Source organism: Ensifer sp. LC384, from assembly GCF_001695865.1.
Classification (GTDB): domain Bacteria; phylum Pseudomonadota; class Alphaproteobacteria; order Rhizobiales; family Rhizobiaceae; genus Ensifer.
This window is the reverse complement of record NZ_MBST01000011.1, coordinates 1-112,944: the sequence shown is the minus strand read 5'-3', so window position 1 is coordinate 112,944 and position 112,944 is coordinate 1. Positions and strand designations below refer to the sequence as shown.

Genomic DNA, 112,944 nt, shown 5'->3' with positions numbered 1-112,944 from the left:
CCGCCAGCAGGACGGCAAGGTGGCGCGGCTCACCTCCACCGTCGCCTTCGTCGCAAAGCGCCTGGCGCCGCTCGCCGGCACATTTCGCGAAGCCTATCCGGATTGGACGCTGAGACTCGATGCCTCCAACCGGACCGTGGATCTGGAAGCAGATGCCGATGCCGCCATCCGTTTTGGCCCTGGGCATTATCCGGGCCTTGTCACAGAGCCGCTGTTTGCGGACCGTTTCGCGCCGATCTGCGCGCCGCGTCTGGCTCCATCCGGCGCCGCCGATCTTCGGCAGGCGACGCTTATCCATTTCGACTGGGGGCTTGCAAGGCGCGACGATCCGCGCGCGCCGGTCTGGCGGCAATGGCTGGCGCGTGCCGGCGTCGAAGGCGTGGATGCCAATGCCGGCATTTCCTTCACCGACGAAATCCACGCGGTTCAGGCCGTCGTAGCCGGGCAGGGCATCGGGCTGTTGAGCCTCACGCTGGTGGCAGAGGAGCTTGCCTCCGGCATTCTCGTCCAACCATTTTCGCTGTCACTCGAAGGGGACCGCTACGATCTCGTCTACAGTCCGCACATGGCTGACCGGCCGGCGACCCGCCTGCTGCGCGACTGGGTGATGGCGCAGTTCGGCAGCGGCGATTGCCGATCCGTGCCGTGACGCCTCCTGCATGTTTCCATGCAGGAGTTCAACGTGCTGCAGCGACCTCTGCGCGTAGGACGCGCGGCGTTGTAGGCGTCAGGTGCGCCGCTCAGTCGTCGAAGTCAAAGACATCGTCCGGCTGCCAGCGCCGACTGGTGAGACGCAACGACCGGTCGGGCTCGATGATGTAGGTTTCGTAGACCTTCCGGCCATATTGGTCGATGAACTGGTGCGGCACGATGCTGCCGACCGGCGCCTTCGTCAGCTTTGTGCGCGGCTGGCCGCCATAGGTGATGCTGCCGGGGATGGGTTCGAGGTTCGGCGAGTAGCCATAGGTCTGGACGCCGGCGGTGCAGCCACTGAGAAGCAGGGCGACGGCAAGGGCGGCAAGGGCGTGTTTCATGTCGACGGTCCTCGATGATGCAGGAGGCGGAATGGATTTCTGCCCGATGCCATGCGCGACTCCCGGGCGGCCCGATTTATTCCGGCCTTCGCAGGCGATTGTCCAACGCCTTTCTCTAAAGTGTAGCGCGTCAAAGGAAATTTCCAAGTTTCGGCACGCGATTGCCGGTGATGACGGCCTCCTTGCGCCGCTGAGCTAGACCTAACCGCGGGAAATCGGCTCTTCTTCCCCGGTGAGACCGTCACGCAGCATCTGGACCTTTTCGTTGAGGTCGATCATCTCGGGCACGGTGAAGCCGGAACGGCGCAGCAGCGTATCGGTGAGGCAGGCGGTCTTGGGGCGGAGCTCCTTGCCCTTCTCGGTGAGGAAGACCTCGACCAACCGCTCGTCGACCGTGCTTCTGCGTCTCGAAAGGAAGCCCGCTGCCTCAAGCCGCTTGACCGCCGGCGTGATCGTGCTCGGCTCTAAGCTGAGCCTTTCGCCAATCGCCGATATGCTCAGGCCATCCTGTTCCCACAGCGCGCTGACGGCGAGATACTGGGTATAGGTCACGCCGAGTGCGTCGAGCATCGGCTTGTAGGCGCGATTGATGGCGATCGCTGCCGAATAGATCGAGAAGCAGAGCTGGCTGTCGAGCGGCAGCGGTGCAGGTTCGGTCATTGGTCGTCTCCAATTTAAGTCCGTGGCTTTTCATAAGCTTAGCACAAAACAATTATTGCGATAATAAAAATACTGGACAGATGAATCGGCAAGGCGTATCTAATGATTATCGCGATAATTAATGTCGCGCTAAACAAATCAGGAGTTGCGCACATGTTGAAGAAATCTCTGCTTGCCGCCGCCGCCTCGCTCACACTGGCCGCTGCCGGCACCACCGCATTCGCCGCCGAGGCGGGGGCAAAGAACGTCGTCCTCGTCCATGGCGGCTTCGTCGATGGCGCCGGCTGGAAGGGCGTCTACGACATCCTGAAGAAGGACGGCTACACCGTCAGCATCGTCCAGAACCCGACGACCTCGCTTGCCGACGACGTCGCTGCCACCAGGCAGGCGATCGACAAGCTTGACGGACCGGTCGTGCTGGTCGGGCATTCCTACGGCGGCGTGGTCATCAGCGAAGCCGGCACCCATGAGAAGGTCCAATCCGTCGTCTATATCGCCGCCTTCGCGCCGGATAAGGGCGAGTCGGTCTCGTCGCTGATCGCCAACCCGCCGGCTGGCGCGCCGGTGCCGCCGATCCTGCCCCCGGTCGAAGGCTTCCTGTTCCTCGACAGGGCAAAGTTCGCCGCTTCCTTTGCTGCCGACGTCGATGCCGAGACGGCGGCATTCATGGCCGATTCCCAGGTTCCGTGGGGCGTCGAAGCGTTGGCCGGTGCCGTGACCGAACCGGCCTGGAAGACGAAGCCGAGCTACTACCTGGTTGCGGGTGAGGATCGCATGATCCCGCCGGCCGCCCAGCAGATGATGGCAAAGCGCGCAGGCGCAACCGTCGTCGAAGTGCCCGGCAGCCATGCCATCTATGTCTCCAATCCCAAGGCTGTCGCCGATATCATCGAGAAGGCTGCGGAAACCGCCAACTGATCGTCGGCGACGAGCCACATAGGAACAATCGACCAAAGACAGGGCCGGGAGGGATCTCCCGGCCCTATTTTCACGCGAGGTCTGCAAATCCTTTCGCTGGCGCGGCGGTATCTGGCGGATTCGGCACGGTGCCGGCGGTGCGCGTTTGCGGTTGTTGCAGCCGCCGATACAGCCCTTCCGACATTCGGCCAGCTCCTGAGGTTACCCGCCAGCCACGGAGCGTTTCGCCCTCATACCCAGATTTGTCGCCGGGACGAATTCCGATTTGGAGAAACATGCGGTAGTCCTTGGGTGAACGTCCCCGCGGATTGCGCGTTAGGCCCATGCGCCCGCCGCGTGGTCCGTCTCGCCACCCAGTCCTTCTGCCGAGCCCAGGTGTTGCATGACCGCCGAACAGTCACTCGCGTTTATCGTTATCGGCGCCATGATGGCATTCTTCATCTGGGGGCGGTTTCGATATGACGTGATCGCCTGTTCCGCCCTGATGCTTTCCGTCGCCGTCGGCATCGTGCCCTTCGATCATGCCTTCGATGGTTTCAGCGACGACATCGTGATCATCGTCGGCAGCGCTCTGATCGTGAGCGCCGGGGTGGCGCGCTCCGGTGTCGTGGATGCGGCGATCCAGCGGTTTCTGCCCAACATCTCCTCGGTCCGGGCGCAGCTCGCGCTGCTCGTCATCACCGTGACGGTGCTTTCGGCCTTCATCAAGAACATCGGCGCGCTGGCGATCATGATCCCGATGGCCTTCCAGTTCGCCCGCCGTTCCGGCGTCACGCCCTCCGTGTTTCTGATGCCGATGGCCTTTGGTTCGCTGATCGGCGGGCTGATGACCCAGGTCGGAACCTCGCCGAACATCGTCGTTTCGCGCGTGCGCCAGGAGCTGACGGGCGAGAGCTTCACCATGTTCGATTTCACCCCCGTCGGCGCGACGCTTGCCGCCGTCGGCGTCGTCTTCCTGCTGTTTGCCTACAAGCTGGTGCCGCAGCGCACGAGCCAGCAGGTGTCGGTGCAGGCGGCGATCGAGATCACCGATTACACCTCCGAAGCGGTGGTTCCGACCGGGTCTCCCATCATCGGCAAGTCGCTGAGCCAGCTCGTCAAGATCGGCGATGGCGGCGCGGTCGTCACCGCCGTCTTCCGGCGCGGCCTGCATGTGGCGCCGTTGCCCGACGTCACGCTCGAGGCCGACGACATCCTGCTGTTCGAAGGCGGGCCGGCCGCGCTCGATCGCATCGTCTCGCAGGCCAAGCTCAAGATATCCGGCGACCGTTCGCCGTCGTCGAGCGACAAGGCCGGCGCGGAGATCGAGGCGGTCGAGGCGGTGATCGTCAGCGGCTCGCCGCTTGAAGGCATGAGCGCGCAGCGCCTGGCGCTGTTCAATACCCACAATATCAACCTGCTTGCGGTCAGCCGGCAGGGCGAGCGGCTGAAGCAGCGGCTTGGCAGCATCCGCTTAAGGGCTGGTGACATCGTCGTGCTGCAGGGCGCGCGCCGCGAGCTGCCGTCGTTCCTGCAGGATTTCGGCTGCCTGCCGCTGGCGCAACGCGAAATCCTGCTTGGCACCATCCGCACGGCGACGCTGCCGCTCCTGGTGCTTGCCGCTGCCATGGGCTCGACCGCCGTCGGCCTGGTGCCGATCCCGATCGCTTTCTTTGCCGCGGCTCTTGCCATGGTCATCTTTCGCATCATTCCGCTGCGTGATGTCTATCGCTCGGTCGATGGGCCGATTCTGGTGATGCTGGCGGCGCTGATCCCGGTCAGCGATTCGCTCCGCACCACCGGGGGCACCGACGTGATCGCCAGCTGGCTCGGCACGGTTGCGGCCGGGCTGCCGCCGGCCGGTGCGCTGACGCTGATCCTGCTGGCGGCAATGGCGGTGACACCGTTCCTCAATAATGCGGCGACCGTGCTGGTCATGGCGCCGATCGCCGCCAGTTTCGCGACCACGCTCGGCTACCGGCCCGAGGCGTTCCTGATGGCGGTCGCCATCGGGGCCGGCTGCGATTTCCTCACCCCAATCGGCCATCAGTGCAATACGCTGGTCATGGGCCCGGGTGGCTACAAGTTCAGTGATTATCCGCGCCTCGGCCTGCCGTTGTCGGTGGTGATCGTCATCGTCAGCGTGCCGGCGCTGATCGCGGTCTGGCCGCTGCGGTAGAACAGGTTGGCATGGCCCCTGCAGGCGCCGCTGTGCCGGTGGTCGTTAGCCGTCACCCGCCGAGAATGGTGACGAGAACGGCACCCCAGAGCGCCAGCAGCACATTGCCGATCGCATAGCCGAGGCCGTAGCCGAGTGTCGGCACCTGGCTGCCGGCGCTCTCCTGTACGGCTGCCAGCGCCGGCGCCGATGTTCCGGCGCCGCAGCAGGTGCCGGCGAGCACGCCTTCGTTCATGCGGAAGACCCAGCGGCCGAGCGCGAGTGCGGCGACGTGCGAAATCACGCAGATCAGACAACTGGCGATGACCAGCGCCGGTCCGGACTGGATCAGGCCGGCGACGAAGCTCGGGCCCGCCGAGATGCCGACGCAGGCGATGAAGGCACAGAGCCCGACGCTGTCGAAGAACCAGAGGGTCGCCTCCGGCACGAAGCCGAAGGTGCGCCGGACCGAGCGCAGCCAGCCGGCGACGAGGCCGGCGACGAGGACGCCGACAGCGACGCCGAGGCCGATCTCCAATGCGCCGAGTTTCAGGGCGGGAATGCCGATGATGCCGCCGAGAAAGATGAAGACCCCGACAAAGACCATGTCCGTCGCCGTCGTCTCGCGGTCGGCATAACCGAGCAACGCGGCCGCATCCTCGACATGGCGCCTGGCGCCGGCGATCGACATCACGTCGCCGCGGCGCACGGTCAGCCCGGGAAAGATCGGGATCGGCTGGCCGGCGCGCAGGATTCCGCGCAGGAAGACCGAACGCGCTTCCGGCCGTTCGTTGAGCTGCCACAGGCGTTTTCCGGCAATTTCCTTGTTGGTCACCACCACGTCGAGGATCTCGACCGGGATGTCGAGAAGCTCGCGATCATCGAGCTCGGTGCCGATCCGGCTCGCATATTCGACGAGGAAGCCGCGAAGACCGGCGACCGCGATGACGTCTCCCGCCTGCAAGCGCTCCTTGGCTGAAGGGGTGATGATCTCGTTGCCCCTGCGGATCTGTTCGATATAGGCTTTCTGCCGTTCCGGAACTTTGGCTTCCGCTTCCTGGACCGTGAGGCCGACGAGAGTGTCGGCAATCTGGAAAGCGCGCGCCTCGATGTCGCGGCGGGCGGTGTTGTTGGTATCGTGCGGGGTGATGTTGAGCTCGGCTTCGAGCTCGGCGCAGGCCTCCTTGAGGCTGCGGCCGAACATCCGAGGCGCCAGTTGCGACTGGACGAGGATCGCGCTCACGACGCCGACGAGATAGGCGACCGCAAACGCGGTTGCCACCGCGGATTCGAATTGGCTGGCGGCTTCGGGTGTCGGCCCCGTCTTGCGGAAGGTGTCGATTGCGACGCCGACGGTCGCCGATTCCGTCGCTCCGCCCGCAAGTACGCCGGCTGCCGTTCCGAGATCGAAACCAAGGAAAATCGAAAGAACGATCGCGGTCACGAGCGCGACGACACACAGCGTGACGGTGACGGCGATCTGCGGCAAGGCGTCGGCGTTCAGGCTCTGGAAGAACTGCGGGCCGGTGCGGTAGCCGATGGCGAAGAGGAAGAGCAGGAAGAAAGCCTGCTTCACGTCGTTCGACAGCACGGCGTCGGTCTGGCCGATCAGAACGCCGGCAAGCAGGCAGCCTGTGACGGCCCCGACCGTCACGCCCGCGATCGTGATCTTGCCGATCGCGTAGCCGATGCCGAGTGCGAGGAACAAGGCAAGCTCCGGATGCATTCGCAGGCTATTGAAGATGGTGTCGAGCACGCGACGATCCTTCCCGTTCCACCTGCCGAAGACGGGTGCCTTCAGCCGGACGGTGCGCTGGTCACTGGGTTGGCAGGGACTTTCGTGCCTGCCGGAATCCGGGGATGCTTCTGGGCGCCAGGCCTGGTCAAACAGGCGAGGGGCGGCCGACCGCAGAGTGGCCGGCCGCCTCGTTGCGCTAGCTGATCTTGAGACCCTTTGCCGCCTGGTACGTCTGCACATAGCCGCGCGCCACGGAGCGCACGGCACGGCCGATCTGCGAATAGGCCTCGTCGTTGAGGTTGGCGAAGGAGACGCGGGCCGACCAGTTCGGCGCATCGAAGCCCGAGCCGTTCAAGAGAACGATGCCGTGATCCTCGGCGAGCCGGAAGGGGATGTCGAGTGGGTGGATATTGTCCTTGACCCAGTCGACGACATCCTGGCCCACATATTTTCGTAGCCAGAACTCGAAATCGATGATGCCGTAATAGTGGTCGAAATAGATGCCGGGATTGGACTCCACGCCCATGCCGTTGACGAGGTTCCAGAACCGCTTCTCGCAGATGGCGATGCAGGCCTTCTGATAGAGCTTCTCCACGTCCATCAGCTCGACAAGGCTGAAGAGCGACATCATGACCTGCTGGGGAAGCGACAGACCGGCGGTGTGGTTGAGGGCCACGTCGCGGCTGTCGGCGACGATGCGGTCGATGAACTTGACCTCGCGCGGCTTCGGCGTCATCGCCTTGTAGCGCTTTTCCAGCAACTGCTGGATCGGTTCCGGATGCGCCTTGATCTTCTCCTCGAAAATGTTGTCCTCAGCAACCGCAATCACGCCAAGGCGCCAGCCGGTGCAGCCGAAATACTTCGAATAGGAATAGACGCCGATCGTGTTGCGCGGGAGATGACCGAGCAAGGACTGGAAGCCGGGAACGAACGTGCCGTAGACGTCGTCGGTGAGAACGATCAGATCGGGACGCTTCGTGTTGACGAGATCGACGAGGCGCTTGATCGAATCGGGATCGAGCGCGACGGCGGACGGGTTGCCGGGATTGACCAGGAACAGCGCCTTGACTTCGGGGTTTTCGAGTGCCTTGACATCTTCGTCGGTGAGTTGGAACCGGTCTTCCTGCTCGGCGCTCACATTGATGGTCTTGAGGGTATAATCCTCAAGCTGCGGCATCTCGAGATAGGGCGTGAAGATGGGCGTGCCGAGCGCGATCGTGTCGCCGGCGTTCAGGATGCGCGCGTTCTTCAAGGCCTTGAAGATGTAGCACATGGCCGCGGTGCCGCCCTCGACCGGATAGAGGTCGAACTTCACGGCCGGCCGGTGACCGGCGCACATCGCCCACATGAGATACTCATGCGTGATGATTTCGTTGTGATGCAGCGCCCGGTCCGGAACGGGATAGTTGTCGCCGATGATCGAGTCGGTCAGTTCGTGCACGAAGGCGTCCGGTTCAAATCTGAACGTCTTGATGGCAAAGGCGACCACGTCGGACAGGGTCTTTGCGGCGGGAACACCCTCGTCCTCCTCGTCCGTATCGGCGACGGTCTGAAGCTGCTTCTTGATCCACTTCTGGAACCGCGCATGGGCACCGTCCTGCGGCGGCATGCCTGCCACGCCCGCCTTGGGGTCGTAATAGGCCCGTTTCGCCTCGGTCAGCGCGAACTGGCCGAGCAGGAAGAAGGCTTCGCGCGCCCGCGTCGCCGTCCAGTTCGGATTGCCGCGGCCGGCGTTCAGGAATGCCTTGGTGGATTTTTGAGCGCTCACCTTGGCGAGCTTGATCAGTTCGTCCTTGATCTCGAACGGGCTGAGATCGGAGATACTGTCGTAGAATTTTCTGTCCAACATGAACCACACTCCCAATAAAGGATGTTCCCTGTTTCTCGGAACGATGCTCTTAGTTTACGGCCCGCCGGAGGGTGCCAGCAGGATGACGATGACGAGACCGAAAATGGTCAAAAGTGTATTGCCGATGGCATAGGGCATGCCGTATCCCAGCGCCGGAACCTTGCTCTTGGCCGCTTCCTGAATCATGCCCAGTGCCGCCGTTGTCGTGCGCACTCCGGCGCAGGCGCCAAACAGGATCGCGGGATGAAAGCGGAAGACGTAGTGGCCGATTAGGACCGAAGCGATCATCGGCACGGACGTCGACACGATGCCCCACAGGAGCAGGGAAATGCCGACCTCCTGCAGTCCCGCGACAAAGCCCGGGCCGGCGCCGATGCCCACGACGGCAATGAAGATGTTCAAGCCCAGAGTGTTCAACAGCCAGAGCGCCGGAGACGGGATTCGGCCGAAGGCAGGGTAGGTGGTGCGAAGCCATCCGAGCACAAGGCCGGCGAGAAGCGCGCCGCCCGAGGTGGACATGCCGATCGGTATGCCGCCGATCGTCAGCGTCAGGGCGCCGATCATGGCGCCGATGAAAAGCCCCCAGCCGAGGAAGGCAATGTCGGTCGTTTCGACCGGGCGATCGGCAAAGCCGAGTGCCTTGATCGCGGCTTCGACGTGTCTCCTGGCGCCGCCGAGGGTGACGATATCGCCGCGTTCGACGGTCGTGCCGGGCAGGACCGGGATCTCGACCAGCGAGCGCATGATCTTGCGGGCATAGACGCCGCGCGCCCAATCTTCGGTGCTGACGTCGGCGAGCGTCCTGCCGGCGAGCGCCTTGCTGGTCACGTAGACGTCCACGACCTCGGCTTCGGCGTTCAGCAGTTCCTTGTCCTCGACCTCAAGCAGCTTGGTATCCAGGTTCTCGACGAGCAGGGCGCGTCTGCCGGAAAAGGCGACAACGTCGCCGGGCTGCAGCACGGTGTTGCCGTCCGCTTCGATGATCTGGCCGCCGCGCCGCAACCGTTCGACGAAGACGCGGATGCCGGGAAGCAGGTTCTTGACCGGCGTTCCGGTGAGCCCGCTCGCCTCGTCGACGCGATAGGCCCTGAGGCTGAAATCGTGGTAGGCGCGCGTGATCCCGGGTTCGCCGCTCTCGGATCCGCCGCCGAGCTTCGCCTCATATTCCTTGCAGGCGGCAGGAAGATCGATGCCGAGAAGCTTGGGGCCGAGCTGCGCCAGGATGATCGCCGAGCCGATGGTGCCCCAGATATAGGTCACCGCATAGGCAATCGGGATCTGATCGGTGTAGGTCTTGGCTTGTTCGGCGCTTAAGCCCATCGCGTTGATCTGATCGCTGGCAACGCCGATGGCCGCCGAAATCGTCTGAGAGCCTGCATACATGCCGGCGCCATAGCCGAGCGGCAGCCCGGCGATGAGCGCGCACAGATACGGGACGATCAGGCACAGCACCAATACCGATAGGGCGAAGAGGATCTGCTTGGGGCCGTCCGTGCTCAGGCCGCGAACGAATTGGGGGCCGACGCCGTAGCCGACGGCAAACAGGAACAGAAGGAACAGCGTCGACTTCAGGTCGCCGGAAACCTGGATCCCCAATTGCCCGATGACGACACCCGCCAGAAGCGTGGCGGTGACATTTCCAAGGTTGAACCCGGCGACCTTGATCGGACCGATCAGGAAACCAATGCCGAGGGCAAGAAAGACGGCCACGGGAGGATAGTTTCGAAGCGTCTCAACGAAAAAATCTATTGGGTTCACCGTCATCCCTTTCAGAAAGCTTGGTTACCACTACTCGCATCCGGGATTTACACGGACAGGTTGGATACTGCGTCGCGCGAGAACTGCTGTCGTCGACGAGCGAAATGGAGACAATGCCGGCGTGGATTGCCTTACTGAAGGACGCAATCACTTATTTTGAAAGCACATCACTGATTGTGCTTGTCTTCAAGTACGTAACAGTAACGGATGACGTTACGGGCTGTCGCTTGCGGTCATTGGAAACCGGCCGCAGGCTTCCGTGGTTCTTCGGTGCACTATGATGGGCTCCTAAAGGTCGGTGCTCGGCAAGCTCATTTTCGGCTTGCGTTATGTTATGATATTACATAACTAAATGCACATGAAGATATGCCGCATGTTGATATGCCTTGGCCGATCCGTTCCGGCGGTTGTCACCTCCGCCGAAGTGTGCGACGAAGGCTTTGATGGTGCTGCGACCGCGACAATGCGGAAGCGGCTGAAAAGGGAACACGGAACGGACGACCCGAATGGGGCCGAAACCGTGGCTGCCCCCGCAACTGTGAGCGGAAAGCGCATTCACACCATGTCACTGGCGATCAGCCGGGAAGACGTGGATGCGCGGCGACCCGCGAGCCAGGAGACCTGCCATCGAACCGATCAACCACAACGGACGGGGTGTTCCGATGGAAAAGAACTGGTTTTTGCGCGACGGCCATCCGTCATCAGACCGCTTTGCCACATTCTCTCCGGACCAATCCGGCGGAGAAGAGATATGGCCAATCCGGCATCCCGACAGCACAAGATAACGGTCTGCACCGATTGCCGTTTCACCGGCGGCCCCTGCCGGCCGGGCGCGGATCTGATCCAGCGGCTGAACCGCAGCATTGCGGCGCTCGGCGAGCCGCTCGACCAGGATTTTTCCATCGCTGGAACGGTCTGCATGGCCGCCTGCACAAGGCCTTGCACCATCGCCTTCCAGGCAACGGGAAAGGCGACCTACCTTTTCGGCGATATCGCGCCCGAGGAGGATATCGACGATCTCGTTTCCTTCGCCACGACCTATGCCGGGCGAGGCGACGGCATGACGCGGGCGGCCGAGCGGCCGCGCGGGCTCAACGGCAAGACGCTGGCGCGCATTCCGGCAGCGCTGCTGGTCTCCGAAGACATCGGCGGGCATTTCCAATGATGGCGCGGAGAGGGATGAACCGATGAGCTGCGCCGCGACAGGGGCCGGCCTTCGGGTCCGCGCCTTGGATTGGGGCCCGCGCCCGGAGCTGCGGCTGGTCCGCGAGGTCGACTTTGCCATTGCGCCCGGCAGCCGCCTTGCCATCCTCGGCCCGAACGGTGCCGGCAAGACGTCGCTGCTGCGCTGCCTCTATCGCTCGGCCCAGCCGATAGCGGGCACGATCGAGGTCGATGGCGTCGACATCTGGGCGATGACGGCGCGCGAGGCGGCCAAGATCATTGCCGTCGTGCTGCAGGAGATGCCGAGCGATTTTCCCTTCAGCGTGCGCGACGTGGTGATGATGGGGCGCATTCCCCGGCGTGAAGGCATGAGCGGTTGGACAGCGAAGGATCGCGAGACGGTGGCACATGCGCTCGAGCATCTCGATCTCACCCACCTTGCCGGACGGCAATTCTCCACGCTTTCGGGCGGCGAGAAGCAGCGGGTGCTGATCGCCCGGGCGCTCGCCCAGCAGCCGCGCATCATCATCCTGGACGAGCCGACCAACCATCTCGACATCCGCCACCAGCTCGAAATTCTCGACCTGTTGCAGACGCTGCAGCTGACGATCGTCACCACGCTGCACGACATCAACCTGGCCGCCGAATTTGCCACCGACGTGGCGATCCTGACGGAGGGCCGCATGACGGCCTTCGGCCCGCCCGAAGACGTGCTCAACCCGCAGGCGCTTTCCGCCGCCTTCGGCGTTACTGCCACTGCCCACAGCAACGCCGTTACCAGCGGCGCGCGCTTTTCCTTTTCACTCGCTCGACAGGGATCGATGTCATCATGAAGACCTTATTCGCCAGCTCCGCCCTTCTGCTCCTGACGCTTGCCGCGACGCCGGCGCTTGCCTTTCCCGTCACCGTCAAGAGCTGCAACCGCGAGGTGACCTTCGATGCCGCCCCCAAGCGGGCCGTCTCCAACGACGTCAATCTCACCGAAATGATGCTGGCCCTGAAGCTGCAGGATCGCATGGTCGGCTATACCGGCGTTTCCGGCTGGAAGACGCTGGACGAAAAGCTGCGCGAAGGCGTCAAGGCCCTGCCGGAGCTTTCGGAGAAATACCCGACCAAGGAGGTGCTGCTCAATGCCGACGCCGATTTCTACTTTGCCGGCTGGAACTACGGCATGAAGGTCGGCGGCGAGGTGACGCCGGAAACGCTCGAACCCTTCAAGATCAACGTCTATGAGCTGACCGAATCCTGCATCCACGTCATGGCCAAGGGCAAGCCGACGATGGACGACATGTTCGTCGATCTCCTCAATCTCGGCCGCATCTTCGGTGTCGAGGATCGGGCCCAGGCGCTTGTCGACGGCTATCGCGCCGATCTCGACAGGATCGTCACCGGCATTGGTGTCATCGAGCGTCCGACGCGCGTCTTCGTCTATGATTCCGGTGAGGAGAAGCCGTTTACATCGGGCCGTTTCGGCATCCCGACGGCGATGATCGAGGCGGCTGGCGGCGTCAACGTCATGGACGACGTGGAGAAAAGCTGGACCGAGATTTCCTGGGAGCCGGTGATCGACAAGAACCCCGAGGTGGTGGTGATCGTCAACTATGGCGAGGTGACCGCCGAGCAGAAGATCGCCTTCATGAAGAGCAATCCCGCCTTTAGGAACATCGATGCCGTCAAGAACGACCGCTTCGTCGTGCTCGACTATGTCGAGGCGACGCCGGGGCCGCGCAACATCGACGCCATTGCGCGGCTTGCCGAGGCCTTTCACGGGCAGGCGATGTAAGCTGAGCGACCAGCCGGACGCGCGCCGACCGGCGCGCTTCTCCTATTCTCATCGAAAACTCACCATGGACGGACTGTGAAGATCACCACCGCCTTTCTCGCGGCGCTGCTGTTGTTGTGCCTGACGATCACTGCCGCAGTCTCATTGGGGTCGGCGCCGATCCCGGTCTCGACCGTCTGGTCGATCATCGCTTCAAAACTTTCGCCCGGCAGCGTTGACGTCGTCTGGTCGGCCGGCCGCGAAAGCATCGTCTGGGACGTGCGTCTGCCGCGGGTCGTGCTTGCCGGGCTTGTCGGGGCGGGGCTGGCACTGACCGGCGCCGTGCTGCAGGCGGTCACCCGCAATCCGCTTGCCGACCCGCACCTGCTCGGTGTTTCCTCCGGCGGCGCGCTCGGCGCGATCATCGCGCTCCTGCACACCGGCCTCATCCTCGGCCCTGCCACGGTGCCGCTGTTTGCCTTTGCCGGCGCGCTGGTCGCGACCGCGCTTGTGGCGCTCGTCACGCGCGTTCTCGGCACCAATGCAGACAGGCTGGTGCTTTCCGGCGTCGCCGTCGCCTTCACCTTGACGTCGATCGGCAACCTGATGATTTTCCTCGGGGACCCGAGGGCGGTGCACACGGTGATCTTCTGGATGCTCGGCGGGCTCGGCCTTGCGCAATGGCCGCACCTCATCTATCCCGCCGTCGTGCTGACGGCCTGCCTTAGCTATCTCGTGCTGAGGGCGCGCGAGATCAATGCGCTTGCCATGGGCGACGAGACGGCAACGACGCTCGGCATTCCCGTTCGCCGGTTTCGCCTTCTGCTCTTCGTCGTCACCGCGCTTCTGACCGGGGTCATGGTCGCGTTTTCCGGCGCGATCGGCTTTGTCGGCCTGATGGTGCCGCATTTCGTGCGGCTGTTTGCCGGCAGCGACAATGTCCGGGTCATTCCGCTTTCCGCCTTCGTCGGTGCGCTGGTGCTGATCTCGGCCGATCTCTTCGCCCGCGTCGTCATGGCGCCCGAGGACATGCCGATCGGCGTCGTGACCGGGCTTGTCGGCGGCATCGCCTTTATTGCCATTCTGAAGCGGCGCGCGTAAGCCATCGGCATGGACACGGTGCGATTGCCGCCTATCTCTACTGCATAATTCCTTAAATCGGATCCGATTTAGGGATAAAATTATGCAGCAAGTTTAAAGCGTTACAGCGTCCTTTGCGCGCCATGTTTGACGCGCGGCGCTGTAGAGCCGATCGACCCGCAGCGCGACATGAGGAGCGAATGACCTATCAAGCTGAGGCCTGTACCCCGGATGAAGTGCTGAAATTCTGGTTCGAGGAACTGTCGCTCGACCATTGGTTCAAGCCGACGCGCGAGCTCGATGAACATTGCTTCCAGCGCTTCCAGTCGTCGCACCTCGCGCTTGCGAGGGAGATCGGCGACGTCTGGCGGGCGACGCCGGAGAACCGGCTGGCCGCGATCGTGCTTCTCGATCAACTGCCGCGCAACATGTATCGCGCCACGCCGCTCGCCTTTGCGACCGACGGTCTGGCGTTGAGGGAGGCCAAGCTCGCCGTCGGCGCCGGCGCCGACATGGCGGTCCGGCCGGAGTGGCGGGCGTTCTTCTACATGCCCTTCGAGCATTCGGAGAACCTGACGGATCAGACCATGGCGCTGAAGCTCTTCACCGAGCTCGGCGATCCCATGTATATCGACTATGCGATCCGGCACCGCGAGGTGATCGAGAAATTCGGCCGCTTCCCGCATCGCAACGCCTTCATCGGGCGGACGTCGACGGCGGCGGAACTGGCCTACCTGGCGCAGCCGGGCGCGGGATTCTGACGGTTTGAGCGGCGGCGAAGGCATGATTTCCCATGCCTTTGCATCTTTCCGCCGTCTTTCGTATTCAAACCGCATTGTGACGATTGTCCGGGCGATTCCGTACCGGGCGAAGTTCGGGCTTTCGAGGGGTTTGAAATTGCATTTCGTGGGAAAGTTGCTCGCTGTTTCTGTCTGCCTGCTGTCGCTGGCCGGTGCCGGCGCCGTCGTGGCGCAAACCGCCCAGCCGGCGCAGACGACGACGCAACCTGCCCAGACGCCCGCTCAGGCCCCTGACCAGACCAGTAACCAGCCGGCACAGAACGGCGCTCAGCCTGCCCAGGGCGGCGCCCAGCCTGCCCAGAACGCGCAGCCGGCCGCCGATGGCAAGGCGCAGCCGGCACCGACTGTGCAGCAACCCGCCGGCGGCGCGGTCCAACCGGCGCAAAACGCCGCGACGCCTGCGCAACCGACCGACGCAGCCCTCGCTGCCGAGGCCGGCCAGAGCCAGACGGCAGAGCAACTGGCCGATGCCGGCAAGGAGCTGAAGCGGCTGAGGGACCTCGTTGCCAAGGCCAGTGACGACGATATCGCGCTTGCCGAACTCAAGGTTCGGGTCGATGCCGTCGCCAAGCAGATCATCTCCACCTCGATCGCCACGCGTCCGCGGCTCGACGAGATCAAGGCGCGGCTGACCGAACTTGGCGATCCGCCGGGCGAGGGGCAGCCGCCGGAAGCCGACATCGTCACGGCCGAACGCAAGCGGCTGCTGGCCGAACGCGGCGAGATCAATGCGCTGACCGGGGAGGCCGAGAGCCTGTCGGTCCAGGCGACGAAACTGTCAAACGGCATCACCGCCACCCGGCGTGCGTTGTTTTCCAACACGCTGCTGAAGAACACCGACGTTTCAGTCGAAATGTTCGATGAGGCGCTGTCGGCGACGGTCAATGAAACCAAGGTGCTGTCGCGCAGCACGATGAGCTGGCTGACCTTCGTCTGGAACTACAAGCGGATTCCCTTGCTGACCGCGATCTTCCTGTCGATCTGCGCGGCAATGGTTTTCCTGGTCGGCAGCAACAGGCTGTTTTCGCCCTATATCCATCACGACAAGTCCGACGAGGAGCCGAGTTATTTCCGGCGGCTGTCGGTCGCCTTCTGGTCGACGCTCATCCCGACGATTTCAACGGGTGCCTTCGCCGTTTCGAGTTTCTTCTTCCTGCACAGTTTCAACGTGTTGCGTTCCGATATCACGCCGATCATCGCGATTGCGCTTGCCGTCATCGTGGCCGGGTTCTTCGTCACCACGCTCGCCAATGCGGTGCTGTCGCCGCGGGAATCGCGGTGGCGGCTGGTGCGCGTGTCGGACCGCGGCGCCAAGGTGCTGTTGATCACCATCTTCGCCATGGCGCTGGTCAACGGCCTGGACTACATGTTCGGCGGCGTCAGCGAGGCGCTCGGCTCGCCCGTCGTTCTGACCGTGGTGAAGAGCTTCATCGCCTCCGTCGTCATCGGCCTGATCATCATTGCTTCGGCCTGGATCAAGCCGACGCTGAAGCGCGACGAGCCCTTCGACGCGCCGGGACGTCCCTGGCCACGCGTCGTCTCCATCGGGCTGATGCTGACCGGCGCGTCGCTGATCATCGCGGCCGCTTCCGGCTATGTCGGCCTATCCCGCTTCATCGCCACGCAGATCATCATCACCGGCGCCATCCTGGTGATGATGTATATCGGCTTCCTCACCGGCAAGGCGGTCTCGCGCCAGGGAGCGTTTGCCGAAACCGCAGCCGGGCGCTATCTCGAGCGCCGCTACAAGCTGGAACAGGTCGGGCTCGACCAGGTGGGTCTGGCCGCCGGGCTCAGCATCTACGCACTGGTGATCCTGTTCTTCATCCCGCTGATCCTGCTGCAGTGGGGCTTCCAGGTCGCCGACATCGAATCCTGGACCTATCGCGCCGTCACCGAGATCAAGATCGGCACCATCACCATCTCGCTCATGGGCATCATGGCGGGCGTCCTGTTCTTCGCGCTCGGCTACGTCGTCACCCGTTGGGTGCAGCGCTGGATCGACGGCAACGTCATGGCGCGCAGCCGGGTGGATGCCGGCGTCAGGAACTCGATCCGCACGGGCATCGGTTATATCGGCGTCGGGCTTGCGGGCCTGATCGGCCTTTCGGCGGCCGGTATCGACCTTTCCAATCTCGCGCTCGTCGCCGGTGCCCTCTCGCTCGGCGTCGGTTTCGGCCTGCAGAACATCGTCTCCAACTTCGTCTCGGGCCTGATCCTTTTGGTCGAGCGCCCGTTCAAGGTCGGCGACTGGATCGTCAGCGGCACGACGGAAGGCTTCGTCAAGCGTATCTCGGTGCGCGCCACCGAGATCGAGACCTTCCAGCACCAGTCGATCATGATGCCGAACTCGCTGCTGATCAACGCGTCGGTCGGGAACTGGACCCACCGCAACAAGCTCGGCCGCTCGGAAATTGCGGTGACCGTCACCTATGCCAGCGACCCACGGCGGATCATGGATCTGCTGGCCGAGATCGCCGGCGCCCATCCGATGGTGCTGAAGAACCCGTCCCCAACCGTCGGCTTTACCGCATTTGGCGATGAACGCATGACCTTCGAGCTCAGGATCTACGTGGCCGACGTCTTGACCGGCGGCGGCGTGCGCAACGACCTTCGTGTCGCCATCTACGAGCGCTTCCGCGACGAGGGCATCGGCGCGCCGTTCCCGCTCAAGATCGAGGACGTGCCGATCGAGGACCAGACCGGCATCGAGAGCCACGAACCGGAGACGGTCGGCGAGCCCAAGGGCGCAACGTCGGCCGAGGCGAGGGCTGCCGCCTCGAAGAAGGAAGCCGCTTCCGCCGCGCCGCTTGACGAGGAAGGTGAAGAGGAAGGCGGCAAGCGCCGCGCTTCCAGCCGCCGCTCAAACCCCAACCGCTGATAAACGGAGCGTTCAGCCGCTATTCAGCCTGCCCGCGATAAAAAGCATGCAATTCTTCTTTTGACGGTCTAGGCTGTCACGGGCTGAAGAGGTGGCCGGAGCCACCGTCGCAATCCGACGGGGTGGCCGGCTGGACAAAAGGGCGGCGCCGCGGGCGTCGATGGGCGATGAAGACATTTGTGATTGCTTTGCTTTCCGGCGTGCTGGCGGCAGGGGCGGTATCGGCCGCGACTGTCACGAACAAGGATGGCGAGACTGCTGTTCTGGTTGTCGTCGAGGGTGAAAGCCGCATGGAAGTGGCGATCAGCGCCGGCGCCACGGAGATGATCTGCCCCAGTGGCTGCTTCGTCACCACGCCGAGCGGCGACCGCATCGGCCTGCAGGGCGACGAGAATGTCGAGATCGTCAACGGTTCGGCGATCGTCAAGTAAGAGCACCTCTTCATACCGGAATTTCGAAACGGCGTCGGGATCACCCGGCGCCGTTTCCGTTTCGGGACCTCGCCGGCAAAATCCGCATGCAAGGGGCCGTAAACCGAATGGGTTAGAGCCCCCTAATCCCATTTGGCAATTGAATGAAATGCGGCCATCGTTCGTTAATCCAGGGACGAGCTTGCCAAGCGTTTTCGTGCGGAACGGGTGTCGGAGGGGCGGGCCGGCCGCATTGACAGGGCCGGCAATGGACCGCACCCTTCAGATTGTCGGCCGGTGCGCGGGCGGCGGGGCAGGCGACTTTGTACGCACTAAGGTCGCTGCAGCACTTTGAACTGCCGCATGTTTTTATCCTTAAATCGGCAAGGATTTAAGGAAACACGCAATAGGGACATGGACGGGCATGTCCGGGGGGTATGACATGCATTGCCTTCGCATGGTCATGACGGTCTTCCTGGTGCTGATCTGTTCGCAGGCGCTTGCCGAAAAGCGGGTGGCGCTGGTCATCGGCAATTCGGCCTATCAGCATGTGCCGACGCTGCCCAACCCCGACAACGATGCCGGCGACATGGCGGCCAAGCTGAGGGATCTGGGCTTCGAGGTCGTCGTCGGCCGCGACCTCGATCTTGCCGGCGTCCGCAACACGATCCGCGATTTCGTCGGCAAGCTCGACGGCGCCGACCTGGCGCTGTTCTACTATGCCGGGCACGGCCTGCAGGTGAACGGCGAGAATTACATCGCGCCCGTCGACGCCAAGCTTCTTTCCTATATCGACCTCGAATTCGAGGCGGTGCCGATCAACCTGATCCTTTCGGCGATGGAGCGCAGCACCCGGGTCAATCTGGTGTTTCTCGATGCCTGTCGCGACAATCCGCTGGCCGTCAATCTTGCCCGTTCGATGGGCACGCGCTCCAGCTCGATCGGCCGGGGGCTGGCGAAGGTCGGCACCGGCATCGGCTCCCTGATCGCCTTTGCCACCCAGCCCGGCAACGTCGCGCTCGATGGCGCCGGACGCAACTCGCCCTTTACGGCCGCTCTGCTTCGCCATCTCGGCAAGCCGGGGCGGGACATTACCCGCGAGCTGATCGACGTGCGCCGCGACGTGCTGGCGGCGACCGCTGGCAAACAGGTGCCCTGGGACAATTCCTCGCTGACGGGCGAGGTGGTGCTGAAGCCGTCGACGGCGCCGGAAGCCGCCGCATCGACCGGCAGCGGCAAGGGGGATAATGCGGCCGAGCTTGCCTATTGGGATACGATCAAGGGATCGAGCGACCGGGACCTGTTCGACGCCTATCTCCAGCAATATCCCGCCGGCACGTTCGTTTCTCTGGCCAAGGCGAAGATCAGGATCATCGAGCGCGCCGCTGCCGATGGGGCTGCGGCAACCGAGCAAGTGGCCGCGCTGACGCAGCCGCCGGTTACCGAAACCCCGGCGCTTGAAACCACTGAGCCGGACCGCGAGCTGGTGCGCTCGATCCAGAAGGAGCTGAACCGCGTCGGCTGCCGCGCCGGCAGCGAAGACGGGCTCTGGGGTTTGGGCAGCCGCCGGGCGCTGGAGCAGTTCGCCAGGCTCAGCAAGGTCGAGCTTGCGGCTCTCGAACCGTCTGGTGACGTGCTGGCGCGATTGCGGACGCAGAAGGCGCAGATCTGCCCGCTTGTCTGCGCCCAGAACCAGCAGCTGAAAAGCGGCCGCTGCGTTGACGTCAAACGCGAGGCGAAGCTGCCGGAGCCGTCGAAGACGCGCAGCACCGGCGAGACGCCGGCCAAAAAGACACCATCGAACGCGATCACGGCGCCGGATGACGCCAAGAGAAAGAGCTTCGCCAGTTGCCCGGCGAGTGCCCAGCTTGCGGCCCGCCAGACGTTGCAGCCCGGCACGGGGCGCGGACGCACGGTGAGATCCGCCACGCATTCTTGCGGCCGCGCCTTCGTTTGCCGCCGGGCCGCCCGCGGGCAGCCCTGGGATTGCGACTGGCGGTGAGAGCACCGCGCAAACCGTCATGGTCGCGAGACGACGTGATTGGCGAGTGACATTCGAGCGCCGCGCGTCAAATATGACGCGCAAGGGACGCTGTAACGCTTTAAACTTGCTGCATAATTCCTTAGATCGGATCCGATTTAAGGAATTGTGCAGCAGAGCGTTTCCGGTACAGACGGAATGGTGGAAACGCTCTATCTCTTTGTTTGTAGGCAATTCCGGACGCAAAACGCTCCGCACTTTTGCTGGAATTGCTCTGGAGGGAGGACGGTTTTCCATGGCGAATGAGCTTCCAGCACTCTCCCCAGGGGAGGCCGCTCCAGCGTTCTCGCTGCCCGCTGCCAACATCGAGGGCATGGTGTCGCTCGCGGACCTGCGTGGCCGACCGTTCCTTATCGGGCTGTTTCGCGGCCTGCATTGCCCGTTCTGCCGGCGTCAGCTCCGGCAGTTTTCAGCACTCCAGCCCGCCTTGCACGAGGCGGGCGTCGAGACGCTGGCCGTGATCAACACGCCGGTGGAGCGGGCGCGGCTCTATCTCCAGTTCCAGCCGACGCCGGTCACGGTGCTGTGCGATCCCGACTGCCGAACGCATCGCGACTTCGGTGTGCCACGCGTCGTCTTCGCGGCAGCCGACAGCGGGGAGAAGCCGCAATGGCCCTTCCACACCAGCGTCGAACAATTTGCCGCCGCGCGCATCAACCCGAACGGCGAAATGGCCGAGCCGATGCAGCCGATGGAGGCCAATACCGTGCTCAATGCCAAGGATGGCTTCGAGCTGCTGGACGCCGACCGGTCCATTTTCGAGAATCACGGCACCCAGCTTGTCGGCCATTTCCTCGTCGATGCATTGGGCCGCATTGCCTGGGCTGAGATTGAGGCGCGCAACGGGCCGGAGGCGATCGGGACTTTTCCGACCGCTGAGCGGATCATCGCCGCCGCAAGAGATATCGCGATTTCTTCCGCCAAGTAGGGCACGGCGATGATGGACGCGGCGGTGGCGAAGGCTGGGGCCTTATGCATGCGCCGATGTTTCAGTCGCGCCGATGACCGAAGCCTGTTCGCGTGTCGCGCTGTTGGCGGTCTGCCTCGGCCGGCCCCGCCCGCGTGTTTTCGGCTCGCGTAGACGAGGGCGATCGAGGCGGCGATGAACAGCGGCAGCCGGAAAGGCTGCGGCAAGGCCGCATTTCGGGGCTTGATTTTACCGTGGCAATCGCAACGATCCGGCTACCTTCAAACATGGCTCGCCGCCAGAGGATGCCCCCCATGAAACTGCAGCTGATCCGTAACGCCACCCTGAAGCTCGACTATGCCGGCCGCACGGTGCTGATCGATCCCTATCTCGCGCCGAAACACAGCCTGCCATCCTTTGCCAATCGGTCGGAGAACCCGATGGTCGAGCTGCCGGTGTCGATCGAGACGATTCTCGACGGCGTCGAGCTGGTCATCGTCTCGCACCTGCACTCCGATCATTTCGACAGCGTGGCCAAGGAGCGCTTGGCGAAGCATCTGCCGATCTTCTGTCAGCCAGGCGACGAAGGGGAGATCCGCGCGGCGGGTTTTACCGATGTTACGCCGCTCAATGATCGGGCCACGTGGCAGGGGCTGACGCTGACACGGCGTCAAGGCAGCCACGGTCTTGGTCCTGTCGTCGAGCTGATGGGCCCGGTCATGGGCTTGACGCTTGAAGGCGAGGGCGAGCCTTCGGTCTATTGGGCCGGCGACACCGTGCTCTATCCACCGGTGGCAGACGTGATCGCCGAGACGAAGCCGGACATCATCGTCACCCATTCCTGTGGCGCGCGCTGGGACGGCGACCTGATCGTCATGGACGTGCAGGAAACCGTTGCCGTCTGCGAAACATCCGGCGATGCGGTGGTCGTCGCCACCCACATGGAGGCGCTCGACCATGCCACGATCAGCCGGCAGAACCTGCGCGAGGCCGCCGAGGCGCGCGGCATTTCCGCAACGAAACTACTGATCCCGGCCGACGGCGATGTGCTGGTGCTGTCAGCGCCTGCCGTTGCCGGGTGAATTCCTTTTCGGCGGCAAGTAGTTCCAGGCGCGCCTTCAGCCACGCCTCAGATGAAACGATTTCGTTCTGCATGGTTGGTTTCCTTCGTGTTGAGATCTTTGCCGATCGGGCCTTACGGCCGATGGGCGGAGCTTCGCCCGTCTGCGATCAGTCTGAGCCAGGGCCCGGCGTGGAAGGCACTCATCAGACCGTACATCGCGACCATTCCCGTCAGCGGGGACGTCGGCGCGGTCGTGCAGAGCATGTCCGGTTCGCCGACACTCAGAATGCCGGTCAGCAGCGCCATGATCGCGAAGGTCGGGCTGGCGAGGAGTGAAAGCCGGTCGGATAGGCCAAGTGCTATCGCCCTTCGCCACCCTTCAATCGTTCCGGTTCTGTCCGTCGTCATTTTCGGATATCCATTCGTTGGTCGGTCTTGCAGGTCGCTGCCGATCTGCGGGTACAGTTAGCGCCGGATGCCGGGAGGACGGGAGTTACAAGTTTGACGGGATTGCGATGGACTCGCTGATCACGGCTGCAGCGCGGGCGCTGGCGGCGGGCGATCCGCTCGGTGCGCTGAAACGCGTAGCACTTCGCGACGACGCGCCGGCGCTGGCGCTGCGCGGGATTGCGATGGCCCAACTCGGCGATTTCCCGCGCGCAAAGGTTTTGCTGAAAAGCGCTGCGCGCGCGTTCGGCGCAAGGGAGGCGGTGGCACGGGCGCGATGTGTCGTCGCCGAAGCCGAGATTGCGCTCGTTTCGCGCGATCTCGGCTGGCCCGAAAAGGCGCTCGATACGGCGCGCGCCACGCTCGATGCCCACGGCGATCGCGCCAACGCTGCTCATGCGCGCAATCTCCAGGTCCGCCGTCTGGTGCTGATCGGCCGCCTCGACGCCGCCGAGCAGGCGCTTGCCGGTTTCGACCCGACGCCGTTGCCGCCTGCGTCGCGGGCCGCCCATGCTCTCATTGTTGCGGGCATCGCCATCCGGCGCTTGCGCACCAAGGTGGCGCGTGAGGCGCTGGTGCAGGCCCGAGAGGCGGCGCGCGAAGCGGATGTCCCGGCACTGATCGCCGAAGTCGAAGGCGCATCTCTCGCCCTCGACACACCGGTTGCACGCCTGCTCGCCCGTGGCGAGGAGAAGGCGTTGTTGCTTGAAGAGGTCGAGGCGTTGCTGGCGTCCGGCGCACTGGTCGTCGATGCATGCCGCCATGTCGTGCGGGCAGATGACAGGGTCGTGTCGCTCGCAACGCGCCCGGTTCTCTTTGCGCTCGCCCGGACGCTGGCCGAAGCCTGGCCCGGGGATGCGCCGAGGAGTTTGCTTCTCGCCCGCGCCTTCCGGGCCAGGCACGCCGATGAATCGCACCGCGCCCGGCTGCGCGTCGAAATCGGGCGGCTTCGGGCAGAGCTACGGGACGTGGCAGAGGTAAGCGCGACAGGGCGCGGCTTTGCACTTCTGCCGCGGCACGCCGGGAGGGTCGCCGTGCTGGCGCCGCCCGTCGAGGGGCAGCATGGCGCGGTGCTTGCCTTGCTCGCCGATGGCGAGGCATGGGCGAGCTCGGCGCTGGCGATGGCGCTTGGCGCCAGCCCGCGCACGGTGCAGCGGGCGCTTGACGCGCTTAGCGCCGCCGGCGAGGTGCAGTCGGTCGGGCGGGGGCGTGCGCGCCGCTGGATGATGCCGCCGGTGCCGGGTTTCCCGACAGTGTTGTTACTCCCCGGTCCGCTGCCGAGCGATTAGGATGAAACGATGAAACGAACCTCCGCCGAAATTCTCCGCGAATATGGCCCCTTTCCCGGTGCCGACCACGTGCATGGCGTTACCTTCGACGGCCATCACGTCTGGTTTGCCTCCGGCGATAAACTGAATGCGCTCGATCCCGAAAGCGGGCAGGCGGTGCGCTCCATCGACGTCGCCGCTCATGCGGGAACGGCCTTCGACGGGCAGCACCTGTTCCAGATCGCCGAGGATTGCATCCAGAAGATCGATCCGAAGACCGGTCGCGTGCTTTCGACGATCCCGGCGCCGGGCAATGGCGGCGACTCCGGCCTTGCCTGGGCGGAAGGCACGCTCTGGGTGGGACAGCATCGGGGTCGGAAAATCCATCAGATCGATCCGGAGACGGGGGCCATCCTGCGCACAATCGAGTCCAACCGCGTCGTCACCGGCGTCACCTGGGTCGACGGCGACCTGTGGCATGGCACCTGGGAAGGGGACGTCAGCGATATCAGGCGCATCGATCCGGAAACGGGCGAGGTGCTGGAGAGGCTCGACATGCCGGCCGGCATGGCAGTGTCGGGGCTCGAGGCCGATGGCGGCGACCGCTTCTTCTGCGGCGGAGGCTCAAGCGGCAAGGTGAGAGCCATCCGCCGTCCGAAGCGGCCCGCGGCAGCCGACCGCAGCGCCAGAAGCAAATAGTCCACGCTCTCACTCTGGGTGCCGCTTACGCTACAGCGCCGCGCGTCAAACATGACGCGCTAAGGACGCTGTAACACTTTAAACTTGCTGCATAATTTATCCTTAAATCGATTCCGATTTAAGGAATTATGCAGTAGGCGGTGCGTCGAACACGCTTGCCGACACCGCGATCAAGGTATGGCGAAAATGCTGATCTCGTTGGTGATGCCGCGCAGCGTGACGTTGTGGGTCATCGGGTTGAGGCCGCGGTCGCTGAGCAGGCCGGCGGCGGCCGGATCCTTGAGCACCGCGCTGGTAGCGAAGATCTCCTGGGCGGTCGCCAGGTGCTGCACGCGGGAGGCGATGTTGACCGTCTGGCCGAAATAGTCCTGCCGCTCGTTGAGGCTGACGGCGATGCAGGGACCTTCGTGGATGCCGATCTTCAACAACAGGTCCTCGCTGCTGCGCTCCTGGTTGAGCTGGCGCATGGCCTCGCGCATCCGCATGGCGGCGGCAATGGCGCGGTCGGGCGTCGGGAAGGTTGCCATCACGGCGTCGCCGATCGTCTTGACCACGGCGCCGGCCTCGGCGGCCACGATCTCGTTGAGCACACTGAAATGGGTCTTCACCAGGTCGAAGGCGGCGAGGTCGCCGACGCGCTCGTAAAGCTCGGTCGAGCCGCGCAGGTCGGTAAACAGGAACGTCAGGCTGGTGATCTTCAGGCGCTGGTCGACGTCGATCGTGTCGGTGCGATAGATGTCGCGGAACGTCTGGTTGGTGAGCAGCCGCTTGGCCGTCAGGAAGGGGCGCCGGCGCCCGAGCAGCGCATGCAGCGCTTCGCCGGCGACGCAGACACTCGGCAGGGTGCGCACCTCCGCATGGTTTTCCACCTGGATGCGCAGCGGCCCCGGCTGCAGGCTGATGGTCTCGTTGTGCCGGTGCGTGCGGTCGAACACCAGGGACAGGTTTCGCTTTTCCTTCGTCGGCTCTCCCGATACGTCGAGGAACTGAGCCGCATGGGTCACCGGCTCGAAGATGATGACGAACTCCGCCGGAAGCTGCAGCGCGATGACCGCCTTTTCACCGGGCGGCAGTTCGAGCGTCTCGAGCACGAATTCTTCGACCATTTCCTCGTAATCATCGTCCGGCAGGTCGACGCCGGAGCCCCAGTAGATCTGGCGGAAATATTCGGCGGCCGACAGCTCGTGCGGATTGTGGGCCTCGATGTGGCGGACGCGCGGGCTGACGGTAAACGTCACCTCGATCATCTCGTCCAGCGTCGGCTCATAGCCGGCGGCGCAGAGCGCGCAGGTATAGGCCTCGCTCTGCACTGTCTTCAGCGACGTGTTGGCGTCGAGCACGCCGCCGCAGCCAGGACACAGCACATTCCAAGACAGTTCGAACAGCCCGAGGCGCGAGGCGTGCAGGAAGCCGGCGATCGTCTTTTCTTGGTCGAGCCCGTATTCGGCGGCAAAGGCGAGCGCATTGATGCGGCCGAGCTTGCGGTCCGGCGCGTCGCGCACGTGCCGCTCGAGGGCATCGGCGAAGGCGGGTGCCACCGACTGGCGCAGCACGTCGAAGAGGGCCTGGGTTTCGCTCATGGTGGTATCTTATACTGAAATAGGCGCGCGGTCAGCGCCTTGTCTTGGCGGGCTGGTAAGCTGAGCCGGCTCTTCGACCAGCCGATGGGAGCCGGCGCCGTGTCGACGCTTTTGCCAAGGTCAACTCTGCTCCAGGGCCGTCTCGTTGGCCCCTTTGCGCTTGGCCTGAAGCATCTTATTGTAAGAGGGTGGTAGGCCGCGGGGGGTGTTGAATGTCGGCACGGCCGTTCTCGAAGATTTCTGCGCCGCTCGGCGGGCTGCTCGCCGTGATCGGGCTCGTGGCGGTCGCTGCACTGACGACACCGGACATAACCGGACGAACCAGGCTCAGTTTGGAGGTGCTGCTCGCTCTCATCTGGGCCATCTATATCCTGCAACTGATCGAGACGCTGATGGCGCAGGGCGCGAGAGGCGTTCGGGACAGTATGCCGGCGATCATTATCGATGCGCTTGCCGTCTTGGTTCCTCTCGCCGCGGTGCTGTTCGTCGGCACGCGCGATCAGAGCCTCTACTGTGCCATCTGGCTGCTGAAACCTCTGCGCGGATCGCCCTTCTTCCGGCTTATGGGCAGGGTCCTGAGCAAAGAGGCCCGTAACCTGATCGGCATCACCTCGATCTTCGGCATCGTTCTTTTCTGTGCGGCGCTCGCGGCCTATCTCATCGAGCGCGACGTCCAGCCCGACACGTTCGGCAGCATCCCCCAGGCGATGTGGTGGGCGGTGGTGACGCTGTCGACCACCGGCTATGGCGACAAGATTCCGCAAAGCTTCGCCGGCCGCGTCCTTGCCGGGCTGGTCATGATGTGCGGCATCGGCATCTTTGCGCTCTGGGCCGGCATCCTCGCCACCGGCTTCTACGAAGAAGTCCGTCGCCGGGACTTCGTGCGCAATTGGCAGTTGGTGGCGGCCGTGCCGCTGTTTCAGAGGCTTGGCTCGGCCGCGCTCGTCGAGATCGTGCGGGCGCTGAGGCCCCGCGTCGTGCCGGCGGGCGCCGTCATCTGCCGCAAGGGCGAGACCGGCGACCAGATGTTCTTCATCGTCGAGGGTCGCGTCAGCATCGCGACACCGAACCCCGTGGAGCTGGGCGCTGGCAGCTTCTTCGGCGAGATGGCGCTGATTACGGGCGAGCCCCGCTCGGCGACCGTCAGCGCGGCGACCGAGGTCTCGCTGTTGTCGCTGTATTCGGAGGATTTCCAGATGCTGTCCAGCAGCAACCCGGAAATCGCGGACATCATCCGCAAGACTGCGCTCGAGCGGCGCGGCGCGACGCCGAAGGCCTGACGGCCCCGTATGCCATCGGGTCGTATGCCCAGACCTGAACGCAAGCGCGCCAAGCAGCCATTTCACCGGCCGCTCATTAACAGCCGGGAAAGTCTTTCTCCCCTAGCATGGCTTCGGGGACACTCATTCTTATAGGCGATCAATGTCATTTTTCGGCGTTTCCGGAATGTACTATTCCGGTGAATCCCTTGCTGAGCACCGCATCGTGCTTGCCGAGGACTCCAACCTGTTTTCGTCGATGGTCTCGAAGCGGCTGAAAGAGCTGTTCGACATCGACGTCATCGTCTGCCGCGACTATGACGATCTGCAGTTTGCCGTCGAAAATGCGACGTTCCCGGCGTCGCTGGCCATTTCCAACATCAATCTGCCCGGCGCCGAAAATGGCGAGGCGCTCAACTATCTCATCGAGATGAGCGTGCCGACCGTGGTCTTCACCGGTTCGTTCCAGGAATCGACGCGCGAGAAGATCCTGGCCATGGAGATCGTCGACTACGTCATCAAGGACAGCGTCTTTGCCGTCGACATGCTGGCGGAATCGGTCTGCCGGTTCCTCACCAACCACAAGCACCACGTGCTTGTCGTCGATGACAGCCCGACGGCACGGGCACTTCTGACGACGCAGCTGAAGCGCTACAACTTCCGCACCAGCTCGGCCGAGAGCGGTGCCGTTGCACTCGAGATCCTCAAGAACAACCCCGATATCGGCCTCGTCATCACCGACTACAACATGCCCGACATCGACGGCTTCGAGCTGACGCGGCGCATCCGCAGCGCCTATGGTCCGCATCAGCTGCGCATCATCGGCGTTTCGTCCTCGACCAACCGGCTCCTGTCGGCGCGCTTCCTCAAGGCCGGCGGCAACGACTTCGTCGTGCGCCCCTTCGTCAACGAGGAGTTCTATTGCCGCGTCAACCAGAACCTCGACACGCTGACCAAGATCAAGACCTTGAGCGAAAAGGTCAAAGTCCCGGCATAGGCCGGCGGCCGATCCCGCCGAGCTCGCCGGCTGAAGGGTGAGCAGGCACGGCACCTGGACCTTGCCGCCGCCTTCGATTGAAGGCGGCGGCGCTCTTCCGTCGGTCGTTCGCGCCGGCGCCATTGCAGCTTTCCTGCGCTTGCGACCCGTAGAATTGCCCGGGTCGCGAGAAAAGACTCCTTACGGTTGCCGCATTAACGAAATTGCAATCCGGACCGTCTTCAATCGGCCGCAATAAAAAGTGGGGAACCCGGTAGCGCCTGGTCATGCCAAGACGAAACGTCTGGCGTGATCCGTGCCGGGTATAATCGTATATTGGGAGCCAGCGTCGCCCTTTGGGGACAGCACGCCTGCGGCTCGAAATCGGGATTTGCAGGGACGTGAGATTGCGCCGCACGCCGGGTCGGATGAATTCTGTGCAGAAGCACGGCGACAAGCGCATGCTGCTCATTGAAGATTCCCGCATGTTTGCCACCGCGCTGAAATACGGCCTGGAAACCGTGCATGGCATCCGGGTCACCCATTGCGCCTCGCTTGAGGCGCTGCGCCAGGAAATGACTGCCGCCCCCGGCAGCTTCTCGCTTGCCGTGCTTGATCTCAACCTTCCCGATGCGCCCAATTGCGAGGCGCTCGACTTCATCCTCGCCAACAATCTGCCGGCCGTGGTCTTCACAGCTGCGTTCAACGACAGGACGCGCGACCAGATCCTTGGCCGCGGCGCGCTGGACTGCGTCATCAAGAACCAGCCGGAATCGATCAATCTGCTGATCGGTGCCGTCGACCGGGCCTTGACCAACGGCAAGACGACGGTGCTGCTTGCCGATTCCGACACGCCGTCGCGCGTCGAGCTTGCCGGCATCCTGCGCCGGCAACGGATTTCCGTGTGCGAGGTCACCTCTGCCGCCGATGCGCTGCAGGTGCTCGATTCCGGCGAGGCGATCGATCTCGTCGTCACCGATCTCGATCTCTCCGACATGAGCGGCGCGGCGCTGCTTGCCGAAGTGCGCCGGCGCCAGGGTGACGAGGCCCTGCCGGTGATCGCGCTTTCCGACAGCGGCGACCGCCGGATCGGCGCGCGGTTCCTTGAGGCCGGCGGCACGGACTTCATTCAGAAGCCGTTCCTGGAGGCCGAGTTCAACGGCCGCATCGCCTATGCCGCCGGTATCCAGAAACGGCTGCAGACGCTGCAGCGCCAGGCGGCGAGCGATTATCTGACCGACATCTACAACCGCCGGCATTTCTTCCTGACCGGCCCGCGCTTGGTCGAGCAGTGCCTGCGCCGCGGCGAGACGACCGCCATCGCCATCCTCGACATCGACCATTTCAAGCGGCTGAACGATACCTACGGCCACGAGATCGGCGACGTGGTGCTGAAGCATGTGGCCAAGCGGCTGACGGCGCTGGTCGACGACGAACACCTGCTGGCGCGCCTCGGCGGCGAGGAATTCGGCATCCTGTTCAACGGTTGCGACGTCAAGCGCGCATTCGCCTTCTGCGAGAAGCTGCGCATCGAGCTTGCGAAATCACGCATCGTCGCGGATGACGAGGAACTGTCGATCACCGTGTCGATCGGCCTTGCGACGATCGAGGCGCCGGAATCCTTCGAGAACTACCTGCATGCGGCCGACCAGTTTCTCTACATGGCCAAGCATGCCGGCCGAAACCGCGTGATCTCCGAGCTGGCGTTGCTCGATGCGCTGGCGTCCTAAATAGCTGCAATCCGCCATTTTTCTGACGGTCCAGCGGGGCGGATTTGTTCCCGCATGACGGCGCGATTGCGTTGCTTGCCGGTGTGCCCGCAATAAATCCCTGGGCGTTGTCGGCCCTGACATCCGCGAAACGTCCTCTAGTTAGCTGGACATGTTGCAGCTATGCGAAGAGGAGCCTGCATATGACGAATGTTGTTTCGAATCTCTGGTTTGAGAAGGACGCGCTTGAAGCCGTCGAGTTCTACATCTCACTCGTCCCCAATTCGGCGATCATCCGCACGACGACGCTGCCGGCGGAGTCGCCGAGCGGTCCGCCCGGCAGCGTCAAGGTGATCGAGTTCACGTTAGGCAAGCAGGAATTCATGGCGCTCGAAGCCGGGCCGCTCGACCCGTTCAACCATTCCTTCTCGATCATGATCCAATGCGACAATCAGCAGGAGATTGATCGTCTCTGGAATGCGTTGCTTGAAAACGGCGGTGAGGCCGAGCAATGCGGCTGGCTGCGAGATCGCTGGGGTCTGTGCTGGCAGATCGCGCCGAGGGTGCTGGGCGATATGATCGCCCATTCGGACCGCGAGCGTGCCAAGCGGGCAACCGAGGCGATGCTCGGCATGGTCAAGCTCGATATCGCCGCACTCGAACAGGCGTTCCATAGCCACGGGTGAAGAACCGCCGGGGAAAGCCTGGTAGGGAGGGGCAAGGACTGAAGGTTTGACCGGCGCGAGGGCCTACTGCATAATTCCTTAAATCGGATCCGATTTAAGGATCAAATTATGCAGCAAGTTTAAAGTGTTACAGCGTCCTTAGCGCGTCATTTTTGACGCGCGGCGCTGTATCGGTCCCAAAGCCGGATCGGCGCAGCGACGCCGGTCTTGGCCGCTGCTCGGACGACCCGGTGCCGGCTATTTCCTGGCCTGCGGATAAATCGTCTCACCGCGCTTCAGCATCTCGACGAAGGTCTCGATCTTTTTCCTGCGTCCGGCCTCGGTCTTCATGTTGTGGGTGCGGAAGGCGAGCGCGAAGCGGTTCTGCTCGCTGAGCTTTGCCAGCATTTCCTTCGCGCTCGGCTCGGCCTCGATCGCCGCCTGCAGGTCTTCCGGGATCTTCATGTCCTTGCCGCTGCCATAGGCGCGATCCCAGCGGCCATCGGCTTTGGCCTTCTCGACCTCTTTCAGCCCGTGCGGGGTCATCCGACCTTCGGTGATGAGCCGGGCGACATTGTCGACGTTGATCTGGCTCCAGATGCTCTTCTTGCCACGAGGGGTGTAGCGCTGCAGGAAGCTCCTGTCGTCGAGGCCCTTGCGCACGCCGTCGATCCAGCCCCAGCAGAGTATCACGTCGATCGCTTCCTTCGGTGTGATCGATTTCAGCCCGGAACTCACCTTGTGGATCTTGATCCAGACCTCGGTTTCGCTGGCGTGGTGGGTGCCGAGCCAGGCGTAGAAGCGCTCCGCGTCCTCGAATTCGTGGACCTTGTCCGGGTCGATTATCACGGGTGCCATAGGGCGGTTTGCTCCTGATCGTGGCGTGCCTGTGCTCAAACGCGGCACTAAGACGCCTGTGATTCCCAGGTTGCAACATTCAAGGCAAAATCGCGCGCGGGCAAGCCACCCGTCCGTCGAACGGTCCTTTCGCGGCGCAGGCGCGGATGGGGTGTGACAAAGTCCGCATATAGGCGGCTGCCGAAGCGGATGCCTGAGTTCTCCTCCCGTCATCCTCGGGCTTGACCCGAGGATCCATTTTACGACGCAAAGGGCGCTATTGCGCGAGCGACCTGGATGCTCGGGTCAAGCCCGAGCATGACGGAGCGGAGAAGCTGCTGGCGATCCCGTTGCGCCGCAGCTCGTCACCAGCAAAAAGGGCGGAAAACCCGCCCTCTTGCCTGTCCGTTTCGGCCGGTCCTATCGCGCCATCTGCAGCGTCAGCTTGCGGTCGGCGCGCTCCTGTTGCGGCGAGCGATTGTAGAGTTCGCGATAACACTTGGAGAAGTGCGACGCGGAGACGAAGCCGCAGGCGACGGCGACTTCGACGACCGGCATCGACGACTGGATCAAAAGGTGGCGAGCGCGGTCGAGCCGGATTTCCAGATAGTAGCGGGCAGGGGAGCGACCCATCTCCTGGCGGAACAGCCGTTCGATCTGGCGGCGCGACAGGTCGGCGCCCTCGGCGATCTCCAGGAGCGACAGCGGTTCGGCAAGGTTGCCTTCCATCAGTTCGATGATCGACAGCACCTTGGCGTTCTGGACGCCGAGACGGGCGCGCAGCGGCAGCCGCTGGCGATCGTGGGGCCCACGCACGCGGTCGGTCAGCGCCTGTTCGCAGACGCGGTTGACGAGATTCTCGCCGAAATCCTGGTCGATCAGGTTCAGCATCATGTCGAGCGAGGCGGTGCCGCCGGCGCAGGTGTAGATGTTGCTGTCGATTTCATAGAGGTCGGCATAGACGTCGACCTGCGGGAAGTTCTCGGAGAAGCCCGGCAGGTTTTCCCAATGAATGGCGCAGCGCTTGCCCGTCAAGAGGCCGGCCGACGCCAGCACATGGGCGCCGGTACAGAGGCTGCCGACGGCGACGCCACGGTTGTAGACCTCGCGAAGCCAGGCATTGACCGACTTGTTGTTGAAATCCTCGACATAGATGCCGGAACAGACCAGCACCATCGACGGGCGGTTTTCCCCGCCCAGGAACTTGCGTTCGTCGGCAAGAGACGAATTGACCTCGAGGGCGATGCCGCTCGAGGAGAGAACCTTTTCGCCGTCGGTCGATGTGAGGCGCCATGTATAGGCCTCATAGCCGAGCATGCGGTTGGCGATGCGGAGCGTTTCGATGGCAGCCGAAAACGGCAGCATGGAAAAGTTCGGCACCAGGAAGAAGACGAGAGAACGCTTTTTGGTCAAGGGCTTGTTCATGTGGCTTCCCATGCTTGGCGATGCCGTATATTCGTCGCTTGGAAGATACCATCCGGCTTGTCTGTTTGCGACATTGACATGGAAAGCCGCGACCGCAAAGACATTTCGCATTGCGACATGGGGCGGGAAAGCCGCTGCCGAGCCGGCTTTGCGGCTTTTGTAAGGAATGCGACAGATTTACCGGCTCGGCTGACGTAATCTGACAAGAAACGCCAGGGGTGCGTAATTTTCGAAAAGAACGCCTTTAGGTTGTGTTTGCCGATTGCGACGCGGGAATGGTGAAAGCGCCAGGTGTCGGTATCGGACAAATTCTCGCAACGAGCGGTTCATGGCGTTTTGGCGCTCGTCGGCATCCGTCAAGGCCGCAAAAGAAGAAGGGCACCGCCGTCTCGACGATGCCCTTCAGCGGTTCTCGCTCGGGGTCTTGGGTCCCCGAGAACAGATCAGTCGGTCATTCATTGTTCCGTCTTGTGCACCGCATCGTCGACGGAGGGAAAGCCGATGTCCTTCAACGTGTCGTAGGACAGGTTTTCCAGTGCACGTTCGTTGGCATAACGCTTCCAGGCGGCCCAGGCGCGTACACGAAGATTGAAGAGACCCGGGATGGACGAGTGGGAGGATGCCCGCTCCGAGGTCTGGGATAGCTGGATGGTAGACATTTCAATAGTAGACATTCATGGCTCCTTCTGAGTGCCTCAGAGGTCGCGACCACGGTCTATATGTGTCGCAACCCTAATCATCATTCAAACGAATATGTTTGATGTTTTTCATCAAACATGGTGATCAATCAGCGTCTCGCCAAAGATGACGTCGTTACGGACCCGCTTGGGCAGTTTCGCCAATTCGCGGTAGGTTTCCACCCGATTCCGGGCGATTCGTTTTGCCCGTCGTTTTCGTGCAATGCCGTCGATCAGCGATTGCACGTGGGAGAGGAGCGACAGCACGAGATCGCCATCGGGATTGGCCTGTCTGGCAGGCAGGGCATCTGCCATGCGCACGGCCTGTTCCGGAGTGCGATTCATCTTGGGCATCACCTTGCTCACGCGCTGGATGTCCTGCGGGGCAGCGAAGACCATTGTTGTCGCGGACATGGCTGGTTTCCTTCCTTACCGTCCTTGCAACTTGACTATCGGTCTTCGTTGATGTTCAATCAAACGAAATGGATTGAAGCAATCTGTCAGTTTTATTGAACAAGGATGCCGCCATGAACATGATGATGCGCCACGCGCTTCCGCTCCTGGAAATGGATGTGTTGAAGACTTTTGTCGCCATCGCCGAGACCGGCAACTTCACCACCGCGGCCGAAACGGTCTACCGCACGCCGTCGGCGGTTTCGATGCAGATCAAGAAGCTGGAAGAGCTGCTCGGCTGTACGCTCTTTCTTCGCGACGCGCGCTCGGTGTCGCTGACGCCGAAAGGGGAGATGCTGCTGGGCCTTGCCCGACGCCTGCTGGCGCTCAACAACGAGACGGTGTCGCGCTTCCTGCTGCCTGACATGAACGGTGTCGTGCGCGTTGGCGCCCCCGAGGATGTCGGCGAGCGCATCCTGCCCGATGTGCTGAAGCGTTTTGCCGACTCCTATCCGAACGTCACGGTCGACGTATCGATCGGCATGAGCGGCGCCATGCGCAAGCGCGTCGATGAACATCGCCTCGACATCGCCATCTTCAACAGCCTGACCGGTATCGCGCCGAAGAACGGCGAGATCCTGATGCAGGAGAAGCTCGTCTGGGCCGGCGCCAAATGCGGCAATGCCCATCTTAGGGATCCGCTGCCGGTGTCGATGTGGGAGGATGGCTGCGTCTGGCGGGCCGATGCGGTGGAGAAGCTGTCGCGCGCCGGCCGCAGGTTCCGCATCGCCTTCCTCAGCGCCTATACGACCGGGCAACGGGCTGCCGTGCTCGCCGGCCTCGCCATCGCGCCGCTGCCGCGTTATCTCGTCCACGGCGAGATGGTGCAGCTTGGCGAGCGCGACGGCCTGCCGGACCTTGGCCACTACGATATCGGCCTGCAGGTGATCGACAGTGCGTCGGCGCCGGTGCTGGCGGTGGCAGATCACGTTCGCGAAGCCTTCGCCGAACTGAGGATGCAGTCGGGAGAGGTGCGGCTTGCGTCGGCGGTTGCCTGACCAAGCGGCCGGCTCCGGCCCTCTCGTCATTCGTTGACCTGCGCACAGGGGATATGGCGTGCCATGGCGACCGATGACCAGCCGCGCCCCGTTCTGGATCCGATCGATCGCCTGTCGGAGATCGTCTTCGGGCTGCTGATGGCGCTGTCCTTCACCGGCACGATGAGTGTGGCGGTCGGTGGCGGCGAGAAAGTGATGGCGGTACTCGGCGCCGCTTTCGGCTGCAATCTGGCCTGGGGCATCGTCGACGGCGTCATGCATGTGCTGACGACCGCTGTCGAGCGCGTCAAGCGCCGCGGCTTGATCGAGACGCTGCGGCGCGAGCCTTTGCCGCGGGCGCGCGAGGTGTTTTACGAGAACCTGCCCGACAATGTCCGCCTGGTTGCCTCAGAAGCCGAAGCGGAAACGCTGCTGACCAGGGTTCGTGCGCTGCCGGCCCACGATCATCAACCGGTCGTGACCCGCCGCGACCTGCGGGCAGCGCTCGCCATCTTCGCGCTTGTCGCCATTTCGACCCTGCCGCCGAGCATTCCGTTTCTGCTGATCGAGCGCATCGACCTTGCCATGCGCGTCTCGAATGCCGTTGCGCTGGTGATGCTGTTCGTCATCGGTGCCCAGCTTGGTCGCTACATGGGCCGCAGCCCCTGGCCGATGGCCTTTGCCATGGCGGCGATCGGCGGCGTTCTGGTGGCGGTGACGATCGCGCTTGGTGGTTAGAAACGGCGTGACTTCGCGCAATCAGCGTCAGCGCCAAGGCAAACGAAGGCGCGCTTCGCTCGATTCCGAATCCGGCTGGGCGGGGCTGTTGGGGGCGTTTGCGACGAAGGCTACGTGGAGCGATGCGGGGCTCGAATTGGCCGCAAGAGGTCGTGTCCGCCCCTCATCCCGCTGCCGCGACCTTCTCCCCGCGAGCGGGGAGAAGGGATATGCCGCGCCCGCTCGTATCCCCAGCTACGTTCGCGACTCCCGCGAGGTGAGCGCGTTCCCTCTCCCCGCTTGCGGGGAGAGGGTTAGGGTGAGGGGCAAATGAGCGTAGCGGGCGTGAGGTCGAAAGCCGCAGCGATTACCGGACTGCCGCGCGCAAGAGCGATCTACTCGCGGCTGCGCCGACGGCGACGGCCGCCGCTGTCGCCATCATCCGCCGCAACCTTGCGCTCCGGCAGGGTGACGACCGCAGACAGTTTCGGGAAGGCGTCGACCTTGTTCGGCATCGCCATGGCATTGATGAAATGCTCCTGAAACTTTGTTTCAAGAGCCGTCTCTATCTTCTCGATTTTGCTGACGGTTTGCTCGATCTCGCGGCGGTGGCCGCGATTGAGCAGCGCCATGAGTGCGCCGGTGCCGGCCGCATTGCCGACGGCCTTGACCTCATCGAGGTCGCAATCCGGGATCAGGCCCAGCACCATGGCGTATTTCGGATCGATGAACGAGCCGAAAGCGCCGGCAAAACGGATGGTGTCGACATGGTCGATATCAAGCTTTTCCATCAGCAGCTTGATGCCGGCATAAAGCGCTGCCTTGGCGAGCTGGATCGCGCGGATATCGTTCTGCGTGACGGTGATGCGCTGGTCGCCCTCATGCAGCAGATAGGAGAAGGTGCGGCCGTTGGGGATGATGCGCGGGCTTTTCGCCGCCATCGCGCCATCGACGACGCCGTCCTGAGAGATGATGCCGGTCAGATACATCTCGGCGACGATCTCGATGATGGCCGAGCCGCAGATGCCGGTGACGCCGACGGCCGCCGCCGCCTCGGCAAAGCCGTCCTCGTCCGACCATTTATCGACGCCGATCACGCGGAAGCGCGGCTCCAGGGTTTCGGGGTCGATGCGCACGCGCTCGATCGCACCGGGCGCCGCACGCTGGCCGGAGGAGATTTCAGCCCCTTCGAAGGCGGGACCTGTCGGCGAAGAGGCGGCAACGACGCGCTCCCTGTTGCCAAGCACGATCTCGGCATTGGTGCCGACATCGACGAGCAGCATCATCTTGTCCTGCCGGTACGGGCCTTCAGACAGGGTTGCGCCGGCGGCATCGGCGCCGACATGGCCGGCGATGCAGGGCAGCATGTAGAGCCGGGCGCCGCGGTTGACGTCGATGTCGATCTCGTGCGCCCAGTATTGCAGCGCGCCGGAGACGGCGAGCGCAAACGGCGCCTGGCCGAGTTCGGTCGGGTCGATGCCGAGGAAGAGGTGGTGCATGATCGGGTTGCCGACGAACACCATGTCGAGGATGTCGTGGCGGTCGACCTCGCCTTCGGCGCAGACCTTGCCGATCAGGCCGTTGACTGCCTCGCGCACCGCTTTGGTCATGGCCTCGCGGCCGTCGGGGTTCATCATCACATAGGAAACCCGGCTCATCAGATCCTCGCCGAAGCGGATCTGCGGGTTCGAGGCGCCGGAAGACCCAACGATGCGACCGGAGAGCAGCGACACCAGATGCATGGCGATCGTCGTCGAGCCGATGTCGCAGGCGACGCCATAGGCCTCGTTCTTCAGGCCCGGCCACAGACCGACGATGAAGGGGCGCGAGGAATCCATATCGCGGTGGATCGCGGCGGTGACGGCCCAGTTGCCCTTGCGCAGGATGCCCTGGATCTGCGGAATCAGGTGCGGTGCGATCAGCAGGTCCTTCCAGCCCCAGTCCTTTTCCAGAATCACCTTCAGCCGGTCGAGATCGCCAAGCGGCTTGTGCATGTCGGGCTCGTCGACTTCGACGTAGCAGAGCTGGACGGCGGCGTTGCGCTCGATCACCCGGTCGCTTGCCGCCTTGCGCACCACCTGGGCGTTGATGACCGTATCCTGCGGCACGTCGATGACGAGGTCGCCGAGGATCTGGGCGGAACAGGAGAGGCGGCGTCCGTCGGGCAGTTCGCGCACGGAGGCGTAGCGCTGCTCCTTCGGCCCGACAGGCGAAATATGGTCGTTGGAGGAGATGATCTTGTGCTTGGCGAAGTTGCCTTCCTGCACCTCGATCTGACAGCGCCCGCAGGTGGCGCGGCCGCCGCAGACACTTTCGACATAGACCCCGAGCGAGCGGGCGGCATCGAGAACCGGCGTGCCGACCGGGAAGCGGCCGCGCTTGCCCGACGGCATGAACAGAACGAGCGGATCCTTACGCGCGGCTTCGGTCATGTTGGTCTCGATTTCGGAAGTGCCTTCGATGCGCATTCTGTTCTGTCTTTCCTCAGGGCCGCTTCTGCCCGATGGACCGAAGCATGGGTAAACGGCTTCAGACTGCACCGGAATGCTGCCTGATAGTTGTCAGATCCCGACATGGAAAGATCTGCGAGCATCATTTCGTCAGGGTTGCGCTCGCTGGGCCTAGTCGTTCACGACGTCTTGCGCGACAGGCGCCGTGCATTGCCGCGCACGCGCTTGCCGTAGGGCTTCAGCGCGGCGGAAGCGACCGCCGTTCCCCCCAGGCCAAGCGACGCGCCTCCGCCGGTCATCAGCCGCACCATATTGTCGAAGGCAGCGCGCCACAGCGTCATGTTCACGGCCATGGCGCTTTCGGCGGTGGCCGCAATCTTCTCGGAGACCATGCGGTTAAACTCGGTCGAATCCTGCGTTTTTCCGGTCAAGGCCGCCATCTGCATTTCGTGCAGCCGAAGCGCGATCACGAAAGGTGCCTCGAACCAGAGTGTGAACGTGTCCAGGTGAAGTCGGCGCGTTGTCATCGATGATCCCTACTCTTGTGCCGCAACAGCGGCGGTCGGATGCCTGACTATGATGCCGTGCTCAGTTTCACGGCAGCGATTGCCCAGGCAAACGCTGCGGTCATTGTTGTCGAGCCCACCCAGAAAAGGACATTCGCGACCCGTTTCTGAGAGGCAGGGCTGATCTTGTTCGCCGTTAACGCAACAAGCATGACGGCAAACAGCGCGAGGTTTGCGAACCCGACTGGCAGAACGTAGGTCCTGAGTGCACTGTAGAACCTTTGAAACTCGTCTGCATCCCTAAAGAGTACGTATCTGGCGATGATGACAACGAGGCCAGCGATGGCAACCTCGCGCAGATACTTTCCCATAACTGTGTCGCCCCCTTCCGATGCGGTCCGACGCCAAGCGAAGACCTATTCGCGGGCCGCAGCAACGCCGGTGCGCGCAGCGCGGCCGCCACGGCGTCCGCCGGCTGCGGCGGCGACCGGAGCGGCTGCAACCACGTGACCGCCCTCGGCCGGCTTGTGGTCGCGGTAGGTCTTGATCCAGTGGGTGCAGTTCGGGTCGGTGCCGTTCAGGACGTTGGCGGCGCGCACGGCCTCCATCTCCTGCGGGCGGCAGGGGTTCATGATCGCCGATGTCATGCCGGCGCCGATGACCATGGGGATGAAGCCGGCATTGATGCCGTGACGGTGGGGCAGGCCGAAGGAGATGTTGGAAAGGCCGCAGGTGGTGTTGACCTTCAGCTCTTCGCGCAAGCGGCGCAAGAGCGCAAAGACCTGCTGGCCGGCTGTGCCCATGGCGCCGATCGGCATCACCAGCGGATCGACCACGATGTCCTGCGGCTTGATGCCGTAGTCGGCGGCGCGTTCGACGATCTTCTTGGCAACGGCGAAACGCACGTCAGGATCTTCGGAAATACCGGTTTCGTCATTGGAAATGGCGACGACGGGCACGTCGTACTTCTTGCAGAGCGGCAGGATCGCCTCGAGCTTTTCCTCTTCGCCGGTGACGGAGTTGACCAGCGGGCGGCCCTTGGCGACGCGCAGCGCCGCCTCGATCGCAGCCGACACCGAGCTGTCGATCGACAGCGGCACATCAACGAGGCCCTGAACGATTTCCAGTGTCTTGACCAGGAGCGGCGGCTCGGTCTCGTGCGGGTTGACGGCGGTGACGCCGGCATTGACGTCGAGCATTGTCGCCCCGGCGGCGACCTGCTCCAGCGCGTCCTTGATGACGGTGTCGAAGTTGCCCTCGATCATTTCCGCGGCCAGCTTCTTGCGGCCGGTCGGGTTGATGCGCTCGCCAATGACGCAGAAGGGCTGGTCGAAACCGATGATGATTTCGCGGGTTGCGGAAGCGACGATGGTACGGGTCATGTAAGATCCTTTGATCCTGTGGCGTCGGGTTTCGTTATCTCACCCGTTGGTCGATGGTAGCGGCCGGACGAGCCGGTGCGGTTGTGTCTGCAATTGCCTCAGTGGGGATGGTGGGCGGCGGCCTCGGCCATCTCCTGCTGGTTTTCTTCCTTGCCTTCGCGAATATGCTCCAGCCGTTCGGCCACCAGCGCATCGGCCGGCAGCGTCTCGTGTTTCCACGGCTGGCGGCCCTTCAACACGCCCGATTCATGCACGATCTCTGCGACATATTCTTCCTGGCGATAGGCCATGACGTGGACGCCGGAGATGCCTTCGATCTCCTTGACCTCGTTGATGATGTCGATGCAGAGCTGCTTGCCTTCCTTCTTCTGGTCCTTTGCGCCCTCCAGCCGCGTGATGATACTGTCGGGAATGTGGATGCCCGGCACGTTGGAGCGGATCCAGCGGGCGGTCTTGGCAGACGCCATCGGTCCGACGCCGACGAGGATGAAGCATTTTTCGTGCAGGCCGAGATCGCGCACCTTCTTCATGTACTCGCGGAACATCGGCACGTCGAAGCAATACTGGCTCTGGACGAACTGGGCGCCGGCCTCGATCTTCTTGGCCAGTCGATAGGGGCGGAAGTCGTAGGGCGGGGCAAAGGGGTTGATGGCGGCGCCGAGAAACACCTGCGGCGGCGTCGTCAGCTTGCGGCCGGAGAGGAACTTGGAATTGTCGCGCATGATGCGCACGGTTTCGAGCAGCGACATGCAGTCGAGGTCGAACACCGGCTTGGCGCCCGGCTGGTCGCCCGCCTGCACGCCATCGCCGGTCAGGCACATGACGTTCTGCACGCCCATGGCCGAGGCGCCGAGCACGTCGCCCTGGATGGCGATGCGGTTCTTGTCGCGGCAGGCGATCTGCATGATCGGGGCATAGCCCATGCGCGTCAGGAGCGCGCAGATGCCGACCGACGACATGTGGCAATTGGCGCCCGAAGCATCGACCGCGTTGATGCCGTCGACCCAGCCGTCGAAGATCGCCGCGCGCTCGTAGACGTCCTGCGGGTTGGCGCTGTCGGGCGGGTTGAGTTCGGCGGTCACCGCGAATTCGCCGCGGCGCAACACGCGCTCGAGCCGTCCGCGCGAGGAGTGGCCGGGCAACGGATCGAGCGGCGCGCCGGGGTCGTGTGGGTTGAAGTCGGGGCTCATGCCTGGTTCTCTTTCGCCTGAGCTTCACGGTTGGCGGCTGCTTCCGCCGTCACCCGCAGCCAGGAAGAGGTTTCGCGCAGCGACTGGTTCACCGGTTTCTGCACGTTCATGATCGCATCGCCCTTCACCATATTCTGCGAGCCTTTCCACGCCTGCACCCAGACGCAGGGCATATCCGGCTCGACCTCGCAATTGCCATTGGCCCTGACGCCGCCGCAGGGGCCGTTGCGCAGCTGCTTCGGACAGTTCATCGGGCAGGACATGCCGGTCGACGACAGCGCGCACTGGCCGCACATGCGACAGTCGAAGAGGAAGCCCTTGACGTGGCGTTCGACGAAAGTGACGGGTCGCTCCACCCTGTTGTAGCCAATCGCCTTCCACAACGGATGCAACAGCAGGAACATGTCGGCGAAGCGGTTGTAGAACCATTCGAGGAAGCGCGAATGGCGCACCGCCCAGAGGCGAACCGTGTATTTGTGGCGCGAGCGGCGGCTGGGAGAGACGCCGGCCGGGGTATAGGCGCCGGTCGCGGCCTTGGCAGCGGGTGCGGCGTTGCCCTTGAGGATCTTCGTTTCTATTGCGGTTGCGACCTTCGGGTCAGCCATTGTCGCGGCCTCCTGCCTTGACCAGGGAGACCAGGCGCTCGCGGTCATAGGCGGCTTCCAGTTCGGCGGCCGCACGGTCGGCTTCCGCCTCCAGGTCGTCGGATACGGGCTCAGGCTCGGCCTTGCGCCATTCGGCGAGGTAGTCGTCGGTCTCGGCGGCACCGGTGCGCATGGCGCACATGTCGATCGCCTCGGTGAAGCGCAGCGAAAGCTCGCGCTTTGCGGTCGTGCGGCCCCGTTTGATGATGACCTGGGCCGGGATGTCGCGCCAGTAGACGATTATGCGATCTGCCATCGGGTGTCGTTCTCCTCTTCCTGCGACAATGCTTATGTCCCGGCGTCGTGGCTCACCTCGCCACGACGTTGGATATGTCCAAAAACGACGCCGGCGTAGAACGTTGAAAACACCCAGCACTCTACGCGTTGCCGCGCTGCGGGCAAGCCCGAGGTGCGGTAAGTCTATGCATTGAGGAGTGCTAGAAATTTCAGGTCCTTAGGGGCCTCAGGCGGCCACATGCGGCGCGATGGAAACGGCCAATCTGCGCCTGGTTTTTCTACCAGATGCCGCGCCGAATTCCATTCCGGAGCCATGTCCAGATCGGCGGGTGATACCATTGTTGCGACGGGCCTGCGACATCGAGCGTGCGCAGCCGGCCCTTGAGCGCATCGTCGACGGCAGCGATGGCGATGTCGGTGGAGGCTGCCGTCTGCAGCAGCGGATAGGTATGCACGGTATCGCTGCGGGCAGGCGTCTGGCGCGACTGGTAGAGAATGCCGCCGGTATCGACGCCTTCGTCGACGAGATGCACGGTCGCGCCGAAATTGCCGACGTCGTCGTTGATCCGCGCCCAATAGCCGCCCATCAGCCCGCGATAGCCGGGGTTGATGCCGGCATGGAAATTGACGACCGGGCAGGGGAGCGCCGCAAGCGTCGCCTTCGTCAACATGCGGCAACTGATCAGAAAAACGACATCGGGTTCGAGCGCGCGGACCTGCGACGCGGCCTCGTCGTCGTTGACGGAAACGATCTGACGCACCGGCACACTCGGATCGGGCGTGCCGGATACGCCATAGAGCCTCAGAATTTCTTCCGCTCTCTTCCGGGTAAAGCGCTTGCCGAAGCGCGAGGCGATCATCGTCGCCAGCTGCCCGACGGCGGTCGGCCAGCCGAGTTTTCGCGCCCGCCGGCGCAGGAAGAGGCCCTTGGATTCCGGCCGTTCCTGGAGAACGACGATATCGTCGAAACGCGCCGCCAGCGCATTGATCATGATCCACGGGTTTTCACCGCCCGCCGTCACCACGACGACGCGGCCCGGGCGCGCGCCGGCGGGTAAGGTTTCGTTGGCAGCGTCGGTCATTGCCGGCCCTCGATGCGGTGTGGTTGCATCAGATATGGCCGCTTGCGCGTTACCGGCGGCTTAATGGCCGGTCTGCTGGAGCAGATGCCCACGATTGACCGCTTATGGTCCCGAAGCCGCCCCACATTCCACGATCCAGAAGGACCGCACGGGTGGCAAGCGGAAGTTCTCATGTGACCGCTTAATCGGAAAACGTGCACCCAAATTCCGTCGCTTCTCTGAAGCTGACATTTGCATAGCGAGAAGTGTCGGCCGAATTCGATCCTCTCGCTGTCCGCGCCTCTCTGTCTTCAAATCTCCTTCGAAGCGACGTAAACTCCCACCGGTGGAGCGGGCCCTGGCAGATATAACAAAACACGCTCTCCGTGTGCTAGAATTCAGGGGGCCGGGGAGCGGATCGGACGGGCAGCGGCATGAACCAGGCGACCGGGAATTTGCGCGACAATTCAGGCGCGGCGGTACGGCCGCCGATCGCCTGGGCGCTCGCGGCGCTCGCCGGGTTCGCGCTCGACTGGCTCTATCCGCTGCCATTCCTGCCCGCGGCCGTGCCGGCCGGCTGGCTCGGCGGCATCGTCTTCCTCGCCGGCCTGGCACTGCTGATCTGGGCGGTGGCAACCTTCCGCCGCGCGGGGACGCAGATCCAGACCACCCAGCCGACGACGACGATCGTCGACGAGGGCCCCTACAGCTTCACGCGCAACCCGATCTATATCGGCATGTTCCTCGGCCTCATCGGCCTCGCCGTCGCCTTCGACAGCCTTTGGCTCATCGTCCTATTGGTGCCGTTCTATCTTGTCATCCGCTACGGCGTGATCGCCCGCGAGGAGGCCTATCTCGAGCGGAAGTTCGGTAACGCCTATCTCGCCTACAAGGCCCGCGTCGGGCGGTGGGTGTAGCGACGAAGAGGGAGGCAATCTGCTTGAAACCGAACGACGGGAACGGGGCCTAAAGCGGCCATTGCGGCCCTACTGCCTTTAACGGCTTGCCTTCGCGATACGTTCATTTATGGTCGGTTGCAACCAGGAGGGTATCGCGATGAAATTCCCAGTGCGGTCGATATTTGCATTCATGATCGCGGCGTCGCTTCACGCGAGCCCCTCCTTCGCACAAGAAACAGTTCCGGTCTCGGTCGACAACTTCTCCCGGGCCGAAACCGACGTGACGATGGCCGCCTACGTGAAAGAAGGCGCGCTCGGCAAATTCATGCATGCGCGAACACCGCCCTCGGTTGACGACCAGAAGGTCGTCAGGATGAATCGGGACACGCTTTATTCCTTCGGCGTTTTCGACCTTGACGCGGGACCGGTCACGCTGACGCTTCCGGACGCGGGAAAGCGTTACATGATGGCGCAGACCATCGATGAGGATCATTTCACCCACGACATCGCTTACGCGCCCGGCTCCAAGTCCTATACGAAGGATGCCATCGGCACGCGGTATATGGTCGTGATCATACGCACGCTCGTTGACCCACAGAGCGAGAACGACATCAAAGAGGTCCACGCGTTGCAAGATCAGATCAAGGCCGAGCAACCGGCGGCAGGCGAGTTTCAAGCCCCGACCTGGGATCCGGTTTCACAGGCGAAGGTCCGGGATGCGTTGAAGGTATTGGGATCGACCCTGTCCGGTTCGGATCGCATGTTCGGCTCGAGAGAGGAGGTTGATCCGATTCGACACCTGATCGGGGCCGCAATCGGGTGGGGAGGCAATCCTAGCTCCGCAGCGATCTACGTGACAGCAAAACCCAAGGACGAGAGCGGCAACAGGATCGAAAAGATCACCGTGAAGGATGTGCCGGTGGACGGGTTCTGGTCCATCAGTGTCTACAATGGCAAGGGGTTTTTCGAGAAGAACGATCTTGACGCCTATTCGATCAACAACGTGACCGCCAAGCCGAATGATGATGGAAGCATAACCGTGCAGTTCGGAGGGTGTGAGAAAAACACCGTCAATTGCATCCCGATCATGAAGGACTGGAACTACACCGTCCGGCTGTATCGTCCGCGCGCTGACCTGTCGGAGGGAAAATGGACGTTCCCGGAGACGGAACTGTCGAACTGATGCACTACAGCGCCGCGCGTCTTTTAAGACGCGCCACGGTCGCTGTAACACTTTGAATTGCTGCATAATTTTATCCTTAAATCGATTCCGATTTAAGAAATTATGCATTAGGACAGAGCCCTCTTGCAGACAGTCGTGTTGTGGGCCGCTCAAAAGCGAGTACGGTAGGAGTGTCGTCGATGCGTCGTGCCCTTGGTATTCTGACCGCGTTGGTTCTTGGCGTTTCTGGTGGGCTCGGCTGGTCTGCTGAACCGGCTTTGAAAGATCCGCCGCCTGTCGTGGACGCCTCGCCGCACTCCTCCAATTTTATCGAGGCAAACGGTATTCGCCTCAACTATCTCGATTGGGGTGACAACGGGCCGCCTGTCGTGATGATCCACGGCATCGGCGACGATCCGCATATCTTCGACGATCTGGCGAATAGCCTTAAAGGGCGTTTTCATCTGATCGCCTACGCGCGGCGTGGTCACGGCCATTCGGATGCGCCCGCCGGGCCATACGACCACACCGCCCTCGTTGCCGATCTCAAGGGCCTTCTCGACGCTCTCGCGATTGAGAAGGCAAGTCTGATCGGCTGGTCGCTCGGCGGCAATGAAATTACCGAATTCGCAGGGACTTACCCGGACCGAGTAGACAAGCTCGTCTATCTCGAGTCGGGATACGATTGGTCCTATCCAGCCTTCCTCAATGCGTTTGTCGACATGCTCGCCGTGAATGCTCCGGCCGCTTCCGATGTCGCTTCGATCAACGCCTTCCGCGACTGGTATCATGCCGCGTGGCTCGGCAGCGATACTCCCTGGAGTAATGGCATGGAAGCATACTTGCGGGATCTCCTGCGGATTGCGCCAGACAATTCAATCAGGGTTGTCCCATCGGACGCGACCTATGGCGCGATTCTAGCTGAAATGGCCAAGTGGTACCGTGACTATGAGAAGGTGAAGGCCCCAGCGCTTGCGTTCTATGCATCCAGTTTCTTTCCGGTCGATCGATCTGACCCGGCGCTATCTGCAAAGCTGAAGGCATTCAACGAGGAAGTTGTTGCGCCATTCCGCGCAACGAGCATGGAACGCGTTTCAAGCGAGCTCAAACGAGCGACGATAAAGCAGTTTCCGAACACGACGCATATGGGCATCGGCATTCACGATCCTGAACCACTTGCCAAGGACATCGCTGCGTTCCTGTCTGCGGCGCATTGACGTCGGCTTACTGCATAATTCCTTAAATCGGAATCGATTTAAGGAGAAAATTATGCAGCAGATTTAAGGCGTTACAGCGTCCTTTGCGCGTCATATTTGACGCGCGGCGCTGTAATGGCGCGAGGCAGACGCTGGTTTTTGGCTGTGCCGCCGCCGGCCGGCGCGCAGCGGCGACATCGTCACGCGCCCAGCAGCGATGTCGTCAGGTCGCCATAGCCCGTAAACCGGTATTCGTATTCGAGGCCGAGATAATCGGCGGCCTCCTTCGCCTTCGCCTGCAGCGTTTCATCCTCCTGCTGCGAGAGATAGACGAGCTTGCGGTAGTGGCCGAAATACATGTCCCTCAGTTCCGGGTGGCGCTTGAGGCCGAGCGGTTCGACGACGAAAGCCTCGAACTGGCGGGCGAGAAAATCGGTGAGAAAGAAGGCGGTGATATCGTCGTCCCAGCGGCTGGCAAAGGCATCGTTGCCGGCGAAGAAGGAATAGCAGTGCGGGCCGGGGATGCGCTCGACACGCTCTTCTTCGCACAGACGATCCAGATGGCCGCCTGTGCCGCAATCGGCATAGGCGACGAAGATGCGCTCAAAGCCCTGCTGCCGCGCCTTGGCGATCGCCTCCCTGACACCCGGGGTGATCTTGTCGGGGGTGTTGTGCCAGATGGCGGGCAGACAGGTGAGGTCGACATGGTCGAGCCTGTTGGCCTGACAGATGGCGAGAATTTCACGCGCGATCGCGCCACAACCGATGACGTGAACTTTTTCCGGTTGTGCACGTTCTATTGCGCGCGATACTTTTTCCATCTCGATTCCACCCAGTGATCAACGTGAAGGAAGCTGGCCATGAAAACACAAACCGTTGCGCTCGTCGGAGCCGTCCTCATCGCGCTTACGACGCTCAGCGCCTGCGGCAATACGATCCGCGGCATCGGTCAGGATACCGCAAACACCGTCAACGCGACACAGGCGGCCGGCAAGAAGGTGGTCCGCGCCGCCAACTGAGCCTCCGTCTGAGGCGGAGCGCGCCGAGTTCGGGCGCTCGATCCGCTTTGATGCCCTGGCTTCTCGCCCGATGTTCCGCGTCCGTCGCGGTGTGGAACATTAGGAGACAGTTCGGACGCGCCGATCTTTTCATCGGCATCGCGGCATGACGGGCGGTTACAGCGCCGCGCGTCAAATATGACGCGCAAAGGACGCTGTAACGCTTTAAACTTGCTGCATAATTTTCGCCTTAAATCGATTCCGATTTAAGGAATTATGCAGTACGCCGCATCGCAAAGTCCCGCCGTTTTCGTGCCAGCAAATGAAAAAGCCGGCCGCAAGCGTCATTGCTGCGGCCGGCTTTCGTGTTCGTGAAGCAGGCTCAGCCGGCAGCGAGCAGGTTGTGCTTGCGCTTCATGAAGTCCTTGGCTGTCTCGACCGCGATCGCCGCGTCGCGGCAATAGGCGTCAGCGCCGACGGCCTTGCCGAATTCCTCGTTGAGCGGCGCGCCGCCGACGAGAACGACGTAGTCGTCACGCAGTCCCTTTTCCTTCAGCGTATCGATGACGACCTTCATGTAGGGCATGGTGGTGGTCAGCAGTGCCGACATGCCGAGAATGTCGGGCTGCTCGCGCTCGATCGCTTCCAGGTAGTTTTCGACCGGGTTGTTGATGCCGAGGTCGACGACGTCGAAGCCGGCGCCTTCCATCATCATGCCGACGAGGTTCTTGCCGATGTCGTGGATGTCGCCCTTGACGGTGCCGATCACCATCTTGCCGAGCTTCGGTGCGCCGGTTTCGGCGAGAAGCGGCCGCAGGATGAACATGCCGGCCTTCATCGCATTCGCCGACAGCAGAACTTCCGGCACGAACAGGATGCCGTCGCGGAAGTCGACGCCGACGATGCGCATGCCCTCGACCAGTGCCTGGGTCAGGACGTCGTAGGGCGTCCAACCGCGCTTGAGCAGGATGTTGGTTCCGTCCTCGATCTCCTCCTTGAGGCCGTCATAGAGGTCGTCATGCATCTGCTGCACAAGTTCCTCGTCGGAAAGGTCCTCGAGAATGATTTCATCGTCTGCCATAGTAGGGTTCCTCGGTTCCTGGCACGGCCGGGCTAAAATCCGGACACGTTCACCAATCAATAGCCGTCGACGTGTAAAAATCTGTTTTCGAAAGCGACGTCGCATATGACAAAAAGCGACGGGAGTGCAGCTTCTTTCGAGGCCTGTATATTCTTAACAAAAACAATATATTCGCGCCATGCGGTTTTTGGCCGGCCATGACGCGGATCGCAGTGTTCGAGTTGCGCCACTCGTTGGCGCATTGAGACCCGTACAGTCCCTGCGGCTTGGTAGCATTAGGGCCAATTGGTGCTTGAAGGCGCAAGATATCGAAATGCGCGGGAGAGGAATGAATAAATGAGCGACGTGACAGAACAGGACGCGGTTGAGGGTGGCGGTCGCCGCTCGCGTGGCGAGGGGCGGGGAGCGGCGGCACGGCGTGCCTCGCGCACCGGCGGCGGCCCGGGGCCGTCTCTGCCCTATATCCAGCGCAAGATTCGCGAATACGAGGTCCTGGACGAGGAGGGCCTTGAGCTCATCGAGCGCAATGCCGATACGATCCTGGAGGAAATCGGCATCGAGTTTCGTGATGACGCCGAGGCGCTCGAACTCTGGAAGCAGGCTGGCGCCGATGTGCGCGGCCAGCGCGTTCACTTCCCCAAGGGTCTTTGCCGCGAGCTTCTGAAAACGGCACCGTCCGAGTTTACCTGGCACGCCCGCAATCCGGCGCGCAGCGCCCAGGTCGGCGGCAAGGCGACGATCTTCGCGCCGGTCTATGGCCCGCCCTTCGTGCGCGATCTCGAAGGTGTCAGGCGCTACGCGACCATCGAGGACTTCCGCAATTTCGTGAAACTCGCCTATATGGCGCCGTCGATGCATTCGTCCGGCGGCACGGTCTGTGAGCCCGTCGACATTCCGGTGAACAAGCGTCACCTCGACATGGTCTACAGCCACATCAAATATTCTGACAAGCCGTTCATGGGATCGGTGACGGCGCCCGAGCGCGCCGAAGACACGATCGCCATGGCCAAGCTCGTCTTCGGCGACGAGTTCGTCGAAAACAATTGCGTCACGCTGAACCTGATCAACGCCAACTCGCCGATGGTCTTCGACGAGACCATGGTGGGCGCGCTCAAGGTCTATGCCCGCCACAACCAGGCCTGCGTGCTTTCGCCCTTCATCCTGTCGGGCGCCATGAGCCCGGTCACGGTTGCCGGCACGCTGACGCAGATTCTGGCCGAAGTGCTGGCCGGCGCCTCGTTCACGCAGCTTATCCGCAAGGGCGCGCCGGTGCTGTTCGGCACCTTTGCCGCCTCGATCTCGATGCAGTCGGGCGCGCCGACCTTCGGCACGCCGGAGCCTTCGCTGGTCTCCTATGGCGCGGCACAGCTCGCCCGCCGCTTGAAGCTGCCGTTCCGCACCGGCGGTTCGCTCTGCGGCTCCAAGGTTCCTGACGCTCAAGCCGCCCACGAATCGGCCAACACGCTGAACATGACGCTGCTTGCCGGCACCAATTTCGTGCTGCATGCGGCCGGCTGGCTCGAAGGCGGTCTTATTTCTTCCTATGAGAAGTTCATGATCGACCAGGACCAGCTCGGCATGATGCAGAAGATGGCCGAGGGCGTGGATCTCTCCGAGAACGCCCAGGCGCTCGACGCCATCCGCGAAGTCGGCCCGGGCAGCCACTATCTCGGCTGCGCCCATACCCAGGCCAATTTCCAGACCGCTTTCTACCGTTCGCCGCTCGCCGACAACAATTCCTACGAACAGTGGGAAGTGGAAGGCGAAAAGCGTATCGAGCAGCGCGCCAACGCGCTCGCCCGCACGTGGCTGGAACATTACGAGGCGCCTTATCTCGATCCGGCGATCGACGAAGCGCTCAAGGCCTATATTGCTCAGCGCAAGGATTCGATGCCCGACGCTTTCACTTGAAAGGGTCCCGAGCGAGCCAGGGAGCAAGGCGGCGCGGCGCAGGTGGCCGACATGATCCAGAAGGAGGTCTGGCGCCCGCATTACGATCTACAGGGGCCGAAACCCAAATGACGGCGCCTTCCGCATCTGCGGACACTCGACTTGAAACCGTCCGTGCGGCTCTTGAGCCGCACGGACTTTTTTTGCGCGGCACGCTGAACTTTGCTTCAGCCGATGCCGCGCCGCTGCTTTCGGATGGCTGGCCGGCGGCGAGCGTGGCGCTGGTCGGCAATATCGGCGGCTCGCTCTGGCAGCCCTTCCTGCGCTGGCGCGAGGAAGCGCCTGATCATGGTGGGACCGATCCGCTCGATTGCTGGTCGAAGGTGGTGATCGGCGAGATCGCCGGGGCAAACGGGGCGACGGCCTATTTCCCGTCGGATCCGCCCTGGCAGCCGTTCCAGCAATGGGCGATGCAGGCGGAAGGCATCAAGGCATCACCGCTCGGCATTCTCATCCACCCGCGCTATGGGCTCTGGCACGGCTATCGCGGCGCGCTGGCTTTCGACCAGCCGTTGGCCGGCGACGGCGACCGCTCGGTCGCGCATCCCTGCGACGGCTGCGTGGAAAAACCCTGCGTTTCCGCCTGTCCCGCCGGCGCGCTCGCGCGCCTGCAGTTCGATGTCGGTCGCTGTCGGACCTATCTCAGGACGGAGGCGGGCGGGAGCGGCTGCCTCAAGCGCGGGTGCCTCGCGCGCGATGCCTGTCCCGTCGGGCGGGACTATCGCTATCCGCCCGATCAGCTACACTTTCACATGGCCGCACTTGACCTTTGAGCGCTGTCCGCCGCTGCCAGGCTGTGGAAAGAACAGCGTGCAAATGCTGGAAATGACTAAAATTCGAGGTTTTCTGGAAACGTAAAATTTCCGAATTTATACCGATTTGGACGGTGTGGCATTGGAGACCATCTCATGACGCGCAGCCCAGTGGTATCGTTAAGCAACTTTCCCCCGCGACTGTCGCGGGAGGAAGTCGACGCACAGATCTCGCGTCTGGACAGCATCCACGCCGCCAACACCCAGCTTCTCGATGAGGCTTATAAGCGGCTGCTGGCGATTGCCGCGACCCATGCCGCCGTCATCGCCGCCTCGATCGCCGGCTTCGATGCGCTCTTCGATCGGTCGGTTCTGGGCGCCAATCTCTTGCCGGAAGCGATCGACATGCTGCGCAAGGCCGCCCTGGTCGTCGGTTGCGTCGGTCTGTTGCTTACCTTCTTTGCCATCGCCAACAATTACGGCGAAATGCAGCGGGTGGCGCGGCAGCACGCCAGCAATCTACGCTTCACGCTGCAGGAAAAGCGCTTGCTGCGCCAGCTTTCGAGCGAGATCCTGCCCGGCGATCCCAGATCCTACCTGCGCAGCGGCGTTGCTGGCCTTGCCTGCCTGGCGGCGATTTTCGGCCTTGCGGCGGCGGCCGGCTGCTTCGTGCTGGCGGGCATCGCCGGATTTCTCACCGGCGGTTGAGTGCGGGGCTGTTGCAGCCGCTACCTGGCGCTTTCCTCACCTCATCTCCGTGCGCGTAGGAGTGCGATGGCGAGAGAGCGGCGTCGCGACCATGCCATGTTTGGCGGCGGCCACGGACGCTGACCTCTCTTTTCCCTCATCTCTGTGACAAGCACAGGGGTGAGGGAGAGCGTGGTCGGAACGATGGTCTTGATGAAGGAGGCAAACCCACCCGTCTACCGCAGGGAGCGTGCTGCGCCGCAAGTCACCGGCCCGCCATCCGCATTTTCTTTGTCACCGCGCCAGAACCGCCGCAATCTCGATGATGCTGGGCGGCTGATTCCATTGGATGTTTTTCATGCCGCTGTTTCCAAAACCTTTTCTCGTCGGTGCCGTTCTCTCCGCAGGCCTTGCCGGCCCTGCGCTCGGCGCCTGCCGCGACGTCAGCCATCTCGGGCAGGACTATATCGCCTGCACGGTCGACCCGGCTGAAAATGACATCCGCCTCTACAACAAGGATCAGGCCGGTGTTCCCTTCCGCTCGTTCCGGGCGCTGTCGCTGGAACTGCGCCATCGCGACGAATACATGCTCTTCGCCATGAACGGCGGCATGTACCACGACGACCTGTCGCCCGTCGGCCTGCATATCGAGGAGGGGCGCGAACAGGCGCCGCTCAACACCAACACCGGCTGGGGAAACTTCCATCTGCTGCCCAACGGTGTCTTCTATGTCGATAGCGGCAAGGCCGGCGTGCTTTCGGCCGACGCCTATCGCGCGGCCGATATCCGGCCGCGGTTTGCCACGCAGTCCGGGCCAATGCTGGTGATCGATGGTGCGCTGCATCCGCGCTTCCTGCCCGACAGCACAAGCCTCAAGACCCGCAACGGCGTCGGCGTTACAGTGACGGGCGAGGTGGTGTTCGTGGTCTCGAAAAGGCCGGTGCGGTTTCACGATTTCGCGACACTGTTCCGCGACGCTCTCGATTGCCCCAACGCGCTCTTCCTCGACGGCACGATCTCCAGCCTCTACGCGCCTGACATCAATCGGCACGACCGGCTGTTTCCGATGGGGCCGATGATCGCCGTGGTCGGCAAGTTCCCGCGCTAGCTTTTTCCTTGGGGCCGCGACGATTTTTTTCGATACGGGCCCAAGGAATTGTCGTCGTGCAACGTCTAAGGTTTGAAACAGGTGGGAGCGGGCACGCCATTGGACGCTGAACTCGTCGAGAAAGCGGTGTCTGGAGACAGACGGGCGTTCGGCCAATTGGTCGAGCGGCACTATGATTTTGTCCATGCCGTCGCCTGGCGCTGGTCGGGCAATGCCACGGATGCGGAAGACATCGCCCAGGACGTCTGCGTGCGGCTGGGCTCGGCCATTCGCGGCTTTCGCGGCACCAGCCGGTTTCGCACCTGGCTCTATACCCTGACGCTGAACGCGGCGCGCGACCACAAACGCCGCCAGCTGCGCGACAACAACAGGATGCAGGCCTATGCCAGCGAGCAGGCCGCTCTCGGCGGCGGCGAGGCCCCGGAAGACGACCGCCAGGAGGCGCTCTGGACGGCGGTGAGGGCGCTGCCGGAGAAACAATGCGATGCGGTGCTGCTCGTCTATGCCGAGGGGATGAGCCATGCTGCTGCCGCCGATGTGCTCGGATGTTCGGAAGCGACCGTGTCGTGGCACGTGCACGAGGCACGCAAGCGGCTGAAGACATTGCTTGGCAAGGAGGCCGTGTGATCATGACCGACGATTTCGACAAGCTCTCCGGACTGACCCCGCCAAAGGCTTCGACCGAGGCGCGGGCGCGGGCGCTTGCCGCCGCCATGCAGGCCTTCGACGCAGCAGAAGAAAATTCGACCGCCATCCAAGGATCGGCGCTGCCGGTTCGTCAAAGCTCCATCTTCAACCGGATATGGAGCCCCATCATGAACAGGAAACTGCTTGCCGGATCGGCACTCGCGACATTGCTGGTCATCCCCGCCGCCGCGTTCCTGACGCTTGAGTTGACGCGCAACACCATGCTGCCCGGCGACACCGGCGCGGAGATCGCGCTGAAGGAGGAGCCGAAACAGAAGGCAGCGCCACAGCCGGTCGTCACGGCAAAGCCCGATGCCGACGAGGCGCATGCCCGTGCCCGTGAGCAGAAGTCGGCCGAGGCTCAGTCGGTCGCGCGGACCGAGAGCGCGGCGCCCGCCGCCGAGCCCGAGGCGGATGCCATGGCCAACCAGATGATGAGCGACAGCCTCGCACCGCTTTCGGCAGCAGGTGGCGCGCAAGGGCGGCCGACCTATCTGCCGGCGCCCGTCGTTACACAGGAGATGCAGCTCCCGCCTCAGGAAAACCGCGAGCGCTTCGGCAAGGCCGACAGCAACCCGGTCAAAAGCGTCGCCACCGATCCGGTCTCGACCTTCTCGGCTGATGTCGATACGGCCTCCTACGCCTTCGTGCGCCGGTCGCTGATGGAGGGCCAGATGCCGGAGCGCGATGCCGTCCGGGTCGAGGAGATGGTCAACTACTTCCCCTATGACTGGCCGCGTCCGGCGAGCGCCACCGAGCCGTTCAAGGCGACGGTGACGGTGACGCCGACGCCCTGGAACGGCGGCACGCGGCTGATGCATGTGGCCATCAAGGGCTATGACGTGGTGCCGGCAGAAGCGCCGAAGGCGAACCTGGTGTTCCTGATCGACGTTTCCGGCTCCATGGACGAACCGGACAAACTGCCGCTCCTGAAGAGCGCCTTCCGGTTGCTGGTAGAGAAGCTGAAGCCCGAAGATACTGTTTCGATCGTCACCTATGCCGGCAATGCCGGCACGGTGCTCGAGCCGACGTCGGTCAAGGACAAGGCGAAAATCCTGTCGGCGATCGATACGCTGCAGCCGGGCGGCTCGACCGCGGGCGCCGAGGGCATCGATGCCGCCTATCGGCTGGCGGAGAAGGCTTTCGCCAAGGGCGGCGTCAACCGCGTGATGCTGGCGACCGATGGCGATTTCAATGTCGGCCCGGCCAGTGACGACGAGCTCAAGCAGATGATCGAGACGAAGCGCAAGAGCGGCATCTTCCTGTCGGTGCTCGGCTTCGGCCGTGGCAACTACAATGATGCGCTGATGCAGACGATCGCCCAGAACGGCAACGGCACCGCTGCCTATATCGATACGCTGGCCGAGGCGCAGAAGACGCTGGTGGAGGAGGCGGGCTCCTCGCTCTTCCCGATCGCCAAGGACGTCAAGCTGCAGGTGGAGTTCAATCCAGCCGCAATCGCCGAATACCGGCTGATCGGCTACGAGACCCGGGCGCTCAAGCGCGAGGATTTCAACAATGACAAGGTGGATGCCGGCGACATTGGCTCCGGCCACAGCGTCACGGCGATCTACGAGATGACGCCGAAGGGAAGCCCGGCGGTGCTGAACGACGACCTGCGTTACGGGACGGCGGGGAAACCGGCGGCCGATGCCGCGACGAATGCCGGCGAACTCGCCTTCCTCAAGATCCGCTACAAGAAGCCGGATGGCGACAGAAGCGAACTGATGACCACGCCGGTCACCGAGGGGAACGCCATGCCATCGCTGGCAGACGCGCCCAACGATGTGCGCTTCTCGGTGGCCGTGGCCGCCTTCGGGCAGAAGCTGTCGGGCGTGACGGCGCTGTCGGACTATTCCTATGATGCTGTCATCGACCTTGCTGCGGCGTCCAAGGGGGCGGACCCGTTCGGCTATCGCGGCGAGTTCGTCAATCTGGTGCGGCTCGCCAAGGGGCTTTCGGGCAGTGGCTCGGCCAACTGAGAGTTGGGGCGAGCGAGGCCTGGCGATGGGCTCTGGTGTTACGCCTTCGATGTGAACGCCTGGTGCTGCCCCTCATCCGGCTGCCGGCACCTTCTCCCCGCTTGCGGGGAGAAGGGAACGCGTGGCAATGCTTTCGTTCCCTTGAAAACTTCGAAAACCACTGAGGCTGCAATACCGGGAGCGTCGGGCAACTTTCAAGCGCAGGACAGAGCGCTGAGGAAAGGCTTCGTGTAGTCGACGCGCCAGGAATAGCGGTGACAGCGGGCCGGCGCAGGCGAAGACCTATCGCGTGGCACATCCCCTCTCCCCGCCTGCGGGGAGAGGGTTAGGGTGAGGGGCTGTTTCCCGCCCAAGGACCGTCGCTCAAGCCTTCGGAAAAGCGCGTTCCAGGCCGCCGGATTTCGTCAGGCCCGTTCTGAACGCCTGGTAGGCCGGGTGCTGGCTGGAGCGGGCGGCTTCCATTAGCCGCATCTGCAGCCGGGCGGGTGCCTCGTTGCCGAGCCAATGCCCGAGTTTCTCGAGCTTCAGCGTGTTGAGAAAGCGGGCATCGGAGGCGATATCGAGATAGCGGTAGAGCCCTTCCAGCAGTCGATCGTCCTGCTCGGGATTTTCCATCAGCAACCGGACAAAGGCCTGATCCGCTTCGCCAAATGCCGAAAGCTTGTCGGCAACGGTGTCCCTGTCGGGAAAGGAAGCGGGGCCGGCATTCATGTCAGTGTCTCCAGGCGAATCTTGTCCCATCCGGGATAGGCCAGGGCGGCTGGGTGCGCAAGCATCGGTGAATATTTGAAATGCTACAAAATATCTAATATTGACAAAAAATCTAGAATCGATCATTGCAATGACATGAACATCGAGCCCGCTATCGCCTTTGACATTGCCATGCATGCGCCTTCGGCCGCCGCCATCAGCGCCTTGCTCTATCCGCATGCGGAGGTCGTGCTGCATGACCTCAGGCACGGAACCGTCGTCGGCATCTGGAATGCTTCCTCCGGCCGCGCGGTCGGCGAGGATTCGCTGATCGAGGAAGAGTTCGGCACGGTTTCGGGCGCGGAAAGCGTGCTCGGACCCTACGAGAAGACCGGCGCCGATGGCCGTCGCATCAAGTCCGTATCGGCGGTGCTTCGCGATGCCAAGGGCGACGCGGCGGGCCTGCTTTGCATCAATCTCGACGTCTCGATGATCGATAATGCGGTGAAACTACTTTCCGCCTTTGCCGGCGCTGAGCAACCGCGGCCGCAGGCGCTGTTTTCACGCGACTGGCGCGAGGAGATCAACGCGTCGCTGCACGACTGGCTGAAGGAGCGGGGGCTGGCGCTTGCAGCGCTGAAACGGACAGACCGCGTGGCGCTGGTGGCAACACTGGAAGAGCGTGGCCTGTTCAAGACCCGCAACGCTGTCGACCATCTCGCCAGCCTGATCGGCACCTCGCGCGCCTCGATCTACAACTATCTTGCCGCCGCCCGTAGCGACGCTTCCTGATCACGACGAAGACAACGATTTCGCCCGTCCGCCGGACGCAGCGAGTGGAGGATCCGATATGACCACCTTGCCAGACTTTCGCCTCGAAACACATTTCTCCCGCTGGGAGTTCAAGGCGCGTCATCATATGACCGCAAGCGACAGCGAAACCATCGCCATGAGCGAATTGCTGGCACTGGCCGACGACGCGGACCGGCAAGCCTGGGAAAAGCTGACGCTCGGCTACACCGAAACCCACGGCGCGCCGGCGCTGCGCTCGGCGATTGCCGCCACCTATGAAGGGCTTTCGGCCGAAGACATTCTCTGCTTTGCCGGGGCGGAGGAGGGGCTTTACTGCGCCATGCTGGCGCTGCTCGGCCCTGAGGATCACGCGATCGTAACGGTACCCAACTACCAGTCGATGGAGACACTGCCGGTCACGATCGCCGGCTCGGTGACCGGCGTGCCACTGCGCCCCGAAAACAACTGGCGCCTTGATATTGCCGACGTGCGCGCGGCGCTGAAGCCGAACACCCGGCTGATCGCCGTCAACTTTCCCAACAACCCGACCGGCTCGATCGCCGATCAGCAAACCTTCAAGGCGCTGGCCGAGCTCTGCGTCGAACGCGGCATTCACCTTTTCAGCGACGAGGTCTATCGCGGGCTGGAACGTGACCCGGCGCTGAGACTGCCGCAGGCGGCCGAGCTGTTCGAGCGCGGCATCTCCCTCAACGTCATGTCCAAGGCCTATGGGCTTCCGGGCCTGCGCATCGGCTGGATCGCCTGCCGCGATCATGCGCTCATCGAGCGCATGGAGAAGATGAAGCACTACCTGTCGATCTGCAATTCGCGCCCGTCCGAGGTCCTGGCGACCATCGCACTCAAGGCGCGCGAGCATCTGCTCGACCGCAATCGTACGCTTTGCGCCTCGAACCTCGAAAAGCTCGGGGCCTTCTTTGCCGAGTTCTCCGACCTTTACGAATGGCGGGAGCCTGACGGTGGCTGCGTCGGCTTTGCCCGCTATCTCGGGGCAGATGGGGTCGAGAGCCATTGCCGCCGCCTGGTGGGGGAGTCCGGCGTGCTGCTGCTGCCATCGAGCCTGTTCGTGTCCGAGCTGTTGCCGGTCGCTGAGGATCGTTTCCGCGTAGGCTTTGGCCGCAGGAACATCGAGGTCGGGCTGGAGGCCTGGCGGCAGCATCTTCAGGCCGACCGTATCGGCAAGCGCAGCGCCTGATATCCGGGGGCATTCGGCCCCCTGAAAGACCAATGGGGCATGGGCGCAGCACGGCACGCTGTGGCCATGCCTTAGAATGCGCATATATGTGGATATGCTGGCGCACCCGTTGGCTCGCTAGTGGCGAAAACCTGACGCTTGGTACCGATGACAGTGCTTAGATCAACTTGGCGAGCTTGGCGCCGTAGTAGCTCAAGCCACCGGTGACGATGAGGCCGACCCAACTTACCCACATAGGAACTGTCCAGCCGTCGATGACAACCGACCAACCTATGAGAATGCGAACCAAGTGCACCACTGCAACGATCCCGAATATTGCGGCCGCAATCGTCAAGAAGGTCTTCTCGGTCATCGGAAGCTCCTCGTCTCAGAAACAAATAGTCTATATCACACACGCATCAGGGTCGTCTTGCGCCGTCTAGCGAGGGTACCAAGCGTCAGGCTGATATACCACCACGTAAGGCCGTGTTAGCCAGCCGGCCCCACCTAGGTTTTTCTTCCCCATGCATTACAGACCCGAAATCGATGGATTGCGCGCGCTTGCCGTTGCGCCCGTGTTGCTCTTTCATGCCGGTTTCGGATTTCTCGGCGGCGGTTTTGCCGGCGTCGATGTTTTCTTCGTCATCAGCGGTTTCCTGATCACCTCGATCATTCATCGCGAGATCCGCGAGGGTAGCTTCAGCATCGTATCGTTCTATGAGCGCCGCGCCCGCCGACTGGCACCAGCCCTGCTTTTGGTCTGCGCCGTCTGCATTCCCTTTGCTGTCATGTGGATGCTGCCGCAGGAGCTCAACAATTTCGGCAAGAGCCTCTATGCCGTAAACCTGTTTGCCTCGAATTTTCACTTTTGGGACCAGACCGGGTATTTCGAGCCGTCGACCGAGCTGATGCCGCTTCTGCACACCTGGTCTCTGGCCGTCGAGGAGCAGTTCTACGTCGTCTTTCCGCTCCTGTTGCTGGCGCTGCGCCAGTTTTCGACCGCAACGGTGCTGAAGGTTGTTCTCGCCAGCATCCTCCTCAGTTTTGCTGCTGCGCAGGTGCTGGCCGTCGTCGACCCGGCCGCGAACTTCTATCTGCTGCCGAGCCGCTTCTGGGAGCTTGGCGCCGGTGCCGTTCTGGCACTTGGCGGGGTGGATCGGCTGCCGGTCGCCAAGGGCCGGCGCGAACTGCTGGCCGGTATTGGGCTGCTCGCGATCGTCGCAAGTTACGTCCTTGTCGAGCAGTCCCCCGCCTATCCCGGCTGGAAGACCGTGCCGGTCGTAGTTGGAACGGCGCTGGTGCTGGCCTTTGGCCGTCGCGATACGCTGGTCGGCAAGCTGCTTTCGGTCCGGCCGCTGGTGGCGATCGGGCTGATCAGCTACAGCCTCTATCTCTGGCATCAGCCGGTCTTCGCCTTTGCCCGGCTGCGGGCGATCGATGAGATCCCGCCGGCGGGCTATGTCGTTCTGATCGTGCTATGCATCGCGCTTGCCACTCTTAGCTGGCGCTTCGTCGAGCAACCGTTTCGTCAACGCGCGAAGGTCGGTCGCAGCGCCGTCTTCGGGGCGACGCTCGCGGCGGGCGCAGTGGCGCTGGTCGTCGGTTTCGGGTTCGACGGGACCGACGGGCTCGCTTCGCGCAATCGGGAACTCGCGCGCATGATCGAGCCCAGCGTCGGCATCAGCAAGGAATGCGATGCGGTCGTCAACCTCAAATGCGCCACCGGCAGCTCGCCCGAAATCGCTGTTTGGGGCGACTCCTATGCCCGCCACCTCGTCGACGGCATCATCGCATCGAAGCCCGATGTGAAGCTGGTGCAGCTGACGAAGAACAACTGCGGACCGTTTTTCGATCTCGCACCTGTGGTTCCCCGGCTGGGGCAGCAATGGCCGCTGGCCTGTGCTAAGCACAATGCCGAGGTCAAGCGGTTCCTGCTCGCCAACAGGTCGATCCGCTATGTCGTGCTGTCGTCGCCGCTCAGCCAGTATCTGATCGAGGACAAGGTGCTTGTCGGCGGCATCAGGGAGATGCCGTCGGAGCTCAAGACGCTCACCGACAATTTCCGCGCGACGCTCGCCTGGCTGGAGGCGAACGGCTTTGAAACCGTCTTCGTCGCGGCGCCGCCGCGGAACGGTCGTGACACCGGGCTTTGCGTTGCGCGCGTGCGGCTTCTCGGAGATCCGATCGAGCGTTGCGAACTGCCGCTGCGCGATGTGATGACCAACGACAAGGACATGCTGTCGGTGCTTGCCGACATCGCCGACGAATATCCCGTCGTCAGCTTCATGGGCTATCTCTGCGACGAGGACTCCTGCAAAATCGAGGACAAGGGGGTCACCCTGTTCGAAGACCATGGTCACTTCTCGGCGCAGGGTTCGCGGCAGATCGGCCGCTCGTTCGATTTCTACCGAACCTTTATCGGTGCGGCCGAGAGTGATGTGCTTTCGCAGCGAAGGACACCGGCCCTGGCTTTTGCCGTCGCCAACCTTGCAGCGCCTCGAATGGCGCCTGCTGGCCTTTTTCGACAGGATTGAGCGCTTCGCGGCCACGGCAGAACTCACGAATGAAAACGCTCCGGATCAGACGATGCCGGAGCGTTTCATTCTTTTAGATTTTGCGTGCCTTCAAGCGTGTCCGGTTCAGACGGAGTCGCAGAAACGCTCTATCTCTTTGTTTCGACGCATTTCCTGACGGAAAACCGCTTCGCACTTTTCCTGGAAATGCTCTCAGCCGCGGCGGCTGCGCCGTTCGCGGGCTGGAGCCGACGGGCCTTCGTTGGCCGTCTTGTTGCGCAGCGGGCCGATCCTTTCGATGATCACGTCGAGCGTCGGGCGGTCGCGCAGCGAATGCTCGTCGAGCGCAATCCGCATGGCGGCCAGGTGCCCGCAGGTGGTGCCGCAGCAGCCGCCGATGATCTTGGCGCCGGCGTCGGCTGCCAGCCGTGCATATTCCGCCATCAGCGGCGGCGTGCCGGAGTAGTGGATCTCGGAGCCGCGGAATTCCGGAATGCCGCAATTGCCCTTGACGATCACGGTTGCCTCGGGGTTTGCCGAGGTCATGTCGAGCAGGGAGGACAGGATGTCGGACGCGCCAACGCCGCAATTGGCGCCGACGGCAACCGGGCCATCGCCCAGATCCTTGGCGACATCGTGGATGTCCTTGGGATGCAGGCCCATCATGGTCTTGCCGGCGGTGTCGAAGGAGCCGGTATAGACATAGGGCAAACCGACCTTGGTAGCGGCTTCGGCGGCAGCGCGGATCTCGTCCGGCGAGGACATGGTCTCGATCCAGGCGACTTCGGCGCCGCCGGCCTTCAGGCCCTCGATCTGTTCGACGAAAGCCGAGACGGCATCCTCGTAGGACAGTGCGCCAAGCGGGATCAGCAGCTCGCCGGTCGGGCCGACGGAGCCGGCGGTGATGACCTTGCGCGGTGCCTTGTCGGCAACGGCGCGGGCGATTTCGGCTGCGCGCTTGTTGAGTTCGTGCACGCGGTCCTGGGCGTGGTGCAGCTTCAGGCGATGGCGGGTGCCGCCGAAGGAATTGGTCAGGATGATATCAGCGCCGGCATCGACGAAGTCCTGATGCAGCTTGGTGATGTTCTCCGGCCTGGTCTCGTTCCAGATTTCCGGCGCTTCGCCGGCTTCGAGGCCCATCGCGAACAGCGAGGTTCCCGTTGCGCCATCGGCGAGAAGTACGCCCTTTTCGGCGATGAGGTCTGAGAGAACATTGGCTGCAGCGGTCATCGGCTTTTCCCGGCTAGAATGAATGCAGTGAGATATAAAGATATCTTTATGTCTTTGCAAGCATTCGCGCGATCGGCCCGCGACTATTGTTGGCGGCGCAGGCCCATGCGCCCGGCAAGGCCGAGCCCGAGGATGGCAAGCGCCGTCAGCAGCCACATCGGGTCGGCGCGGTTGAGGAAGAAGCTTTCGAGCATGGCGTTGTAGGTCATGAAGATGACGACCATGACGCAGAAGTCGGCAAAGGCGCGTCCCTCCGGCCGGCGCGAGGCGCTGATGTAGTCGAAGAGCGGTTTGACGAAGAGAAGCAGGCTCATGAGGATGCCGCCGGGCAGGCCGAACGTCAGCGCCGCGTCGAGATAGCTGTTGTGGCCGGCGACGATGCCGCGCACATCCCAGTTCGCCTCGAAATTGGCCTCGAGCCCCATGATGACAGGCGAGAGCCAGAAGCTGGAGTAACCCTGGCCGAACCACGGGTGCTCGGCGATGCTTTCGCTGGCGAATTTCCAGATGTCGTCGCGGCCGGTGAAGGTAGCGTCGTCGATGATCGCCTTGGTGATCGACAACATGGTGTCGGAATAGATCGTACCGAGCGTCAGCCCGAAGATCACCGCCGACATGGCGAGGTGGGCGACGATCATCAGGCCAGGACTGCGAACGACGCGTCCGGCAAGCACCAGCGTGATGGCGATCGGCAGGAAGCCGATTGTGGTCTTCGAGCCGGTGTGCAGCACGAAATTCGCTGCGAGCAGGGTGATCGCCCAGCCGCGAAGCGTGGCGCCGGCGCGCAGGCAGTAGATGCCGAACATGCACAGGATCGAAAAGACCGGCGCCGAGACGTTCTTGTGCAGGAGGTGGCCGCGCCAGAAGCCGGCATGCCAGGGTTCGCCGCCGGCGGCCGAGTGAATGGCCAGGTCCGGTGCCACGACGAGCGCCGCATAGTCGATCAGGATGAGGAGCAGGATAGCATTTGCCCCGGCATGAACGAAATCTTCCTCGCTGCGCGGCAGCACCAGCACGCCTGCCACCATGATCATCGCCACGAGGCTGAGCGTCAGGCCGCGGGCGGAAGCCGCCGGATCGTAGGACTGCAGGCAGGAGAAGTAGGCGATGGCGAAGATCGCCGCCCAGGCCGGTGAGACGAGCCGCGCCAGCACCCGTTTGTCGACAACGAGCAGCATCGCGAACAGATAGACCGCGCCGAGCACGAGGTAGCCGACCTGGTTGATGATGTTGCCGTCGTTGGCGGCATTCGGATCGGTCTCCGTGGCGCCCTGAAAGGGCATCAGTGTGAAGACCATGAGGAAAAGCCCGAGGCCGGACAGAAGCGAAGCCAGATGACGCGTCAGCTGTGCGAGCCCCGCGTCGTAGCTTAACCGCGCCGGCACCTGATGCCTTCGCGTAGGAAAGTCTGCCGTGGCGGGGATCCGTTGCATGAGGGCGCCGAGATTGCTGGGGCGAGGACGCCGCCGACACGACGCCGCCTCCTGTTTCGCGGTCCCTGTCTGCACCGCTAAGAGCGGGCCGGGACCTGGCTTGGAGGATGGCGCAATTGGGTTAAGGTCGAATGAAACGAGGCATTGGCTAAATCCGGCATCTTTTTGCAAAAGCGCCTTGCCCCGACAAGCGGCGCCCAATCCCTTCTGGGTTGCGCAGGACGCTCATTACCGGATTTTAAGCCTTCCCGGGCGAAACTGCCGCACGACAGTCCTTGCGGAGCCTGCCTCCTTCGAAGCAGAAAATCCAAACTACGGGCGCAGCGAGATGAAATGGCGGCGCAAGCTGTCAGGGACGGAGCATTCTCCCCAATGGCGAAGAAACCCAAACTTCTGGCGCTCGAATCCTTGCGGGGTTTCGCGGCTTTAGCCGTTGCTCTGCACCATTTCCGTTACGGCAGCCTGCTGAGCGAAAACGCCTTCATCCGGCACGGTTACCTTATGGTCGACTTCTTCTTCGTGCTCAGCGGCTTCGTGATCGCTCTCAATTATGCGAACAGATTGTCGAGCCCAGCGGATCTGGCAAGCTTCCAGCGCCGGCGGTTCTGGCGCCTCTATCCGCTTCACCTGTTCACGCTCCTGGTTTTCCTCGGCATAGAGTGTCTCAAATACGTCTTTGAGCAGAAGACCGGTATCGTTTCCAACAACCCTGCCTTTATCGTTTCCGACGCGAAGGCATTCCTTGCCAATCTTTTTCTGCTGCAGGGCGTGGTTCTGCGCGAGCTCGGGTTCAACATCCCCAGTTGGTCCATCTCTGTGGAGTTCTGGACCTATCTGATCTTCGCTTTGACCATGGGCCTCCTGCGGTTGCCGATGCGCTGGTGCCTTGTTGTGGCTGGCGCGGCCGCCATCATCCTGCTCGCCCTGGAGGGAGGGCGGCTCGAAACCGATCCGATCTTTGCGATCATCCGCTGCATATTTTCCTTTTTCCTGGGGGCGTGGGCCGCTTCGCTCCACATCCGGCTTCCCCGAAAGGCGGCGGCGCCGATGGCTGCAGGCGCGCTGGCGCTCGTCGTTGTGGCAATCTGGGATCTCGGCGGAAGCCGTGCGGAGATTCTTCTGCCACCTCTTTTCGCAGCGACGGTCGTCGCGGTTGCGAACCTGCAGGAGGGTACCGCGTTGCGCCGCTTCCTCGAGTGGCCGTCCTTCGTCTGGTTGGGCACCGTCAGCTACAGCGTGTACTTGATCCATTCCATTGTCGGTTGGGTGGTCACCCAGGGTCTGCGCTTCGGCCTGAAGCTTCCAACCCATGTCGCTTCCGATGGGGACACGGTTCTGACGCTCGGCCAAGGGTTCGGAACGCTGGTGACGCTCGTCGCCATGGCGGGGGTGTTGGCTGTCTCCTATCTGACCTTCCGCTTCATCGAGAGACCCTTTCTGTCGGGCTGGCCCTTCGGGGCGAGGGCGGTCGCGCCGCGCAACGGCTAGGCAGGTTCGATTTTGCGCGGAAGCCCCGTTGTCCGTTGAGGCCATTTTGGCCGAAACGGGGCGGGTGCTCACGACGAAAAGCCGCAGCCTATGGGCGATTGCGGCTCGCCTGCGATCGCTGTAAAAGGCCGCACCTATGTCGTCGCTCGCTTGCCCGCGAATATCGCGCGCTGATCGATAGCCTCAAACGAGAAGAACATCATGCATTTCACTATCCGGACACTCGCGTCGGCGGCGGTTTCACTCGGTCTGTTGCTCAGCGGTGCTTCCTATGCTTTCGCCGGCAAGGCCCATGTGGTTCTCGACGCGCAGACCGGCACGGTTCTCGAAGCCGACAATGCCGACGTGCTCAACTATCCCGCGTCGCTGACCAAGATGATGACGCTCTATCTGGCGTTCGAGGCGCTTCAGAACGGCACGCTGACCTGGGATCAACGGCTGACGATGTCGGATAATGCCAATGGCAAGGAGCCCTTCAAGCTGGCCGTCGGCGTCGGCCGCACTGTTTCCGTCCGCGAAGCGGTCATGGGTATGATCGTGCTGTCGGCCAATGATGCCGCGGTTGCGGTCGGTGAACAGCTGGCCGGCACGGAAGCGGGTTTTGCCAAGGTGATGACCGAGAAGGCCCATCAACTCGGCATGGCCAGCACCGTGTTCAAGAATGCCAACGGCCTGCCCGATCCGCAGCAGGTGACGACGGCGCGTGACATGGCGACACTCGGCATTGCGCTCATGCGCGACTTCCCGGAAGAGTTCGCGCTGTTTTCGAACCGCACCATCGAATTCCGGGGCATGAAGCTTCGCGGCCACAACAACGTGATGAACCGCTATGCTGGCGCGGACGGCATCAAGACCGGCTACACCACCGCATCGGGCTACAACGTCGTCACCTCGGCGACGCGCGACGGCAAACGCCTCGTCGGCGTTGTCATGGGCGGCGAGACCGCCGAAAAGCGTGACAACCAGATGATGGGCCTGCTCGACAAATATTTCCCGGCGACCAGCGACACGCTTTCGTCCGCAAGCACCGTCGAGCCGGCTGCTGCGGAAACGACGAAGACCAACTGAGGATCGCGGCCGGCAGATAGCCGGGGCATGCCGAGGCTGATATCAGCCGCGCGCAAAAAGTCCCGACAGCAGGCGGCTCCTCCTGAGCCGCATGTCTTTCTTACAGCGCCGCGCGTCTATTTAGACGCGCGTCCTTAGATCGATTCCGACTTAAGGAATTATGCAGTAGCCGATGTTACCGGGCCTGAAATGCGACGGGCGCCGCGGCGAGCTCCTCCAGGAGGAAATGCCGGGCGCCCTTGGTCGGCCTCTTTTGCCTGCCTTACGCGGCGGCTCGCTTGTCCTCGTGGCTGGTGGGCGTCACCATGGCCGAGATGATCGTCGGCAGATCGAGTGCGCCGATCGGGCGGCCGTTCTCGTCGACGACATGGGCCGCGTTGACGTGGGCGCCGGTCATGGCGCGGGCCGCCGATTCCAGCACCGTGCCCATCGCCAGCGGCATGCCCTCGGGGTTGCCGGAAAGCGGCCGCATGATCGTCTCGACATTGATGACGCGCCCGCGGTTCACTTCCTTGACGAAGGCTGTGATGTAGTCGTCGGCCGGCGACAGCACGATCTGCTGGCCCGTCCCCTGCTGCACGACGCGGCCATCGCGCAGGATGGCGATCTTGTCGCCGAGCCGCAGCGCCTCGTCGAGGTCGTGGGTGATGAAGACGACGGTCTTCTTCAACTCCTTCTGCAGGTCGAGAAGCACGGTCTGCATATCGACGCGGATCAGCGGATCGAGCGCCGAATAGGCTTCGTCCATCAACAGGATGTCGGCATCGTTGGTGAGTGCCCGGGCCAGGCCGACGCGCTGCTGCATGCCGCCGGAAAGCTGGTTCGGATAGTGGTTCTCGAAGCCCTTGAGGCCGACACGCTCGATCCAGCCGCGCGCGCGCTTTTCGCTTTCCGCCTTGCCGACGCCCTGGATTTCCAGGCCGTAGACGGTGTTGTCGAGAACGGTCCGGTGCGGCAAAAGTGCGAATTTCTGGAACACCATCGCCGTCTTGTGGCGGCGGAATTCGCGCAGGTCGTTGTCGCTCATCTTGCAGACGTCGACGCCGTCATAAAGGACTTCGCCGGCGGTCGGGTCGATCAGCCGGTTGATGTGGCGGATCAGCGTCGACTTGCCCGAACCCGACAGTCCCATGACCACCATCACGCCGCCGGCCGGCATCGAGATGTTGATGTCCTGCAGGCCGAGCACGTGGCCGTGCTTCTCGTTGAGTTCCGCCTTGCCCAGGCCCCGCTTGACCGCATCGACATAGTCGCCGCCGTTGGGGCCGAAGATCTTGTAGAGGTTCTTCACCTCGATCGCGTGACTAGCCATGGATAACCTCCGAATGCTTCTGCAGCCGCCTGCCGAAGGCCTGGCTGGTACGGTCGAAAATGATGGCGATACCGACAAGGGCGAAGCCATTGAGGAAACCGACGGTGAAGAACTGGTTGGCGATCGCCTGCAGCACGTTCTTGCCGAGACCGCCGACGCCGATCATCGATGCGACGACGACCATCGCCAGCGACATCATGATGGTCTGGTTGATGCCGGCCATGATGGTGGGCAGCGCCAGCGGCATCTGCACGTTCTTCAGCTTCTGCCAGGCCGAGGAACCAAAGGCGTCGGCGGCTTCCAGCACTTCCTGGTCGACGAGGCGAATGCCGAGATTGGTGAGCCGGATCATCGGCGGCACGGCATAGATGACGACGGCGATCAGGCCCGGAACCTTGCCGATGCCGAAGATCATCACGACCGGGATCAGGTAGACGAAGCTCGGCATCGTCTGCATCACGTCGAGCACCGGATTGACGATCGATTGCACCCGATCCGAGCGGGCCATCAGAATGCCGATCGGAATGCCGATCAGGATCGAGATCAGCGTGCAGACGGTGACCATCGCCAGCGTGATCATCGTGTCGTTCCACAGGCCGACGAGGCCGATGGCGATCATCGACAGCGCCGTGCCGATCGTGATGTTGATGTTGCGGCTGCCGAGATAGACGACTGCGACCATGAGCACGAGGATGACGATCCACGGCGAGCCGACGAACAGGCTTTCGAGATAGTTCAGAAACCATTGAAGCGGCTGCACGACCGTGTCGATGGCGTCGCCATAGGAGCGGACGAAACCTTTGAAGCCATCGTCGATTGTCTTGCGAGCCAGGCGGATCGTTCCGTCGTCAATGGCAGGGAACTTGCAGAGCAACTCTGGCAAGACACTGCAGATGGATGCCATATTTTTCCCCTTCTTGGCCTGAAGTCTTATAACGCCGACTGCGTCTTCGAGACCTGTCGTTGCCGGTCCTTGCGCAGACTTGGCTGGTGACCTCTTCGGGTCCCGGCGTGAGGAATGTGACAGCGGAACGTGACGCCCGCTTTACTGAATGCGACGCGAACTGAGCCCGTTCGTCGCCCTGAGCATCGGTCGCCACGCCCGGCAATCTTTCCGGCGGGCGAAGACGCCGATGCAGGCGACCGCTTTTCATGCGGGCGCCTGCATCACCAGCCAAAATCAGAGCGCAGCCTTGACCTTCTCGGCCACATCAGGGCTTACCCAGGTGGTCCACATGTCGGGGAACTCCTCGAGGAAGTGCTTTGCGGCATCCTCGTTCGTGCCCTGGTTCTCATCCATCCAGGCGAGAACCTTGTTGACGGTGCCGTTGTCCCACTTGCGCGCCTTGACGTAGTCCATGGCGACGCCGGCCTTTTCGGCGAAGGACTTGGTCACGACAGTGAAGACGTCGGAGACCGGGTAGGAGTTCACTTTCGGGGCCGGGCAATCCGGCACGGCCGAGCAGGCGTCCCATTCCTTCTTGTCGTGATCGACGCCGAAGGAGAGGCGGGTCATCTCGTACTTGCCGAGGATGGCGGTCGGTGCCCAGTAGTAACCGAGCCAGCCGGTCTTCTTGGCAAAGGCGTTGGCGATCGAGCCGTCGAGGCCGGCAGCAGAACCGGTGTCGATCAGCTGGAAGCCGGCCTTTTCAGCATCTATCGCCTTGTAGAGATTGGCGGTCGAAACCTGGCAGTTCCAGCCCGATGGGCAATTGTGAATGGCGGCCTTCGACGGATCTTCCGGCGCCGGGAACAGGTCGGGATGCTTGAGCGCATCCTGGACGGTCTTGATGTCGGGGTTGGCATCGGCGAGGAATTTCGGAATCCACCAGCCTTCGACACCGCCTTCGCTCAGGATCTTGGCGGCTTCGATCAGCCGGCCTTCCTTGATGGCCGCGTCAAGCGGCGTGCGAACGGAGTTGACCCAGAGTTCCGGCGCCATGTCCGGCTGGGCCTTTTCGTTCATAGAGGCAAAGGTCGGCATGGTGTCGCCGGTGACCAGCGTCACGGTGCAACCGTACCCGTTTTCCAGAATGAACTTGTCCACGTGTGCGGCGACGCCCGCCGACGCCCAGTTCATCTCGGCAATGCTGACCTCACCGCATTCCGCGGCCTGCGCGGAACCCGCGAGCGCATACAGACCCGCGGCGAGAATGGTGGAAGCGAGGAGTTTCTTCATGTTGCAAGACCTCCCAGTCTTTAACTGCAGCCAACGATCAAACGGGCGTCATCGGGACGCCCTCGCATCCCCGTCACCCGAACCAAATTAGCAGCCTGGGGTTCGGCAAATGACAAGCCAAGGGTAGCCCCCGCTGCGGCGATCTGGGAGTTCGTTTTGTCCTGGCCGCGGAACCCTGTCGCCGGCCGGATCTCCTCTGTACCGCGTTGCAAGCCTAAGTATTCTCGTTGGGAAATCAACCTCTTGAATCGGAAAACAGCCGGGTCTGGCTGGTGGCGGCGTCTGTCTGCGACATGACCGAAGGGGATCTTTCGGCTTCGGAGGTCCCAAATTTAAGCATTTGCGACAATTAGTGCCGCAAAATATAGCGGTCGCCGCGATGCTCGTTTTTGATCTGTTGCAATCAGGACCTTTCCTGTCGTGAATGCGTCACTGGTATTTTCCGCAGATGTCGCGAAAAAAAATCAAAAAAAGCCACGATTCATCTTTCGTTAAATCCTCAATAACCATCCGGTAACGATGTCCGGCTAATTGTTGTTGCGCGGCGGGCAACTGCCGCCGGCCCGGATCAAGGTAGTGCGTCCCGGGTTTGAGCGAACCTTCGGTGTGTGTTTCCGGAGTGACCAGCGTTTTTTGGAAGCCGCATCCCTCGATAGGAGGTCGATGCGGTTTTCGCGTTTTTGTCCCGCGATTTCACGGTCATCCGGCGAAAAAAAACCGCCTCCACGAGGGGAGACGGCTGGAGGAGAAGGCGTTAGCTGCTGGAATGCAAAGCCGTGGCCGATAGGGGCCCGATCCGCGGGCCGGATGGGTCAGCCGACGTTGGACGTGCGGATGAAGCCGAGCGGTCCGAAGGGAGCGTCGAGAACGACGTTGCGAACGCGCGACTGGCTGACCGGTGACTTGGAATTCCAGGCGATCTGAACGAAATTCGGTTTGCTGAAAATGTACAGCATGGACATGGACCTTGAGAGGCCGGACGTCTGTGGTCCGGTGTGTGTTTCGGTGGCGCTGATATAGGCTCGCGCCTCACGAAATTGAATGCCAAACTCGTCACAGGATGTCGCATTTACGCTGGTTTCGGAGAGAAACTCGACAAGCTTGATAAGCGACCGAAACAGTCTGTCATCGACGCGCCGCAAATGCGGCGAAATCGTGTCAAAACAGCTCTTTGCTGCCGGTCAAATCGATGTTACCGGTGGCGCCATGACACGCAAGATCATGCTGCAGGGAACCGGCTCTGATGTCGGAAAATCGGTATTGGTGGCGGGCCTCTGCCGGCTCGCCTCCAATCGCGGGTTGAAGGTCAGGCCGTTCAAGCCGCAGAACATGTCGAACAATGCCGCCGTGTCGGATGACGGCGGCGAAATCGGCCGGGCGCAATGGCTGCAGGCGCTGGCCGCCCGCGTGCCGTCTTCGGTGCACATGAACCCGGTGCTGTTGAAGCCGCAGTCGGATGTCGGCAGCCAGATCGTCGTGCAGGGCAAGGTCGCCGGTCAGGCGAGGGGCCGGGAATATCAGGCGCTGAAGCCGAAGCTGCTCGGCGCGGTGATGGAAAGCTTCGAGCAGATCGCAGCCGGCGCCGATCTCGTCGTCGTCGAGGGTGCCGGGTCGCCGGCCGAAATCAACCTGAGGGCGGGCGACATCGCCAATATGGGTTTTGCGACGCGCGCCGATGTACCTGTCGTCCTCGTCGGCGATATCGACCGCGGCGGCGTCATCGCCTCGCTGGTGGGGACGCATGCGATCCTGCCCGACGAGGATCGACGCATGGTGTCGGGCTATTTGATCAACAAGTTTCGCGGCGACGTCACGCTGTTCGACGATGGCATTGCCGCGATCGGCCGCTACACCGGCTGGCCCTGCTTCGGCGTGGTGCCGTGGCTGAAGGCGGCAGGTCGGTTGCCGGCGGAGGATTCGGTCGTGCTTGAAAAGCTGGCGCGCGGCGAGGGGCGGGCGCTCAAGATTGCCGTGCCGGTGCTGTCGAGAATTGCCAATTTTGACGATCTCGATCCACTCGCGGCCGAACCGGACGTCGATCTCGTCTTCGTCAAGCCAGGCAGCCCGATCCCGGCGGACGCCGCGCTCGTCGTCATCCCCGGCTCGAAATCGACCATCGGCGATCTCAAGGATTTCAAGGGCCAGGGTTGGGACGAGGATCTCAAGCGCCACGTGCGGCGCGGCGGTCGGGTGATCGGTATCTGCGGCGGCTACCAGATGCTTGGCGTCCGCGTCACCGATCCGCTCGGCATCGAGGGCGGCGAACGGGAAATCGCGGGGCTCGGACTGCTCGACGTCGAAACCGAGATGGCGCCGGAAAAGACCCTGCGCAACAGCCGGGCCTGGTCGCTGGAACACGATGTGGCGCTTGAAGGCTACGAGATCCATCTTGGCTGCACCACCGGTGCCGATTGCGACCGGCCGTCGATCCGCATCGACGGTCGCGCCGACGGCGCCCTTTCGGCCGATGGCCGGGTGATGGGAACATACCTGCACGGGCTGTTTTCCAGCGACGCCTATCGCGCTGCCCTGCTTAAAAGCTTTGGCATCGAAGGCGGTATCGGCAATTACCGCCAGTCGGTCGACACGGCGCTCGATGATGTCGCTGCCGAGCTCGAGGCGGTTCTCGACCGTGCTTGGCTGGAGGGACTGCTCGGCGGCTACAGCGCCGCGCGTCATATATGACGCGCAAAGGACGCTGTAACGCTTTAAACTTGCTGCATAATTTTATCCTTAAATCGGATCCGACTTAAGGAATTATGCAGTAGGGTCGGGATGTTGCGCCGTTGAACCAAGGGCGCCATGCGCCGTAGAATGCAGCAGCGGCGGGACGCCGGCGCGCTGAAATCGAGTTCGAAGGCGATTTGGCTGTCCGGCTCCGGAAAGAAGGCGTTTTGATGAGCGACGAAGACAGACGGACCCATTGGGACAATGCGTACGCGTCCAAGGGCGAGGCGGGCGTAAGCTGGTTCGAGGATGCGCCGGCAGTCTCGTTCGATCTCATCCGGCAATGCGTGGCGATTGCGGATGCCTCCTTGATCGACATCGGCGGCGGCGCATCACGTCTGGTCGACAAACTCCTTGGCGAAGGCATGCGTGCAATTACAGTGCTCGATCTGTCGCCCGCCGCTCTCAGCGCCGCAAAAGCAAGGCTTGGCACGCGCGGCGATGATGTGGAGTGGATTGCTGCTGACGTGACCGAGTGGCGACCCGCCCGATCGTATGACGTCTGGCATGATCGAGCGGCTTTTCATTTCCTGACCGAGCCGGATGATCGCGCCGCCTATATCGACCGGCTTCACGCCGCAGTAAAGCCGGGCGGCCATGCCATCATCGCCACCTTCGCGCTTGATGGCCCTGAACGTTGCAGCGGATTGCCGGTCGTGCGCTATGACCCGGCGACACTCGCCGGCCTCATCGGGCCGTCCTTCCGGCTTGTGGAGGAGCGCCGGCATATCCACGCGACCCCCTCGGGCTCTACCCAGGCCTTTCAGTTCAGCGTGCTGCAGCGGGTGACGCGGTAGCGCCGGTGTCGCTCACGGGTTCTGCGCCTGCGGTCGGCGGAGCAAATGAAAGCGGGCAAATTGCGCCACTCGGCGCCAAATGCGACCAGTGCCAGCTTTGGGCCGCCCGAAGCGGCTGCAGGCGTTGGAAAGGGGCAAGGCTCAAGGAGCTTGCCGCACCGGTGAGAACGTGAAGGCCCTGTCCCCGTGGTGCCAGATAAACTCGTTCTCTTTGGTGCTTAGTCCTCCGGGGTTTTGCAGCACGACGCCGCATAGGTTCGTGGTTTTGCGCCACAGGAAGCAAACCTCGCCTCCCTCAAATCGGACTTCGACGTCGGCCATGCGACCACCGCCCATGGAAGCCCAGCCTCCCGACAGGGTGGCTATGCCGCCAGTTGAAATGATTGCCTCATGTCCCTCGCCAGAGTCCAACACGCGTCCACGCAGTCGATGTCCCAGGAACAGCGAACGGATTTCGCCGGCCGTCAGCCCGTTCCTGCCGCTGAAGTCGCTGCTCGTCAGGGTCTCAGGCACGCCCGCCAGGCGAAGTCCCTGGTAGAGCCGAGCGCTGTCCTCCGGCCGCGCCAGGTCCAGTGGCGGGCAGGTTGAGATGGTGGCGGCAACTCCACCGCGTCCGACGCGAAGCGCGTTGAAACGGGCGACTGCAGCCTCGGCTTCCGCTCGGTGACCCAGATGCCCGGATGCGGCGGCGAGAAGAAGGAAGGAGCCGTCATCCTGAGGATTGAGTTCGGTGCTGCTCTTGGCTGCCACCGCCGCCGCCTCGAAATTCTCCAGGCTGAACTCCGTCAATCCGAGGACGTAGATGAAAAACGACGGGGAATGCGGGTCGAGGCGGATTGCAGTGCGGATATAAGGCAGGGCCTCTGCCGGCCGTCCGGCGGAGGTAAGGACGAATGCCATCAACGCGTAGCTCCAGGAATCGCCGGGTTCGAGCGTGATGGCTTCCTTGAGCTCGGCAAGCGCTGCGGCGTGCTGCCAGTCGGCTTCGGACAGGACACCGGCCGCCTGATAGGCCAGCGCCGTTTTTTGCTTCGGCGCGGTCCGGAGATACTGCGTCGCCTTGGCTCGCGCTTCGAACCGCGAGATGCCCAAACGATAATGCCAACGCCACAGGTAGATGCGTGCGTAGACCATGGCCGCCGCTGCGTAAGCGCGACCATACGCAGGATCGAGCGCAATCGCCTGCTCGAAATAGGGCACCGCCTTTGCGAAGTCTTCGGGAGTCGTGCGTCGGTGATGCTCCCAGCCGCGCAGGAACGCATCGAACGCCGCCGGGACCGTCGTTTCCTTGCGCCCAAAGGCCATCTGCTCGTCGGGATTCAGCCGAAGTGCAAGAGCATCCGCAATCCCGCGCGTCACTTCGTCTTGCAGCGCAAAGACATCGGCGAGTGAACCGTCGAACTTTCCGGCCCAAACGTGTCCTCCGCTGAGTGAGTCGATGAGCTGGGCATTGATGCGGAGTTGTTCTCCGGCGCGCTGCACACTGCCTTCGAGGACATATCTGACACCGAGTTCCTCGGACACCTGCCTGGGCGTCACCGCCTTACCCTTGTAGGTGAAGGTCGAGTTGCGCGCGATGACAAACAAACCGGACACCTGGGCCAGCTCGGTAACGAGGCCGTCGGTCATGCCGTCGGCGAAATATTCCTGCTTGGGATCATCGCTCACATTAGCAAACGGGAGCACTGCGATCGACGGCTTATCCGGCGGGCTCAGGTCCGAGCGTTGGCTCGAGGCTGCTTCCATGGCCGGCTCCCACGACCGCCACCAAGCCACACCGCCAGCGACGCCGAGCACCACAGCAAGCGTTACGAGCGTTGCCCAGCGTCTTATGCGGCGTCCCGTGACGGTTGCACCGCTGGGGCGAGCTTCGCCCAGCCAGAGGCGGTAGGTCCGCACCGGCTTTTCGATATGCTTCAGGCGCTGTTCGCCGAGAAAGACGAAGCCGACGTCCAGGTGCTTCTCAACTTGGTCGTAAGCGGTGCCGGAGATGACTATTCCGCCGGGTTCGGCCAGGCTCTGCAGCCGCTCGGCGATGATGACGCCATCGCCTTGGATGTCGTCGCCCTCAACGATAACGTCGCCGAGATTGATGCCGATACGGAATTCCAGCCGGCGCTCATCGACGCCGCGGCTCTCGGACTTCGCCCGCTGCACCTCCACCGCACAGCGGACCGCCTCGACGACACTGTGGAACTCGACCAGCAAGCCGTCGCCCATGGTCTTGATCAACCGCCCGCGATGCGCGGCAATCCTTTGTTCGAACAGTTCGTGCAGATCGGCCTGAAAGCGCGCGCAAGTGCCCTCCTCGTCGGCTTGGCTGAGTAGCCCATAGCCGGAAACGTCGGCAATCATCACGGCAGCAAGCCTGCGTTCCATTTGCCTTCCGGATAAACGAAGTCGCTTTGTCGATTACTTTGTCGAAATATCTTGTATTGCTAAAATATACTTCATTTGCTGCGGAATATCCTCCGTTTCCTGAGATCGAGTTCGTATCGCGGGAAACCTCTCCGCGCCCGCACAACTTTCGCGACCGCATTCGGAGCCAGGGTGTCTTTGCGCCCCGGCCTTGATTGGTGGCATGTGCGACTGAATGCTGGCGAATTGTCGCGTGCCGCATCTCGATGGGTGGCGTGTCGCACGCGTCGATTGACTTTGGTGCGCCCGCTTCCTAATCATCGGATGTTGGATGGTTTCCCCGGATCGTGGCGATGCGGGGGAATAATTGGGAATGTGACGGATGGACCCAAATCGGGCATCCTTATCGCAGCCGACCCCGCGACTGTAGAACGGTCAGGGTTCGCCATCGGGCTGAAGGCCGGCTTCCGTTCGATTGCATGGGGCAATCGCAGGTGGTTTGGAAATCAGTCGGAAAAGCCACTGGCGTGGCTTCGTGATCAGCCGGGTTGGACGCCTCTTCTTCTACGAATCGTCCGCCTTTCACGAAACCGCCCACAGCGCCGCGCGTCGGAGACGACGCGCAAAGGTTCGCTGTGGCACCGGAAAGCGCCGGGAAGGTGAGGCGGGCCGTTCGGGCCCAGGCATCGGTGTTCGCGTCATAACGGGGCACGATGCAGTGGACCCGTGACGCCGTGAGCCAGGAGACCTGCCGTCCGACAGGGGCATTCCGCCCGAAGGGAAGCCCGCTTCCCACGCCATCACGGAGGTTGTCTTGGCTCATAGATCGTTTCCCGAACGCGCCTTAGGCGCGGTGAAATCCTGTTGCCGCACGAATTCGCTACCAAGCACATGAGGCCGCAACGCACATGAGCAATTCCAGTGCCGGGCCGGTTCTCGTCCTCGGCGGCGCCCGTTCCGGCAAATCCAGCTTTTCCGAAAGGCTCGTCGAAGCCTCGGGGCTAAACATGCACTATGTCGCGACCGGCCGTGCCTGGGACGACGAGATGCGCGAGCGCATCGACCATCACCGGGCAAGGCGCGGCGATGGCTGGACGACGCATGAGGAGCCGCTCGATCTCGTTTCGCTGCTGACACGCATCGATGACGGAAACCGCGTGGTTCTCGTCGACTGCCTGACGCTGTGGGTTACCAACCTGATGATGGAAGGACGCGACATGGCGGCGGAGTTCGCCGCCCTGGCCGCCTTTCTGCCTGAGGCGCGGGCGCGCCTGATCCTTGTTTCCAACGAAGTCGGCCTCGGCATCGTGCCCGAGAACCGCATGGCCCGCGACTTCCGCGACCATGCCGGCCGGCTTCACCAGATCGTTGCGGAGAAATCTGCGGAAGTTTACTTTGTCGCGGCCGGTTTGCCGCTGAAAATGAAGGGTTGATCCATGACCACTGCGAGAGCCAACCAGGGCAAGATCCCGGCGACCGTCATCACCGGCTTCCTTGGCGCCGGCAAGACGACGATGATCCGCAACCTGCTGCAGAACGCTGACGGCAAGCGCATCGCGCTGATCATCAACGAGTTCGGCGATCTCGGCGTTGACGGCGACGTGCTGAAGGGCTGCGGCGCGGAGGCCTGCTCGGAGGACGACATCATCGAGCTCACCAATGGCTGCATCTGCTGCACGGTTGCCGATGATTTCATCCCGACCATGACCAAGCTGCTCGAGCGCGAAAAGCGTCCGGATCACATCATCATCGAAACCTCGGGTCTGGCGCTGCCGCAACCGCTGATCGCCGCCTTCAACTGGCCGGACATTCGCAGCGAAGTGACCGTCGATGGCGTCGTCACCGTGGTCGACAGCGCCGCAGTTGCCGCCGGGCGCTTTGCCGATGACCACGACAAGGTCGATGCGCTGCGCGTCGAGGACGACAATCTCGACCACGAAAGTCCGATCGAGGAACTGTTCGAGGACCAGCTGACCGCTGCCGATCTGATCGTGCTCAACAAGACCGATCTGATCGACGCATCCGGCCTCAAAGCCGTGCGCGACGAGGTGTCTTCGCGCACCAGCCGCAAGCCAACGATGATCGAGGCGAAGAACGGCGAAGTGGCCGTTGCCATCCTGCTCGGCCTCGGTGTCGGCACGGAAAGCGATATCGCCAACCGCAAGTCTCACCACGAGATGGAGCATGAGGCCGGCGAGGAGCATGACCACGATGAGTTCGACAGCTTCGTCGTCGAGCTCGGCGCGATCGCCGATCCGGCAGCCTTCATCGATCGCCTCAAGGGCGTGATCGCCGAGCATGACGTGCTGCGCCTGAAGGGCTTTGCCGATGTGCCCGGCAAGCCGATGCGGCTCCTGATCCAGGCCGTTGGCGCGCGTATCGACCAGTATTACGACCGTGCCTGGGCGACCGGCGAAAAGCGCGGCACGCGCCTCGTCGTCATCGGCCTGCACGATATGGACGAAGCAGCGGTGCGCGCCGCCATCACCGCGCTCGCCTAACTCTTTGAAGCAACGCAATTCCAGGAAAGCGTTTCACACGTTTCCTGGAATTGCTTGAACGGACAGAACAATGCATCTGCTTCTCGCCCAGAAAGGAACGATCGCCGACGGCAACGAGGCGATCGACCTGGGGCAAACGCCGGCGGACATCCTTTTCCTGTCGGCCGCCGACACCGAGCTTTCGTCGATCGCAGCGGCCCATGGCCGGCGCGACGGAGATCGGGGCCTGCGCATCGCCAGCCTGATGAACCTGATGCATCCGATGTCGGTCGACACCTATGTCGAACGCACGGCAAGGCATGCGAAGCTCATCGTGGTCAGGCCGCTCGGTGGCGCCAGCTATTTCCGTTATGTGCTGGAAGCATTGCATGCCGCCGCCGTCACCCACCGTTTCCAGATCGCGGTGCTGCCCGGCGACGACAAGCCGGACCCTGGCCTCGAGCCGTTTTCGACCGTCGAGCCCGACGACCGGCAGCGCCTCTGGGCCTATTTCACCGAGGGCGGCGCCGACAATGCCGGGTTGTTCCTCGACTATGCCGAGGCGCTGATCTCGGGCGCAGAGAAGCCACAACCGGCAAAGCCGCTCCTAAAGGCCGGTATCTGGTGGCCGGGTGCGGGCGTCATCGGCGTCCGGGAATGGCTGGGGTGCGTTCAAGGGGGCGTGGTAGCGGAGGAGGGATTCGAACCCCCGACCGTCGCGATCTGCTTTTACCGTGCCCTCGTTCAGAGCGGCGAGACGCGGCCGGTCGAGGCGCTGATCGATGCGCTTGCCGCAGAAGGCATGCGCGTGCTGCCGCTGTTCGTGGCCAGCCTCAAGGATGCCGTTTCGGTCGGCACGCTGCAATCGATTTTTTCCGAGGTCGCACCCGACGTGGTGATGAACGCCACCGGCTTTGCCGTCTCGTCCCCCGGCGCCGACAGGCAGCCGACCGTGCTGGAATCGACCGGCGCGCCGGTGTTGCAGGTGATCTTCTCCGCCTCGTCGCGCGCCCAATGGCAGGCCTCGCCGCAGGGGCTGATGGCACGCGACCTGGCGATGAACGTCGCCTTGCCCGAGGTTGATGGCCGCGTCCTTGCGCGCGCCGTCTCGTTCAAGGCGGCTTCGATCTACGATCCCAAGGTGGAAGCCAATATCGTCGGCCATGAGCCGCTTTCCGACCGGGTGCGTTTTGCCGCCAGGCTCGCCGTCAACTGGGCAAAGCTGCGCCGCGCCAGGCCGGCGGAGCGGCGCATCGCCATCGTCATGGCCAACTACCCGAACCGCGACGGCAGGCTCGGCAACGGCGTCGGGCTCGATACGCCGGCGGGCACCGTCGAGGTGCTGCGCGCCATGGCGGGCGAAGGCTACCCGGTTGCCGGCGTGCCGGAGGACGGCGACGCATTGATCCGCTATCTGATGGCCGGGCCGACCAATGCGGCGAGCCGCGACCGCGAGATCCGCGAAGTCATTTCACTCAGCGATTACAAGGCGTTCTTCGATTCGCTTCCGAAACAGATTCAGGATGAGGTCGGCGGCCGCTGGGGCGCGCCCGAAACCGATCCGTTCTTCCTCGATGGCGCTTTCGCGCTGCCGCTCGCCCGCTTCGGCGAGGTTGTCGTCGGTATCCAGCCGGCGCGCGGCTACAACATCGATCCGAAGGAAAGCTATCACTCGCCGGATCTGGTGCCACCGCATGGCTACCTCGCCTTCTATGCCTTCCTGCGCAACACGTTCGGGGCGCAGGCCATCGTGCATATGGGCAAACACGGCAATCTGGAATGGCTGCCGGGCAAGGCCTTAGCGCTGTCGGAGACCTGTTATCCCGAGGCGATCTTCGGGCCGCTGCCGCATGTCTATCCCTTCATCGTCAACGATCCCGGCGAGGGAACGCAGGCCAAGCGCCGCACCAGCGCCGTTATCATCGACCATCTGACGCCGCCGCTGACGCGGGCGGAATCCTATGGGCCGCTGAAGGACCTCGAGGCGCTGGTCGACGAATATTACGACGCCGCCGGCGGCGATCCGCGCCGGCTCAGGCTCTTGAGCCGGCAGATCCTCGACCTCGTGCACGACATAGGGCTTGATCACGACGCCGGTATCGACAAGGGCGACAGCGACGACAAGGCACTGGAAAAGCTAGACGCCTATCTCTGTGACCTCAAGGAAATGCAGATCCGCGACGGCTTGCACATCTTCGGCGTGGCGCCGGAGGGGCGGTTGCTCACCGACCTGACAGTGGCGCTGGCGCGGGTGCCGCGCAGCCTCGGCGAAGGCGGCGACCAGAGCCTGCAGCGTGCAATCGCTATCGATGCCGGGCTCGACTTCGATCCGCTCGATTGTGTGATGTCCGATGCCTGGGCCGGTTTGCGGCCGGAGGTTCTTGCCGACATTTCCGATGCGCCGTGGCGCACGGCCGGCGATACGGTCGAGCGCATCGAGCTGCTGGCGGCGGCGTTCGTTTCCGGCGAGACGCCCGCGCCCGAGGGCTGGTCCGCCACCTGCGCCGTGCTCGGCGAGATCGAGGCGCGGCTGAAACCGTCGATCGTCAATTCCGGCGCTGCCGAAATGACCGGCTTTCTCACCGGCCTTGATGGCCGCTTCGTGGCGCCGGGACCTTCAGGCGCGCCGACCCGCGGCCGTCCGGACGTGCTGCCGACGGGGCGCAATTTCTACTCCGTCGACAGCCGTTCCGTGCCGACGCCGGCGGCCTACGAGCTCGGCAAGAAATCCGCCGAGCTCCTGATCCGCCGCTATTTGCAGGATCACGGCGAATGGCCGTCGTCCTTCGGCCTGACGGCCTGGGGCACGGCGAACATGCGCACCGGCGGCGACGACATTGCCCAGGCCCTGGCGCTGATCGGCACCAAGCCCGTTTGGGACATGGTCTCGCGCCGGGTGATGGGCTACGAAATCATACCTCTCGCCGTGCTTGGGCGACCGCGTGTGGACGTGACGCTGCGGATTTCCGGCTTCTTCCGCGATGCCTTCCCGGACCAGATCGCGCTGTTCGACAAGGCGATCCGCGCCGTCGGCGCGCTTGAGGAAGACGACGCCGACAACATGATCGCCGCGCGCATGCGCGCCGAGATGCAACGGCTGGAGGCTACCGGCGTCGAACCGCCAGAAGCCGCCCGCCGCGCCTCCTACCGCGTCTTCGGTGCGAAGCCCGGAGCCTACGGCGCCGGACTGCAGGCGCTGATCGACGAAAAGGGTTGGGACAGCCAAGCCGATCTCGCCGACGCCTATCTCACCTGGGGCGCCTATGCCTATGGCGCCGGCGAGGAGGGCAAGGCCGAGCGCGATCTGTTCGAGGAGCGGTTGCGCACGATCGAGGCGGTGGTGCAGAACCAGGACAATCGCGAACATGATTTGCTCGACAGTGATGACTACTACCAGTTCGAAGGCGGCATGAGCCTTGCCGCCGAGCACCTCAGCGGCGCCCGGCCGGCGATCTACCACAACGACCATTCGCGGCCGGAAAAGCCGGTTATCCGCTCGCTGGAAGAGGAGATCGGCCGTGTGGTCCGGGCCCGCGTCGTCAATCCGAAGTGGATCGACGGCGTCATGCGCCACGGCTACAAGGGCGCCTTCGAGATCGCCGCCACGGTCGACTACATGTTTGCCTTTGCCGCGACCACCGGTGCCGTGCGCGACCACCATTTCGAGGCCGCCTACCAGGCCTTCATCGTCGATGAGCGCGTGTCGAGCTTCCTGCGCGAGAAGAACCCGGCGGCACTCGTCGAGCTTTCGGAGCGCCTGCTGGAGGCGATCGACCGCAATCTCTGGACCCCGCGCTCGAACTCGGCGCGATTCGAACTGAGCGGCCACACGACGGCTGCAATGCGGCTTCGCGCCGGAAACGAATAGAGCAGTTCCCGGAAAGGCGTGAGACCGTTTTCCGTCCGGAGTTGCGCAATTGCAAAGAATGAGAGCGCGGGCGGTATTACGTCCGCATCCCGCGATAGAAACATACGGATCCAGGAGAGCGTCATGAGCGAAGATGTGGCCAACACGGGTGAGGGCGTCGCCGAGAAGGACGATGCGCGCCATGCCATGAAGATGGCGAAGAAGAAGACGGCGCGCGAAAAGATCATGGCGACCAAGACCGACGAGAAAGGTCTGATCATCGTCAACACCGGCAAGGGCAAGGGCAAGTCGACCGCCGGCTTCGGTATGATCTTCCGCCATATCGCCCATGGCATGCCTTGCGCCGTCGTGCAGTTCATCAAGGGCGCCTGGGAGACCGGCGAGCGCGACCTGATCGAGAAGCATTTCGGCGACGTCTGCCAGTTCTATACCCTTGGCGAAGGTTTTACCTGGGAAACGCAGGACCGCGCCCGCGACGTGGCGATGGCGGAAAGGGCCTGGGAAAAGGCCAAGGAACTGATCCGCGACGAACGCAACTCGATGGTGCTGCTCGACGAAATCAATATCGCGCTGCGCTACGACTATATCGACGTGGCCGAGGTCGTGCGCTTCCTGAAGGAAGAAAAGCCGCACATGACCCATGTGGTGTTGACCGGCCGCAACGCCAAGGAAGACCTGATCGAGGCCGCCGATCTGGTGACGGAAATGGAACTGATCAAGCATCCGTTCCGCTCCGGCATCAAGGCGCAGAAGGGCGTCGAGTTCTGATGAGCCAGAGCTGGCAGCTCTACAGCGCCGCGCGTCCCTTGGACGCGCAAAGGTCGCTGTAGCACTTAGAGTTCTGCATGATTTTGTCCTTAAATCGATGCCGATTTAAGGAATCATGCAGTGGGCGCTGCTTTCGGCCGCTTTCGCGGCCTTGACGGCGGTGTTCGCCAAGGTCGGGGTTGCACAGATCAACTCCGACTTCGCGACGCTCATCCGCACCGTCGTCATCCTCTTCGTGCTCGCCGGCATCGTCGCGGCAACCGGCCAATGGCAGAAGCCCTCGGAAATCCCGGGCCGGACATGGCTGTTCCTGGCGCTCTCCGGCCTTGCCACCGGCGCCTCCTGGCTGGCCTACTTCCGCGCGTTGAAGCTCGGCGATGCGGCGCGGGTGGCGCCGATCGACAAGCTGTCGATCGTCATGGTCGCCATCTTCGGCGTGCTGTTCCTCGGCGAGAAGCTCAACCTGCTGAACTGGCTCGGGGTTGCGTTCATTGCTGTCGGGGCGCTGCTGCTGGCGGTGTTTTGACGCCTGACCGCGGATCCAGCCGTGTGATTTCAGATCCACCGGCGGACGCGCTTGCAATAGGCGCTATAAGCTTCGCCGAAGGCGCGGGAGAGATGCGCTTCCTCCATGCGGATCTGATAGGAGATCGAGATCCAGGCGGAAAGCGCCAGTGCCACCGAGACGACGTTGGGAACGGCGAGCACGGTGCCGATCATCGCCGCGACCATGCCGACATAGATCGGATTGCGGGAAAAAGCGTAGAGGCCCGATGTGACGAGCGGCGCGTCCTGCTCCTCGGGTATGCCGATCTTCCAGGAGTGGCGCATCGCCCATTGCTACAGCATCGTCAGCCCGCCGCCAAGCGCCATCAGCACGAGGCCGACAGTGTGGAGAATTGGCGCGTCGAGCGCCGGGATTCGGCCTAGCGAGGCGCTGACAGCTTCCGGAAAGGCGGCAATTGCCAGCAGATGGACCACCAGCGCCGCGACGATCACGCGAAAGAGTTTGCCGGCAAACCCTTCCGCATCGTCGCCATAGGTCAAAACCACGGGCGAGCGGCCGGATTGCAGGCGGCGCAGGATTGCGAGCGCCAGGGTAAACAGGCCGACGACGAGCATCAGGATGGCGGGAAGGGTGGTGAACATCGGAACCTCCGGGTGAGCGGGATGACAGGACGGCGCTTGTGGTCAGGCGGCCTGTCTGATCTCCACCCACTATCCGCGACGCATTTTTCGCAGGTTACGATCTCTAGCGACTAGAGGTTCAAGGGGCTGGCTCAATCGACTTACGTCCTGGTTACCAGAACTTGACCAGCGAGTTGCTGGTGAAAGGTGACACCCGCGCGACCTTGGCGAGGACGTCACGGCCTCCTGCCTAGCGATAAATTGCCGACAGTTTCAGATCCAGCGACATTGGTCGTGGCGACCTTTGCCTCCGGCCGGAGAGGTGGATGAATCCGGCAATAGATCACCCGCGTCGCGAAGCGCGGCCTTTGAACAGCAGGAACAGGAAGGCGGCACCAAACAAGACGGTAAGGAAGGCAGCGCCCAATCCATGAATGAGCGCCACGGTGTAGAATTCGAAAGGTTGTTCTTTGGCGGTTGCTATGACCGCCCCGCGACTGCGGACTTCGCCGGTAATCATCGCCTCGATAGCCGTGTAGAGGATTCCGGGACCAGACACAGCTAGACCGATTGCAACAATAATTTGAGTGAGGCGGGGAAATGGCCCGGCTGAGAGACAATACGCGAGAATACGGACATAATCCCGCAAAAAGGCCACCATACCCTTTCCGAATCTTGACAGCATCCCAGGAGATGGTGGGCGATCGACGCCTCCGAGAGCTTCGACCTGTCGGAGTCTATCCAGCAGCTGTTTCCTTGTTCTAGGCATTCGTCGATGTTGGCTGATGTTCTGACGTGATCAGACTCCAAGTTATCGCGTGAGCCGTTTCGATAAAGTAAAGTCCTCACCGGACAGACGCTTACGTGCGCTGTTGATCCACGGCCTCAGTCTCGATCCCGGGCGAATGCGTTGCTGAGCCCGCATGCCTGAATAGGGAGCCGGACCACTGGCCCGGTTCCCCCGATGTCTCAACTTGTGTCATACTACAATTGCTTGTCCCGCGCCGGGGATCTGGTTTCACGGTTCTTTTGGTCGCCTATAGTTCGCTCAAGGTGTCATCTCTGATGCATGTCACCATGCATTAGATTTCAGGCGCAGCCAGGCGGTAAGGCATCGGGTATTCGGTACTGACATCCACGTTCGAACCGTGGAGCCTGAACCAGTTGTCAGTTATCGTTTTGGGAAGGCTGACTTGAGGGCGATCAAAAACCTATAGAACAGGACAATCATATCGTGTCCCCGAGGCAACGGCTCTCCATACGCGTAACGAGGGCCCTTCTTTGGCTCGGCCGGTTCATCGCTAGCCTTCTCAGCCATTGGTTTCTCCGAGATCAACTGTCTTATTGTTAGCAGCTGTTCCACTCTGAGTCCTCATGCGACGGGCAAATGAGCGGCAGCCTCCATGTTTCCGCGACGCTGCGGCCCGCCTCAAAGCCCGAGCCAAATCCTCAGCGGATGCGTCGGGTCGGCCAGCAGGCGCAGGGCGAGCGCGATCGAGACGATGACCAGCAGCGGCTTGATGATCTTGGCGCCTTTCGCCATCGCGTAGCGCGAGCCGAGCTGGGCGCCGAGAAACTGGCCGACGCCCATCATCAGGCCGATTTTCCACAGAACGGCGCCGAAGAACAGGAAAACGGCGAAGGCGCCGACATTCGAGCCGAAGTTCAGGAACTTGGTATGCGCCGTCGCCTTGAGGATGCCGAAGCCGGCCAGCGTGACGAAGCCGAGCATGAAGAACGAGCCGGTGCCGGGACCGAAAACGCCATCGTAAAAGCCGATGACCGGCACGAAGGTCAGGCCGAACATGAAAGGCGTGATCCGGCGATGCAGGTCGATGTCGCCGATATTCGGCTTCAGCGCGAAGTAGAGCGCGATGGCGATCAGCAGAAAGGGCAGGACGGCCTTCAGCACGTCACCCGGCACGACAGTCGCCAGCAGCGCTCCGAAGACGGAGCCGAGCGCCGACATCAGCGCCATCGGCAGCTGCGCCTTCAGGTTCACGTGACCGTGGCGGGCATAGGTCAGGCTGGCGGAAGCCGAGCCGAACAGCGACTGCAGCTTGTTCGTGCCGAGCGTTTGCAGCGGCGGAATGCCGGCCAACAGCATCGCCGGAATGGTCACCATACCGCCGCCGCCGGCAATCGAATCGATGAATCCGGCAAGGAAGGCGGCAAAGAACAGGAAGGCGAGCAGGTGAAGGGCGAGATCTGGCACGGGAGGACTCGGGAGGGAATGATTGTGGGAGAGCGTCATCGCCTTGTGTCAGAGCATAAGGGGAAATGCAAAGCCCTTGTTTTCGGCGTGTCGCGGCGTTTCCAGGCGCATCGGTCGCCCGGTCGGTCGATCCGGATGATTTGGCGAATAGCGACACGGCGACGCCGCAATCCGGTTTGACCCTTGCAGTTGCCTCCGGTAAAAATGACCGATGTGCGACGGCGTCCGCTTCAGGCGGACTGAAAGAGCGTCCGGTGCGGCCGACCCATTCAGGGGGCCTTCAGCCGGTGCTGTCCAGACCGACCCGGGATATTCGAGCCAGGGCGGCGCTTCGTGTGGATTGGCGCGAGGGGGCCGAGGTCGACGATGACATCATCCAGCATAGCGGAGCGACCGCCGGGGCCGCTCGTCCTTGGTCTTGGCTGCGAGCGCGGCACGCCGGCCGAAGAGGTGATCACCCTTGCCGAGAAGGCGTTGGTGCAGGCGGGCGCTGACAAAGCCGATATCGGCTTCGTCGCCTCGCTCGACGCAAGGCGCGGCGAGCCGGCGATCCATGCTGCCGCCGACCATTTTTCCGTCGAGGCGCGCTTCTTCGATGCAGCGACGCTCGAGGCCGAGGCGCCCCGGCTGCAGAACCCGTCGGCGATCGTCTTTGCCCATACCGGTTGCCACGGCGTTGCCGAGGGCGCCGCTCTCGTCGGCGCGGGGTCGGCAAGCGTGCTCCTCGTTGCCAAGATCACCTCGTCGCATGCAACAGTGGCAATTGCCGGACCAGCCGAACAGCGCCCGGCAACCTTGGCGACGGTTGCGCCATGAGCGATGCACTGGATCACGATATGGCAAAAATGTGCCAACTATTTCAAATGCCTATGCGGAATTGCTGCGAATCTGAATCCGCTTGTTGCCAACGCCATTCAGCGATGGCCGTTGAGAGAATGGCGGGAGACACGGCATGAGCGACACGATCTTTTCCGGCCTGCCTGAGCTTGAGCCCGGCCACGTGTGGCTTGTCGGCGCGGGTCCCGGCGACCCCGGCCTGCTGACGCTCCATGCCGCCAATGCGTTGCGGCAGGCCGACGTCATCGTGCACGACGCGCTGGTCAACGAGGATTGCCTGAAGCTCGCCCGGCCTGGAGCTGCGCTGGAGTTTGCGGGAAAGCGCGGCGGCAAGCCTTCGCCGAAGCAACGCGATATTTCGCTCAGGCTCGTGGAACTGGCGCGCGCCGGCCAGCGGGTGCTGCGTCTCAAGGGTGGCGATCCCTTCGTCTTCGGGCGGGGCGGGGAGGAGGCGCTGACGCTGGTCGAAAACCGCATTCCGTTCCGCATCGTGCCGGGCATTACCGCCGGTATCGGCGGGCTTGCCTATGCCGGCATTCCGGTCACCCATCGCGAGGTCAATCATGCCGTCACCTTCCTGACCGGTCACGATTCCTCCGGCCTGGTGCCCGATCGGATCAATTGGCAGGGTATTGCCTCGGGCTCGTCCGTGATCGTCATGTACATGGCGATGAAGCATATCGGCACTATTGCCGCCCATCTGATTGCCGGCGGACGTTCGCCGGAGGAGCCGGTCGCCTTTGTCTGCAACGCGGCGACGGCGAAGCAGACAGTGCTCGAAACGACGCTGGCACGCGCCGAAGCCGATCTCATCGCCTCCGGCCTGGAGCCGCCGGCGATCGTCGTCGTCGGTGAGGTCGTGCGGCTGCGGGCGTCGCTCGACTGGATCGGGGCGCTCGGCGGGCGGCAGCTTGTGGCCGATCCCTTCGCAAGCCGCGAGCTCAAGGATCCCGCATGAGCGGATTGCTGATCGCCGCGCCCTGTTCGGGCTCCGGCAAGACCACGGTGACACTCGGCCTGATGCGCGCCATGCGGCGGCGCGGCATGGCGATCGCGCCGGGCAAGGCGGGGCCGGACTATATCGATCCGGCTTTTCATACCGCCGCAAGCGGTGAGCCTTGCCTCAACTATGACCCGTGGGCCATGCGCCCCGCGCTGCTGGCGGCAAACGCAGCGCACGCCGCCGATCGGCGTACGCTCATCGTCGAGGCGATGATGGGCTTGCATGATGGAGCTGCCGATGGCAGCGGAACGCCGGCCGATCTCGCCGCGGCCCTCGATCTTGCCGTGATCCTGGTGGTCGACTGTGCCCGCATGTCCCATTCGGTGGCGGCACTCGTGCGCGGTTATGCCGATCACCGCGGGGATATCCGGGTAGCCGGCGTCATTCTCAACAAGGTCGGAAGCGACCGCCACGAGATGATGCTGCGCGATGCGCTGACGCGTGTCGGCATGCCCGTATTCGGCGTGTTGCGGCAGGATAGTGCCCTGAAGCTGCCCGAGCGGCACCTCGGCCTGGTGCAGGCCGGCGAACATGGCACGCTCGAGACTTTCATCGACTACGCGGCGGACCGTGTCGAGGCGACCTGCGATCTCGACGCGATCCGCGCTGCCTCGACGCTTTCGCCGAGTGAGCGGGCGATCGCCGAGGTCACGCGGTTCAAGCCGCTCGGCCAGCATATCGCCGTGGCGCGCGATGTGGCCTTCGCCTTCTGCTACGAACACCTGCTGTTCGGCTGGCGCCGCGCCGGGGCGGAAATCTCCTTCTTTTCGCCGCTTGCCGACGAAGGCCCCGACGCGGCGGCCGATGCGGTCTATCTGCCGGGGGGCTATCCCGAGCTTCACGCCGGGCGGCTGGGGGCGGCTGGGGGCTTCCGATCGGGCATGGGAGCGGCGGTGAAGCGGCGCGCGCGGATCTTCGGCGAGTGCGGCGGCTACATGGTGCTGGGCGAGGGACTTGTCGCGGCCGATGGTGCGCGCTACGAAATGCTCGGCCTGCTGCCGCTCACGTCAAGTTTTGCCGAGCGCAGGCGGCACCTCGGCTACCGCCGTGTCGTGCCCCTCGACAACACGTTCTTCGATGGACCCATGACGGCGCACGAATTCCACTACGCGACCATCGTCTCGGAAGGTGCTGCCGACCGGCTGTTTTCGGTCAGCGATGCCGCCGGCGTCGATCTGGGGCAGGCGGGTTTGCGGCGCGGCAATGTCGCCGGCTCCTTCATGCATCTCATCGACATCGCGGGTCGGCCATGAGCGCCCCGATCGTGCACGGCGGCGGGATCACCGAGGCCGCCGCCCGCTTCGGCGGTCGCTTCGAGGACTGGCTCGACCTGTCGACCGGCATCAATCCGCGTCCGGTCGAACTGCCGCCGGTGCCGCAGCAGGCCTGGCACAGGTTGCCCGACAAGCTGACGATCGATGGCGCGCGCGCGGCTGCCGCCAGCTACTACAGGACCAACGGCATCCAGCCCTTGCCTGTTCCCGGCACCCAGTCGGTGATCCAGCTGTTGCCGCGGCTGGTTCCGTCCGGACGCGGCATTGCCGTCTTCGGCCCGACCTATGGCGAATATGCGCGGGTGCTGACGGCGGCCGGCTTTGCCGTCGATCGGGTGGAGCGCGCCGAGGATCTTGGGCCCAATCACGGCCTCTGTGTGGTGGTCAATCCGAACAATCCGACCGGCCGCGCCTTCCAGCCAGCAGAAATCCTGGCAGTGGCGGCGACGATGAAGGCGAATGGCGGCGTGCTTGTCGTCGACGAGGCCTTCGGCGATCTGGAGCCGGACTTCAGCGTCGCCGGCCATGTGGGTGCCGACGGCAATCTCATCGTTTTCCGCTCCTTCGGGAAATTCTTCGGTCTGGCTGGCCTGCGGCTCGGCTTCGTCATTGCAAGCGACGCCGTGCTCGAGGCATTGCGCGAATGGCTCGGCCCCTGGGCGGTGTCCGGGCCGGCGCTGGTCATTTCCAGGGCATTGATGTCCGCTGATACCGGGGCCATTGCCGCGGGCATTCTCGATCGTCGCGCGGGCCTCGATGCGGTTCTTGACCATGCCGGTCTCAAACGCATCGGTGGAACCGGCCTGTTCGTGCTGGTGGAACATCCCGATGCCGGCGCCTTGCACCGTCATCTCTGCGAGGCACAGATCCTGACGCGCAAATTCGACTACGAGCCCCGCTGGCTGCGGATCGGGCTTGCGCCCGACGCAGAAGGCGACCGGCGGCTGGCGGATGCGCTGCACCAGGCGGATGCATTGCGCCGCGGGGATGCCTGGCACCCCGGGGACGTGTTACGCCCTGGGGAGTGCTGAGTGTCGAGCGAGATCCTTCTCATTCTTGTGGCCGCCCTGCTGCTTGATCGCCTCGTCGGTGATCCGGACTGGCTCTGGTCGCGGCTACCGCATCCCGTGGTGTTCTTCGGCAAGGCGATTGCGTTCTTGGATGGGGCGCTCAACAAGCATGACACCTTCGATGCAAAGGCATTGAAGCTTCGTGGCGTGGCGACGATCGGCTTGCTGCTGCTTGCAGGTGTGGTTGTCGGGTTCGTCCTGCATCGATTGTTCGGCGTGATGGGGCTGCTCGGCTATCTGCTCGAGGCTATCGTCGTGGCGGTGTTCCTCGCACAAAAGAGCCTTGGCGATCACGTCCGGCGTGTCGCCGAAGGCTTGCAGCGGGGTGGACTGGAAGGTGGGCGCACCGCCGTGTCGATGATCGTCGGGCGCGATCCGAAGACGCTCGATGCGCCTGCTGTCTGCCGCGCCGCGATCGAGAGCCTTGCCGAGAACTTTTCCGACGGGGTGGTGGCCCCTGCCTTCTGGTATGCGGTTGCCGGTCTTCCAGGCGTGCTCGCCTACAAGATGCTGAATACCGCCGATTCGATGATCGGCCACAAATCGCCGAAGTACCTCAATTTCGGCTGGGCCTCAGCCCGGCTCGACGACGTCGCCAACCTGCCGGCGGCAAGGCTATCCATTCTCCTCATCGCCGCCGGCGCCTTGCTGCACCGTGGCCGCCGTGCCGCGGCCGATGCGATCGGCGTGGCGCGGCGCGACCATGGGCTGCACCGCTCACCCAATTCCGGCTGGCCGGAAGCGGCGATGGCCGGTGCGCTGGACCTGCAGCTTGCAGGCCCCCGGGTTTATGGCGGCGTTAAAGTCAGCGAGCCGATGATCAATGCTCCCGGTCGTTCGGTTGCCGGGAGCGAAGACATCGATGCTGGCATCGCTGTATTCTATGGCGCCTGTTCGGCGATGACTTTGGTTGTTCTTCTGATCGCCATGATTTGATCCGCTGCTGCCGCGTATCCACGGCAAGTTGATCTTGGTGCTAAGACTTTTCTTTCCATGTGTATTACACTTGTATCGTTACGGACCGGTTATTCTCTGCGGGCGTTTGGTTCCACCGATTGCAGCGCTGCTCGTCAGGCATGACACACAAGCAGCCCTGCAATGCCTGAAACCTGCTGCACAATCTTCTCGGTGGCTCGGAGACATGCAGTCGAGGTTTCGCGCGCGGGGAGTGAAGCATGCGACATGCATTCCTGACTGTGCTGATTACCGCTCTGATGCAGTTTCCCGTTCAGCCGGTGAGCGCCGCCAACCTCGTTGCCAATATCAGCTTATCCTCCCAGACAATGGTCGTGAAGCAGAACGGCGTCGTGATGTATCGCTGGAAGGTCTCCACGGCGCGCAAGGGCTATGTCACTCCAAGGGGAAGCTGGAAGGCGAAGTGGCTCTCGCGAAATCATCGTTCGCGAAAATATGATAATGCGCCAATGCCTTACGCGGTATTCTTCAACGGTGGCTATGCCGTTCACGCGACCTATGACGTGAAGCGACTCGGCCGACCGGCCTCGCACGGCTGCGTGCGGCTGCATCCCAACAATGCGGCGGAATTCTTCGCGCTTGCTCGCGAGTACGGGTTGAGCAACACGCGGATCGTCATCACGCGTTAGAGCATTTCCAGGAAAAGTGCGAGGCGGTTTTCCGTCAGGGAATGCGTAAAAACAAAGAGATAGAGCGTTTCTGCGACTGCGTTAAACCGGAAACGCGCTGAGGCCCCGAACGTTGAGGCCCCGAACGCTGGGGCTCAATCGATGCCGGCGACGTGGATCAGCCGGTCCATGCTGGGCACGGTGACGCGGCGGCTGCTTTCGATGCGGATGACATTGTCCTTGCGCAGCTTGGTGATCTGCCTGCTGACGGTCTCGATCGTCAGGCCGAGATAATCGGCGATGTCGGCGCGCGACAGCGGCAGGTCGAACTCCGTCGCCGTGCCGTTTTCCGGATCGATGTGGGTGGCGATGATATAGAGAAAACTCGCCACCTTTTCCTGCGCGGTCTTGCGGCCGAGCGTCAGCATCCAGTCGCGCGCTTCGTCCAGTTCCTTCAGCGCCTGTTCGTGCAGGCGGTGTTCAAGCCCCGGCGCCTCGGCGACGAGCCGCTCGATGACATTGCGTGGGAACGAACAGATGTCGGTGTCGATCGCCGCTTCCGCGGTCAGCGCGCTTTCGCGCGTGAAGGGCCGCCCCATGAAATCGGGCGCGAACTGCAGGCCGACGATCTGCTGGCGCCCGTCGGCAAGAACCTTGCTGAGCTTGACGACGCCGCTGATGATGTTGGCATAGCTGTCCGAAATTTCGCCCTGTCCGACGACCTCGCGGCCGGGCTCGACGCGGCGGCGGGTCGAATGTCGGCTAAGGTCGAGAAGCTGGTCGGGGGTCAGCGTGCCGCAAACGCCGCCATGGCGCGCTTCGCAGGCAGCGCAGACGGCCGGAACGTCCGAATTGTGGATATCCTTGCGGCGTTGTTCGGTCACGATCTGCAAATCTTTCTTCCCTGCATCGGGTTTGTCTTGGGGACCAAAGAGGATGCGGGCGGTTAAATCAAGAGTTGACAGGTGCTAATTCCGGAAGCGCGAAACAATGTCTCATGTTGAATTGAGCATTGTCAATTTCAGAGCCTCGGATGGTTGTTCGTATCCATTCTGCCGGAAGGATTTTTGACCCTGGCTGCGATTTTCGTCGAAGAGCATATCCGACGATACGGTCGAGACGGAAATCGCAGCCAGGATCAAAAAGCATCCGGCCCTAAAGGGTTGGCTGAAACCGGCCGCCCACTTTGTCGGATGGCTTGACCGATGCGTGGGCATCGCTCTGCGCCACCCTTCGCGTGGAGCGGCCGGTTTGAGCCAACAGGATGGATGCGAACAACCATCCGAGACTCTGACGTGTTAATTCGGCGACTTGATCAAAATCAAAGGCGTCCTTTGCCATCCGTCCTATGCCTTGGCCATCGTGACGGAGAGACCGATGAACGACGCTCTGATCCTGAAATATGCGAGCCCCGTGCCGCGCTATACCAGCTATCCCACCGCGCCGCATTTCTCGGAAGCGGTCGGCCGTGCCGAATACCAGTCCTGGCTTGAGGCCATCGGACCGGGTGAGGCGCTGTCGCTTTACGCCCATGTGCCCTATTGCGACCGGCTGTGCTGGTTCTGTGCCTGTCACACCAAGCAGACGCTGCGCTACGAGCCGGTGGCGAGCTACCTGAACGGGCTGCATCGCGAGATCGCGTCGATCGGCGGGCGGGTGAACGGCCAAGCGAAGGTCACGGCGCTGCATCTGGGTGGCGGATCGCCGACATTGCTCAGGCCGGATGATCTGATTGCGCTCAAGCGGGCCTTCAGCAGTCATTTCGAGTTTTCCGGTGACTGCGAAATCAGCGTCGAGATGGATCCGAATGACCTCGACGAGGCGCGGCACGATGCGCTGGCAGCGATCGGCATGACGCGGGCGAGTTTCGGCGTCCAGGATTTTGACCCCGTCGTGCAGAAGGCGATCAACCGCATCCAGACCTACGAGCAGACGCGCGACGCGATCGAGGCTTCGCGGGCGCGCGGCGTGCGTTCGGTCAATTGCGATGTGCTCTACGGCTTGCCCTATCAGAGCCTGTCGTCGCTGGAGGCCACCATCGACGCCGTGCTGTCGCTTTCGCCCGATCGTATCGCGCTCTTCGGCTATGCTCATGTGCCGTGGATGAAGAAACACCAGTCGATGATATCAGGCGAAAGCCTGCCCGGCATCGTCGAACGCTTTGCCCAGATGAGCCGCGCGGCCGAAATGCTTGTTGCCGCCGGATACGAGGCGATCGGCATCGACCATTTCGCCAAGCCCGGCGACAGTCTGGCCATTGCCAGCCGGGAAGGGCGCCTGCGCCGGAATTTCCAGGGCTATACCAGCGATGCCGCCGAAACCCTGATCGGCCTCGGCGCTTCGGCGATCGGCCAGTTCCGTCAAGGCTACGTCCAGAACATGCCGGCAACCGGCGAATATCTGCGCCAGGTGGAGAACGCGGGTCTGGCGGCGGTGCGCGGCTATAGGCTGACGCCCGACGATCGTCTGCGGGCGCGGGTGATCGCGTCGATCATGTGCGACTTCGCTTTCTCCTTCTCACGAATCAAGGCGGAGTTTCCGGATCTCGCCGGGGCCGTCGTCGAGGAGGCAAAGCTCTTGCGTGCACGGGATGTCGACGGGCTGACGACGATCGAGGATGGCGTCTTCAGCCTTACCGAACGCGGCCGGCCATTTGCCCGGTCGGTGGCGGCGATTTTCGACGCTCATCTTCAATCGGGACGCGGGCGCCATTCGGTCGCCGTTTAGCAACACCGCTTTTCAAATCGCAGTGGTTGCTATCAAGGCCATTGGCTTTTGCGGCGCATTTACCTATAGGATCGCCGAGACTCGGAATAAAATAATAAAGAGGTATGCGCGTGACAGCTACATTCGACAAGGTTGCCGACATCATCGCGGAAACGAGCGAGATCGATCGCGAGACGATTACGCAGGAAAGCCACACGATCGACGATCTCGGCATCGACAGCCTGGACTTCCTCGACATCGTCTTTGCGATCGACAAGGAATTCGGCATCAAGATTCCGCTGGAACAGTGGACGCAGCAGGTCAACGAAGGCAAGGTTTCGACCGAAGAATACTTCGTTCTCAAGAACCTCTGTGCCAAGATCGATGAGCTGCGGGCTGCCAAGGCCTGATTGAGGCCAAGGTTCAAGCCTTTTCACTCGATTTCCAATGCCGCCGGTCGCGCCCCGCGCTTGACAGGCGGCATTGGCGTTTTTACTTGAGCCCGAAACCAACGGGGTGAGCCTCCATGCTCCTTGAATACTTCCAGATGATCGATCGTGTCGAAACGGTCGATCTTTCGGCTGGCCGGCTGACGGCGCGATCCGTCGTTCCCGAAAAGAGCCCGGTATTCGAGGGCCACTTCCCAGGTTATCCGCTGGTGCCGGGCGTGCTTCTGATCGAGACGATGGCGCAGGCTTCGGGATTTCTCGTGCTGGCCGCGACCAATTTCGCGGCGATGCCATTTCTGATGTCGGTCGATGGCGCCAAGATGCGGACCTTCGTCGAGCCTTCGGCGGAACTCGATATCGAAGCCTTTCTCGAACACGATGGCTCCGGTTTCGCCGTCACCAAGGCGAAGATCACGTCTGCGGGCAAGAAGGTCTGCGACGCACAATTGAAACTCAGAACGATGCCGTTCGATCAGGTGCCGCTCGGCGATATCGTGCGCAAGCGCGCCGACGAGGTGGGCCTGATGGCGGCACTTGCGGCGGACGCCGCTTCGGAGAAGTGAAGATGAGCAAATCCGCAAACGACGTGGTCATCACCGGCGTCGGTATCGTCACGAGCCAGGGTGTCGGTGTCGAGCCGCATGTCGTGCTTTTGAGCGCGGCCGAGACGCCGGCGACGCGCGTCGAGACCGAAAAGTTCAAGCCCTATCCGGTGCATCCGCTGCCGGAGATCGACTGGTCGCAGCAGATCGCCAAGCGTGGCGACCAGCGCCAGATGGAAAACTGGCAGCGCCTCGGTGTGTTCGCAGCCGGCCTGGCGCTCGATGATGCCGGCCTCAAGGACAATCTCGACGCCTGCGGCAGCATGGACATGATCGTGGCGGCCGGCGGCGGCGAGCGCGACATCAATGTCGATTCGCTGATCGTCGACGAGGCGCTGAAGCGCAACGACCGCGAGCAGGTGCTGAACGAGAAGCTGACCACCGAACTGCGCCCGACGCTGTTCCTGGCCCAGCTTTCCAACCTTCTCGCCGGCAATATCTCGATCGTGCACAAGGTTACGGGGTCTTCGCGCACCTTCATGGGCGAAGAGGCGGCCGGCATCTCGGCGATCGAGACGGCTTTCTTCCGCATCAAGGCGGGACAATCGACACACACGCTGGTGGGCGGCGCGTTTTCGGCCGAGCGCCTGGACATCATGCTTATGATCGAGGCGATCCAGGGGCAGGCAACCGGCGACTGGCACCCGATCTGGTCGCGCAAGCGGCAGGACGGCGGCGGCATGATCCTTGGTTCGGTCGGCGCCTTCCTGGTGCTGGAATCGCGTGAATATGCCGAAGCGCGCGGCGCCCGTATCTATGCGACCATCGACGCGATCGGCAGCGACCGCGGCAGCCGCACCGACGGCAAGCTGGAAGCGCGCCTTGCGGACCTGGCAAAACCGGCCGAAAAGCTCGATCCGGCACAGACGGTGGTCTTCTCCGGTACGTCAGGTCTCCATGACCTCGTCGGCAGCGAAAAGGCGTTTCTGGACGCAAAGCTCGCGAACGCGCCGGTTCGCGCCTATGGTGGCCTCGTCGGCCACAGCATCGAAGCACAGTTTCCGGCGGGCCTGGCGCTTGCCGCGCTCACGCTCGGCCACGGCGCCAAGGTTCCCGCCTTTGATGCAAGCTTCGAAAAGCCGATGACGGCTGCCGCCAGGACGGCGGTCGTGACGACCATCGGTCATTCACGCGGCGAAGGCGTCGCGGTCCTTTCGGCCGAATAAGAGGAACGATTGATGAGCAACGCTTACAAGGATCATCTCGGCCGTCCGATTGTCGCCGTCACCGGCATGGGCGTCATCACCTCGCTCGGCCAGGGTCTCGAAGACAACTGGGCAGCGCTGACCGGCGGCGTCTCCGGCATCCACAAGATCACCCGTTTCCCGACCGAAGGCCTGAACACGCGCATTTCAGGCATGGTCGATTTCATCGAGATCCCGGCGGCGAACTCTGTCGAGCGTTCCTATGCCATGGCGCGCGAGACGACGCTCGAGGCGCTGGCGCAGGCGGGCCTCTCCGGCGATTTCAACGGCCCGCTGTTTCTCGCAGCCCCGCCGATCGAGCCGGAATGGAGCGCGCGCTTCGAACTTGCCGATCGGTCGCCGCCGTCCACCCAGCCGGGCGACGCCTACAATCGCTTTCTTGCCGCGATGCGCGAGAAGGCCGATCCGGTGTTCCATGAAGCCGTGCTCTTCGGCGCGATCTCCGAACGGCTTGCCGATCGCTTCGGCACCCGCGGCCTGCCGGTGACGCTGTCGACGGCCTGCGCCTCGGGCGCAACCGCGATCCAGCTCGGCGTCGAGGCCATTCGCCAGGGCCGCACCGATCGCGCCCTGACGGTTGCGACCGACGGTTCGGTCAGCGCCGAAGCGCTCATCCGCTTTGCGCTCCTGTCGGCACTGTCGACCCAGAACGACCCGCCGGAGAAGGCTTCCAAGCCCTTCACCAAGGACCGTGACGGCTTCGTCATCGCCGAAGGTGCAGCAACTCTGGTGCTGGAGTCGCTTGAGGCCGCTGTTGCCCGTGGCGCCCGCGTCTACGGCATCCTGAAGGGTTGCGGCGAGAAGGCCGATCTCTTCCATCGCACCCGGTCCTCGCCCGATGGCGGCCCGGCGATCGCGACGATCCGCGCGGCGCTTGCCGACGCCGGCATCGACGAAGGCGGCATCGGCTATATCAACGCTCATGGCACCTCGACGCCGGAAAACGACAAGATGGAATATCTGTCGATGTCGGCCGTCTTCGGCGAGCATCTGCCGTCGATCCCGGTCTCGTCGAACAAGTCGATGATCGGCCACACCCTGACGGCCGCAGGCGCGGTCGAGGCGGTGTTCTCGATCCAGACGATGCTCACCGGCACCTTGCCGCCGACGATCAACTACCAGAATCCCGACCCGGCCATCGTGCTCGACGTCGTGCCGAACGTGAAGCGCAGCCAGCAGGTTTCTGCCGTGCTGTCGAACTCCTTCGGCTTCGGCGGACAGAACGCCAGCCTTGTCATGACCGCCGAGCCGGCCTAAGCCGGCGGTCCGAAACTTCAGACGAAATGATGCCGACAAGGCAGAGGAAAGATCATGCGCGCCCTGCAACTGCTCGATGACCGCAAGCTCGAAATCACCGACGTTCCCGAGCCGGAAGCGCCCGGCCCGGGTGAAGTGACGCTCCGGGTCAAGGCCGTGGCACTCAACCACATCGATGTGTGGGGTTGGCGCGGCATGGCCTTCGCCAAGCGCAAGATGCCGCTTGTCATCGGCGCCGAGGCGGCCGGTGTCGTCGAAAGCATCGGTCCTGGTGTGGCGAGCGTCCTTCCGGGCCAGCTCGTGTCGATCTACGGTGCGCGCACCTGCGGCCTCTGCCGCCCGTGCCGCGAAGGCCGCGACAATCTCTGCGAACATGTCGGCGGCGTGCACGGCTTCCACCTCGACGGCTTCGCGCAGGAGAAGATCAATCTTCCCGCCCGCCTGCTGGTTCCGGCCCCCCCCGGTATCGATGCCGTCGCAGCGGCGCTTGCGCCCGTCACCTTCGGAACGGTCGAGCACATGCTGTTCGACAACGCCAAGCTCGAACCCGGCGAAACCATTCTCGTTCATGCCGGCGGTTCCGGCATCGGCTCGGCGGCGATCCAGCTTGCCAAGAAGATCGGCTGCACGGTCATCACCACCGTCGGCTCGGACGACAAGATCGAGAAGGCGAAGGCGCTTGGCGCCGACCACGTCATCAACTACCGCACCGACCGCTTCGAAGGCGTCGTGCGCAAGCTCACCAAGAAGAAGGGCGTCGACGTCGTGTTCGAGCACGTCGGCAAGGACACCTGGGCCGGTTCCATGCTCTGCATGAAGCGGGGAGGCCGCCTGGTCACCTGCGGCTCGACCTCCGGCGTGTCGACCGACATGAACCTGATGATGCTGTTCCAGCAGCAGCTGAAGCTGCTCGGCTCCTTCGGCTGCCGCATGGAGAACATGGCCAACGCCATGCAGAAGATGGCGCGGGGCCTGGTGCATCCGGTGATCGACACTGAAGTCGGCTTCGACGAGATTGACAGGGCTCTGGAGCGGATGGAATCGCGCCAGATCTTCGGCAAGATCATCCTGAAGATGGATTGATCCAGGTGCGCATGCTGATCACACGGCTGGTTCTGGCGGCGGATCATTTCCGGCAGTGGCTGATAGCGCAACTCGTCTTCCTGCTTCTGACGATCCTGAAACTGTTTCCGGCCGATGGCGCCATCCGCTTCATGGATCGCGTCGCGCGCTTCATCGGCCCGAAGACCGGCCGACACAAGCTGACGCTGACCAATCTGCGCAACGCCTTTCCCGAAAAGAGCGAGGCCGAGATCGAAGCGATCGCCATGGAGAGCTGGGGCAATATGGGCCGCATGGCGGCCGAATATGTCTTTCTCGACCGGCTGTTCGATTTCGATCCCGAGGCGACCGCGCCCGGTCGCGTCGAAGTTTCGGGCGTCCCGCTCTTTCTCGAGCTGCGCGACAATCCACGGCCCTTCATCGTCTTTACCGCCCATAGCGGCAATTTCGAGATGCTGCCGGTCGCAGGCTCCGCCTTCGGGCTTGAGGTAACGGTGCTCTTCCGCCCGCCGAACAACCCTTACGTCGCCGAGAAGGTCTTCGAGTTCCGCAAGGAGCGCATGGGCAACCTCGTGCCGTCGCATGCGGGTTCGTCCTTTGCTCTCGCGCGCCAGCTCGAGCGCGGCAACGGCGTCGGCGTCCTGGTCGACCAGAAGTTCCGCAAGGGCCTGAAGACCAAGTTCTTCGGGCAGGACGTGCAGACCAATCCGCTGCTCGCCAAACTCGTGCGCCAGTTTAATTGCGAGGTCTATCCCGCCCGCTGCATCCGGCTGCCCGGTGGCCGTTTCCGGCTGGAGCTGGAGCCGGCGATCGACATCCCGCGCAAGCCCGATGGCGCCGTCGACGTCAATGCTACCGCCCAGGTTCTCAACGACAAGGTCGAGAGCTGGGTCAGGGAATATCCCGGGCAGTGGCTGTGGTATCACGACCGCTGGCACATCAAGCGCCACCTGAAAGACTGATTCTCTTCGGACCCGAAAAGGGCGTTGCCGCCATAGAGCGGCAGCGCCCTTTTTGTGCTTTCCTCCCGCATTTCCCTGAGAAAATCGTCGCCTTTGCGCGGCTGAAAGCGCTTCGAAACCGCAAGCTTCCCTTTCTGATGTTGAACGGGGCGGCAATGAGTGTAAACTCATCGTTGTATCGTGGGGGCAAACTGCAAGCGCTTTGGGTGACCAAAGTCACGTGGTTTTCGCGAGAGATGTGGGGGGAGCCGTCAAAACCTGGATCAGCGTCTACACCATCAAAGCCTGTCATTTAAGTGCATCGGCGCGGCCTCGGCCGTGGGGGAATTGGGGTTTCGAATTGAACGCACTGATTGAGCTGTTCTGGTTCAAGTATTCACAATTGCAGTATGCTGTCCGTACAGCAGACGAGCATCTGATCGGACTTCTGGATCGTGAACTCGATCCTATTCTGAAGTCGGTCTATGACGAGAAGGCCGTCAGTGTCGAAGATGCCCGCCTTCAGTTCCAGTTTCTGATCGATATTCTGCGCGTCGAGGCCGACGACATTTCCTGCGTGCTGCGCCATTCACAGCTTTTGCAGTCGCTGATCAATCGCTATTTCGCAGCTACGGGCGCGGTCAACGCTGCCGAGTTGCGATTGGAGCGTACGCCTGCCTTGCCGCATAAGGGACGGGCGGATGAGGGCCTGCTCAACGAGGCGATCCTCGACAGTTTCCCGGACCGCATCGCCGTGATCACGCCGGACTATCGGTATCTCTATACCAATCCGCTCAATGCCAACCATCTCGAAAGCCGCCCGATGGACCTCATCGGCCGGCATATCGTCGAGTTCATCGGCATCCAGCGCTTCGAACTGCGCGTGAAGAGCTATCTCGACCGCTGTTTTGCCGGCGAGGTGGTCGACTATACCTTCGCCAAGACCGTTGACGGACGAACCGTCGTGGTGCGCTGCCGGCTGACGCCCTGCATGTCGAGCAGCGGCAAGCTCATCGGCGCGATCCTGGTGATCCAGGAGCATGCGGACAGGCGCCGGGCCATCGCCGCCTGAACCTCTGTCGCTTGCATCGCAATACCGAAACGGCGGCCCTTTCGAGCCGCCGTTGGTTCAATTGATGTCCGCGCCGGTGATGTCCGGACTGGCCGGAAGCAACGTGCGAAGACATTCCTGCTCGAAGCCGATGTGCCGCCGCAGATTGGTGAAGAAGCCGCGCAGCATGTAGCCGGCGGTCTCCGCATTGACGCTCTCGTCGGCGGCGCCGAGCTTCACCAGCAACTCCGTCAGCTCCTCGGCGAAGCACTCGTCCTCGCAATGCTCGTATTTGAGACGCGCGAGCGTGGCTTCGATCGACGGGTCGTCGCCGAAGTTCTGCTCGACCCAACGGAACACCGCGCTCTCTTCGCCCGAATGCAGTTCGCGTATCAGCGGCTCCAGCATCTTGGCGGCATAGGCGCATTTCTGCCGGTCGATTTCCGCCGGCAGGCTGTCGGCGATTTCCTCCAGGCTGTTGCAGAGGGCGAGCTGTTCCTGATGCGCGCGCGCCAGCCAGGCCCGCGGCTCGCCGATCGGGGCAGGGCGAGATCGCAAACCCGTCCAGACCCGGATCATTCCACTATCATTTGTTCTCTTCATGCTGTTCCGACGCCAGCTCCTATGGCGCTCCCTCATTGTTTCCTGAGGGTGACGCAAGTCGGCGCCGCCGGCCTTGATCTGAATCAAGGTGAGGGCATCCCGATTCTGACAGGTTCCGCCAAGCTGCGCTGGCATGCCGCCTTTAGGCGTGTGCACACGTCTGCATCAGGACAAAGTTGGGGACCCAACCATGAAATACACTTTCGAGACGATCCTGCTCGGGGTCGGTGCTTTCCTGGCGCTTCTAGGCGCCGGATTTGCACAGGACCGGCAGTTCGAAGCCCATATGTGGGTGCTGTTCTTCGTGCTGCTCGGCGGCACCATCGTTTTGTTGCGGCGCCTCGATTTCAGCCCGGCATCCGCCGGCAAGGCGGCCGCACCGAGGTCGGAATACTCCGACGACGTGGTGAAGTATGGCGTCATCGCCACCGTCTTCTGGGGCGTTGTCGGCTTCCTCGTGGGCGTCGTGGTTGCGCTCCAACTGGCCTTTCCGGACCTCAACATCGAGCCTTGGTTCAACTTTGGCCGCATGCGGCCGCTGCACACCTCGGCGGTGATCTTCGCCTTCGGTGGCAACGCCCTGATCGCGACCTCGTTCTACATCGTCCAGCGCACCAGCCGTGCCCGCCTGTTCGGCGGCAATCTCGCCTGGTTCGTGTTCTGGGGCTACCAGCTCTTCATCGTCATGGCCGCCACCGGCTATCTCCTCGGGATCACCCAGTCGAAGGAATATGCGGAGCCTGAGTGGTATGTCGACCTGTGGCTGACGATCGTCTGGGTCGCCTATCTCGCCGTGTTCCTCGGCACGCTGCTCGTGCGCAAGGAGCCGCACATCTACGTGGCGAACTGGTTCTATCTGGCCTTCATCGTCACCATCGCGATGCTGCACATCGTCAACAACCTGGCGGTCCCGGTGTCGTTCCTGGGCTCCAAGAGCTACTCGGCCTTCGCCGGCGTCCAGGACGCGCTGACGCAATGGTGGTACGGCCATAACGCCGTCGGCTTCTTCCTGACGGCTGGCTTCCTCGGCATGATGTATTACTTCATTCCCAAGCAGGCCAACCGCCCGGTCTATTCCTACCGCCTGTCGATCATCCACTTCTGGTCGCTGATCTTCATGTATATCTGGGCCGGTCCGCACCACCTGCACTATACGGCGCTGCCTGACTGGGCGCAGACGCTCGGCATGGTCTTCTCCATCATGCTGTGGATGCCGTCCTGGGGCGGCATGATCAACGGCCTCATGACGCTCTCGGGCGCCTGGGACAAGATCCGTACCGACCCGATCATCCGCATGATGGTCATGGCCGTCGCCTTCTACGGCATGGCGACCTTCGAAGGCCCGATGATGTCGATCAAGACGGTCAACTCGCTCAGCCACTACACGGACTGGACGATCGGCCACGTGCATTCGGGTGCGCTCGGCTGGAACGGCCTGATCACCTTCGGCGCCATCTACTACCTCACGCCGAAGCTGTGGAACCGCGAGCGGCTCTATAGCGTGCGTATGGTCAACTGGCACTTCTGGCTCGCCACGCTCGGCATCGTCGTCTACGCCGCCGTCATGTGGGTTGCCGGTATCCAGCAGGGCCTGATGTGGCGCGAATACGACGACCAGGGTTTCCTCGTCTATTCCTTCGCGGAATCGGTCGCGGCCATGCTGCCCTACTACGTGCTGCGTGCACTGGGCGGTGCCCTGTTCCTCGCCGGCGCCCTGCTCATGGCCTTCAACGTAACAATGACCATCCTCGGCCGCGTGCGTGACGAAGCTCCGATCTTCGGTGCGACGCCCGCGCTCAAGGCTGCGGAATAGGAGGGCATAGACCATGTCCATTCTCGACAAACACGCCACCCTGGAACGCAACGCAACGCTGCTGCTCGTCGGCTCGCTCCTCGTCGTCTCGATCGGCGGCATCGTCGAAATCGCGCCGCTGTTCTATCTCGAAAACACCATCGAGAAGGTCGAAGGCATGCGGCCCTATTCGCCGCTGGAACTCGCCGGCCGCGACATCTACGTGCGTGAAGGTTGCTACGTCTGTCACAGCCAGATGATCCGGCCGTTCCGCGACGAGGTGGAGCGCTACGGTCACTATTCGCTGGCGGCGGAATCCATGTACGACCATCCGTTCCAGTGGGGCTCGAAGCGCACCGGGCCGGATCTCGCCCGCGTCGGCGACCGCTACTCCAACGAGTGGCACGTGCAGCACATGATCGAGCCGCGCTCGGTGGTGCCGGAATCGGTGATGCCGAGCTATGCGTTCCTCAAGTCGACGCCGCTCGACGTCAGGAACGTTGCGGCATTGCTGAAGGCCAACAGGGCCGTCGGCGTGCCCTATTCGGACGAGATGGTCGAGAACGCCGCCGCCGACATCAAGGCACAGGCCGATCCGAATGCGGACACGTCGGGCGTCGAAGGCCGCTATCCCAAGGCCAAGCTCGGCGATTTCGACGGCGATCCGCAGAAGCTGACGGAGATGGATGCGCTCGTCGCCTATCTCCAGATGCTCGGCACGCTGGTCGACTTCTCCACCTATGACGACACCACGGGCTATCGCTAAAGGAGGGCACGGACATGGAAACCTACACGGCCATGCGCCAGTTCGCCGACAGCTGGGCGCTGCTCGGCATGGTGCTTTTCTTCCTGGGCGTCGTCGCCTTCATCTTCCGGCCCGGCGCCAAGAAGGCCGCCGATCGGGCCGCAGCCATCCCCTTCGATCACGACGTGATCGACACTCAGAAATCAGAGCGGCATGCGGGCGGAAAACCGCTGCACACTTTCCCTCATGCCGTTCGTAAGGAGGATTGATCCATGGCGGACAAACATGTCGACGAGATCAGCGGCGTCGAAACAACCGGCCACGAATGGGACGGGATCCGCGAGCTCAACAACCCGATGCCGCGCTGGTGGGTCTATACCTTCTACGCCACCATCGTCTGGGCGATCGGCTATATGGTCGTCTATCCCGCCGTGCCGTTGTTGACGGATGCGACCAAGGGCGTGATCGGCTACTCCAGCCGCGCTGAGCTTAGCGCGGAGCTTGCCGATGCGAAGACGACGCAGGCCGGCAATCTGGAGAAGATCGCCGCGAGCTCGCTCGACCAGATCATCGCCGATCCGCAGCTTCACCAGTTCGCGGTTGCGGCAGGCGCTTCTGCCTTCAAGGTCAACTGTGCCCAGTGCCACGGTTCGGGTGCTGCCGGTTCGGCCGGCTTCCCCAACCTCAATGACGACGACTGGCTCTGGGGCGGCAAGCCTGAGGAGATCTACCAGACGGTGGCGCACGGCATCCGTTACACCGGCGACGACGACACGCGCGTCTCCGAAATGCCGTCCTTTGCCGAGATCCTGAAGCCGGAAGAGATCAAGCAGACGGCGGCTTACGTCGTCAGCCTGGCCGGCACGCCTTCGGATGCGGCGCTGGTCGAGCCGGGCAAGGCGCTGTTCGAGACCAATTGCGCCTCGTGCCACGGCGCCGATGCCAAGGGTAATCGCGAGTTCGGCTCGCCTGACCTGGCGGACGCGCTCTGGCTCAACGGCGACAGCGAGCAGGCGATCATCGCGCAGATGAAGGCGCCCAAGCACGGCGTCATGCCGGCCTGGCTGCCACGCCTCGGCGACACCACGGTCAAGCAACTGGCCGTATTCGTGCATTCGCTCGGTGGCGGCGAGTAACACTCAAGGGGTGGGTGGGCACCGAGGGCTGCCCCTCATCCGCCTGCCGGCACCTTCTCCCCGCAGGGCGGGGAGAAGGCCGCAAGCTCGACCCGCCCCGCCAATCATCAAGGGAGATGCCGGACGATGGCGTTGCGCCCAGCGTCTCTCTCCCCGCTTACGGGGAGAGATGTCCGGCAGGACGGTGACGGGCGCGCCCGCGAAACGCGTTAATTGCGAATTTCTGGTTGAGTCATGGAGCCGCGTCGAAAGACGCGGCCTTTGTCATTCCAGCCTTGTTTCGTTACTGTGCCGACCAGGCCGCCAGCTCGTATCCGTCAGGGTCTGCGAAGTGAAAACGGCGGCCGCCGGGGAAGGAGAAGATCGGCTTGACGATCTTGCCGCCCGCCTTTTCGACGCGGGCCTGTGTATCTTCCAGGTTGTCGGCATAGATGATGATCAACGGCCCGCCAGTTCTGACCGGGCCCGTTGTGGTGAAGCCGCCGGTCAGCCTTCCGTCCTGGAACTCGCAGTATTCAGGACCGTAATCCGTGAAGGTCCAGCCGAAGGCGGCGCCATAGAACGCCTTGCTGGCGGCGATGTCGGAGACGTTGAACTCGACATAGTCGATGCGGCGATCGTTGCCCTTGTTACCCATGATGTGTCCTGTCGCTTTCCGATTCCAAGATTGATTTCAGTGTGGCGAGATCCTTTGCCACCCATTCGGCATCGCCGGCGAATTGCCCGTCGCTCACGTCGGGTTGCCGCAGCAACGTGAACATCACCTCGGCGCCATCGCCGTTCGGCACGACGCGCAAGGCGTTTTGCACCTTCGCGCCGTTTTCGAGCGTCACCAGATGGTCGACGACGCCGAAGGCATTGTCAGGGGCAAAGCGCACACGCGCATTGCCGAGCGGTCCGGGAGCGATCCATTCCTCGCCGTCGCGCGTCAGGCCGGACGACAGGCCCGATGCCCAGAGCGGCATGTTTTCCGGCTTGGCCGTGAAGGCATAGACTTCGTGCCAGTCGCGCTCGATCGAGATGTGGACGATTTTCGCTGCTAGTGTCGTCATGCGTTCCATCGCTTTGCGTTTGCTGTTGAAGTCAACGGGATAGCACTGCACGGCGTCGCCGTCTTGAACGAAACGGCCAGCTAGCCCGCGAGTTGACGCTGGATTTCGCGCGGCGAGAGCGAGGTCAGCGCTCTAGTCTCGCGTGTGAGATGCGCCTGATCGGCGTATCCGCACTCGAGCGCCAGTGCCGTCAGGCTTGCCCCGGCCTGCGCATGGCAGGCAGCGAGAAAACGCTGCAGGCGAAGGACGCGATCGAGCGTCTTGGCGCCATAGCCGAAGTGCTCGTGGCAACGGCGGCGAAGCGTTCGTTCGCTTGTGTCGGTGGTCTGAGCGAGCGAGCGGATTGGGTTGTCCGACGCGGAGCGGCCGTGTCGGAGAAGGTCGAGGCACGCGGCGATCTCGCCTGGCGGGGCTGCTACCATCGGGATCCGGCGTTTCACCACTTCGGCGAGGATGGCGCTGCGCGCTGAAGTATCCGCAGCCTCGGTCATCCGTGCGTCGAGATCCCGAGCGTCCCGTCCCCATAGGTCGTCGAGAGGGACGATCGTACCGGTTATCTGTGAAAGCCGCGTGCGCAGCCAGCAGGCGGCGATGCCGGGTCGAAATCTCAGCCCGATCAGGGTTTCGCCGGAGCCGATCACGGGGAAGGCGGCCACTCGGTCCGGTCCGGCAACTGCAAGTCCACTGTGCGACCAGATGATGTCGACGCAGCCATCCGGGACCACGGCCATGCGCGACGCTTGCCCCTCGGGCATGACATGGCTCCAAAGGCACTCCACATGGGCCGCAAGCGACGCTGGAGCCGGCCGCTCACGATAGGTGCCGCGCCGCTTGGCGAGCGTCAGAGGTTCAAGCGAGCCGTGCATGTTTTTTCCTTCGTCGCCTACTGCATGTTTCCTTAAATCGCATTCGATTTAAGGATAAAAACATGCAGCAATTCAAAGTGCTACAGCGACCTTTGCGCGTCTGATAAGACGCGCGGCGCTGTAGACGGCCGGTTTGCCATGGCAAGACTGCCGTTCGCCCGTTTCCTCACGGTACTGGACCGGAGGAGGATGGCAAAGGGGCTGGCCGCTGTCACGGTTCCTCGAAGGCGCCGCGACGGGGGCGGCGGCATCTCCGCAGGGCCCTGGATTCCCAGAAACTGCGATCGTCATCGGGGTCGTGCGGCACGAGGCCCGGGCGTTTCGACGCATGCGGCGGCATTAGCGCGCAAACTTGACACAGATCAACGTTTCCCGCGGCCAAATCGGGCAAAACATCGGCCAATACGCGATACATTCGGGGACTTCCCACACATGCAGCCTCAATCCGCCACAAACGCCCCCATCGTCGAACGCCACGAGGCCGAGGCGGTCAACGCGGCACATGTGCGCAAGCCGCTTTACGAAAAGCGCAAGAAGATCTTCCCGAAGCGGGCCGAGGGACGATTCCGCCAGTTCAAATGGCTGGTGATGCTGGTGACGCTCGGCATCTATTATCTCACGCCATGGATCCGCTGGGACCGCGGCGAACATGCGCCCGACCAGGCCGTGCTCGTCGATATCGCCGCCCGCCGGTTCTATTTCTTCTTCATCGAGATCTGGCCGCAGGAATTCTTCTTCGTGGCCGGGCTTCTGGTCATGGCGGGCTTCGGGCTTTTCCTCGTCACATCCGCCGTCGGGCGCGCCTGGTGCGGCTACACCTGTCCGCAGACCGTCTGGGTCGATCTCTTCCTCGTCGTCGAACGCTTCATCGAGGGTGACCGCAACGCGCGCATGAAGCTGGACGCCGGGCCGTGGACACTGAACAAGGTGGGCAAGAGGGTCGTCAAGCACTCGATCTGGATCCTGATCGGCATTGCCACCGGCGGCGCCTGGATCTTCTATTTTGCCGACGCGCCGGCATTGCTGAAGAGCTTCATATCGCTCGAGGCTCCGGCGATCGCCTATATGACCGTCGCGATCCTGACAGCCACGACCTATGTCTTCGGCGGGCTGATGCGCGAACAGGCCTGCACCTATATGTGCCCGTGGCCGCGCATCCAGGCGGCGATGCTCGACGAGAATTCGCTCGTCGTCACCTATAACGACTGGCGCGGCGAGCCGCGTTCGCGCCACCAGAAGAAGGCCGCAGCGGCCGGGGAGACCGTTGGCGATTGCGTCGATTGCAATGCCTGCGTCGTCGTCTGTCCGATGGGCATCGACATCCGCGACGGTCAGCAGCTCGAATGCATTACCTGTGCGCTCTGTATCGACGCCTGCGACAACGTCATGGACAAGCTCGGCCGCGAGCGCGGGCTGATCGCCTATGCGACACTCAGCGACTATGCCGCCAACATGGCGCTTGCCACCGACGGCGGCACGAAGGCGATCGACCCGGCCCGGGTGCGCGATGCCGATGGCACGTTCGTCGACAAGGTCAGGCATTTCAACTGGAAGATCGTCTTCCGTCCGCGCGTGCTCGTCTATCTCGGCGTCTGGACCCTGGTCGGCATCGGCCTGCTCTATGCGCTTTTGGCGCGCGACCGGCTCGAGCTTAACGTGCTGCATGACCGCAACCCGCAATTCGTGCTCGAATCTGATGGATCGGTGCGCAACGGCTACATGGTCAAGCTCTTGAACATGATCCCTGAACAACGCACGGTTATGCTGACCATTGACGGCCTGCCGTCGGCGATGATGCGCATCGCCGGTCAGGCGCCGGGCGACGGCCGCAGCTTCGCCGTCGGCGTCGATCCGGACAAGGTGACGGCGCTGAAGGTGTTCGTGACGCTGCCGAAGGAAAAACTCGGCGAGGCGGAGGACGGCTTTAGCCTGATTGCGGAGGACCCATCGAGCCATGAGCGCGACGTCTACAAGGCCAACTTCAACGCACCGGGAGCCGCGAAATGACCGCTGACCAGGGCAGACAACCCCGTGTCTTCACCGGATGGCACATGCTCGGCGTGATGGTGCTGTTCTTCGGCACCATCATCACCGTCAACCTGATCATGGCCTGGAACGCCAGCCATAGCTGGAGCGGCCTCGTCGTCCAGAACACCTATGTCGCCAGCCAACAGTTCAACGGCAAGGTGAAGGAGGCGCGCGCCTTTGCGGCAAGCGGTCTCGACGGCAAGCTCGACCTGGAGCCGGGCGCGGTGCGTTACACGCTGACACGGCAGGGGAAGGCCGAAACCTCGGCCGACAAGGTCGTTGCCGTGTTCAAGCGTCCGGTCGAGGAGCACGAGGACGTGCGGGTCGAGATGGCGCAGCAGGGCGACGGCGTCTTCGTGGCCGCGACTGACCTCAAGCGCGGCCAATGGATCGCCGATATCACCGCGACGTCGGGCGACAAGGTCGTCTATCGCCAGGCCATCCGCTTCATTGCGCCGGGAGAGCGTCCATGAGCTGCTGCGCTGCCGGCGCCGAGACCGCGCTGGAGATCGAGAGAAGTGGCCAGGGCCTGCCGAGTTCGGAGGAGCTGTGGCTGACCAGCCGCGCGCTCGGCGGCGGCCTTCGCCAGACCGACCTCAGCGTGCCCGGCATCCACTGCGGCGCCTGCATCACCACGATCGAGGCAGCGCTGAAGACGAGGCCGGAGGTGGAGCGTGCCCGCGTCAACCTTTCCTCGCGCCGGGTGTCGATCGTCTGGAAGGAAGATGTCGCTGGCCAGCGCACCGACCCGCGCCAACTGGCGCGCGCGATCCGCGAGCGCGGCTACGAGACGCATCTGTTCGCCCCCGGCGAGGAGGAAGGCGACACGCTGCTGAAGCAGCTGGTGCGCGCCGTTGCCGTCGCCGGCTTTGCCTCCACCAACATCATGCTGCTCTCGGTCTCGGTCTGGTCCGGTGCCGAGGCGGCGACACGCGATCTCTTCCATTGGATTTCGGCGCTGATCGCCGCGCCGACGCTGATCTATGCCGGCCGGTTCTTCTACGCGTCCGCCTGGAATGCGCTGAAGCATGGCCGCACCAACATGGACGTGCCGATCGCTCTGGCGATCACGCTGTCCTACGGCATCTCGCTCTATGAGACGATCACCCACGGCACCCATGCCTGGTTCGACGGCACGGTGATGCTTCTGTTCTTCCTGCTGATCGGCCGCACGCTCGATCACATGATGCGTGGCCGCGCCCGCTCGGCGATCAGCAGCCTGGCGCGCCTGTCGCCACGCGGAGCGATGGTGGTCGATGCGGATGGCGCCCGTGAATACCGGCCGGTCGACGAGATCAAGCCGGGCGAACGGCTGGCGATCGCGGCTGGCGAGCGCATCCCGGTCGACGGGCGGGTCCTCATCGGTTCCAGCGACCTCGACCGCTCGATCGTCAACGGCGAAAGCGCGCCCGCGCCGGTACATATCGGCGATACGGTCGAGGCGGGCACGCTCAATCTCACCGGTCCTTTGACGATCGAGGCGACGGCCGCTGCCCGCGACTCGCTGCTCGCCGAAATCATGGGCCTGATGGAGGCCGCCGAAGGGGGCAGGGCGCGCTATCGCCGCATCGCCGATCGCGCGGCGCAGTATTACTCGCCGGCGGTTCACCTACTGGCGTTCTTGAGCTTCATCGGCTGGATGTTCGTTGACGGCGATTTCCATCATGCGATGCTGGTTGCCGTCGCCGTGCTGATCATCACCTGCCCCTGTGCGCTTGGGCTGGCGGTGCCGGTCGTGCAGGTGATCGCCGCCGGACGGCTCTTCCAGAACGGCGTTATGGTCAAGGACGGCTCGGCCATGGAGCGGTTGGCCGAGATCGACACGGTGCTGTTCGACAAGACGGGCACCCTGACGGTCGGCGAGCCGCGCCTTACCAATGGTGCGGAGATCAGGCCGGATGTGCTGGCAACGGCCGCGGGCCTTGCCGTGCATTCACGCCACCCGCTGGCGATCGCGATCCACGATGCCGCTGCGATCGCGCCGGTACTCTCCGGTGATATCCGCGAAATCCCGGGCGCCGGCATTGAGGCGGCGACGGCAGACGGTGTCTACCGCCTTGGCAGTCGCGCCTTTGCCTGCGGGGACGCCGGTGAGGCGAGCGGCCAGTCGGAGGCGATTCTTTCTCTCGACGGACGCGAGCTTGCCTGCTTCCGCTTTGAAGACCGGCTGCGGCCGCTAGCGCACGAAAGCGTTGAGAGCCTGACCCGCATGGGGTTTGCGACCGGTATTCTCTCGGGCGACCGCGAGCCGGTGGTGTCAGCACTTGCCGGCAGGCTCGGCATTGCCAGCTGGCGTTCCGAGTTGTCGCCGCGCGGCAAGGTTGACGAATGCGCGGCGGCGGCCGAAGGCGGCCACCGCGTGCTGATGGTCGGCGATGGCATCAACGACGCGCCGGCCTTGCGTGCGGCCCATGTGTCGATGGCGCCGGCGACAGCCGCCGATGTCGGCCGGCAGGCCGCCGACTTCGTCTTCCTGCATCAGGGGCTTTCCGCCGTGCCGATGGCGATCGACACGGCGCGCCGGGCCGGCCGGCTGATCCGCCAGAACTTCGCGCTGGCGATCGGCTACAACATCATCGCCGTTCCGATCGCCATTCTGGGCTACGCCACGCCGCTGATTGCAGCGGTCGCCATGTCGACATCGTCGGTGATCGTCGTCGCCAATGCGCTGCGGCTGCGCACGAGGATGGCCAAGACGGAGGCGGCACCGGCCGTGCGACAGACACCGACAGCGCTGGACGCGATCGGAACCGCTTCATGAACACGCTGATCTATCTTATTCCGATCGCATTGTTCTTAGGCGGGCTTGGTCTCGTCGCCTTCCTCTGGGCGCTGAAGAGCGGCCAGTACGAAGACCTCGACGGAGCCTCGTGGCGCGTGCTCGACGATGGCGACGGCAAGCCCGAAAAGGAGTGATTTTCTTAGGAATGGCTTGTCGTTAATCGATTTGAATGCCAAAACAGCCTCCGCCGTCGCATCTCGCGTCCGCCCCTTTCCCGAGGGGTAAAGCGAGGGGGCGAAGTTCAATTCGAGGGGCCGGCTCCCACGCGTTTATCCCGATCGCGTCCGGCTCTCCTGTCCAATGGAGGCAATCACGTGTCACAGGCGGAAATCGGCCTTATCGGTCTCGGCGTCATGGGCTCGAACCTGGCGCTCAACATCGCTGAAAAAGGCAACAAGATCGCGGTGTTCAACCGCACCGTCGAGGCGACGCACAAATTCTACGCGGAAGCCGGCGCGCTTCAGGGCCAGATCGTGCCCTGCGACACGATCGAGGAGTTCGTCGCCGCCATCCGCCCGCCGCGCCCGATCATCATCATGATCAAGGCCGGCGAGCCGGTCGACCAGCAGATGGAAATCCTCAAGCCCTACCTCGCCAAGGGCGACATCATGATCGATGCCGGCAATGCCAACTTCCGCGACACGATGCGCCGCTTCGACGCGCTGAAGGACAGCGGCCTTACCTTCATCGGCATGGGCGTTTCCGGCGGTGAAGAGGGCGCGCGCCACGGCCCGTCGATCATGGTCGGCGGCACGGAAGACTCCTACAGGCGCGTCGAGACGGTGCTGACCTCGATCGC

The 112,944-nt window shown here is 63.0% G+C and carries 104 protein-coding genes, 2 pseudogenes and 2 riboswitches (1 of these 108 only partly in view); of the genes and pseudogenes, 66 read left to right on the top strand and 40 right to left on the bottom strand.

Annotated features, from left to right (window positions below; all coding sequences use genetic code 11):
* On the top strand, nt 1–649 hold the 3' portion of the coding sequence (locus tag BC363_RS11695) for a LysR substrate-binding domain-containing protein (RefSeq protein WP_065783423.1). It extends 275 nt beyond the left edge of the window; 649 of the gene's 924 nt are visible here — the last part of the coding sequence; its start codon lies beyond the left edge, outside the window; its stop codon occupies nt 647–649.
* Nucleotides 650–740: 91 nt separating this feature from the next.
* Here the strand turns inward: BC363_RS11695 and BC363_RS11690 are convergent, their stop codons facing one another.
* Nucleotides 741–1,034, bottom strand: coding sequence for a hypothetical protein (locus BC363_RS11690; RefSeq protein ID WP_065783422.1), 294 nt, complete (start codon nt 1,032–1,034; stop codon nt 741–743).
* Between the two features lie 201 nt (nt 1,035–1,235).
* Nucleotides 1,236–1,694, bottom strand: a complete 459-nt coding sequence (locus BC363_RS11685) for a MarR family transcriptional regulator (protein ID WP_065783421.1) — start codon at nt 1,692–1,694, stop codon at nt 1,236–1,238.
* A 153-nt stretch (nt 1,695–1,847) separates the two neighbouring features.
* On the opposite strand from BC363_RS11685, the gene BC363_RS11680 reads away from it, so the two are divergent.
* Together BC363_RS11680 and BC363_RS11675 are read left to right on the top strand one after the other, a co-directional pair.
* A complete protein-coding gene (locus tag BC363_RS11680; RefSeq protein ID WP_083223496.1) occupies nt 1,848–2,612 on the top strand; it encodes an alpha/beta hydrolase in 765 nt (254 codons plus the stop codon).
* Nucleotides 2,613–2,994: 382 nt separating this feature from the next.
* Nucleotides 2,995–4,770, top strand: coding sequence for an SLC13 family permease (locus BC363_RS11675; protein WP_065783420.1), 1,776 nt, complete (start codon nt 2,995–2,997; stop codon nt 4,768–4,770).
* Between the two features lie 52 nt (nt 4,771–4,822).
* On the opposite strand, the gene BC363_RS11670 is transcribed toward BC363_RS11675, so the two are convergent.
* The 3 genes from BC363_RS11670 to aspT form a co-directional block, all read right to left on the bottom strand.
* Nucleotides 4,823–6,505, bottom strand: a complete 1,683-nt coding sequence (locus BC363_RS11670) for a TrkA C-terminal domain-containing protein (RefSeq protein ID WP_161952453.1) — start codon at nt 6,503–6,505, stop codon at nt 4,823–4,825.
* Between the two features lie 178 nt (nt 6,506–6,683).
* Nucleotides 6,684–8,336, bottom strand: coding sequence for a bifunctional aspartate transaminase/aspartate 4-decarboxylase (locus BC363_RS11665; RefSeq protein ID WP_065783419.1), 1,653 nt, complete (start codon nt 8,334–8,336; stop codon nt 6,684–6,686).
* 54 nt (nt 8,337–8,390) lie between these two features.
* Complete coding sequence (gene aspT / locus BC363_RS11660; protein WP_202618562.1) at nt 8,391–10,100, bottom strand: aspartate-alanine antiporter; 1,710 nt, start codon at nt 10,098–10,100, stop codon at nt 8,391–8,393.
* Between the two features lie 421 nt (nt 10,101–10,521).
* Nucleotides 10,522–10,738, top strand: a riboswitch (cobalamin riboswitch).
* Between the two features lie 107 nt (nt 10,739–10,845).
* Here aspT and BC363_RS11655 point away from each other — a divergent pair.
* The 10 genes from BC363_RS11655 to BC363_RS11610 all read left to right on the top strand — a co-directional run bounded on the left by BC363_RS11655 (nt 10,846) and on the right by BC363_RS11610 (nt 22,221).
* On the top strand, nt 10,846–11,259 hold the full coding sequence (locus tag BC363_RS11655; protein ID WP_065783418.1) for a DUF1636 domain-containing protein: 414 nt from the start codon (nt 10,846–10,848) through the stop codon (nt 11,257–11,259).
* Nucleotides 11,260–11,281: 22 nt separating this feature from the next.
* Entirely contained in the window at nt 11,282–12,091 is an 810-nt protein-coding gene (locus BC363_RS11650) for an ABC transporter ATP-binding protein (RefSeq protein ID WP_065783417.1), read from the top strand.
* On the top strand, nt 12,088–13,041 hold the full coding sequence (locus tag BC363_RS11645; RefSeq protein ID WP_065783416.1) for an ABC transporter substrate-binding protein: 954 nt from the start codon (nt 12,088–12,090) through the stop codon (nt 13,039–13,041). The genes BC363_RS11650 and BC363_RS11645 overlap by 4 nt, the downstream gene beginning before the upstream one ends.
* A gap of 75 nt (nt 13,042–13,116) precedes the next feature.
* Complete coding sequence (locus BC363_RS11640; protein WP_065783415.1) at nt 13,117–14,121, top strand: iron ABC transporter permease; 1,005 nt, start codon at nt 13,117–13,119, stop codon at nt 14,119–14,121.
* A gap of 179 nt (nt 14,122–14,300) precedes the next feature.
* Entirely contained in the window at nt 14,301–14,861 is a 561-nt protein-coding gene (locus BC363_RS11635) for a DUF924 family protein (RefSeq protein WP_065783414.1), read from the top strand.
* Nucleotides 14,862–14,997: 136 nt separating this feature from the next.
* Nucleotides 14,998–17,781, top strand: coding sequence for a mechanosensitive ion channel family protein (locus BC363_RS11630; protein ID WP_083223500.1), 2,784 nt, complete (start codon nt 14,998–15,000; stop codon nt 17,779–17,781).
* A 167-nt stretch (nt 17,782–17,948) separates the two neighbouring features.
* The gene (locus BC363_RS11625) at nt 17,949–18,212 is read left to right on the top strand and encodes a hypothetical protein (RefSeq protein ID WP_025427439.1); all 264 of its coding nucleotides are present in this window, start codon (nt 17,949–17,951) and stop codon (nt 18,210–18,212) included.
* 421 nt (nt 18,213–18,633) lie between these two features.
* Nucleotides 18,634–20,193, top strand: a complete 1,560-nt coding sequence (locus BC363_RS11620) for a caspase family protein (protein ID WP_065793869.1) — start codon at nt 18,634–18,636, stop codon at nt 20,191–20,193.
* Between the two features lie 274 nt (nt 20,194–20,467).
* On the top strand, nt 20,468–21,160 hold the full coding sequence (locus BC363_RS11615) for a redoxin domain-containing protein (RefSeq protein ID WP_065783412.1): 693 nt from the start codon (nt 20,468–20,470) through the stop codon (nt 21,158–21,160).
* Between the two features lie 293 nt (nt 21,161–21,453).
* Nucleotides 21,454–22,221, top strand: coding sequence for an MBL fold metallo-hydrolase (locus tag BC363_RS11610; protein ID WP_065783411.1), 768 nt, complete (start codon nt 21,454–21,456; stop codon nt 22,219–22,221).
* Nucleotides 22,222–22,228: 7 nt separating this feature from the next.
* Here BC363_RS11610 and BC363_RS34345 read toward each other — a convergent pair.
* Nucleotides 22,229–22,294, bottom strand: a pseudogene (locus BC363_RS34345) (hypothetical protein); the annotation flags it as partial.
* A 40-nt stretch (nt 22,295–22,334) separates the two neighbouring features.
* Nucleotides 22,335–22,610 (bottom strand): hypothetical protein, encoded by a 276-nt coding sequence (locus BC363_RS11605; protein WP_065783410.1) that lies wholly within the window; start codon nt 22,608–22,610, stop codon nt 22,335–22,337.
* 107 nt (nt 22,611–22,717) lie between these two features.
* Between BC363_RS11605 and BC363_RS11600 the strand changes: the two genes are divergently transcribed.
* Together BC363_RS11600 and BC363_RS11595 are read left to right on the top strand one after the other, a co-directional pair.
* Nucleotides 22,718–23,938, top strand: coding sequence for a DNA-binding protein (locus tag BC363_RS11600; RefSeq protein ID WP_065783409.1), 1,221 nt, complete (start codon nt 22,718–22,720; stop codon nt 23,936–23,938).
* A 9-nt stretch (nt 23,939–23,947) separates the two neighbouring features.
* Nucleotides 23,948–24,616, top strand: coding sequence for a PQQ-binding-like beta-propeller repeat protein (locus BC363_RS11595; RefSeq protein WP_065783408.1), 669 nt, complete (start codon nt 23,948–23,950; stop codon nt 24,614–24,616).
* Nucleotides 24,617–24,786: 170 nt separating this feature from the next.
* Here the strand turns inward: BC363_RS11595 and BC363_RS11590 are convergent, their stop codons facing one another.
* Nucleotides 24,787–26,196 (bottom strand): adenylate/guanylate cyclase domain-containing protein, encoded by a 1,410-nt coding sequence (locus tag BC363_RS11590; RefSeq protein WP_065783407.1) that lies wholly within the window; start codon nt 26,194–26,196, stop codon nt 24,787–24,789.
* A 212-nt stretch (nt 26,197–26,408) separates the two neighbouring features.
* Between BC363_RS11590 and BC363_RS11585 the strand changes: the two genes are divergently transcribed.
* The 4 genes from BC363_RS11585 (at nt 26,409) to BC363_RS11570 (ending at nt 30,826) form a co-directional block, all read left to right on the top strand.
* A complete protein-coding gene (locus BC363_RS11585; protein ID WP_065783406.1) occupies nt 26,409–27,476 on the top strand; it encodes a cyclic nucleotide-gated ion channel in 1,068 nt (355 codons plus the stop codon).
* Nucleotides 27,477–27,618: 142 nt separating this feature from the next.
* On the top strand, nt 27,619–28,452 hold the full coding sequence (locus tag BC363_RS11580; protein WP_065783405.1) for a response regulator: 834 nt from the start codon (nt 27,619–27,621) through the stop codon (nt 28,450–28,452).
* A 440-nt stretch (nt 28,453–28,892) separates the two neighbouring features.
* Nucleotides 28,893–30,161, top strand: coding sequence for a diguanylate cyclase (locus tag BC363_RS11575; RefSeq protein WP_244519857.1), 1,269 nt, complete (start codon nt 28,893–28,895; stop codon nt 30,159–30,161).
* Between the two features lie 182 nt (nt 30,162–30,343).
* Complete coding sequence (locus BC363_RS11570) at nt 30,344–30,826, top strand: VOC family protein (RefSeq protein ID WP_065783403.1); 483 nt, start codon at nt 30,344–30,346, stop codon at nt 30,824–30,826.
* Between the two features lie 237 nt (nt 30,827–31,063).
* On the opposite strand, the gene BC363_RS11565 is transcribed toward BC363_RS11570, so the two are convergent.
* The 4 genes from BC363_RS11565 to BC363_RS11550 form a co-directional block, all read right to left on the bottom strand.
* Nucleotides 31,064–31,663 (bottom strand): YdeI/OmpD-associated family protein, encoded by a 600-nt coding sequence (locus BC363_RS11565; RefSeq protein WP_065783402.1) that lies wholly within the window; start codon nt 31,661–31,663, stop codon nt 31,064–31,066.
* Nucleotides 31,664–32,062: 399 nt separating this feature from the next.
* Nucleotides 32,063–33,067: a GlxA family transcriptional regulator gene (locus BC363_RS11560; RefSeq protein ID WP_057210910.1), complete on the bottom strand. Its 1,005-nt coding sequence runs from the start codon at nt 33,065–33,067 to the stop codon at nt 32,063–32,065.
* A gap of 455 nt (nt 33,068–33,522) precedes the next feature.
* Nucleotides 33,523–33,717, bottom strand: a complete 195-nt coding sequence (locus tag BC363_RS11555; protein ID WP_083222405.1) for a hypothetical protein — start codon at nt 33,715–33,717, stop codon at nt 33,523–33,525.
* Between the two features lie 120 nt (nt 33,718–33,837).
* Complete coding sequence (locus BC363_RS11550; RefSeq protein WP_244519856.1) at nt 33,838–34,158, bottom strand: hypothetical protein; 321 nt, start codon at nt 34,156–34,158, stop codon at nt 33,838–33,840.
* Nucleotides 34,159–34,271: 113 nt separating this feature from the next.
* On the opposite strand from BC363_RS11550, the gene BC363_RS11545 reads away from it, so the two are divergent.
* Nucleotides 34,272–35,195 carry a LysR substrate-binding domain-containing protein gene (locus tag BC363_RS11545; RefSeq protein WP_065783470.1) on the top strand — a complete coding sequence of 308 codons (924 nt, stop codon included), beginning with the start codon at nt 34,272–34,274 and terminating at the stop codon, nt 35,193–35,195.
* A gap of 63 nt (nt 35,196–35,258) precedes the next feature.
* Entirely contained in the window at nt 35,259–35,912 is a 654-nt protein-coding gene (locus tag BC363_RS11540) for a VIT1/CCC1 transporter family protein (protein WP_065783400.1), read from the top strand.
* A 374-nt stretch (nt 35,913–36,286) separates the two neighbouring features.
* On the opposite strand, the gene BC363_RS11535 is transcribed toward BC363_RS11540, so the two are convergent.
* The 8 genes from BC363_RS11535 to BC363_RS11500 form a co-directional block, all read right to left on the bottom strand.
* Nucleotides 36,287–38,359, bottom strand: coding sequence for an ASKHA domain-containing protein (locus BC363_RS11535; protein WP_065783399.1), 2,073 nt, complete (start codon nt 38,357–38,359; stop codon nt 36,287–36,289).
* Nucleotides 38,360–38,520: 161 nt separating this feature from the next.
* Nucleotides 38,521–38,868, bottom strand: a complete 348-nt coding sequence (locus BC363_RS11530; RefSeq protein WP_065783398.1) for a hypothetical protein — start codon at nt 38,866–38,868, stop codon at nt 38,521–38,523.
* 47 nt (nt 38,869–38,915) lie between these two features.
* Nucleotides 38,916–39,218 (bottom strand): hypothetical protein, encoded by a 303-nt coding sequence (locus BC363_RS11525; RefSeq protein WP_065783397.1) that lies wholly within the window; start codon nt 39,216–39,218, stop codon nt 38,916–38,918.
* Nucleotides 39,219–39,263: 45 nt separating this feature from the next.
* Nucleotides 39,264–40,229, bottom strand: a complete 966-nt coding sequence (locus tag BC363_RS11520) for a methyltetrahydrofolate cobalamin methyltransferase (RefSeq protein WP_065783396.1) — start codon at nt 40,227–40,229, stop codon at nt 39,264–39,266.
* Nucleotides 40,230–40,327: 98 nt separating this feature from the next.
* Nucleotides 40,328–41,419: a methylenetetrahydrofolate reductase gene (locus BC363_RS11515; protein WP_065783395.1), complete on the bottom strand. Its 1,092-nt coding sequence runs from the start codon at nt 41,417–41,419 to the stop codon at nt 40,328–40,330.
* The gene (locus BC363_RS11510; protein ID WP_065783394.1) at nt 41,416–42,024 is read right to left on the bottom strand and encodes a methylenetetrahydrofolate reductase C-terminal domain-containing protein; all 609 of its coding nucleotides are present in this window, start codon (nt 42,022–42,024) and stop codon (nt 41,416–41,418) included. The genes BC363_RS11515 and BC363_RS11510 overlap by 4 nt, the downstream gene beginning before the upstream one ends.
* Complete coding sequence (locus BC363_RS11505; protein WP_065783393.1) at nt 42,017–42,319, bottom strand: virulence factor; 303 nt, start codon at nt 42,317–42,319, stop codon at nt 42,017–42,019. Before BC363_RS11505 ends, BC363_RS11510 begins: the two co-directional genes overlap by 8 nt.
* 259 nt (nt 42,320–42,578) lie before the next feature.
* The gene (locus BC363_RS11500) at nt 42,579–43,382 is read right to left on the bottom strand and encodes a formyl transferase (protein WP_065783392.1); all 804 of its coding nucleotides are present in this window, start codon (nt 43,380–43,382) and stop codon (nt 42,579–42,581) included.
* 413 nt (nt 43,383–43,795) lie between these two features.
* Between BC363_RS11500 and BC363_RS11495 the strand changes: the two genes are divergently transcribed.
* From BC363_RS11495 to BC363_RS11485, 3 genes are all read left to right on the top strand, one after another.
* Nucleotides 43,796–44,278: an isoprenylcysteine carboxylmethyltransferase family protein gene (locus BC363_RS11495; protein ID WP_065783391.1), complete on the top strand. Its 483-nt coding sequence runs from the start codon at nt 43,796–43,798 to the stop codon at nt 44,276–44,278.
* Nucleotides 44,279–44,450: 172 nt separating this feature from the next.
* A complete protein-coding gene (locus tag BC363_RS11490) occupies nt 44,451–45,443 on the top strand; it encodes a DUF1254 domain-containing protein (protein ID WP_065783469.1) in 993 nt (330 codons plus the stop codon).
* Nucleotides 45,444–45,622: 179 nt separating this feature from the next.
* Nucleotides 45,623–46,639: an alpha/beta hydrolase gene (locus tag BC363_RS11485; RefSeq protein ID WP_065793300.1), complete on the top strand. Its 1,017-nt coding sequence runs from the start codon at nt 45,623–45,625 to the stop codon at nt 46,637–46,639.
* A 179-nt stretch (nt 46,640–46,818) separates the two neighbouring features.
* On the opposite strand, the gene BC363_RS11480 is transcribed toward BC363_RS11485, so the two are convergent.
* Nucleotides 46,819–47,439 carry a DUF1638 domain-containing protein gene (locus BC363_RS11480; RefSeq protein ID WP_065783389.1) on the bottom strand — a complete coding sequence of 207 codons (621 nt, stop codon included), beginning with the start codon at nt 47,437–47,439 and terminating at the stop codon, nt 46,819–46,821.
* 39 nt (nt 47,440–47,478) lie between these two features.
* Between BC363_RS11480 and BC363_RS11475 the strand changes: the two genes are divergently transcribed.
* Nucleotides 47,479–47,637, top strand: a complete 159-nt coding sequence (locus BC363_RS11475; protein WP_065783388.1) for an entericidin — start codon at nt 47,479–47,481, stop codon at nt 47,635–47,637.
* Nucleotides 47,638–47,998: 361 nt separating this feature from the next.
* Here BC363_RS11475 and BC363_RS11470 read toward each other — a convergent pair whose 3' ends face one another.
* Nucleotides 47,999–48,697: a B12-binding domain-containing protein gene (locus tag BC363_RS11470; RefSeq protein ID WP_053252923.1), complete on the bottom strand. Its 699-nt coding sequence runs from the start codon at nt 48,695–48,697 to the stop codon at nt 47,999–48,001.
* 336 nt (nt 48,698–49,033) lie between these two features.
* Here BC363_RS11470 and BC363_RS11465 point away from each other — a divergent pair, with 336 nt between their 5' ends.
* The 6 genes from BC363_RS11465 to BC363_RS11440 all read left to right on the top strand — a co-directional run bounded on the left by BC363_RS11465 (nt 49,034) and on the right by BC363_RS11440 (nt 55,863).
* Nucleotides 49,034–50,608, top strand: coding sequence for a trimethylamine methyltransferase family protein (locus tag BC363_RS11465; protein ID WP_065783387.1), 1,575 nt, complete (start codon nt 49,034–49,036; stop codon nt 50,606–50,608).
* Between the two features lie 107 nt (nt 50,609–50,715).
* On the top strand, nt 50,716–51,420 hold the full coding sequence (locus BC363_RS11460) for a 4Fe-4S dicluster domain-containing protein (RefSeq protein WP_065783386.1): 705 nt from the start codon (nt 50,716–50,718) through the stop codon (nt 51,418–51,420).
* A gap of 135 nt (nt 51,421–51,555) precedes the next feature.
* Nucleotides 51,556–52,107 carry a hypothetical protein gene (locus tag BC363_RS11455; RefSeq protein WP_065783385.1) on the top strand — a complete coding sequence of 184 codons (552 nt, stop codon included), beginning with the start codon at nt 51,556–51,558 and terminating at the stop codon, nt 52,105–52,107.
* A gap of 337 nt (nt 52,108–52,444) precedes the next feature.
* Complete coding sequence (locus tag BC363_RS11450; protein WP_065783468.1) at nt 52,445–53,194, top strand: phosphodiester glycosidase family protein; 750 nt, start codon at nt 52,445–52,447, stop codon at nt 53,192–53,194.
* Nucleotides 53,195–53,293: 99 nt separating this feature from the next.
* Nucleotides 53,294–53,821 (top strand): RNA polymerase sigma factor, encoded by a 528-nt coding sequence (locus tag BC363_RS11445; RefSeq protein WP_065783384.1) that lies wholly within the window; start codon nt 53,294–53,296, stop codon nt 53,819–53,821.
* Complete coding sequence (locus BC363_RS11440) at nt 53,818–55,863, top strand: VWA domain-containing protein (RefSeq protein ID WP_065783383.1); 2,046 nt, start codon at nt 53,818–53,820, stop codon at nt 55,861–55,863. Before BC363_RS11445 ends, BC363_RS11440 begins: the two co-directional genes overlap by 4 nt.
* Nucleotides 55,864–56,226: 363 nt before the next feature.
* On the opposite strand, the gene BC363_RS11435 is transcribed toward BC363_RS11440, so the two are convergent.
* Nucleotides 56,227–56,574 (bottom strand): hypothetical protein, encoded by a 348-nt coding sequence (locus tag BC363_RS11435; protein WP_065783382.1) that lies wholly within the window; start codon nt 56,572–56,574, stop codon nt 56,227–56,229.
* Between the two features lie 135 nt (nt 56,575–56,709).
* Here BC363_RS11435 and BC363_RS11430 point away from each other — a divergent pair, with 135 nt between their 5' ends.
* Both BC363_RS11430 and BC363_RS11425 read left to right on the top strand, forming a co-directional pair.
* On the top strand, nt 56,710–57,345 hold the full coding sequence (locus BC363_RS11430; protein ID WP_065783381.1) for a PAS domain-containing protein: 636 nt from the start codon (nt 56,710–56,712) through the stop codon (nt 57,343–57,345).
* A gap of 58 nt (nt 57,346–57,403) precedes the next feature.
* Nucleotides 57,404–58,558 carry a pyridoxal phosphate-dependent aminotransferase gene (locus tag BC363_RS11425; protein ID WP_065783380.1) on the top strand — a complete coding sequence of 385 codons (1,155 nt, stop codon included), beginning with the start codon at nt 57,404–57,406 and terminating at the stop codon, nt 58,556–58,558.
* Between the two features lie 157 nt (nt 58,559–58,715).
* Here the strand turns inward: BC363_RS11425 and BC363_RS11420 are convergent, their stop codons facing one another.
* Nucleotides 58,716–58,910: a hypothetical protein gene (locus BC363_RS11420; protein WP_065783379.1), complete on the bottom strand. Its 195-nt coding sequence runs from the start codon at nt 58,908–58,910 to the stop codon at nt 58,716–58,718.
* Nucleotides 58,911–59,061: 151 nt separating this feature from the next.
* Between BC363_RS11420 and BC363_RS11415 the strand changes: the two genes are divergently transcribed.
* Nucleotides 59,062–61,071 carry an acyltransferase family protein gene (locus tag BC363_RS11415; RefSeq protein ID WP_065783378.1) on the top strand — a complete coding sequence of 670 codons (2,010 nt, stop codon included), beginning with the start codon at nt 59,062–59,064 and terminating at the stop codon, nt 61,069–61,071.
* A gap of 192 nt (nt 61,072–61,263) precedes the next feature.
* Here the strand turns inward: BC363_RS11415 and bmt are convergent, their stop codons facing one another.
* Together bmt and BC363_RS11405 are read right to left on the bottom strand one after the other, a co-directional pair.
* Nucleotides 61,264–62,280, bottom strand: coding sequence for a betaine--homocysteine S-methyltransferase (gene bmt / locus BC363_RS11410; protein WP_065783377.1), 1,017 nt, complete (start codon nt 62,278–62,280; stop codon nt 61,264–61,266).
* An 83-nt stretch (nt 62,281–62,363) separates the two neighbouring features.
* Complete coding sequence (locus BC363_RS11405) at nt 62,364–63,665, bottom strand: O-antigen ligase (RefSeq protein ID WP_065783376.1); 1,302 nt, start codon at nt 63,663–63,665, stop codon at nt 62,364–62,366.
* Nucleotides 63,666–64,085: 420 nt separating this feature from the next.
* Here BC363_RS11405 and BC363_RS11400 point away from each other — a divergent pair, with 420 nt between their 5' ends.
* Nucleotides 64,086–65,201 (top strand): acyltransferase, encoded by a 1,116-nt coding sequence (locus tag BC363_RS11400; RefSeq protein ID WP_065783375.1) that lies wholly within the window; start codon nt 64,086–64,088, stop codon nt 65,199–65,201.
* A gap of 201 nt (nt 65,202–65,402) precedes the next feature.
* Nucleotides 65,403–66,269: a D-alanyl-D-alanine carboxypeptidase family protein gene (locus tag BC363_RS11395; protein ID WP_065783374.1), complete on the top strand. Its 867-nt coding sequence runs from the start codon at nt 65,403–65,405 to the stop codon at nt 66,267–66,269.
* A 262-nt stretch (nt 66,270–66,531) separates the two neighbouring features.
* On the opposite strand, the gene BC363_RS11390 is transcribed toward BC363_RS11395, so the two are convergent.
* From BC363_RS11390 to BC363_RS35405, 4 genes are all read right to left on the bottom strand, one after another.
* Nucleotides 66,532–67,581 (bottom strand): glycine betaine/L-proline ABC transporter ATP-binding protein, encoded by a 1,050-nt coding sequence (locus BC363_RS11390; protein ID WP_065783373.1) that lies wholly within the window; start codon nt 67,579–67,581, stop codon nt 66,532–66,534.
* The gene (locus BC363_RS11385) at nt 67,574–68,485 is read right to left on the bottom strand and encodes a proline/glycine betaine ABC transporter permease (RefSeq protein WP_065783372.1); all 912 of its coding nucleotides are present in this window, start codon (nt 68,483–68,485) and stop codon (nt 67,574–67,576) included. The genes BC363_RS11390 and BC363_RS11385 overlap by 8 nt, the downstream gene beginning before the upstream one ends.
* Nucleotides 68,486–68,761: 276 nt before the next feature.
* Nucleotides 68,762–69,760 (bottom strand): ABC transporter substrate-binding protein, encoded by a 999-nt coding sequence (locus BC363_RS11380; RefSeq protein WP_065783371.1) that lies wholly within the window; start codon nt 69,758–69,760, stop codon nt 68,762–68,764.
* 812 nt (nt 69,761–70,572) lie between these two features.
* Nucleotides 70,573–70,716 (bottom strand): hypothetical protein, encoded by a 144-nt coding sequence (locus BC363_RS35405; RefSeq protein WP_139109850.1) that lies wholly within the window; start codon nt 70,714–70,716, stop codon nt 70,573–70,575.
* 250 nt (nt 70,717–70,966) lie between these two features.
* Between BC363_RS35405 and BC363_RS11370 the strand changes: the two genes are divergently transcribed.
* Both BC363_RS11370 and BC363_RS11365 read left to right on the top strand, forming a co-directional pair.
* Entirely contained in the window at nt 70,967–72,445 is a 1,479-nt protein-coding gene (locus BC363_RS11370; RefSeq protein WP_065783467.1) for a cobyric acid synthase, read from the top strand.
* Between the two features lie 212 nt (nt 72,446–72,657).
* Nucleotides 72,658–73,284 (top strand): class I SAM-dependent methyltransferase, encoded by a 627-nt coding sequence (locus tag BC363_RS11365; protein ID WP_065783369.1) that lies wholly within the window; start codon nt 72,658–72,660, stop codon nt 73,282–73,284.
* Between the two features lie 141 nt (nt 73,285–73,425).
* Here BC363_RS11365 and BC363_RS11360 read toward each other — a convergent pair whose 3' ends face one another.
* Complete coding sequence (locus BC363_RS11360) at nt 73,426–75,663, bottom strand: adenylate/guanylate cyclase domain-containing protein (RefSeq protein WP_065783368.1); 2,238 nt, start codon at nt 75,661–75,663, stop codon at nt 73,426–73,428.
* A 294-nt stretch (nt 75,664–75,957) separates the two neighbouring features.
* Nucleotides 75,958–76,413, top strand: a riboswitch (cobalamin riboswitch).
* A 137-nt stretch (nt 76,414–76,550) separates the two neighbouring features.
* Between BC363_RS11360 and cobU the strand changes: the two genes are divergently transcribed.
* From cobU to BC363_RS11335, 5 genes are all read left to right on the top strand, one after another.
* Nucleotides 76,551–77,075 carry a bifunctional adenosylcobinamide kinase/adenosylcobinamide-phosphate guanylyltransferase gene (gene cobU, locus BC363_RS11355; RefSeq protein WP_065783367.1) on the top strand — a complete coding sequence of 175 codons (525 nt, stop codon included), beginning with the start codon at nt 76,551–76,553 and terminating at the stop codon, nt 77,073–77,075.
* A 3-nt stretch (nt 77,076–77,078) separates the two neighbouring features.
* Entirely contained in the window at nt 77,079–78,143 is a 1,065-nt protein-coding gene (cobW, locus tag BC363_RS11350; RefSeq protein ID WP_065783366.1) for a cobalamin biosynthesis protein CobW, read from the top strand.
* A 70-nt stretch (nt 78,144–78,213) separates the two neighbouring features.
* Entirely contained in the window at nt 78,214–81,990 is a 3,777-nt protein-coding gene (cobN, locus tag BC363_RS11345; protein ID WP_065783365.1) for a cobaltochelatase subunit CobN, read from the top strand.
* 123 nt (nt 81,991–82,113) lie between these two features.
* Entirely contained in the window at nt 82,114–82,758 is a 645-nt protein-coding gene (gene cobO / locus BC363_RS11340) for a cob(I)yrinic acid a,c-diamide adenosyltransferase (RefSeq protein WP_065783364.1), read from the top strand.
* A 115-nt stretch (nt 82,759–82,873) separates the two neighbouring features.
* Nucleotides 82,874–83,284, top strand: a complete 411-nt coding sequence (locus tag BC363_RS11335) for an EamA family transporter (protein ID WP_065783363.1) — start codon at nt 82,874–82,876, stop codon at nt 83,282–83,284.
* A gap of 29 nt (nt 83,285–83,313) precedes the next feature.
* Here BC363_RS11335 and BC363_RS35915 read toward each other — a convergent pair whose 3' ends face one another.
* The 4 genes from BC363_RS35915 to BC363_RS11320 form a co-directional block, all read right to left on the bottom strand.
* Complete coding sequence (locus BC363_RS35915; RefSeq protein WP_244519855.1) at nt 83,314–83,589, bottom strand: isoprenylcysteine carboxylmethyltransferase family protein; 276 nt, start codon at nt 83,587–83,589, stop codon at nt 83,314–83,316.
* Nucleotides 83,590–83,598: 9 nt separating this feature from the next.
* Nucleotides 83,599–83,907, bottom strand: coding sequence for a hypothetical protein (locus BC363_RS35910; RefSeq protein WP_244519854.1), 309 nt, complete (start codon nt 83,905–83,907; stop codon nt 83,599–83,601).
* 322 nt (nt 83,908–84,229) lie between these two features.
* Nucleotides 84,230–84,547 carry a hypothetical protein gene (locus BC363_RS11325; protein ID WP_244512639.1) on the bottom strand — a complete coding sequence of 106 codons (318 nt, stop codon included), beginning with the start codon at nt 84,545–84,547 and terminating at the stop codon, nt 84,230–84,232.
* Between the two features lie 768 nt (nt 84,548–85,315).
* A complete protein-coding gene (locus BC363_RS11320; RefSeq protein WP_065783361.1) occupies nt 85,316–86,101 on the bottom strand; it encodes a TSUP family transporter in 786 nt (261 codons plus the stop codon).
* Between the two features lie 366 nt (nt 86,102–86,467).
* On the opposite strand from BC363_RS11320, the gene BC363_RS11315 reads away from it, so the two are divergent.
* From BC363_RS11315 to BC363_RS11290, 6 genes are all read left to right on the top strand, one after another.
* Nucleotides 86,468–86,917: a cobalamin biosynthesis protein gene (locus BC363_RS11315; protein ID WP_065783360.1), complete on the top strand. Its 450-nt coding sequence runs from the start codon at nt 86,468–86,470 to the stop codon at nt 86,915–86,917.
* A 136-nt stretch (nt 86,918–87,053) separates the two neighbouring features.
* Entirely contained in the window at nt 87,054–87,896 is an 843-nt protein-coding gene (gene cobA / locus BC363_RS11310; RefSeq protein ID WP_065783359.1) for a uroporphyrinogen-III C-methyltransferase, read from the top strand.
* Nucleotides 87,893–89,194, top strand: a complete 1,302-nt coding sequence (locus tag BC363_RS11305) for a cobyrinate a,c-diamide synthase (protein WP_065783358.1) — start codon at nt 87,893–87,895, stop codon at nt 89,192–89,194. Before cobA ends, BC363_RS11305 begins: the two co-directional genes overlap by 4 nt.
* Nucleotides 89,191–90,246 (top strand): threonine-phosphate decarboxylase CobD, encoded by a 1,056-nt coding sequence (gene cobD, locus BC363_RS11300; RefSeq protein ID WP_065783357.1) that lies wholly within the window; start codon nt 89,191–89,193, stop codon nt 90,244–90,246. Before BC363_RS11305 ends, cobD begins: the two co-directional genes overlap by 4 nt.
* On the top strand, nt 90,247–91,221 hold the full coding sequence (gene cbiB, locus BC363_RS11295) for an adenosylcobinamide-phosphate synthase CbiB (protein ID WP_065783356.1): 975 nt from the start codon (nt 90,247–90,249) through the stop codon (nt 91,219–91,221).
* 278 nt (nt 91,222–91,499) lie between these two features.
* Complete coding sequence (locus BC363_RS11290; RefSeq protein WP_244519863.1) at nt 91,500–91,889, top strand: L,D-transpeptidase; 390 nt, start codon at nt 91,500–91,502, stop codon at nt 91,887–91,889.
* A 134-nt stretch (nt 91,890–92,023) separates the two neighbouring features.
* Here BC363_RS11290 and BC363_RS11285 read toward each other — a convergent pair whose 3' ends face one another.
* Nucleotides 92,024–92,761 (bottom strand): Crp/Fnr family transcriptional regulator, encoded by a 738-nt coding sequence (locus BC363_RS11285; RefSeq protein ID WP_065783354.1) that lies wholly within the window; start codon nt 92,759–92,761, stop codon nt 92,024–92,026.
* 484 nt (nt 92,762–93,245) lie between these two features.
* Here BC363_RS11285 and hemN point away from each other — a divergent pair, with 484 nt between their 5' ends.
* The 8 genes from hemN (at nt 93,246) to BC363_RS11245 (ending at nt 101,162) form a co-directional block, all read left to right on the top strand.
* Nucleotides 93,246–94,595, top strand: a complete 1,350-nt coding sequence (gene hemN / locus BC363_RS11280) for an oxygen-independent coproporphyrinogen III oxidase (RefSeq protein WP_065783466.1) — start codon at nt 93,246–93,248, stop codon at nt 94,593–94,595.
* A 104-nt stretch (nt 94,596–94,699) separates the two neighbouring features.
* A complete protein-coding gene (locus BC363_RS11275) occupies nt 94,700–94,984 on the top strand; it encodes an acyl carrier protein (protein ID WP_139109848.1) in 285 nt (94 codons plus the stop codon).
* A 116-nt stretch (nt 94,985–95,100) separates the two neighbouring features.
* The gene (locus tag BC363_RS11270; RefSeq protein ID WP_065783353.1) at nt 95,101–95,586 is read left to right on the top strand and encodes a 3-hydroxyacyl-ACP dehydratase FabZ family protein; all 486 of its coding nucleotides are present in this window, start codon (nt 95,101–95,103) and stop codon (nt 95,584–95,586) included.
* A gap of 2 nt (nt 95,587–95,588) precedes the next feature.
* The gene (locus BC363_RS11265) at nt 95,589–96,791 is read left to right on the top strand and encodes a beta-ketoacyl-ACP synthase (RefSeq protein ID WP_065783352.1); all 1,203 of its coding nucleotides are present in this window, start codon (nt 95,589–95,591) and stop codon (nt 96,789–96,791) included.
* Between the two features lie 12 nt (nt 96,792–96,803).
* The gene (locus BC363_RS11260; RefSeq protein WP_065783351.1) at nt 96,804–98,087 is read left to right on the top strand and encodes a beta-ketoacyl-ACP synthase; all 1,284 of its coding nucleotides are present in this window, start codon (nt 96,804–96,806) and stop codon (nt 98,085–98,087) included.
* Between the two features lie 54 nt (nt 98,088–98,141).
* Entirely contained in the window at nt 98,142–99,170 is a 1,029-nt protein-coding gene (locus BC363_RS11255) for a zinc-binding dehydrogenase (protein WP_065783350.1), read from the top strand.
* An 11-nt stretch (nt 99,171–99,181) separates the two neighbouring features.
* Entirely contained in the window at nt 99,182–100,111 is a 930-nt protein-coding gene (locus BC363_RS11250; protein WP_065783464.1) for a lipid A biosynthesis lauroyl acyltransferase, read from the top strand.
* A 340-nt stretch (nt 100,112–100,451) separates the two neighbouring features.
* On the top strand, nt 100,452–101,162 hold the full coding sequence (locus BC363_RS11245; RefSeq protein WP_065783349.1) for a PAS domain-containing protein: 711 nt from the start codon (nt 100,452–100,454) through the stop codon (nt 101,160–101,162).
* 57 nt (nt 101,163–101,219) lie between these two features.
* Here BC363_RS11245 and BC363_RS11240 read toward each other — a convergent pair whose 3' ends face one another.
* Entirely contained in the window at nt 101,220–101,879 is a 660-nt protein-coding gene (locus tag BC363_RS11240) for a hemerythrin domain-containing protein (protein WP_348272165.1), read from the bottom strand.
* 55 nt (nt 101,880–101,934) lie between these two features.
* Between BC363_RS11240 and ccoN the strand changes: the two genes are divergently transcribed.
* The 4 genes and pseudogenes from ccoN to ccoP all read left to right on the top strand — a co-directional run bounded on the left by ccoN (nt 101,935) and on the right by ccoP (nt 105,417).
* Nucleotides 101,935–103,557 carry a cytochrome-c oxidase, cbb3-type subunit I gene (ccoN, locus tag BC363_RS11235; RefSeq protein WP_065783347.1) on the top strand — a complete coding sequence of 541 codons (1,623 nt, stop codon included), beginning with the start codon at nt 101,935–101,937 and terminating at the stop codon, nt 103,555–103,557.
* Nucleotides 103,558–103,570: 13 nt separating this feature from the next.
* Entirely contained in the window at nt 103,571–104,302 is a 732-nt protein-coding gene (gene ccoO, locus BC363_RS11230; RefSeq protein ID WP_065783346.1) for a cytochrome-c oxidase, cbb3-type subunit II, read from the top strand.
* Between the two features lie 14 nt (nt 104,303–104,316).
* Nucleotides 104,317–104,466, top strand: a pseudogene (locus BC363_RS35905) (cbb3-type cytochrome c oxidase subunit 3); the annotation flags it as partial.
* An 87-nt stretch (nt 104,467–104,553) separates the two neighbouring features.
* A complete protein-coding gene (gene ccoP / locus BC363_RS11220) occupies nt 104,554–105,417 on the top strand; it encodes a cytochrome-c oxidase, cbb3-type subunit III (RefSeq protein WP_065783345.1) in 864 nt (287 codons plus the stop codon).
* Between the two features lie 283 nt (nt 105,418–105,700).
* Here ccoP and BC363_RS11215 read toward each other — a convergent pair whose 3' ends face one another.
* The 3 genes from BC363_RS11215 to BC363_RS11205 form a co-directional block, all read right to left on the bottom strand.
* Nucleotides 105,701–106,054, bottom strand: a complete 354-nt coding sequence (locus tag BC363_RS11215) for a VOC family protein (RefSeq protein WP_065783344.1) — start codon at nt 106,052–106,054, stop codon at nt 105,701–105,703.
* A complete protein-coding gene (locus BC363_RS11210; RefSeq protein ID WP_065783463.1) occupies nt 106,047–106,469 on the bottom strand; it encodes a polyketide cyclase in 423 nt (140 codons plus the stop codon). The genes BC363_RS11215 and BC363_RS11210 overlap by 8 nt, the downstream gene beginning before the upstream one ends.
* Nucleotides 106,470–106,549: 80 nt before the next feature.
* Nucleotides 106,550–107,335 carry a helix-turn-helix domain-containing protein gene (locus BC363_RS11205; RefSeq protein WP_083223490.1) on the bottom strand — a complete coding sequence of 262 codons (786 nt, stop codon included), beginning with the start codon at nt 107,333–107,335 and terminating at the stop codon, nt 106,550–106,552.
* A 432-nt stretch (nt 107,336–107,767) separates the two neighbouring features.
* On the opposite strand from BC363_RS11205, the gene ccoG reads away from it, so the two are divergent.
* The 5 genes from ccoG to BC363_RS11180 form a co-directional block, all read left to right on the top strand.
* The gene (gene ccoG, locus BC363_RS11200) at nt 107,768–109,342 is read left to right on the top strand and encodes a cytochrome c oxidase accessory protein CcoG (RefSeq protein ID WP_065783342.1); all 1,575 of its coding nucleotides are present in this window, start codon (nt 107,768–107,770) and stop codon (nt 109,340–109,342) included.
* Nucleotides 109,339–109,836 (top strand): FixH family protein, encoded by a 498-nt coding sequence (locus BC363_RS11195; protein WP_065783341.1) that lies wholly within the window; start codon nt 109,339–109,341, stop codon nt 109,834–109,836. The genes ccoG and BC363_RS11195 overlap by 4 nt, the downstream gene beginning before the upstream one ends.
* Complete coding sequence (locus BC363_RS11190) at nt 109,833–112,124, top strand: cation-translocating P-type ATPase (RefSeq protein ID WP_065783340.1); 2,292 nt, start codon at nt 109,833–109,835, stop codon at nt 112,122–112,124. The genes BC363_RS11195 and BC363_RS11190 overlap by 4 nt, the downstream gene beginning before the upstream one ends.
* The gene (gene ccoS, locus BC363_RS11185; protein ID WP_025427340.1) at nt 112,121–112,279 is read left to right on the top strand and encodes a cbb3-type cytochrome oxidase assembly protein CcoS; all 159 of its coding nucleotides are present in this window, start codon (nt 112,121–112,123) and stop codon (nt 112,277–112,279) included. The genes BC363_RS11190 and ccoS overlap by 4 nt, the downstream gene beginning before the upstream one ends.
* Before the next feature lie 180 nt (nt 112,280–112,459).
* Nucleotides 112,460–112,944: NAD(P)-binding domain-containing protein (locus tag BC363_RS11180; RefSeq protein WP_161952451.1), on the top strand; the 485-nt coding region annotated here is incomplete at its 3' end.

Excerpts from the sequence above, each read along its gene's own strand:
- BC363_RS11690 (WP_065783422.1), bottom strand. The coding sequence starts at position 1,034 with ATGAAACACGCCCTTGCCGCCCTTGCCGTCGCCCTGCTTCTCAGTGGC.
- BC363_RS11685 (WP_065783421.1), bottom strand. The coding sequence starts at position 1,694 with ATGACCGAACCTGCACCGCTGCCGCTCGACAGCCAGCTCTGCTTCTCG.
- BC363_RS11680 (WP_083223496.1), top strand. The coding sequence starts at position 1,848 with ATGTTGAAGAAATCTCTGCTTGCCGCCGCCGCCTCGCTCACACTGGCC.
- BC363_RS11675 (WP_065783420.1), top strand. The coding sequence starts at position 2,995 with ATGACCGCCGAACAGTCACTCGCGTTTATCGTTATCGGCGCCATGATG.
- BC363_RS11665 (WP_065783419.1), bottom strand. The coding sequence starts at position 8,336 with ATGTTGGACAGAAAATTCTACGACAGTATCTCCGATCTCAGCCCGTTC.
- aspT (WP_202618562.1), bottom strand. The coding sequence starts at position 10,100 with ATGACGGTGAACCCAATAGATTTTTTCGTTGAGACGCTTCGAAACTAT.
- BC363_RS11655 (WP_065783418.1), top strand. The coding sequence starts at position 10,846 with ATGGCCAATCCGGCATCCCGACAGCACAAGATAACGGTCTGCACCGAT.
- BC363_RS11650 (WP_065783417.1), top strand. The coding sequence starts at position 11,282 with ATGAGCTGCGCCGCGACAGGGGCCGGCCTTCGGGTCCGCGCCTTGGAT.
- BC363_RS11645 (WP_065783416.1), top strand. The coding sequence starts at position 12,088 with ATGAAGACCTTATTCGCCAGCTCCGCCCTTCTGCTCCTGACGCTTGCC.
- BC363_RS11635 (WP_065783414.1), top strand. The coding sequence starts at position 14,301 with ATGACCTATCAAGCTGAGGCCTGTACCCCGGATGAAGTGCTGAAATTC.
- BC363_RS11625 (WP_025427439.1), top strand. The coding sequence starts at position 17,949 with ATGAAGACATTTGTGATTGCTTTGCTTTCCGGCGTGCTGGCGGCAGGG.
- BC363_RS11620 (WP_065793869.1), top strand. The coding sequence starts at position 18,634 with ATGCATTGCCTTCGCATGGTCATGACGGTCTTCCTGGTGCTGATCTGT.
- BC363_RS11615 (WP_065783412.1), top strand. The coding sequence starts at position 20,468 with ATGGCGAATGAGCTTCCAGCACTCTCCCCAGGGGAGGCCGCTCCAGCG.
- BC363_RS11610 (WP_065783411.1), top strand. The coding sequence starts at position 21,454 with ATGAAACTGCAGCTGATCCGTAACGCCACCCTGAAGCTCGACTATGCC.
- BC363_RS11605 (WP_065783410.1), bottom strand. The coding sequence starts at position 22,610 with ATGACGACGGACAGAACCGGAACGATTGAAGGGTGGCGAAGGGCGATA.
- BC363_RS11600 (WP_065783409.1), top strand. The coding sequence starts at position 22,718 with ATGGACTCGCTGATCACGGCTGCAGCGCGGGCGCTGGCGGCGGGCGAT.
- BC363_RS11595 (WP_065783408.1), top strand. The coding sequence starts at position 23,948 with ATGAAACGAACCTCCGCCGAAATTCTCCGCGAATATGGCCCCTTTCCC.
- BC363_RS11590 (WP_065783407.1), bottom strand. The coding sequence starts at position 26,196 with ATGAGCGAAACCCAGGCCCTCTTCGACGTGCTGCGCCAGTCGGTGGCA.
- BC363_RS11585 (WP_065783406.1), top strand. The coding sequence starts at position 26,409 with ATGTCGGCACGGCCGTTCTCGAAGATTTCTGCGCCGCTCGGCGGGCTG.
- BC363_RS11580 (WP_065783405.1), top strand. The coding sequence starts at position 27,619 with ATGTCATTTTTCGGCGTTTCCGGAATGTACTATTCCGGTGAATCCCTT.
- BC363_RS11575 (WP_244519857.1), top strand. The coding sequence starts at position 28,893 with ATGCTGCTCATTGAAGATTCCCGCATGTTTGCCACCGCGCTGAAATAC.
- BC363_RS11570 (WP_065783403.1), top strand. The coding sequence starts at position 30,344 with ATGACGAATGTTGTTTCGAATCTCTGGTTTGAGAAGGACGCGCTTGAA.
- BC363_RS11565 (WP_065783402.1), bottom strand. The coding sequence starts at position 31,663 with ATGGCACCCGTGATAATCGACCCGGACAAGGTCCACGAATTCGAGGAC.
- BC363_RS11560 (WP_057210910.1), bottom strand. The coding sequence starts at position 33,067 with ATGAACAAGCCCTTGACCAAAAAGCGTTCTCTCGTCTTCTTCCTGGTG.
- BC363_RS11550 (WP_244519856.1), bottom strand. The coding sequence starts at position 34,158 with ATGTCCGCGACAACAATGGTCTTCGCTGCCCCGCAGGACATCCAGCGC.
- BC363_RS11545 (WP_065783470.1), top strand. The coding sequence starts at position 34,272 with ATGAACATGATGATGCGCCACGCGCTTCCGCTCCTGGAAATGGATGTG.
- BC363_RS11540 (WP_065783400.1), top strand. The coding sequence starts at position 35,259 with ATGGCGACCGATGACCAGCCGCGCCCCGTTCTGGATCCGATCGATCGC.
- BC363_RS11535 (WP_065783399.1), bottom strand. The coding sequence starts at position 38,359 with ATGCGCATCGAAGGCACTTCCGAAATCGAGACCAACATGACCGAAGCC.
- BC363_RS11530 (WP_065783398.1), bottom strand. The coding sequence starts at position 38,868 with ATGACAACGCGCCGACTTCACCTGGACACGTTCACACTCTGGTTCGAG.
- BC363_RS11525 (WP_065783397.1), bottom strand. The coding sequence starts at position 39,218 with ATGGGAAAGTATCTGCGCGAGGTTGCCATCGCTGGCCTCGTTGTCATC.
- BC363_RS11520 (WP_065783396.1), bottom strand. The coding sequence starts at position 40,229 with ATGACCCGTACCATCGTCGCTTCCGCAACCCGCGAAATCATCATCGGT.
- BC363_RS11515 (WP_065783395.1), bottom strand. The coding sequence starts at position 41,419 with ATGAGCCCCGACTTCAACCCACACGACCCCGGCGCGCCGCTCGATCCG.
- BC363_RS11510 (WP_065783394.1), bottom strand. The coding sequence starts at position 42,024 with ATGGCTGACCCGAAGGTCGCAACCGCAATAGAAACGAAGATCCTCAAG.
- BC363_RS11505 (WP_065783393.1), bottom strand. The coding sequence starts at position 42,319 with ATGGCAGATCGCATAATCGTCTACTGGCGCGACATCCCGGCCCAGGTC.
- BC363_RS11500 (WP_065783392.1), bottom strand. The coding sequence starts at position 43,382 with ATGACCGACGCTGCCAACGAAACCTTACCCGCCGGCGCGCGCCCGGGC.
- BC363_RS11495 (WP_065783391.1), top strand. The coding sequence starts at position 43,796 with ATGAACCAGGCGACCGGGAATTTGCGCGACAATTCAGGCGCGGCGGTA.
- BC363_RS11490 (WP_065783469.1), top strand. The coding sequence starts at position 44,451 with ATGATCGCGGCGTCGCTTCACGCGAGCCCCTCCTTCGCACAAGAAACA.
- BC363_RS11485 (WP_065793300.1), top strand. The coding sequence starts at position 45,623 with ATGCGTCGTGCCCTTGGTATTCTGACCGCGTTGGTTCTTGGCGTTTCT.
- BC363_RS11480 (WP_065783389.1), bottom strand. The coding sequence starts at position 47,439 with ATGGAAAAAGTATCGCGCGCAATAGAACGTGCACAACCGGAAAAAGTT.
- BC363_RS11475 (WP_065783388.1), top strand. The coding sequence starts at position 47,479 with ATGAAAACACAAACCGTTGCGCTCGTCGGAGCCGTCCTCATCGCGCTT.
- BC363_RS11470 (WP_053252923.1), bottom strand. The coding sequence starts at position 48,697 with ATGGCAGACGATGAAATCATTCTCGAGGACCTTTCCGACGAGGAACTT.
- BC363_RS11465 (WP_065783387.1), top strand. The coding sequence starts at position 49,034 with ATGAGCGACGTGACAGAACAGGACGCGGTTGAGGGTGGCGGTCGCCGC.
- BC363_RS11460 (WP_065783386.1), top strand. The coding sequence starts at position 50,716 with ATGACGGCGCCTTCCGCATCTGCGGACACTCGACTTGAAACCGTCCGT.
- BC363_RS11455 (WP_065783385.1), top strand. The coding sequence starts at position 51,556 with ATGACGCGCAGCCCAGTGGTATCGTTAAGCAACTTTCCCCCGCGACTG.
- BC363_RS11450 (WP_065783468.1), top strand. The coding sequence starts at position 52,445 with ATGCCGCTGTTTCCAAAACCTTTTCTCGTCGGTGCCGTTCTCTCCGCA.
- BC363_RS11435 (WP_065783382.1), bottom strand. The coding sequence starts at position 56,574 with ATGAATGCCGGCCCCGCTTCCTTTCCCGACAGGGACACCGTTGCCGAC.
- BC363_RS11430 (WP_065783381.1), top strand. The coding sequence starts at position 56,710 with ATGAACATCGAGCCCGCTATCGCCTTTGACATTGCCATGCATGCGCCT.
- BC363_RS11425 (WP_065783380.1), top strand. The coding sequence starts at position 57,404 with ATGACCACCTTGCCAGACTTTCGCCTCGAAACACATTTCTCCCGCTGG.
- BC363_RS11420 (WP_065783379.1), bottom strand. The coding sequence starts at position 58,910 with ATGACCGAGAAGACCTTCTTGACGATTGCGGCCGCAATATTCGGGATC.
- BC363_RS11415 (WP_065783378.1), top strand. The coding sequence starts at position 59,062 with ATGCATTACAGACCCGAAATCGATGGATTGCGCGCGCTTGCCGTTGCG.
- bmt (WP_065783377.1), bottom strand. The coding sequence starts at position 62,280 with ATGACCGCTGCAGCCAATGTTCTCTCAGACCTCATCGCCGAAAAGGGC.
- BC363_RS11400 (WP_065783375.1), top strand. The coding sequence starts at position 64,086 with ATGGCGAAGAAACCCAAACTTCTGGCGCTCGAATCCTTGCGGGGTTTC.
- BC363_RS11395 (WP_065783374.1), top strand. The coding sequence starts at position 65,403 with ATGCATTTCACTATCCGGACACTCGCGTCGGCGGCGGTTTCACTCGGT.
- BC363_RS11390 (WP_065783373.1), bottom strand. The coding sequence starts at position 67,581 with ATGGCTAGTCACGCGATCGAGGTGAAGAACCTCTACAAGATCTTCGGC.
- BC363_RS11385 (WP_065783372.1), bottom strand. The coding sequence starts at position 68,485 with ATGGCATCCATCTGCAGTGTCTTGCCAGAGTTGCTCTGCAAGTTCCCT.
- BC363_RS11380 (WP_065783371.1), bottom strand. The coding sequence starts at position 69,760 with ATGAAGAAACTCCTCGCTTCCACCATTCTCGCCGCGGGTCTGTATGCG.
- BC363_RS35405 (WP_139109850.1), bottom strand. The coding sequence starts at position 70,716 with ATGCTGTACATTTTCAGCAAACCGAATTTCGTTCAGATCGCCTGGAAT.
- BC363_RS11370 (WP_065783467.1), top strand. The coding sequence starts at position 70,967 with ATGACACGCAAGATCATGCTGCAGGGAACCGGCTCTGATGTCGGAAAA.
- BC363_RS11365 (WP_065783369.1), top strand. The coding sequence starts at position 72,658 with ATGAGCGACGAAGACAGACGGACCCATTGGGACAATGCGTACGCGTCC.
- BC363_RS11360 (WP_065783368.1), bottom strand. The coding sequence starts at position 75,663 with ATGGAACGCAGGCTTGCTGCCGTGATGATTGCCGACGTTTCCGGCTAT.
- cobU (WP_065783367.1), top strand. The coding sequence starts at position 76,551 with ATGAGCAATTCCAGTGCCGGGCCGGTTCTCGTCCTCGGCGGCGCCCGT.
- cobW (WP_065783366.1), top strand. The coding sequence starts at position 77,079 with ATGACCACTGCGAGAGCCAACCAGGGCAAGATCCCGGCGACCGTCATC.
- cobN (WP_065783365.1), top strand. The coding sequence starts at position 78,214 with ATGCATCTGCTTCTCGCCCAGAAAGGAACGATCGCCGACGGCAACGAG.
- cobO (WP_065783364.1), top strand. The coding sequence starts at position 82,114 with ATGAGCGAAGATGTGGCCAACACGGGTGAGGGCGTCGCCGAGAAGGAC.
- BC363_RS11335 (WP_065783363.1), top strand. The coding sequence starts at position 82,874 with ATGCAGTGGGCGCTGCTTTCGGCCGCTTTCGCGGCCTTGACGGCGGTG.
- BC363_RS35915 (WP_244519855.1), bottom strand. The coding sequence starts at position 83,589 with ATGCGCCACTCCTGGAAGATCGGCATACCCGAGGAGCAGGACGCGCCG.
- BC363_RS35910 (WP_244519854.1), bottom strand. The coding sequence starts at position 83,907 with ATGTTCACCACCCTTCCCGCCATCCTGATGCTCGTCGTCGGCCTGTTT.
- BC363_RS11325 (WP_244512639.1), bottom strand. The coding sequence starts at position 84,547 with ATGGTGGCCTTTTTGCGGGATTATGTCCGTATTCTCGCGTATTGTCTC.
- BC363_RS11315 (WP_065783360.1), top strand. The coding sequence starts at position 86,468 with ATGACATCATCCAGCATAGCGGAGCGACCGCCGGGGCCGCTCGTCCTT.
- cobA (WP_065783359.1), top strand. The coding sequence starts at position 87,054 with ATGAGCGACACGATCTTTTCCGGCCTGCCTGAGCTTGAGCCCGGCCAC.
- BC363_RS11305 (WP_065783358.1), top strand. The coding sequence starts at position 87,893 with ATGAGCGGATTGCTGATCGCCGCGCCCTGTTCGGGCTCCGGCAAGACC.
- cobD (WP_065783357.1), top strand. The coding sequence starts at position 89,191 with ATGAGCGCCCCGATCGTGCACGGCGGCGGGATCACCGAGGCCGCCGCC.
- BC363_RS11290 (WP_244519863.1), top strand. The coding sequence starts at position 91,500 with ATGCAGTTTCCCGTTCAGCCGGTGAGCGCCGCCAACCTCGTTGCCAAT.
- hemN (WP_065783466.1), top strand. The coding sequence starts at position 93,246 with ATGAACGACGCTCTGATCCTGAAATATGCGAGCCCCGTGCCGCGCTAT.
- BC363_RS11275 (WP_139109848.1), top strand. The coding sequence starts at position 94,700 with ATGCGCGTGACAGCTACATTCGACAAGGTTGCCGACATCATCGCGGAA.
- BC363_RS11270 (WP_065783353.1), top strand. The coding sequence starts at position 95,101 with ATGCTCCTTGAATACTTCCAGATGATCGATCGTGTCGAAACGGTCGAT.
- BC363_RS11265 (WP_065783352.1), top strand. The coding sequence starts at position 95,589 with ATGAGCAAATCCGCAAACGACGTGGTCATCACCGGCGTCGGTATCGTC.
- BC363_RS11260 (WP_065783351.1), top strand. The coding sequence starts at position 96,804 with ATGAGCAACGCTTACAAGGATCATCTCGGCCGTCCGATTGTCGCCGTC.
- BC363_RS11255 (WP_065783350.1), top strand. The coding sequence starts at position 98,142 with ATGCGCGCCCTGCAACTGCTCGATGACCGCAAGCTCGAAATCACCGAC.
- BC363_RS11250 (WP_065783464.1), top strand. The coding sequence starts at position 99,182 with ATGCTGATCACACGGCTGGTTCTGGCGGCGGATCATTTCCGGCAGTGG.
- BC363_RS11240 (WP_348272165.1), bottom strand. The coding sequence starts at position 101,879 with ATGCCAGCGCAGCTTGGCGGAACCTGTCAGAATCGGGATGCCCTCACC.
- ccoN (WP_065783347.1), top strand. The coding sequence starts at position 101,935 with ATGAAATACACTTTCGAGACGATCCTGCTCGGGGTCGGTGCTTTCCTG.
- ccoO (WP_065783346.1), top strand. The coding sequence starts at position 103,571 with ATGTCCATTCTCGACAAACACGCCACCCTGGAACGCAACGCAACGCTG.
- ccoP (WP_065783345.1), top strand. The coding sequence starts at position 104,554 with ATGGCGGACAAACATGTCGACGAGATCAGCGGCGTCGAAACAACCGGC.
- BC363_RS11215 (WP_065783344.1), bottom strand. The coding sequence starts at position 106,054 with ATGGGTAACAAGGGCAACGATCGCCGCATCGACTATGTCGAGTTCAAC.
- BC363_RS11210 (WP_065783463.1), bottom strand. The coding sequence starts at position 106,469 with ATGACGACACTAGCAGCGAAAATCGTCCACATCTCGATCGAGCGCGAC.
- BC363_RS11205 (WP_083223490.1), bottom strand. The coding sequence starts at position 107,335 with ATGCACGGCTCGCTTGAACCTCTGACGCTCGCCAAGCGGCGCGGCACC.
- ccoG (WP_065783342.1), top strand. The coding sequence starts at position 107,768 with ATGCAGCCTCAATCCGCCACAAACGCCCCCATCGTCGAACGCCACGAG.
- BC363_RS11195 (WP_065783341.1), top strand. The coding sequence starts at position 109,339 with ATGACCGCTGACCAGGGCAGACAACCCCGTGTCTTCACCGGATGGCAC.
- BC363_RS11190 (WP_065783340.1), top strand. The coding sequence starts at position 109,833 with ATGAGCTGCTGCGCTGCCGGCGCCGAGACCGCGCTGGAGATCGAGAGA.
- ccoS (WP_025427340.1), top strand. The coding sequence starts at position 112,121 with ATGAACACGCTGATCTATCTTATTCCGATCGCATTGTTCTTAGGCGGG.